This window comes from Paenibacillus nanensis (assembly GCF_003583765.1).
In the GTDB taxonomy this organism is placed as follows: domain Bacteria; phylum Bacillota; class Bacilli; order Paenibacillales; family Paenibacillaceae; genus Pristimantibacillus; species Pristimantibacillus nanensis.
In genome coordinates, this window is record NZ_QXQA01000011.1 from 1 (window position 1) to 115,343 (window position 115,343).

General features: G+C 54.9%; 85 protein-coding genes (1 of these 85 running past the window's edge). 57 read left to right on the forward strand and 28 right to left on the reverse strand.

From position 1 onward, the window contains the following. The first annotated feature begins 894 nt into the window (after positions 1-894). From murQ to D3P08_RS16870, 9 genes are all read left to right on the forward strand, one after another. Positions 895-1,809: an N-acetylmuramic acid 6-phosphate etherase gene (murQ, locus tag D3P08_RS16830; RefSeq protein WP_119600883.1), complete on the forward strand. Its 915-nt coding sequence runs from the start codon at positions 895-897 to the stop codon at positions 1,807-1,809. Between the two features lie 59 nt (positions 1,810-1,868). Then, positions 1,869-3,320 (forward strand): ABC transporter substrate-binding protein, encoded by a 1,452-nt coding sequence (locus D3P08_RS16835; RefSeq protein ID WP_119600884.1) that lies wholly within the window; start codon positions 1,869-1,871, stop codon positions 3,318-3,320. Between the two features lie 98 nt (positions 3,321-3,418). Next, complete coding sequence (locus D3P08_RS16840) at positions 3,419-4,321, forward strand: carbohydrate ABC transporter permease (RefSeq protein WP_119600885.1); 903 nt, start codon at positions 3,419-3,421, stop codon at positions 4,319-4,321. Between the two features lie 18 nt (positions 4,322-4,339). Further along, positions 4,340-5,200 carry a carbohydrate ABC transporter permease gene (locus D3P08_RS16845; RefSeq protein ID WP_119600886.1) on the forward strand — a complete coding sequence of 287 codons (861 nt, stop codon included), beginning with the start codon at positions 4,340-4,342 and terminating at the stop codon, positions 5,198-5,200. A 74-nt stretch (positions 5,201-5,274) separates the two neighbouring features. Then, complete coding sequence (locus D3P08_RS16850) at positions 5,275-6,246, forward strand: GNAT family N-acetyltransferase (protein ID WP_119600887.1); 972 nt, start codon at positions 5,275-5,277, stop codon at positions 6,244-6,246. Next, entirely contained in the window at positions 6,243-6,950 is a 708-nt protein-coding gene (locus D3P08_RS16855; protein ID WP_119600888.1) for a PIG-L deacetylase family protein, read from the forward strand. Before D3P08_RS16850 ends, D3P08_RS16855 begins: the two co-directional genes overlap by 4 nt. Before the next feature lie 79 nt (positions 6,951-7,029). Further along, a complete protein-coding gene (locus tag D3P08_RS16860; RefSeq protein WP_119600889.1) occupies positions 7,030-8,172 on the forward strand; it encodes an exo-beta-N-acetylmuramidase NamZ family protein in 1,143 nt (380 codons plus the stop codon). A gap of 830 nt (positions 8,173-9,002) precedes the next feature. After that, positions 9,003-9,926 (forward strand): N-acetylglucosamine kinase, encoded by a 924-nt coding sequence (locus D3P08_RS16865; RefSeq protein ID WP_119600890.1) that lies wholly within the window; start codon positions 9,003-9,005, stop codon positions 9,924-9,926. A gap of 124 nt (positions 9,927-10,050) precedes the next feature. After that, positions 10,051-11,238, forward strand: coding sequence for an anhydro-N-acetylmuramic acid kinase (locus D3P08_RS16870; protein ID WP_119600891.1), 1,188 nt, complete (start codon positions 10,051-10,053; stop codon positions 11,236-11,238). Between the two features lie 1,178 nt (positions 11,239-12,416). On the opposite strand, the gene D3P08_RS16875 is transcribed toward D3P08_RS16870, so the two are convergent. Next, on the reverse strand, positions 12,417-12,842 hold the full coding sequence (locus D3P08_RS16875) for a hypothetical protein (protein ID WP_119600892.1): 426 nt from the start codon (positions 12,840-12,842) through the stop codon (positions 12,417-12,419). Between the two features lie 74 nt (positions 12,843-12,916). After that, complete coding sequence (locus tag D3P08_RS16880; protein WP_119600893.1) at positions 12,917-13,111, reverse strand: hypothetical protein; 195 nt, start codon at positions 13,109-13,111, stop codon at positions 12,917-12,919. Positions 13,112-13,391: 280 nt separating this feature from the next. Between D3P08_RS16880 and D3P08_RS16885 the strand changes: the two genes are divergently transcribed. The 10 genes from D3P08_RS16885 (at position 13,392) to D3P08_RS16930 (ending at position 33,552) form a co-directional block, all read left to right on the forward strand. After that, on the forward strand, positions 13,392-14,255 hold the full coding sequence (locus D3P08_RS16885) for a helix-turn-helix domain-containing protein (RefSeq protein ID WP_338068728.1): 864 nt from the start codon (positions 13,392-13,394) through the stop codon (positions 14,253-14,255). Between the two features lie 66 nt (positions 14,256-14,321). Next, positions 14,322-16,133: a cache domain-containing sensor histidine kinase gene (locus tag D3P08_RS16890; protein ID WP_119600894.1), complete on the forward strand. Its 1,812-nt coding sequence runs from the start codon at positions 14,322-14,324 to the stop codon at positions 16,131-16,133. A gap of 3 nt (positions 16,134-16,136) precedes the next feature. After that, positions 16,137-17,792: a response regulator gene (locus tag D3P08_RS16895; RefSeq protein ID WP_119600895.1), complete on the forward strand. Its 1,656-nt coding sequence runs from the start codon at positions 16,137-16,139 to the stop codon at positions 17,790-17,792. Between the two features lie 110 nt (positions 17,793-17,902). Further along, positions 17,903-19,486 (forward strand): extracellular solute-binding protein, encoded by a 1,584-nt coding sequence (locus D3P08_RS16900; protein WP_119600896.1) that lies wholly within the window; start codon positions 17,903-17,905, stop codon positions 19,484-19,486. A gap of 33 nt (positions 19,487-19,519) precedes the next feature. Continuing rightward, on the forward strand, positions 19,520-20,473 hold the full coding sequence (locus tag D3P08_RS16905; protein WP_240647596.1) for an ABC transporter permease: 954 nt from the start codon (positions 19,520-19,522) through the stop codon (positions 20,471-20,473). Positions 20,474-20,488: 15 nt separating this feature from the next. After that, positions 20,489-21,385: a carbohydrate ABC transporter permease gene (locus D3P08_RS16910; protein WP_119600898.1), complete on the forward strand. Its 897-nt coding sequence runs from the start codon at positions 20,489-20,491 to the stop codon at positions 21,383-21,385. Positions 21,386-21,395: 10 nt separating this feature from the next. Then, entirely contained in the window at positions 21,396-23,411 is a 2,016-nt protein-coding gene (locus tag D3P08_RS16915) for an alpha-L-arabinofuranosidase C-terminal domain-containing protein (protein WP_119600899.1), read from the forward strand. Between the two features lie 16 nt (positions 23,412-23,427). After that, positions 23,428-25,191 (forward strand): glycoside hydrolase family 2 protein, encoded by a 1,764-nt coding sequence (locus D3P08_RS16920; RefSeq protein ID WP_119600900.1) that lies wholly within the window; start codon positions 23,428-23,430, stop codon positions 25,189-25,191. A 269-nt stretch (positions 25,192-25,460) separates the two neighbouring features. Beyond that, positions 25,461-32,324: an S-layer homology domain-containing protein gene (locus D3P08_RS16925; protein WP_147381820.1), complete on the forward strand. Its 6,864-nt coding sequence runs from the start codon at positions 25,461-25,463 to the stop codon at positions 32,322-32,324. Between the two features lie 73 nt (positions 32,325-32,397). Continuing rightward, positions 32,398-33,552, forward strand: coding sequence for a HupE/UreJ family protein (locus D3P08_RS16930; RefSeq protein WP_119600902.1), 1,155 nt, complete (start codon positions 32,398-32,400; stop codon positions 33,550-33,552). Between the two features lie 432 nt (positions 33,553-33,984). On the opposite strand, the gene D3P08_RS16935 is transcribed toward D3P08_RS16930, so the two are convergent. After that, on the reverse strand, positions 33,985-34,458 hold the full coding sequence (locus tag D3P08_RS16935; RefSeq protein WP_119600903.1) for a hypothetical protein: 474 nt from the start codon (positions 34,456-34,458) through the stop codon (positions 33,985-33,987). A gap of 9 nt (positions 34,459-34,467) precedes the next feature. Continuing rightward, on the reverse strand, positions 34,468-35,037 hold the full coding sequence (locus tag D3P08_RS16940) for a beta-class carbonic anhydrase (RefSeq protein WP_119600904.1): 570 nt from the start codon (positions 35,035-35,037) through the stop codon (positions 34,468-34,470). Positions 35,038-35,223: 186 nt separating this feature from the next. Here D3P08_RS16940 and D3P08_RS16945 point away from each other — a divergent pair, with 186 nt between their 5' ends. Beyond that, positions 35,224-35,649, forward strand: a complete 426-nt coding sequence (locus D3P08_RS16945) for an SRPBCC family protein (protein WP_119600905.1) — start codon at positions 35,224-35,226, stop codon at positions 35,647-35,649. After that, positions 35,650-35,973, forward strand: coding sequence for an ArsR/SmtB family transcription factor (locus D3P08_RS16950; RefSeq protein WP_119600906.1), 324 nt, complete (start codon positions 35,650-35,652; stop codon positions 35,971-35,973). Between the two features lie 71 nt (positions 35,974-36,044). Here D3P08_RS16950 and D3P08_RS16955 read toward each other — a convergent pair whose 3' ends face one another. From D3P08_RS16955 to D3P08_RS16980, 6 genes are all read right to left on the reverse strand, one after another. Next, the gene (locus D3P08_RS16955) at positions 36,045-36,893 is read right to left on the reverse strand and encodes a 1,4-dihydroxy-6-naphtoate synthase (protein WP_119601035.1); all 849 of its coding nucleotides are present in this window, start codon (positions 36,891-36,893) and stop codon (positions 36,045-36,047) included. Between the two features lie 48 nt (positions 36,894-36,941). Then, positions 36,942-37,649: a futalosine hydrolase gene (locus D3P08_RS16960; protein ID WP_119600907.1), complete on the reverse strand. Its 708-nt coding sequence runs from the start codon at positions 37,647-37,649 to the stop codon at positions 36,942-36,944. Positions 37,650-37,669: 20 nt separating this feature from the next. Further along, positions 37,670-39,961 carry a PAS domain S-box protein gene (locus tag D3P08_RS16965; RefSeq protein ID WP_240647602.1) on the reverse strand — a complete coding sequence of 764 codons (2,292 nt, stop codon included), beginning with the start codon at positions 39,959-39,961 and terminating at the stop codon, positions 37,670-37,672. A 70-nt stretch (positions 39,962-40,031) separates the two neighbouring features. Beyond that, a complete protein-coding gene (locus tag D3P08_RS16970) occupies positions 40,032-40,523 on the reverse strand; it encodes a hypothetical protein (RefSeq protein WP_119600909.1) in 492 nt (163 codons plus the stop codon). A gap of 54 nt (positions 40,524-40,577) precedes the next feature. After that, positions 40,578-41,078, reverse strand: coding sequence for a hypothetical protein (locus tag D3P08_RS16975; protein WP_119600910.1), 501 nt, complete (start codon positions 41,076-41,078; stop codon positions 40,578-40,580). Positions 41,079-41,140: 62 nt separating this feature from the next. Further along, the gene (locus tag D3P08_RS16980) at positions 41,141-43,294 is read right to left on the reverse strand and encodes a multicopper oxidase family protein (protein WP_119600911.1); all 2,154 of its coding nucleotides are present in this window, start codon (positions 43,292-43,294) and stop codon (positions 41,141-41,143) included. A gap of 230 nt (positions 43,295-43,524) precedes the next feature. On the opposite strand from D3P08_RS16980, the gene D3P08_RS16985 reads away from it, so the two are divergent. Further along, positions 43,525-43,755 carry a hypothetical protein gene (locus tag D3P08_RS16985; protein ID WP_119600912.1) on the forward strand — a complete coding sequence of 77 codons (231 nt, stop codon included), beginning with the start codon at positions 43,525-43,527 and terminating at the stop codon, positions 43,753-43,755. Positions 43,756-44,224: 469 nt separating this feature from the next. Further along, positions 44,225-44,758, forward strand: a complete 534-nt coding sequence (locus D3P08_RS16990) for a YceI family protein (RefSeq protein ID WP_119600913.1) — start codon at positions 44,225-44,227, stop codon at positions 44,756-44,758. Positions 44,759-44,855: 97 nt separating this feature from the next. Here D3P08_RS16990 and D3P08_RS16995 read toward each other — a convergent pair whose 3' ends face one another. The 3 genes from D3P08_RS16995 to D3P08_RS17005 form a co-directional block, all read right to left on the reverse strand. Then, a complete protein-coding gene (locus tag D3P08_RS16995; RefSeq protein WP_119600914.1) occupies positions 44,856-46,946 on the reverse strand; it encodes a transglycosylase domain-containing protein in 2,091 nt (696 codons plus the stop codon). 186 nt (positions 46,947-47,132) lie between these two features. After that, positions 47,133-47,681, reverse strand: a complete 549-nt coding sequence (locus D3P08_RS17000) for an NADPH-dependent FMN reductase (protein ID WP_119600915.1) — start codon at positions 47,679-47,681, stop codon at positions 47,133-47,135. Positions 47,682-47,843: 162 nt separating this feature from the next. Then, on the reverse strand, positions 47,844-48,734 hold the full coding sequence (locus tag D3P08_RS17005) for a LysR family transcriptional regulator (RefSeq protein WP_119600916.1): 891 nt from the start codon (positions 48,732-48,734) through the stop codon (positions 47,844-47,846). A gap of 111 nt (positions 48,735-48,845) precedes the next feature. On the opposite strand from D3P08_RS17005, the gene aroC reads away from it, so the two are divergent. From aroC to D3P08_RS17020, 3 genes are all read left to right on the forward strand, one after another. Then, positions 48,846-49,901: a chorismate synthase gene (gene aroC / locus D3P08_RS17010; RefSeq protein WP_119600917.1), complete on the forward strand. Its 1,056-nt coding sequence runs from the start codon at positions 48,846-48,848 to the stop codon at positions 49,899-49,901. A 97-nt stretch (positions 49,902-49,998) separates the two neighbouring features. Further along, positions 49,999-50,430: an NUDIX hydrolase gene (locus tag D3P08_RS17015; RefSeq protein ID WP_119600918.1), complete on the forward strand. Its 432-nt coding sequence runs from the start codon at positions 49,999-50,001 to the stop codon at positions 50,428-50,430. Positions 50,431-50,827: 397 nt separating this feature from the next. Further along, positions 50,828-51,403: a YdcF family protein gene (locus tag D3P08_RS17020; protein WP_240647604.1), complete on the forward strand. Its 576-nt coding sequence runs from the start codon at positions 50,828-50,830 to the stop codon at positions 51,401-51,403. 125 nt (positions 51,404-51,528) lie between these two features. Here the strand turns inward: D3P08_RS17020 and D3P08_RS17025 are convergent, their stop codons facing one another. Together D3P08_RS17025 and D3P08_RS17030 are read right to left on the reverse strand one after the other, a co-directional pair. Then, a complete protein-coding gene (locus D3P08_RS17025; RefSeq protein ID WP_119600919.1) occupies positions 51,529-52,200 on the reverse strand; it encodes a response regulator in 672 nt (223 codons plus the stop codon). Positions 52,201-52,206: 6 nt separating this feature from the next. Continuing rightward, positions 52,207-53,868, reverse strand: coding sequence for a sensor histidine kinase (locus tag D3P08_RS17030; protein ID WP_119600920.1), 1,662 nt, complete (start codon positions 53,866-53,868; stop codon positions 52,207-52,209). 403 nt (positions 53,869-54,271) lie between these two features. Between D3P08_RS17030 and serS the strand changes: the two genes are divergently transcribed. Continuing rightward, positions 54,272-55,582, forward strand: a complete 1,311-nt coding sequence (serS, locus tag D3P08_RS17035) for a serine--tRNA ligase (RefSeq protein ID WP_119600921.1) — start codon at positions 54,272-54,274, stop codon at positions 55,580-55,582. Here serS and D3P08_RS17040 read toward each other — a convergent pair. Continuing rightward, entirely contained in the window at positions 55,549-56,418 is an 870-nt protein-coding gene (locus D3P08_RS17040) for an aminoglycoside 6-adenylyltransferase (protein WP_119600922.1), read from the reverse strand. The two genes, serS and D3P08_RS17040, sit on opposite strands and share 34 nt — an antisense overlap. Before the next feature lie 207 nt (positions 56,419-56,625). Here D3P08_RS17040 and D3P08_RS17045 point away from each other — a divergent pair, with 207 nt between their 5' ends. From D3P08_RS17045 to D3P08_RS17070, 6 genes are all read left to right on the forward strand, one after another. Next, positions 56,626-58,281, forward strand: a complete 1,656-nt coding sequence (locus D3P08_RS17045) for a type 2 periplasmic-binding domain-containing protein (RefSeq protein ID WP_119600923.1) — start codon at positions 56,626-56,628, stop codon at positions 58,279-58,281. 61 nt (positions 58,282-58,342) lie between these two features. Beyond that, entirely contained in the window at positions 58,343-59,269 is a 927-nt protein-coding gene (locus tag D3P08_RS17050) for an ABC transporter permease (protein WP_119600924.1), read from the forward strand. 10 nt (positions 59,270-59,279) lie between these two features. Beyond that, complete coding sequence (locus tag D3P08_RS17055; RefSeq protein WP_119600925.1) at positions 59,280-60,167, forward strand: carbohydrate ABC transporter permease; 888 nt, start codon at positions 59,280-59,282, stop codon at positions 60,165-60,167. A 29-nt stretch (positions 60,168-60,196) separates the two neighbouring features. Beyond that, the gene (locus D3P08_RS17060) at positions 60,197-61,318 is read left to right on the forward strand and encodes a glycoside hydrolase family 88 protein (protein ID WP_420819042.1); all 1,122 of its coding nucleotides are present in this window, start codon (positions 60,197-60,199) and stop codon (positions 61,316-61,318) included. A gap of 196 nt (positions 61,319-61,514) precedes the next feature. Then, positions 61,515-63,881 carry a helix-turn-helix domain-containing protein gene (locus tag D3P08_RS17065; protein ID WP_240647606.1) on the forward strand — a complete coding sequence of 789 codons (2,367 nt, stop codon included), beginning with the start codon at positions 61,515-61,517 and terminating at the stop codon, positions 63,879-63,881. A 21-nt stretch (positions 63,882-63,902) separates the two neighbouring features. After that, entirely contained in the window at positions 63,903-65,510 is a 1,608-nt protein-coding gene (locus tag D3P08_RS17070) for an extracellular solute-binding protein (protein ID WP_119600927.1), read from the forward strand. 329 nt (positions 65,511-65,839) lie between these two features. Here D3P08_RS17070 and D3P08_RS17075 read toward each other — a convergent pair whose 3' ends face one another. Together D3P08_RS17075 and D3P08_RS27720 are read right to left on the reverse strand one after the other, a co-directional pair. After that, positions 65,840-66,562, reverse strand: coding sequence for an amino acid ABC transporter ATP-binding protein (locus D3P08_RS17075; protein WP_119600928.1), 723 nt, complete (start codon positions 66,560-66,562; stop codon positions 65,840-65,842). Continuing rightward, complete coding sequence (locus D3P08_RS27720; protein ID WP_240647608.1) at positions 66,555-68,759, reverse strand: ABC transporter permease subunit; 2,205 nt, start codon at positions 68,757-68,759, stop codon at positions 66,555-66,557. The genes D3P08_RS17075 and D3P08_RS27720 overlap by 8 nt, the downstream gene beginning before the upstream one ends. Positions 68,760-68,843: 84 nt before the next feature. On the opposite strand from D3P08_RS27720, the gene D3P08_RS27100 reads away from it, so the two are divergent. The 3 genes from D3P08_RS27100 to D3P08_RS17090 are packed head-to-tail and all read left to right on the forward strand — an operon-like array spanning position 68,844 to position 70,579. After that, positions 68,844-69,215, forward strand: coding sequence for a hypothetical protein (locus tag D3P08_RS27100; RefSeq protein ID WP_147381821.1), 372 nt, complete (start codon positions 68,844-68,846; stop codon positions 69,213-69,215). Then, positions 69,140-70,024 (forward strand): membrane protein insertase YidC, encoded by an 885-nt coding sequence (gene yidC / locus D3P08_RS17085; RefSeq protein WP_119600929.1) that lies wholly within the window; start codon positions 69,140-69,142, stop codon positions 70,022-70,024. Before D3P08_RS27100 ends, yidC begins: the two co-directional genes overlap by 76 nt. A 24-nt stretch (positions 70,025-70,048) precedes the next feature. Beyond that, complete coding sequence (locus D3P08_RS17090) at positions 70,049-70,579, forward strand: DinB family protein (protein ID WP_119600930.1); 531 nt, start codon at positions 70,049-70,051, stop codon at positions 70,577-70,579. A gap of 92 nt (positions 70,580-70,671) precedes the next feature. Here D3P08_RS17090 and D3P08_RS17095 read toward each other — a convergent pair whose 3' ends face one another. Then, complete coding sequence (locus D3P08_RS17095; RefSeq protein WP_119600931.1) at positions 70,672-70,800, reverse strand: DUF4023 domain-containing protein; 129 nt, start codon at positions 70,798-70,800, stop codon at positions 70,672-70,674. A 360-nt stretch (positions 70,801-71,160) separates the two neighbouring features. Between D3P08_RS17095 and D3P08_RS17100 the strand changes: the two genes are divergently transcribed. After that, positions 71,161-71,367, forward strand: coding sequence for a cold-shock protein (locus D3P08_RS17100; protein WP_119600932.1), 207 nt, complete (start codon positions 71,161-71,163; stop codon positions 71,365-71,367). A 276-nt stretch (positions 71,368-71,643) separates the two neighbouring features. Here the strand turns inward: D3P08_RS17100 and D3P08_RS17105 are convergent, their stop codons facing one another. Both D3P08_RS17105 and D3P08_RS17110 read right to left on the reverse strand, forming a co-directional pair. Then, on the reverse strand, positions 71,644-73,284 hold the full coding sequence (locus D3P08_RS17105) for a response regulator (RefSeq protein WP_119600933.1): 1,641 nt from the start codon (positions 73,282-73,284) through the stop codon (positions 71,644-71,646). Further along, positions 73,265-75,142, reverse strand: coding sequence for a cache domain-containing sensor histidine kinase (locus D3P08_RS17110; RefSeq protein WP_162848511.1), 1,878 nt, complete (start codon positions 75,140-75,142; stop codon positions 73,265-73,267). Before D3P08_RS17110 ends, D3P08_RS17105 begins: the two co-directional genes overlap by 20 nt. A gap of 427 nt (positions 75,143-75,569) precedes the next feature. On the opposite strand from D3P08_RS17110, the gene D3P08_RS17115 reads away from it, so the two are divergent. The 7 genes from D3P08_RS17115 to D3P08_RS17145 all read left to right on the forward strand — a co-directional run bounded on the left by D3P08_RS17115 (position 75,570) and on the right by D3P08_RS17145 (position 81,879). Next, the gene (locus tag D3P08_RS17115; RefSeq protein ID WP_119600935.1) at positions 75,570-76,475 is read left to right on the forward strand and encodes a carbohydrate ABC transporter permease; all 906 of its coding nucleotides are present in this window, start codon (positions 75,570-75,572) and stop codon (positions 76,473-76,475) included. A 4-nt stretch (positions 76,476-76,479) separates the two neighbouring features. Beyond that, on the forward strand, positions 76,480-77,313 hold the full coding sequence (locus D3P08_RS17120) for a carbohydrate ABC transporter permease (protein WP_119601039.1): 834 nt from the start codon (positions 76,480-76,482) through the stop codon (positions 77,311-77,313). Positions 77,314-77,464: 151 nt separating this feature from the next. Then, on the forward strand, positions 77,465-78,778 hold the full coding sequence (locus tag D3P08_RS17125; protein WP_119600936.1) for an ABC transporter substrate-binding protein: 1,314 nt from the start codon (positions 77,465-77,467) through the stop codon (positions 78,776-78,778). Between the two features lie 175 nt (positions 78,779-78,953). Continuing rightward, complete coding sequence (locus D3P08_RS17130; protein WP_119600937.1) at positions 78,954-79,589, forward strand: GyrI-like domain-containing protein; 636 nt, start codon at positions 78,954-78,956, stop codon at positions 79,587-79,589. A 154-nt stretch (positions 79,590-79,743) separates the two neighbouring features. After that, positions 79,744-80,289 carry a VanZ family protein gene (locus D3P08_RS17135; protein WP_119600938.1) on the forward strand — a complete coding sequence of 182 codons (546 nt, stop codon included), beginning with the start codon at positions 79,744-79,746 and terminating at the stop codon, positions 80,287-80,289. Between the two features lie 129 nt (positions 80,290-80,418). Then, positions 80,419-80,904, forward strand: a complete 486-nt coding sequence (locus D3P08_RS17140) for an RrF2 family transcriptional regulator (RefSeq protein WP_119601040.1) — start codon at positions 80,419-80,421, stop codon at positions 80,902-80,904. 54 nt (positions 80,905-80,958) lie between these two features. After that, on the forward strand, positions 80,959-81,879 hold the full coding sequence (locus D3P08_RS17145) for an NAD(P)/FAD-dependent oxidoreductase (protein ID WP_119600939.1): 921 nt from the start codon (positions 80,959-80,961) through the stop codon (positions 81,877-81,879). Positions 81,880-81,935: 56 nt separating this feature from the next. Here D3P08_RS17145 and D3P08_RS17150 read toward each other — a convergent pair whose 3' ends face one another. Then, positions 81,936-82,385: a hypothetical protein gene (locus D3P08_RS17150; RefSeq protein WP_119600940.1), complete on the reverse strand. Its 450-nt coding sequence runs from the start codon at positions 82,383-82,385 to the stop codon at positions 81,936-81,938. Between the two features lie 170 nt (positions 82,386-82,555). Between D3P08_RS17150 and D3P08_RS17155 the strand changes: the two genes are divergently transcribed. Next, positions 82,556-82,744: a hypothetical protein gene (locus tag D3P08_RS17155; RefSeq protein ID WP_119600941.1), complete on the forward strand. Its 189-nt coding sequence runs from the start codon at positions 82,556-82,558 to the stop codon at positions 82,742-82,744. Between the two features lie 81 nt (positions 82,745-82,825). Here the strand turns inward: D3P08_RS17155 and D3P08_RS17160 are convergent, their stop codons facing one another. Next, positions 82,826-84,109, reverse strand: coding sequence for an adenylosuccinate synthase (locus D3P08_RS17160; protein ID WP_119600942.1), 1,284 nt, complete (start codon positions 84,107-84,109; stop codon positions 82,826-82,828). A gap of 111 nt (positions 84,110-84,220) precedes the next feature. On the opposite strand from D3P08_RS17160, the gene D3P08_RS17165 reads away from it, so the two are divergent. Together D3P08_RS17165 and D3P08_RS17170 are read left to right on the forward strand one after the other, a co-directional pair. Beyond that, a complete protein-coding gene (locus D3P08_RS17165; RefSeq protein WP_119600943.1) occupies positions 84,221-85,111 on the forward strand; it encodes a LysR family transcriptional regulator in 891 nt (296 codons plus the stop codon). Between the two features lie 82 nt (positions 85,112-85,193). Further along, entirely contained in the window at positions 85,194-85,853 is a 660-nt protein-coding gene (locus tag D3P08_RS17170) for a SurA N-terminal domain-containing protein (protein ID WP_119600944.1), read from the forward strand. 72 nt (positions 85,854-85,925) lie between these two features. On the opposite strand, the gene D3P08_RS17175 is transcribed toward D3P08_RS17170, so the two are convergent. Then, complete coding sequence (locus tag D3P08_RS17175; RefSeq protein WP_162848512.1) at positions 85,926-88,199, reverse strand: AraC family transcriptional regulator; 2,274 nt, start codon at positions 88,197-88,199, stop codon at positions 85,926-85,928. Between the two features lie 430 nt (positions 88,200-88,629). Between D3P08_RS17175 and D3P08_RS17185 the strand changes: the two genes are divergently transcribed. The 7 genes from D3P08_RS17185 (at position 88,630) to D3P08_RS17215 (ending at position 99,233) form a co-directional block, all read left to right on the forward strand. Then, on the forward strand, positions 88,630-89,526 hold the full coding sequence (locus D3P08_RS17185; RefSeq protein WP_119601041.1) for an ABC transporter permease: 897 nt from the start codon (positions 88,630-88,632) through the stop codon (positions 89,524-89,526). 17 nt (positions 89,527-89,543) lie between these two features. Then, a complete protein-coding gene (locus tag D3P08_RS17190) occupies positions 89,544-90,410 on the forward strand; it encodes a carbohydrate ABC transporter permease (RefSeq protein WP_119601042.1) in 867 nt (288 codons plus the stop codon). Positions 90,411-90,504: 94 nt separating this feature from the next. Next, positions 90,505-92,064 (forward strand): extracellular solute-binding protein, encoded by a 1,560-nt coding sequence (locus tag D3P08_RS17195; RefSeq protein WP_162848513.1) that lies wholly within the window; start codon positions 90,505-90,507, stop codon positions 92,062-92,064. Positions 92,065-92,170: 106 nt separating this feature from the next. Further along, positions 92,171-95,233 carry a CBM96 family carbohydrate-binding protein gene (locus tag D3P08_RS17200; RefSeq protein ID WP_119600947.1) on the forward strand — a complete coding sequence of 1,021 codons (3,063 nt, stop codon included), beginning with the start codon at positions 92,171-92,173 and terminating at the stop codon, positions 95,231-95,233. Positions 95,234-95,355: 122 nt separating this feature from the next. After that, positions 95,356-96,138 (forward strand): glucosamine-6-phosphate deaminase, encoded by a 783-nt coding sequence (locus D3P08_RS17205; protein ID WP_119600948.1) that lies wholly within the window; start codon positions 95,356-95,358, stop codon positions 96,136-96,138. 17 nt (positions 96,139-96,155) lie between these two features. Next, positions 96,156-97,334 (forward strand): N-acetylglucosamine-6-phosphate deacetylase, encoded by a 1,179-nt coding sequence (locus D3P08_RS17210; protein WP_240647610.1) that lies wholly within the window; start codon positions 96,156-96,158, stop codon positions 97,332-97,334. Between the two features lie 33 nt (positions 97,335-97,367). Next, a complete protein-coding gene (locus D3P08_RS17215; protein WP_240647612.1) occupies positions 97,368-99,233 on the forward strand; it encodes a glycoside hydrolase family 20 zincin-like fold domain-containing protein in 1,866 nt (621 codons plus the stop codon). A 1,773-nt stretch (positions 99,234-101,006) separates the two neighbouring features. Here D3P08_RS17215 and D3P08_RS17225 read toward each other — a convergent pair. Continuing rightward, a complete protein-coding gene (locus tag D3P08_RS17225; RefSeq protein ID WP_119600950.1) occupies positions 101,007-102,665 on the reverse strand; it encodes a carbohydrate-binding family 9-like protein in 1,659 nt (552 codons plus the stop codon). Between the two features lie 134 nt (positions 102,666-102,799). Then, positions 102,800-103,648 carry an alpha/beta fold macrolide esterase gene (gene mle, locus D3P08_RS17230; protein WP_119600951.1) on the reverse strand — a complete coding sequence of 283 codons (849 nt, stop codon included), beginning with the start codon at positions 103,646-103,648 and terminating at the stop codon, positions 102,800-102,802. 457 nt (positions 103,649-104,105) lie between these two features. Here mle and D3P08_RS17235 point away from each other — a divergent pair, with 457 nt between their 5' ends. The 3 genes from D3P08_RS17235 (at position 104,106) to D3P08_RS17245 (ending at position 110,649) form a co-directional block, all read left to right on the forward strand. Beyond that, the gene (locus D3P08_RS17235; RefSeq protein ID WP_119600952.1) at positions 104,106-106,427 is read left to right on the forward strand and encodes an ATP-dependent DNA helicase; all 2,322 of its coding nucleotides are present in this window, start codon (positions 104,106-104,108) and stop codon (positions 106,425-106,427) included. Between the two features lie 420 nt (positions 106,428-106,847). After that, a complete protein-coding gene (locus D3P08_RS17240) occupies positions 106,848-108,596 on the forward strand; it encodes an ABC transporter ATP-binding protein (protein ID WP_119600953.1) in 1,749 nt (582 codons plus the stop codon). A gap of 19 nt (positions 108,597-108,615) precedes the next feature. Next, the gene (locus D3P08_RS17245; RefSeq protein WP_119600954.1) at positions 108,616-110,649 is read left to right on the forward strand and encodes an ABC transporter ATP-binding protein; all 2,034 of its coding nucleotides are present in this window, start codon (positions 108,616-108,618) and stop codon (positions 110,647-110,649) included. 951 nt (positions 110,650-111,600) lie between these two features. On the opposite strand, the gene D3P08_RS17250 is transcribed toward D3P08_RS17245, so the two are convergent. Together D3P08_RS17250 and D3P08_RS17255 are read right to left on the reverse strand one after the other, a co-directional pair. Then, positions 111,601-113,346, reverse strand: a complete 1,746-nt coding sequence (locus D3P08_RS17250; protein ID WP_162848514.1) for a methyl-accepting chemotaxis protein — start codon at positions 113,344-113,346, stop codon at positions 111,601-111,603. A gap of 188 nt (positions 113,347-113,534) precedes the next feature. Then, positions 113,535-115,343: the 3' portion of an alpha/beta fold hydrolase gene (locus D3P08_RS17255; protein ID WP_162848515.1), read on the reverse strand. The gene runs 666 nt beyond the window's last position; 1,809 of the gene's 2,475 nt are visible here — the last part of the coding sequence; its start codon lies beyond the right edge, outside the window; the stop codon is at positions 113,535-113,537.

The following is a 115,343-nucleotide window of genomic DNA, read 5'->3' on the forward strand; positions in this document are numbered from 1 at the left end:
TGGTTTTCTGGTATCATAGTCATCGAGTAGAGTCCCTTCTTGGTGGCGTGGTAACCCCGAGGATACTCTACTTTTTTGTGTTTTGGATAGACTCCAAAACTTGGTACACAAACAATTGTACGTCATCGGTTAGAGGGAAATAGCGCCAAAAGTACACGTATTCGTCACCCTATCCTTCATTATGCGCGGAAATCTCGAAAATAGATGCACTTTTGTCCTTATTTTAGTTCGATGTGCTGAGATTGCCGGAGATAAGTGCACTTTTGTCCTTATTTCTCAGTTTTAAAGGATGTGCTGCTGATGCTTTTCAGACGGGCAAGGGGCGGAAGGTCCCGCTACAGCGGAGTTACCGGTGCAAGGAAACGGGATCAGCAGCAGCAGCGGCGGCACCTGCACCAGCACACAGGGGGCTGTCGGGGGCGCCACCCGGGAGGGAGGAACGCGTGGCCAGCCAAGGGCGTTTAGTTGAGCTGGTGCGTACAAGCAACAGATCTGAAATTTTACCCCATAAAAATTAGCCAAAAGGGACAAAATAAGAGAGGTCAGGCGGAAGCATGCCCGTAAAAACAGACGGCTGTTGCAAAACTTAGCTCAACAAAAGAGGGATAGCTCAAAAAAATTTTCCAACCTAAAACGTGAATGCGCTTACAAGGAGATCCCGCACCCCGCCTGGGATTTCGCGATTCGACACCTTCTGTGCAACCTACACAAATTGTGATATAAAATGCCAAATATAATTTTCAAGTTAAAAATTTATTTCAAAATGTATTGACGCATCTGAAATAAAAGTTTTAATATAGAGCTAAGCTTACAACGCTTAATGAAACGATCAACGGGCTGACACAAGGAAACGCGGAAACGAACCCGAGCCATGATCACGTTAGGGGAATTACTATGAATGACTATCTTGCAAGCTTAACGACGGAGGGGGTTAATGCCGGTACTTCCATGATCGATGAGCTGACGACGGAGCAAATGCTCGCGCTTATCAATCGGGAGGACGCAACGGTTCCAGCAGCGGTAGCCGCTGAACTGCCGGCAATAGCAGCTGCTGTGGAAGCGCTTCATCGAACGCTTGCCAGCGGCGGCAGGATGTTTTACATCGGCGCCGGAACGTCAGGCAGATTAGGCGTGCTGGATGCTTCAGAATGCCCGCCGACCTTCGGTACGGACCCCTTGCTGATTCAAGGCCATATCGCAGGCGGGGATGTGGCGCTGAGGGTTGCGGTAGAAGGCTGCGAAGACGACGGTGATGAAGGCAAAGCGCTGATCGACCGAATCGGCGTCACAAGCAAAGACGCTGTTATAGGAATTTCGGCAAGCGGAAGCGCGGCGTTCGTCATTGAGGGTCTGCGAAGAGCCGGCGAGCTAGGCGCAACAACAATTTGTATTGTCAACAACAAAGGAACAAAGCTCGAACAAGTGAGCTCCATTACGATTGCTCCGGTCGTAGGGCCGGAAGTGATAGCGGGCTCGACAAGATTGAAGGCCGGAACGGCGCAGAAGCTGGTGCTTAACATGCTGTCGACCGGCACGATGGTGAAGCTGGGCAAGACGTACAACAACTTAATGGTAGACATGAAAGCCAGCAACAAGAAGCTGTATGATCGGGCCTTGCGTATGATTCGCACAACGACAGGCGTCGATCAGGAGATTGCCGAGGTTACCCTGAAGCAAGCGAACATGGATTGTAAGCTTGCGATCATGATGATCAAATCGGGGCTTGATGCCGAGGCGGCCAGTCAGGTGCTGTCCGAATGCGGCGGCAGTCTGAAAAGGGCTATTCGCGTTTGCACCAAAGTCATGTAAGGTTGCTTGGTGGGATGTGAGTATATAGAATGAAATAGACTAAAGGGAGGATCTTAGCAATGAAAAGAAAAACGAGATTTGCTTCGACAGTTTTGGCACTCATGCTATCCGTAGGCGCTTTATCCGCTTGTTCCTCAGGCAACAACGGCAACAACAACGCAGGTTCAAGCAACACGCCTAGCACAAGCCCTACCGCTTCCAGCGAAGCGCAAGCAGCACCCGACACGATTACGGCTTTGCTTCCGCCGGTGTCGCCGAAGTACCAAGAAAACTTTGAGCAAATGGCAGCAGATTTCAACAAGCTTTATCCTAACCTGACTTTGAAAATCGAACCGGCAAGCTGGGAGGATATGACTCAGAAGCTGGATACACAAGTAAATGCGGGCAGCCCTCCGGACATCGCGTTCGGCAACTCGGAGAGCATTGCGAAATATGCGGATCTTGGCATGACGATGGACCTCGCTCCTTACCTGACGCCTGAGCAAGTATCGGATTTCGACGAGATCCCTTACGGTTACATGACGAAGGAAGGCAAGCAGTACGGACTTCCGGCTTACCTGGCCGTTCACTCGATCGGCGGTAACAAGCAGTTCCTTGAAGAGGCGGGCATCGATTGGAAGAAAGTGCAGCAAGAAGGCTGGACTTACGAAGAGTTCCGCGAAGCGATCAAAAAAGGCGTTGTCAAAGAAGGCGACACTTACAAGCGTTACGGCTTCGTATTCGCGACAGCCGGCGTAGCGTCCCGTGACTACCTGGGTATTCTGGTGAAGGGCGCAGGCATGCCTTATCCGTTCACGGAAGATAACAAATATGCTTACACGGACGAGAAGTTCTTGACGGTGCTGAAAGCGATCCGCGAAATGATCGACGACGGCTCGATGCCGAAAGAGCTGAGCTCCATTGACGCAGGCAAGCGCTGGAACATGTTCCTGACTGGCCAAACGATGATTACGGGTAAAGGTCTTGCCGTATTCGAAAACTCCGCGAACACAAACAACGCGAAGATCGAAGCAAATGACGGCAGCGCGGTAGCGGACAGCATCAAGGCGGAGTATGTTGTTCTGCCAATGCCATCCTTCGCGGGCCAACCTGCAGTATCCCATGCGGTTGTTGACGGCTACATCGCGTTCCGCGGCAAGAAGGAACCGACTCCTGAGCATGCGGCTAACGTTGCAAAAGCGGCTTACTTCCTGGCAAGCGGCTCGGTAGCGGCTGTAACGAACAACGATCTATTCGTATCTCACATTACAGACAGCGCTCGTGAAGCGGCTGCAAGTATTGAAACAAATCGCAACCCGGACAACGTAGCTGCTGACGAAGCGCTTCTCAAGCAAGCGCCTCCTGCTCGCGAGATCCCTACGGAGCTGCAAGCAGACCATATCAAGCTGGAGAACGAAGTTATTATTCCGAAGCTGCAAGCGCTGCTTGCCGGTGAGATCACGCCTGAAGAAATGTATGAAGCAGTGAAGAAAGCTGCTATCGAAACATTCGGCGAAGATGGGGTCGTATAAGAGTTAGATTGACGCTCGGATAGCCGCCCCCTTGATCGGGGGGGCTATCCGATTGTTGTTTTAGGTCAAGGAAGCGGCAATGAAAGGAGTCCTGCATAATGGCTCGAGGGGCATTAACCACCAAGAATCGCTTGAATAGAGGAGACAACGCATGGGCTTATGTCTTTATTGCGGTCGCTCTCATCGGATACGCGATGTTCACCGCTTATCCCTTTATTAGCGCATTTATCATTAGTTTTCAGGAATATAGGCCATTAGGCTCCGAGTTTATCGGCTTTGACAATTACGCGGATATCTTCAAAAGCGAGCTGTTCCATAAGGCGCTTTGGAATACGGTCATTTATACCGTGCTGACCGTTCCGGTAGCGCTCATCCTGTCCTTTGCGGTCGCGATTATGATTATGCCGCTTAAGAAATGGATGCAAACGACGTTTAAGGCGGTTTATTATCTGCCTGCTGTCGCTTCCGGCGTAGCATTGTCCGTCGTATGGCTGTGGATCTACGATCCGCTGCAAGGCGGCATATTGAACCAGCTGATCTCGGTGTTCGGCATCGAAAACCAGAACTGGCTCGGTTCGAGCAAAACGTCGATGTTCTCGCTCGTCTTTATGTCCTGGCTGTCCAGCCACGGCACCAGCATCATCATTTATGTCGCGGCGCTGCTCGGCATCGACGAGAGCTACTACGAAGCGGCGGATATTGACGGCGCCTCCTTCTGGCAAAAAATGTGGCATATCGTGATCCCATGCCTCAAACCAACGACGTTGTTCCTGCTCGTTACCGGCGTTATCGGTTCGTTCCAGGTGTTCCAGAACGCTTACCTGATGACCGGCGGCGGTCCGGACCACTCGACAACGATGGTCGGCTTGCTCATTTTCGATACCGCGTTCAAATATTTCGAATTCGGCAAAGCCGCTGCTCAATCGCTCGTGCTTGCCGCCATTATCGGCATTATCGCGTTTATCCAGTTCAAGTTCCTGGGCAAAGACGTGGAATACTAGGAGAAGGAGGGACTCGGCTTGGCACTGTTTAACAATCACTTAGGAAATCCAACATTCAAATATGTGCGCAACACGGTTATCGTGATCCTCCTTCTGCTGTTTGCGCTGGCGACTTTGTTCCCGATCTATTTCATGGTTATGTCCTCCTTCGGCGATCCGATTGAGGCGGGAGCGGTCAGCTATTCCATTTGGCCTGGCAAGTTCTCGCTGGAATCGTATAAATTTTTCTTCAACTTTAGCGAATATTCGTACCGCTGGCTGCTGAACTCATTGGTTGTGGCGAGCGCGGTCATGGTGTCGAATGTGGTGTTTGCAACGACGGCCGGTTATGCGTTCGCCAAAATTCAATTTAGAGGCCGCAGCGTTTTGTTCGCTGTCCTGCTTGCGGCGATGATGATCCCGTACCAAGTGACGCAAGTGCCGCTGTACATTCTCATCGTGAATGTTTTTGAAATTCAAAATACGTACGAGGCCTTGATTCTGCCTTCGATCGTAACGGTATATAACATCTTCCTGGCGAAGCAGTTCATGGGCTCGATTCCAAAAGAAATTTTGGAGAGCGCCAAGGTTGAGGGTGCCAGCCAGTTCCAAATCCTGATTAAAATCATTATGCCGCTGTCGAAGACGGTTATGGCCGTTATGGCGATTCTGACCTTTATGGATACCTGGAACACGTTCTTCTGGCCGTTCCTCGTAACGAATACGATGGACATGCAAACGATTCAGGTCGGTCTCAAAAACTTCCGCTTCGCCAACACGACGTATTTTGCGCCGATGATGGCGGGGGCTACCATTTCAGCAGTACCAATGTTCATTCTATTCTTCAGCTTGCAGCGTTACTTCCTCGAAGGGGTAACGGTCGGCGCGGTGAAGGGGTAATATGACGACTTCAGGCTGCGGCGTTTGCCGCAGCCTTGTTGTTAGGGTTTTTTGCGAATGAAGGGGGAGCTTGCATGCTTACATCATGGGAAGAACGATACCGCCCTGAAGTCATTGCCTTGTGGAATAAGACCGCAGTGTCCGACGGGTATAAAGAAATGGACGAGGACAGCTTCTCTCGCATCATAACGGACAATGCGCATTTCGACCCTGCGGCGGCTTTCGTGTGGCTGGAGGAAGAACGGGTAGTCGGCTTCGCATGCGGCTGTACGGGAGACGATCTGCCGCTAGGCGATGTGACGGGGTATATTACGTGTATCCTGCTGGAGGCTGGCTTTGCGAGCGAATCGCGTTATGAGGCCATGCTGGGAGCGCTCGAGAAGCGGTTCGCCGAGCTGGGGAAGAAGCAGTCGGACGTGCTGTTCTTTAACCCGATGCAGCTGCCGTGGTACATTCCGGGCACGGACAGGCATGAGCATAACAACGCGCCTGGCGTTCCGGTCGGCAGCGCGCTGCACGGCTTTCTGCTGAAGCAAGGCTATGCGGAGCGGGCTATTCAATGCGCGATGTATTTGAAGCTTGGCAAATTCCAAGTGCCGGACAGCATTCTGGCGAAGGAAGAAAAGGCCGCGGCGAGCGGATATGCCGTCGAGCTGCTTGACCCAAGCAAGCACAGCGGCGTTCACGACATGCTGGAAGCGCTCGGCAATCCGCTATGGAAGCGGGAGATCGGCCGCAGCTTCGAGGATGGAACGCCGGTTGTGATCGCGGCGCTTCGCGGCGAGGCGGTCGGCTTTGCCGGACCGGTTATTCGGCAGCCGAACGGCAGGGGATATTTTGCGGGGATTGGCGTCCGGAGCGAGCATGAGGGGCATGGCCTTGGCTCCAGCTTGTTCTTCCGCTTATGCGAGGCTTTTCAGAACATCGGAACGGATTATATGTCGCTATATACAGGAAGCAGCAACCCTGCCCTTCGGATCTATGAGAAGGCCGGGTTTCAGACGGTGAAAACATTTGCGATCATGAGGAAGGAGCTAGAACAATGAGCGAGAGACAGCAGGTAACGATTCTGGGCATCGGGGCCCATGTAGGCGATATGGAGCTGGTGGCGGGAGGCGTAATGGCGAGCCACTATTTGAAAGGGGACAAAATCGCGACGCTTGCGCTCACAGCTGGCGAACGCGGCGTTCCGGCAGGGCGGGACATGGAGGATTACCGGCAGCAAAAAATTCGCGAGGCGCATACGTTTGCGAATATGTTGGGCGGCGAAGCCTATGTTCTGGACTACAATGACGGCGAAGTGCCGGACGACCAAGAGATTCGGATGCGGGTTGCGGACGTCATTCGCCAGGTAAAGCCGAATATTATCATTACGCATCATTGCAACAGCATGCATAAGGACCATGCAACGACGCACCGCATCGTGAACGACGCGAGATATTTTGCGGCGATTCCTACGTTCGAGCGCGAGCTTCCGGCGCATTTTGCGGCCAAGCTGTATTACGGGGAGAACTGGGAGGACGCGGTCGGCTACGTGCCTTACGTATACGTTGATTTTAACCAAGAAGCGTTCGACCTGTGGATCAAGGCGCTGTCGACGCATTGGTTCGTGACGGGCAGCAAATCGTTTAACTACATGGACTATTACAAGTCGCTTGCCCGCGTGAGAGGGCTGGAGGCAAGGAAGGAATATGCCGAGACGTTTATGGTGGCGCCGGAATCGATGAAGCTGCGCCAGTCGGAGCTGTAAGCTGATAGCGGTATGCGGATAGCCGGCAACTGGGGAAGTTGCCGGCTTAACCAGTACGGAGGCTAGGGAGGACGGCAGGATGTTTTTGAACGGCATTGATAATATTGAAGCTTACGCGCATTTGTTCCGAGGCAAGCGTCTGGGACTCATCACGGCACCGACGGGGCTCGCTGCGGACTTCCGCTCGACGATTGATATTTTGCATGAAAAATTTCATTTGGCTGCGATGTTTTCGCCGGAGCACGGCGTTCGCGGCGACCTGGCGGCGGGAGCGCTCGTCGACACCTATGTAGACCCCGCAACCGGCGTGCCTGTGTATAGTCTGTACCGGAAAGACTCCAAGCGGCTGACACAGGAGATGCTGGACGCCGTCGATATGGTCGTCTATGATATTCAAGATGTTGGGACTCGCTATTATACGTTTATTTATACGATGCTGTACGCGCTGGAGGATTGCGCGAAAGCGGGCAAGCCGTTTGTGGTGCTGGACCGGGCGAATCCGCTGGACGGCGTTACGGTGGAAGGGAATGTGCTGAAGGAAGCGTTCGCTTCTTTCGTCGGCAATTATCCGCTTGCGGTGCGCTATGGCCTGACGGCCGGGGAAGTCGCGATGATGGCGAATGAGGAGCGGGGCTGGAAGGCGGAGCTGTATGTCGTTGCCTGCGACGGCTGGTCGCGCGGGATGACGTTCCCGGATACGGGCCGCGCTTGGATTCCGCCTTCGATGGGCATTCCACGCTTCCACACTGCGCTGCTATACCCAGGCACCTGCCTGTTCGAAGGCACGAACCTGTCGGAGGGACGGGGAACGACGGCGCCGTTTGAGCTGATCGGGGCGCCGTTCGTCGACGCGGAGCTGCTGGCAAAGGAGATGAACGCGAAGAAGCTGCCGGGCGTCTACTTCCGTCCGTCGTACTTCAAGCCGACCTTCTCCAAGCATGAAGGCGAGCTGTGCCGCGGCGTCTACGTCCATGTGCTGGATGAGCGGGCGGTTCGGCCTGTGGAGCTGGGAGTGGAGCTGCTGTTCACGGTGAAGCGGCTATTCGGGGACGCGTTTGAGTTTTTGCCGCCGGTACGGGAGAACGGCAGACCGTTCATCGACCTTCTGTGCGGGGACAACGTTTACCGCGACGAATCGGTAGACGTGCCGGCGCTGCTGGAGCGCTTCCGCGAAGAGAGCCGCTCGTTCGCGGAGCGGAAGAAGGCGTTCCATTTGTACTAGCGTGCAGTGGCGGAAGGTGAGATGCTGCGAGAAGGCAGGAAGTCTTGTTAAAGCGAATGCTCCATAGCGGAGATGCGAGCGGATACGACGGAAGTTTTGATTAGACTCGCGCTTCGGTGCGGGGATGAGGGGTTTTACGGCAATATGGTATAGGCTGACGCTTCGGTGCGGGGATGCGAGTTTTACGGCAATGTGGTATAGGCTGACGCTTCGGTGCGGAGGTGCTCGATTTTACGGCAATTTGTTATAGGTTGACCACTCGGTGCGGGGATGAGAGGTTTTACGGCAATAGGGTATAGGCTCACGCTTCGATGCGGAGATGCTCGATTTTACGGCAATTTGTTATAGGTTGACCACTCGGTGCGGGGATGAGAGGTTTTACGGCAATATGGTATAGGCTGACGCTTCGGTGCGGAGATGCGAGATTTTACGGCAATATGGTATAGGCTGACGATTCGGTGCGGGGATGCGAGATTTTACGGCAATTTGTTATAGGTTGACCACTCGGTGCGGGGATGCGAGGTTTTACTGCAATTCGCATAAGCTAAACTCTTCGGTGCGAAAATGCTGCGAAAATGCAGGAATATCCTTCAGATACGCGCTCTATATGAAAATTGCTGCAAAAATACAGTATTTTAAGACGATTTTCGTCTCTGCCGGCTCAACTGAAAGAAATTCCTGTATGAATGCATTATTTTTGCACGTTCAACTGTTTTTAGCGGAAAAATCCTGCACTTTTGCAGGAAATTGCACGAAGATACTTGAATGAACGAGCAAGGGCTATTTGAGAATGGTTTACATTGGTGAAGTCGTTGAAAGTGGTGAGTGACATGCGATTTGTTGCGGGGCTGGATGGCGGGGGGACGAAGACCGCCGTTACAATAGCGGACGATAGCGGAGCTGTTGTTCATAGGTTCGAGGCAGGGGCGCTTAATCTGAACGGGCAGGATGAATCGAGCATACGGGAGGCGCTTGCGGGGATATGCGCTGAAATTGCGCGGGTCTGTTCCGGTGGGCTGGACGCCTGCGCGGCGGTTTGTATCGGAGCGGCAGGCATCAGCAATCCGGCGGTCAGCGGTCTATTGACAAGCGGGATGCGCGAGAGCGGCTTCACGGGAGAACTGGTGCTGGTCGGCGACCACGAAACGGCGCTGTTCGGCGCGCTTGAAGGGCAGCCCGGCGCTATCCTGATCGCAGGCACCGGTTCGATCGCGTTTGGGCGCAACGCTGCAGGCGAGACGCATCGGGCAGGCGGCTTCGGCCACCTGATCGATGACGGAGGAAGCGGCTATAGCATCGGCCGCGATCTGCTCGCAGCAGTCGTTCGCGCGGCTGACGGACGGGAGGAGCCAACGGTTATAACCGAACTGGTGTATAGACAGCTTGGCATTAGCTCGATCCCCGAATTGATCGGATTTGTCTACGACAAGAACCGGAATAAAAAAGAAGTTGCCGCGCTGGCGCCTCTTATTTCGGAAGCGTGCGAAGCAGGCGATCTGACGGCGTTCCGGATCATTCGCGACAACGCCGATGCGCTTGCGGTGGCGGCATCTGCGGTGATCAACCGCCTGGAGCTGCGCAGCGGGGAGCTGGCGCTGCTAGGCAGCGTGCTGACGAAAAACCGCCATATGCGCGAAACGTTTGTGGAGCGCATGGGCTGGAGACAGCCTCTTCTCCGCTGTATCGAGCCAAAGCGGGACGCTTCTTACGGCGCGGTGCTGCTGGCGTTGCAGAAGCTGAAGACGGGCGATTAATCGGGAGACAAGACCGGCAGAAGGCTCTGTCGGTTTTGTTCTTTTAGCTGCGAATGCTCGTAAGAGAGCAAGAAGCTTTATATGCTGCATACACTGGACATCAAAAGGCAGAGGAGTGGAGAGCATGCTGATATGGAGAGCTGAAAAACCGTCTGTCATCGGGATCGGACTGATGTCCGGCACCTCGCTCGATGGCGTGGACGCCGCAGTGGTGCAAATTGAAGGCAGCGGCCTTCAATCGAAGGTTCGCCTGCTGCATTACTATACGCGTCCTTACGACGACGAGCTTAGAGACAAAATAAAAGAGCTTTGCAGTCCGGCTAGCTCAGACGTCGTTCGTATTTGCGGCATGAACGCCTATATGGGCGAAGTGTTCGCAGAAGCGGCATTAGAGGCGGCTCAGGAGGCGGGGCTTGGGAAGGACGAAATCGACTTTGTCAGCTCGCACGGCCAGACGGTTTGGCATATGCCGGAGCCTCCGGAGAATGATCCCTATCTGCGGAAGTCGACTTTGCAGATCGGCGATTTATCCGTCATCGCCAAGCGAACAGGCTGGCTGACGGTCGGCGACTTCCGTCCGGCAGATATGGCGGTCGGCGGCCAAGGGGCGCCCCTTGTTCCTTATGGGGACCTGATTCTGTTCGGTCACCCTGAGAGAGGGCGCCTTCTACAGAACATCGGCGGAATCGGCAATTGCACCGCTCTTCCGCCTGGGGCGACTGCGGAGAATGTATTTGCTTTTGATACCGGACCGGGCAATATGATTATCGACCAGACGGTGCTGACTCTCACTGACGGCCGGATGAGCTATGACGCCGAGGGTGCTTGGGCCGCTCTGGGAACGCCGGACGAGGAGCTGCTCGCTGAGCTGCTGGCGCATCCGTACTTCCGCCAGCCGCCTCCGAAAACAACCGGGCGCGAGCTGTTCGGCGCAGACTACACGGCGGCCTTCCTCCGCCGAGCTGCGGAACGGGGCGTCTCCGCCGCCGATATCGTCGCGACGGCGACGGCATTCACCGCGCATACGATCGCGGACGCCTGCCAAGAGCTCGTCATGCCGCGCTGCCGTATCGACGAGGTCATCGTCAGCGGGGGCGGCGCGCATAACCGCACGCTCATGGCGATGCTTGGCGCACTGCTGCCCGAGCAGAAGATCATGACGGCCGGCGCGCTAGGCCTCTCGGACGATGCGAAGGAAGCGGTTATTTTCGCTTTGCTCGGCCATGACTTCCTGCGGGGCAACGCCAACAATGTCCCCGCCGCCACCGGCGCGTCGCGCCCGACGGTCATGGGCAAGCTGGCGCTGCCTTAAGCGAGCCGTGCCCTGAGCGGTGACCCTAAGGGGTTGTCCGAAGCGGCGGACTTAAGCGGTGGCCCAAGCGGTGATCTTAAGCGATGACCCAAGGCGATGGTCCGAAGCGGCGGCCTGATGCGATGCCCCTTGGCGGTAGCCGAGGCCTGCTACCCTCATCCGCATCGTGAAGAGGCACATAATGAGCGAATAACGCCAAAAGTACACCTAAATTCAGCCAAATGGATCGATATCAAGCGAATAAAGCCAAAAGTGCACTTATTTTTCAAGTCTGGACCAAAATTTGGCGGCCAGCGCTGAAATTAAGTGCACAAATGGCTTTATTTCTATTTGGGGGAAATCTAAATGAGTAATAGGTGCACTTTTGGCGCTATTTCATCACGGGACTCACCACCAAATCGCCAGCATGCCATCACGAGCGACTACAGAACCAGCCACCACCAACACATATACTCAACCCCGTACCATCGCCAACATGCACCCCACAGCCAGCCACCACGCCAAACACGCCAAACACGCCAAACACGCCAAACACGCTATCGAGAGTTACTACACACAACCCGCCAGTACTAAATACATTTACTCAGTTACGTACCACCGCCAACGACCCATCACGAACCGCCACATAGCTGCACCACGCTAAACACGCTATCACAAGCCGATGTACAACCCCGTCACCACCACACAACCAGCCACCACGCCAAACACGCTATCCCGAGAGCCACCACGCCAAACGTTTGGCGGTGGTATAAGGGCAGTGTAAAAGCTCGTGATAGCGTAAACCATTAAGAAGTGTCACACCATCCAGCCAACCATTCCACCACCGCTGCATGAACCGTACGATCACTCCCATCACCGCATATTACCATCCCCAGCCTCGCTAACACGGCACCACGAAACACGGCACCACGCACCACGGCACCACGCACCACGGCACCAAGCACCACCGCACTAACGCCGAACACCCCAACACTGCTAACATCTCACCACGCAACACGGCACCACGCACCCCGGCACCACGCACCACGAAACACGGCACCACACAACACGGCGCCACGCACCACCGCACTAACGCCGAACACCCCAACACTGCTAATATCCCACGCACCACCGCACCACAATCACGATGCCGCCAACACTTCCCGCCACCGCTGCACAGCCACAACTGGCCTGAACGTCTAGCTCGTTTTTTTCGGGCTCGCCCACCATACGGCCGCAAACATGATGGCAAGCACAGCAACGATTAGTCCGACCCAAAACAACGGGGAGGTCCAAACGTCCGGGGATGGATATTGCCCCGCATTCACAGCAGCCCAATACCGTCCGTCAGGCCCCTTTACTGCGATTTGTTCCTGTGCGCTCACTCCTTGAATGGCGTAGTAAGGCGTTCCCTTGGCAAACGTGTTGGAGAAATTTCCTCTGTACGTCCCTTCCCGGTCGGAATAGCGGGTCACCTTACCGATTTTTTTACCAATCTGATCGGCGGGTATTTCCGTATCGGTGACGGTATAGCTGCCTCCGTCATAAACGACAAAGCTGCTTGCCCAATCCGCAAAGACATGCGGAGTTAGACTGACTAGCAAGAGCGCCGCGATAAGCGACATCTTCCCCCAGATTCCCCATAGCCTCAGAATGAAGCTCCCCCTTCTCCTAGAGCTGAACATATAAAACCCGACCGTTATTCCGCAGCAAGCAGAATCGAGCCGCTTAACGTCCACATCATGAGAGCGAACGAGATGCTTGCAAGCGTGGCCGGGCCCGCGATAGGCTCCTCCTTTTTTATACATTGCAAAACCTTTGCAAACGCTCCGATGAATGCGGCCGCGTAAAGCGGCATGAGCAAAAGAGCGGAAGTCGCAATAAATGCCTGCATTTTGGTCACCTCCTTACCTTATACGCTCCAAAGCGGCCTCTCAGCGACGGCTTTCCAGCGAGAAGACCTCTATCCTAATAGACGCTCAGTTACCTCCATAAGTTAACGGAAAGCTTCACCTGAGTACCGATTTGCAAAATGTTAGATTTTCTCGACAAACCCGCTCAGCTCCGCTTATGATAAGACTAATAAGAAAGCGCTTTATGTGTAAAATTCGCCATACCAAAATTTGCATTTTGTAAGAATAGCTGCTTAAAAAGAACGGAGGACAGATCACGCTATGCTGCAGGAGTATGACTATGAATTTGCGGAGTTCATCTATTATACGCCGGGGCCGCTCGATAAAGAGGGGAATTTATGGCCGGTTCGAGGGGGGCGGACGACGGCCAAGCCGAATTATCGGGTAGGGCCGAAACGAATCGAATGCTTCAGCCTTCATTTTGTTCAGGAAGGGAAGGTTCGCTTAAGGTTCGGGGGCGAACAAGCGGAGCTTGAAGAGGGAGATCTATTTTGTTTGTTCCCGGAACGCACGTACCATTACGAGAGGATTCCTTCGGATCAGACGCTGCGAATGAGCTGGCTGGCGCTGGATGGAAGCAGGGTGAGCGCGCTGCTTGCGCTTGCGGGGCTGACAGAGGAGAAGCCGTTCCGCAGGAAAGCGTTAACGGCCAACGTACGGCGAGTCTCCGAACGCGCCATCGATCGGATGGCAGGCGCCGGCAAGTGGGACGCCGCGACGGCGATGGAGCTTCAGGGCCTCGTATGCAGGCTGTTTGCCGAGCTGATCCGAGACGCGGCAAGAGCCCAAGCTTCAGAGCGCGAAGATTGGCTGCAGGAGTGCAAGCGCTATATGGAGCTGCATGCCGCGGAGGGGATTACCGTGCAGCAGGTAGCGGATTACGCGGGCGTGCACCGTTCTTATTTCTCGCAGGCGTTCACGAATTCGGCGGGCATATCTCCGCTTAAATATTTGCAAAAAATCCGAATGGAAAAAGCGAAGCAGCTGCTGCACGCAACGGATGCTTCGATAACGGAAATTGCCTTATCGCTGGGCTATCCGAATATGTACGCATTTACGAGGGCGTACAAGACCTACTATAAAGAGCCCCCGGTTCCAGTGCATGCATCGGCGGTTAAGAAGTAACCGCGCACGATCCGCTTAACAATTTGCAAACGATTACAGGGACGCATTAAAAAGGAGGCCCGCGCGATGAAGCTAAAGCTGTCTACCTTAAGGCGATGGGTTTCGCCGGGATTAAGCATTCAAGGCAAAATATTTATCGCGTTCAGCCTCGTCGCTCTGCTGTCCATTCTTTCGATTACCGGCATTGTCTACGTCAACATGCGGGAGACGATCAAGGAGAATGCGGTAACCTCGGTCTCGGACAGTATCCGTCAAGCTGACGAGTCGCTCAACATGATGCTTGAGGAGATCGACCGGCTGAATACCGTGGTGGTAACGAACAAAAATACGGTGATCGATACGCTGCTTAGCCCCTCGGAGGAAATCAGCTACGAGTGGTTTCAGGAGCAGAAGCGGATCGATGAGTTTTTATCCAGCTTAACCGATTATAAGCCCTATATTACCCGGATTGCCGTCGTCGGTTTGAACGGCAAAGTGTTTTTCACAGGGGGGCCTTGGCTGGACCGGACCGTTATTGGAACGCGGATGATGGACTATATCCTGGTTAACGGGTCGCGCCATGCGTATTTCAAGCAGACGGGCGTATCGGATGCGATTACTGTCGGCCGAGAGATTCGTTATGACCGCAAAAGAATCGGCGTGGTCATGGTCGATTTGAACTATGATTTTATCAAAAAAACGTATGGCGTGAAGCCGACCGCCGACAGCATGCTGTATGTGCTGGATGAGCAGGGGGAATTCGTCTATCTGCCCGAGTCGCCGCCTTCCTTCGCCCCATCCGCCGAAAAGGTCGTCAGCCTTCATCAAGAGTTTGCAAGTACCGGCGATGCGGTGGAGCGCGAGATTGCCGGGAGATCGTATATCGTGGTCAGCCGTAAATCCGACCACACGGGCTGGACGACGCTTGCGCTTATCCCGATGGGTTCGCTGCTGAGCGAATCGACCAAGCTTCGCAACCTGATGTTCGAGGTGTCGGCCATTGTCTTAATCGTCGTCTTGATCGGCTCCCTGCAGGTCTCGTCCAAAATCACGATTAACATCCGGCGATTGAAATCGATGATGACGCTGGTGAAGGACGGCAATTTGTCCCTCCCCATGAAAGAGATAAAAACGAAAGACGAAATCGGTCAGCTGTATCACGTGTTTATCGGGATGCTCGCGGAATTAAAACGGCTGCTGGAAGGGATACGCGTTAGCGAGAAAGAGAAGCGCGAGGCCGAGCTCACCGCGCTCCAGGCGCAAATACGCCCCCATTTCCTCTACAATTCGCTCAACACGATCAAGTATTTGGCCAGATTGAACGGGACGCCGAATATCGAGGAGGTTTCCGGATCGTTAATTGAGCTGATGCGAGGGGTGCTCGGCAACTCCAATGAATTCCTCACGGTGAGGGAGGAGCTGGACTACGTGCGCAGCTATATTTCGATCGTGAAATACAAATACATGCAGCCGATTCCGGTTCATGAGGAAATCGAGGACGAAGCTTTGCTGGAGTGCAAGGTGCTCAAGCTCATGCTGCAGCCCATTGTGGAGAACGCCGTTCTTCACGGAATCGGCTCGCGGGAGCAGGGCGGATTTGTAATGATCCGAGTTTCCATGGAGAGCCACAACTTGAAAATTGAAGTGACGGATAACGGCAAAGGAATGACACAGGAGCAAATGGATAGGCTGCTCGGAGAACAAAGCAAAGGAGAGGCCCCGTCGCGGTTCAGCGGCATGGGGGTGCGCAATGTGCATGAACGAATCGTCCGCCTATACGGTGAACCGTACGGAGTAAAGCTGTACAGCGAGCTTGGGCTTTATACGAAGGTCGTCATTACGTTTCCCCTAGTGCAGGAGCAGGAGATTTCGAAACCTATCGTTCGAGAGGTGGTCTAAATTATGTTTCAAGTGATGCTGGTAGACGATGAACCGTTAGTCCGCAATCATTTGTCGACGTTAGTGGATTTCGGGAAGCACGGATTCGAGATATGCGGTGAAGCTCATAACGGTGTAATGGCTCTGGACATGATCGAGCAGCTCCGTCCGCACATCGCCATCATTGACGTGAATATGCCCGAAATGAACGGCGTCGAGCTGAACCGAATAATGAAGGAACGATATCCCTCGATTAAGACGATTATGCTCAGCAGCTTCGATGACTATGATTACGTGCGCGATTGTCTGAAGAACGGGTCCATCGATTATGTGCTGAAGCACAGGCTCGACGGCGAGACGCTGATCGGGATGCTGAACAAAGCCGTTCTCGAGCTGCGGAAGGAAGACCGGCTTCAGGAGGACCTTATCGCTCACAAGGAGCTGGCGGAACGAATTAATCCCGTCATCATTCGCGGGCATATTACCGATCTGGTCAGGGGGAAGCCGGAGGCCGTAAGGGAGTTAGAGGCCTTCGCGCGTAAACATGAATTGTATCCCGGCGCCGTCAGCTATGCGGCCGCATCGCTCCAAATCGTTTCTTTCTTGTTACTAACGCAATCCTATAGCGATATGCAGACCAATCGGCTTGTTCAGCAAGCGGTCGATATGATGCAGCAGAGCCTAGGCGATGTGAGGGAGCGGACCGCCGCTTATTTGGAGAACGGACGGATGGTCATCGTGTTCGCATTCAAGGAAAAAAGCGAAAATGCCGCCGTAAGCGAGGCCGGCATCATGATGGGGAAGCTTCGCCACGCGCTGGAGCTGTTCCTCAATCTGAAATGCATCTATGCGGTCGGGCATGTATGCGGAAGCTTGTCGCAGCTTGGAGCGAGCTATGCTTCGGCAGAACGGGCGCTTGACGCGGCCCCTGCGGAACAGAACAATCTAGGGGCGGGGAAAGCGGGCGGCTTATTCGGAGGCCGGCGCGTTTCGTTAACGATCGAGGAACAGAAGCGTCTCCTGCTTTCGATCGAGCGGCTTGATCTGGCGGGCACCCATCAGCTGATCGCTTCCGTATTCGAGTCGATTCGGGAGCAGCCTGTTCATTCCAGTGCCGTGCAGATGACCATCAGCGAGCTGCTGCATATCGGGGATAAAGCGTTGAAGAAATGGATGGCGGATGGCGGCGCCAAGGCGGACGGACTCCCCGCGCGCAGCGAACTGGGCCGATTAGGAAGCGTAAGCGAGATGGAACGATGGCTGCTGGACTTTTACGCTCATCTGATCAGTCTGCTTAAGGAGAGTCACTCGGCAGGACGCTATTCCCGGCATGTGTCGCAAGCGGTCGGATTTATATTGGAGCGCTATTCAGGATATGTCACGCTGGAGCTGGCGGCGGGCGCCATCGGGCTGAACCCTTCGTATTTAAGCCGTATTTTCAAAGAAGAGACGAAGTCCACCTTTTCGGAATATGTCAATCGGGTCCGGATTGATGCGGCGCGCAGGCTGCTGGAGAGCGGGCAGTATGCAATTAAAGAAATCAGCGACCAAGTCGGTTTCTCCACGCACAATTATTTCTTCAAGGTGTTCAAGGAGCTAACCGGCGTCACGCCGCAGGCGTACTTGAACGGGCTCGGCGGCGGAGGCGCCCGAAGCAAAGCCGTAAAATATGTGGAGTAATTCGTCATATTATTATAATTTCGCGCGAAACCGGTTGAATTATAATGAGTGCACACCGAGGGAAACGCTTACACATGTCGGTGAATTGAACTATTGGAGGTCACAGATTTATGCGTAGACACTGGGGCAAAAAAGCGCTGACCACGATGATTGTGTCCGGTCTGATTTTGGCCGGCTGCAGCGGCAATGGAGATTCAGAAAAAGAAAACACTCCCCCGGCATCTTCCGAAAGCGCTGTTAAAACGGAAGGATTCCCGATTGTAGATGAACCGATCAAGCTCAAAATGTTCACCCGCATCGCGCCTGCTAACGGGCCGTTCAAAGAGATGCCGGTGTTCCAGGACTATGAGAAGATGAGCAATATCCAAGTGGAATTTATCGAGGCGCCGACGGACGGCTTCGCGGAGAAGAAGAATCTGCTGTTCGCGTCCAACGAGCTTCCTGACGCCTTGTACCGTTCCGAGCTCAATCCGCTTGAGACCATTCGTTACGGTACATCCGGCCAACTCATTCCGCTGGAAGGTTTGATCGATAAATATGCGCCTAATCTGAAAGCGTTGATGGAGGAATATCCGGAGATCCGCTCGGCCATCACAACGCCGGAAGGACACATCTATTCGATTCCTGGCATCGTATCGACAGGCTCGGCGCGTACGGACAAACGCTGGATTAATAAAGCGTGGTTAGAGAAGCTAGGTCTAGAAGAGCCGAAAACGACGGATGAACTGTACAACGTGCTGGTTGCCTTCCGGGACGGAGATCCGAACGGTAACGGGGAGAAAGATGAAATTCCAATGAGCGCGCGCAAGGGTGCCGCGGGAATACCTATCGCTAACTTCTTTACGGGATCGTTCGGTCTGGATTTGCAGTTCGGCTATAACATCAACATCGAAGACGGCAAAGTGAATATTTGGAGCGGCGACGAAAAGCATAAGGAGCTGCTGATGTATTTGAATAAGCTGTATACGGAGAAGCTTCTGGACCAAGAAATTTTCTCGCATACGGAAGCGCAATATCTTGCTAAGCAAGGAACGGGCAACACGGGCATGTTCTTCGACCAGACGAACAATAACTTCCTGCCGATTCAAGATCAATACGTCGGCATCGCACCTCCAGCTGGCCCGCATGGCGACCAAAAACAAAGCACGGTTGCGCCGGTGCCGCGCGATTTCGGAGCTTTCGCCATCACGTCTGTGAACAAATATCCGGAAGCGACAATGCGCTGGATCGATTATTTCTACAGCGATGAAGGCTCTACGCTGCTGCGTTTCGGGAGAGAAGGCGAGCATTATGAGCTGAAGGACGGCATTCCGTATTACACGGAAGAGTTTTTGGCGATCGAAGGCGCGCAAGGCAAGATGACGCCATACGCTGGCGGCGGCGCTCCTCACTTAATTAGCGACAAGGTCGCGTCGTTCATCAATCCGCCGCAGGTTCAGGCAGCGTTCGAGAAGCTGGAGCCGTACATGCCGGAGATCCGTTACGCCGCTCCGATGTTCGATGAGGCGACCGCACAGCAGGTGAACATTCTGCGCAACGACATTGATAAATACGTCGATGAGCAAAGCACGAAGTTTATCGTCGGCGCGCTCAGCTTCGATAAGTGGGAAGAATTCCAGTCCACGCTGAAGAAGATGAACATCGAAGAGCTGGAGAAGATTTATCAAGAAGCTTACGACAAAATGGAGAAATAAGACCGAGACCGCATAGACAAGGAGTGGATGCTCATGGAGAGCGAGCAAGTAACAGCTGCTCTGTCCCTTAGCCAGCCGAAGCGCGGATCCGGCTTATTGAAAAAAATCGCGAAGCGGTATGACTTGTACCTCATGCTGCTTCTGCCGGTTGCTTGGTATTTGATCTTTCATTACGGTCCGCTGTACGGACTGCAAATCGCATTCAAAAACTTTAATCCGGCCAAGGGCATCTTCGGAAGCCCTTGGGAAGGCTTCAGTCATTTCGAACGGTTTTTCGATTCGTATTATTTCTGGAGACTGCTGTGGAATACGATATCCATCAACTTGTTCTCGCTGCTTATCGCTTTCCCGATTCCGATTCTACTGGCGCTGCTGGTGAATGAAATTAAAAGCAAAACGTACAGCAAGTGGCTGCAAAATATTACGTATATCCCTCATTTTATTTCGGTCGTCGTCATCGTCGGCATCCTGAATTCGATGCTTGCGCCGACGGGGCCGATCAACATGCTGATCGAGGCTTTCGGCGGCACGCCGGTCCGGTTTTTGGAGCAAGCCGGCTGGTTCAAGACGATCTTTATCGGCTCGAACATTTGGCAGAGCATGGGCTGGCAGTCCATTATCTACATTGCGGCGCTCAGCGGAGTCAATCCGCAGCTGTACGAGGCGGCCAAGATGGACGGAGCTTCAAGGCTGAGACGCATATGGCATGTCTCGCTGCCGGGTATCGCACCGGTCATTGTGATCCTGCTCATTTTGGATATCGGCCATTTTATGAACGTAGGCTTTGAGAAAATATTGCTGATGCAAAATAATTTGAACCTCGAGTCAAGCGACGTCATCTCCACGTTTGTCTATACGACGGGTATTTTGAAGGGGGAATACAGCTACACGGCAGCAATCGGTCTGTTCAACTCGGTCATCAATCTGATTCTGCTGCTGCTCGTGAACCGGTTCGCCCGCAAGACGTCGGAGACAAGCTTATGGTAAAGGAGGGACGGGAAGATGCCGAAGCAACAGGCTGTAATGAAACCATCGGATGAAAAAGTTTTCGACGCTGTTGTGTATGTGATCGCAGCAGTCATCATGATCATTGTGCTGTATCCGCTCATCTATATCGTCAGCGCTTCGTTCAGTGATCCCTCCAAGGTGCTGAACGGGGATGTCTGGCTGCTGCCGAAAGGCGTGAACTTGGACGCGTACTCCAACATCATCGAGAACGATCGCATTTGGACCGGGTACCGCAACACCATTATCTATACCGTGGTCGGAACGATTATTAATGTTTTGATGACGTTACTCGCAGCATACCCGCTGTCACGGCCCGATCTCCCTGGGCGGAACGCCATCATGGTGCTGATTACGCTCACGATGTTTTTCGGAGGCGGACTTATTCCGACCTATTTGCTGGTGAAGGATCTGGGGATGGTCAACACCATGTGGGCGCTGATCGTTCCTGGCGCAATCGCCACGTACAATCTTATCGTAATGCGGACCTACTTCCAGACCAGCATCCCATGGGAGCTGCAGGAAGCCGCCCATATGGACGGCTGCTCGAACTGGCGTCTTTTGATCAGCATTATATTGCCGTTATCGAAGCCGATATTGGCGGTCATGGTTCTGTTCTATGCGGTGGGCCATTGGAACTCTTTTTTTCCAGCGCTGATCTACATCCGCGAGGAAACGCTGCATCCGCTCCAGCTTGTGCTGCGGGAGATCTTGATGATCAGTCAGTCGTCCATGTTCGAAGGAGGCAGCGTCGGGCTGGAGAATCAGATTTTGCTGGCAGAGACCATCAAGTTCGCTGTCATAATCATATCGAGTCTGCCGGTCCTGATCATGTATCCTTTCGTGCAGAGGCATTTCGTTAAAGGCGTCATGATCGGATCGATCAAAGGATAGGAGGGCTATTTTGAAACCAAACGCAAAAATTACGATCGATTGCAGCCGAAAGAGCGAGCATACGGTCAATCCGTTCCTGTTCGGTCATTTCGTTGAAGATATTCGGGACCATATGGAAGCGATGCTCGCGTTTCCGCTTAAGGACATGGATTTTGAAAGCGAGTCGGAGACGAAGAGAGAGGTATCCGGCAGCTGGTACGCCTATACGAACGGGCGCAACACCAAATACGCGCTGGAGGCGCCGGCCCCGAAGCATTCGGGGCGCGCCCAGCGCATCCGCGTCCTGAGCGATGATGAAGCGTATGCGGGCATCGCGCAGAAGGCGGCGCTTAAGGGGCCGGCGGACTATACCCTCAAGCTGGTGGCCCGCGCTTCCGTAGAGCTGAAATATGTCCTCGTCGAGGCGGTGGACCGGCGCACGGAGGAGCTTCTCGGACAAGCCCGCCTAGACCTCGCCAGCCATAATTGGCGCGAATATGAGGCGGTGTTGACGATACCGCGCGCATGCGTTGACGCCGAGGTCCGCGTCTACGTTCCGGCCGACCATCCAAGATGGACCGATCACGTGTCGACCGGCATGCTCTGGCTCGATCATGTCTCGTTATTGCCGGCAGACAGCATCGCGATGGTGAAGCGCGAGGTTATCGAGATGACCCGCGATCTGAACGCGGGAATGATGAGGCTGGCCGGCAACTATATCAGCGCTTACCACTGGGAGCACGGCGTAGGGCCGGTGCTCGAGCGGCCGGTCATGTACAACGAGGCGTGGGGCGGCTGGACGAGCAAATATTTCGGCACGGACGAATTTATCCGGTTTTGCCGGGAGCTTGAGGTGGAGCCCCTCATCTGCGTAAATGACGGCTCGGGCACGCCCGAAGAGGCGGCTCAGTGGATCGAATATTGCAACGGCGGCGCCGATACGCCGATGGGCGCGCTGCGCGCGGCGAACGGCAATCCCGAGCCATACAACGTCCGGTATTGGGAGATCGGCAACGAGGTGTGGGGGGGGTGGCAGGTGGGCACCTGCTCGGCAGAGGAGTTCGCCCATCGGACGCTTTCCTTCGCCTCAGCCATGAAAAAGGCCGATCCGTCAATCGCGCTGCTGGTCTGCGGCCATTTCGACCAGGAGTGGAACAAGGCGGTGCTGGACATCGCCGGCGAACATTTTGAATATCTTACGCTTCACTTGTATCACGGCTACGGTCCGTTCGGCATGAACCGGAGCACCCCGGCGGAGGATCGCTACAAGGCGATTGCGGCTTATCCGGAGTTCACCCGGCACCATATTAAGCGGACGGAGGAGCGTATTCTATCCAATACGAAGCATTGCCATGTGAAGCTCGCGATTACCGAATACAATACGATGTATTATCCGAACACGATTCGGAAGGGGCTGCCGAACGAGCATACCCTTGGAGCGGCGGTAGCCAATGCCGCCAACCTGAACGAGATGATTCGCTGCAGCGACTTGGTCCATATCGGCAGCTTCTCGGACCTGGTGAACGGCTGGCTCGGCGGATGCATCCGCGTGGGCGACTACTACGCCGATCAATATTGCGGCAAGGAGCCGGGCTGGAGCGGGCTTCCGCTTACGGTTTACGGGACGCCGACCTATGAAGTGATGAGGCTGTACGCAAACCGGGACGTTACGCATCTTCTTCCTGTTGCGGCCGAATGCGGCACGTTTGCCGTCCCGTCGCTTAAGGAAACGCCGGTTCAGCTGGACGCGCTGCCGGAGCTGGATATTGTCGCGGGCACGAATGGCAATCAAAGCTCCGTGACTTTATTTATCGTCAACCGCAGCCTGGACGAGGTAAAGGCCGAGCTGGATCTCCAAGGCTTTGAGGCTTCCGGCGAAACGACGCTATATGAAATAACAAGCGATTGCTACGACGATATCAATTCGGTGTTCGAGCCGGAGAAGATCAGGTGCACGGAAAGAACCGTACCGGCGGAGGAATGGAAGCGAGGCTATGCGCTGCGGCCGTCTTCGGTTTATGCGCTTGAAATCAAGAAGAAGCAATAGGATTAGGAGGCGTGGCATGACAACGAAGGCATATATCAAAGATTATCCCAGGCCTCAATTCGTTAGAGATAATTGGCTTAGCCTGAACGGCGAATGGAGCTTCCGCTTTGATGACGCGAAGGCCGGAGAGCAGGAGAAGTGGTACGAGAAGTTTGAAGAGACGCATAAAATCAACGTGCCCTTTACGTACGAGACCAAAGCGAGCGGAATCGGCATCGAAGAGTTCCATCCGCAGGTATGGTATAACAAAACGGTTGCCGTTCCGAAGGAAACGGAAGGGAAGCGGGTTATTCTCCATTTCCAAGCGGTGGACTACGTCGCGAAAGTATGGGTGAACGGGACGTTTGCCGGCCAGCATCAAGGCGGCTACGCGGCCTTCTCGTTCGATATTACTCCATACCTCGTATTCGGAGCCGATAACAACATTACCGTCAAAGCGGAAGACAGCAATAGCTGCTATCAGCCTCGAGGCAAGCAGCGCTGGGTGAAAGACAATTTCGAATGCTTCTACGTGCAGACTACCGGCATCTGGCAGACGGTGTGGCTCGAATATGTGGAGCAGCAGCGGCTTGATTCCGTCAAAATCACGCCGGATGTCGACCGCCTCGCCGTTCGCTTCGATTACGAGGTGCATGGGGTGGAGGAAGCGGGGAATCTCAGGCTGGAAGCCATTGTGACGCTGAAGGGCGAGCCCGTTAAGCGGGTCAGTCTGGCGATCGACCGCCCTTGTCAGACGGTTGAGGTCGATCTCGTCCATGAGGCGAACGGGCCTTGGAAGAGAGCCCTTTGGTCTCCTCAGCGTCCGAACCTTTATGATGTCGAGTTTGTCCTATATGCGGACGACCGGGTTGTGGACCGCGTTTTCTCGTATTTCGGCCTGCGCAAGGTTTCGATTGAGAACGGAAAGGTGCTGTTGAATAACGTGCCGATCTACCAGCGTCTCATTCTGGATCAGGGCTACTGGACGGACAGCCATCTGACGCCTCCGAGTGAGGAAGCTCTTATCGAAGATATCGATCTGATGCTGGCGATGGGCTATAACGGCGTTCGGAAGCATATGAAAATCGAGGATGCCCGTTTCCTTTATTGGTGCGATGTGAAGGGATTGCTGGTCTGGTCGGAAATGGCGGCGACCTTCGAATTCCACGACAGAGCGGTTGAGACGTTTACGAACGAGTGGCTGGAAATTGTGAAGCAGCAATACAATCATCCAAGCATTATCACTTGGGTACCGTTCAACGAGTCATGGGGCGTCATGAACATCCTGCGCGACAAGCGCCAGCAGAAGTTCACCGAAGGCATCTACCATTTGACCAAATCGATCGATCCGTACCGTCCGGTTATCACAAACGACGGCTGGGAGCATACGGTATCCGATATTTTGACGCTGCATGACTATGTGGCTAAGGGAGAGAACTTCCTGAAGCGTTATGCGGGCAATAAGGAAGCCATCGTAAACAACGAGACGACCTGCAACCAATGGAAATATGCGTTTGCCGAAGGCTATGCCTACCGGGGACAGCCGATCATCATCAGCGAATTCGGCGGCATCGCGTTCCAGTCGGACAAAGGCTGGGGCTACGGCGATCAGGTTGATTCGGTCGAAGCGTTCATCGAACGCTTCCGCGGCATTACCCAAGCGATCAAGGATGTCGACTATATATGCGGATACTGCTACACGCAGATTACGGATGTTCAGCAGGAGATAAACGGTCTGCTGACAGAGGACCGCAAGCCGAAAATCCCTCTCGAAACGATCAAAGCGATTAATTTGGCGTAATCGAATAAGAACAATAGAACCTTCATTTCCTTGGCGGGAATGGAGGTTCTTTTTTATGCAATCCTCGTCCGATTTCTCGGTTCGTTTCGCCACGATTCGCCAATTTCTAGGCACTTCAGCCTACTGAGTCGATGTAACTAAATTAACAAATTTTATAGACCGCGCAAACATGAGGCTGACACTCTTGCATTACGCTGTAAAGGCTGCGCGCTCGGCGACGAGTGGAGCAAGCGGGTGAACCATACTTTGGAGAGAGGAAGTGGGAAAACGTGCAAAAATCAAAATCACGAATGCGAAAAATGCTGCTGGTGGCGACGGCGCTGTCCTTGTTCACGGCAAGCTTGCTTCCGGGTCAGGCCGCTTGGGCTGACGAAACGGCCGAACAAGCCGTCGAGGCTGGCCAAGGGGCCGGAAGCGCGGAAGCGGCAAACACGCCGCTTGCGATTACGCACACGCCTGAAGCGGCGCCGGTCGCGCTTGCCGATTATTCGGTAACCGCTACGGTGGCTGCGGGAGAAACGGCTCCGACGGTAACGCTGTATTACAGCAGCGGCGATACCTTCACGCCAATCGTTATGGCAGGAGGGGCGAATGACGGAGCAGGGAACATCCCGTACAGCGCCACAATTCCGCAAGCGGCTCTCGCCGGACAAGCACGCCTCTCGTACTACATTGAGGCATCGGACGGCGAAACGGTACAGCGCGCTCCGGCAGACTCGGCCAGCACCTTTCAATTGAACATCGCTGCTCCCGCATCGCAGCCGGAGGGTCCGTACTTGCTGATTACGGAAATCGTATTTAACGCAAGGACGGCAGCGGGCGACAGCGCCGAAAGCTATGAGTATGTGGAATTGTACAATAACAGCACGCAGCCGATTCCTCTGAACCAATATGACATTTTGTACGGCTATCCGGACCCGGGCTCGACGCCGGTCGCTTTGCCGCTGCAGACGGAGAAGGTGCTGCAGCCGGCCGAGACGGTCGTGCTATGGAACCGGATTTCGAGCTCTACGACAGATCTGGCGCAGTTTAACGCGAATTACGGTGTCAATCTTGCTGAGGATCATGTGGTTCCATTCGGCAATTATGGCTTTACGAACAATGCCGAGCGCAATATTTCGATTGTGACGCGCAGCGGCGACATCGTCGCGAAAGCCATCTATAATCTTGGCGGCAGCGGCGACGACCAGGATCACCGAAGCATTACGTACCATGCCGATCCTGCAGGCGGCACGCTAATGGCCAAGCTCGGCAGCAAGCAGACGCCGACGCCGGGCTCTTTGGTTGACGGTCAGGCCCCGGCGGCTCCGGTTGCTTTGCCGAATGATTTTATAAAACCGGCTATCTATCATACGCCCGCGATTTCCGGATCGGCCCCGATCGATCTTACAGTCTCCGCTGATGTAACGGATGATCAGCAGCTAGCAGGGGCATCACTTCATTACAAGACGGACAAAATGGACGCGTTCACATCCGTGCCTATGGCGTCTGTTGCCGGAAGCAATTATGAAGGCGTCATTCCTCAATTGGCGCTGCTGGATGCCTCATACGTCGATTATTACATCGAGGCGACCGACGGCACCAACCTGGCGCGGGCTCCGAGGGACAGCGGCGCGCATCGCATTCAAATGATGACAAGCGACGGTACAGGCCCCTATCTTCTGCTGACGGAGGTCGTGTTTAACGCGCGGAACGCGCCGGGCGCATCGGCTGAAAGCTACGAATACGTCGAGCTGTACAATAACAGCAATCGCAGCATTCCGCTTGGGCAATATAAGGTGCTGTACGGCTACCCGAACGTGAATACGGCGCCGGTAACGCTGGATCTCGCTACGGATAAAGTAATGAAGCCGGGCGAAACCGTTGTGCTATGGAACTGGATTGAAGGCTCAAGCCCCGGTTTGAACGAGTTTAACGGCAACTATGGCACCAGCCTGACGGAAAGCCAGATCGTCCGTTTCGGCAATTATAACTTTATCAACAGCGCAGGCCGTTCCATCTCGATTGCGACGGATACGGGAGAGATCATCTCCACACTGCGCTATAACAGCGACGCGCAAGGCAATATTGCCGAAGCCGCCACAGAAAATCAAGATCATACGAGCATTACCTATAAAATGGCGGATGACGGCGGTGTGCTGATGGCCAAGCTCGGCTCCAAGGTCGCGCCGACACCGGGCACGCTGCTTGCCGAGCAGAAGCCGGCTTCCTTCGTCACCCTGCCGGAAGATTTCCTGAGGCCGATCATTACGCATAACCGTCCGTTTACGGCAACGGTTGCGGAGAATACGGTTATCTCGGCTGTTGTGACGGATGACCATCCGCTTGCAAGCGTGAAGCTGTTCTATAAGCGGGCTGACGGCGCAAAGTTTGAGGAGCTGCCTATGCAATTGTCGGAGTCGGCGGCGGACACATACGAAGCGACGCTCACCAAAGGGATGCTGCTCGGCTCCGAAATGATCACGTATTACATCGAAACGAGCGACGGCACGCACACAACAAGGTATCCGGCGAACAACACGCTGAAATTCCAAGTATCGGACGAGCTTCTGCCCGTGGCCTCTCAGCTGCTCATTACGGAAGTGCTTCCCGACAACAAGGGGGGAGACGCGTACGAGTACGTGGAGGTGTACAACAATACCAACGTCCCGGTAAATTTGAGGGACTATCAGATTCGCTATACGAACCGCTACAACGACTATATCGTGTGGGACATCGATACGGATACGGTCATTCCGGCCGGACAGACCGGTCTTATCTGGGTACGTTCGCTGGCAAGCAGAACCGCGCCGATCGACGCTTTCCTTACCCATCATCAGATCGCAAGCTTCGATCCATCTCGGATCGCGGATCTGTTCTCGGACGGCATGAGCAACAGCGAGGAAGGCCGAGTCGTATTGGCGACGGACGCTGGAGACACCGTGTCGCAAGCCTGGTTCAGCGTTGCCGAGGACGAGGCGTTCGATGACGGCACGTCCATCGTCTACGAGGCGCCGCTGAACGGCGGCACCCGGATGATTAACCGCGGCTTCAGGCAGGTGTCAACGCCGGGTCAATTGCTGGACGGCCAGGTGCCAAGCGAGCCGATTACGCTTGAGGAGGACAGCATAAAGCCGGTTATTGTTCATACGCCATACGCTGCTCCGCAGCCGCCTGCCCATTTATCGCTTGAAGCGAATGTGAAGGATAACCAAAGCGTGAAGAAAGTGACGCTGTTCTACAAGCGGACGGATGAGCCGCAGACGGCATTCCGCAGCGTGAACGCTACCCGCAAAGCCGGCAGCGACACGTTCGTGTCGGACGCCGTGCTTGCGCAAAATTTACTGAACGCGGAAGGCATTGATTATTACTTCACGGCTTCAGACGGCTTCCAAACGGCAGCCTCTGAAACCTATCGGCTTCAATACGACCTTCCGCAGCGGGAGGCGCTTCGCCTAAACGCGGCAGACGGCGACATTTTAAGCGGAGACCGGACGATTATCGGCATCAGCGAAGACGCGGCTTCGGAGCTGACGCTGAAGCTGGACGGAACTGCGCTCCCTTCGGCGAAATCTCTGCCGGACGATGCTTATCTATTGCTGGAAGTAAACGATATGCAGAGCTCGTTCAAAAACGGTCTGTACATCAACAATGAATTTGCGGCGCTTCTTCCATCGGGCAATAAATATATGCAAATCGCCATACCGCTGACGGCGAGCCTGCTGAAGCCGGGCAGCAACGTGATTACATTGACGGCCGGAACGAGCGGCGCCGAGGGCGATCCGAAAGGCATCATCGGCAATAATGACGATTACACAATCCAAAGCGCGAAGATTGTCCTGCCTAACGGCAACGTCATTGCGATGGACGAAGCGTATTTGGAGGAGGAGAACGGAGCGCGAAGCAAAGCCGATCTTTCTTCGCCGCGCATCAAAATCGGGGACGGCAGCGCGAATGATACGGATTACGTGCGTTGGATCGATTATTACGCGACGCTTCCGGCAGATGCATTTAACGCCGTGCGCGCCGGGCTCGACACCGAGACAATTACCGACGGCAATCATACGGTCTCTGTAACCGAGACAGGCGGAGCGACAGTCGAGGCCGATATCGTGGTAGACAATTCGATCCCTGTCATTAACGGCGTAACGATCAAAGAAGGGGAAACTTACGCCGGTACGATTGAACTGAACGCCGAAATTACGGATGCTGTATCCGGGATCGCATCCGTCGTTGCTTCCGTTGACGGCGTGACGGCACAGCTTCCATCGAAGCTCCGTGCGATCGATCTGGAAGCGGGCGAGCATACGTTGGAGATTTCCGCAACGGATAAGGCAGGCAACACGGCTTCCCATTCGGTCACGTTTGCGACAGGCGCGAACCATCCGGATAAGCCATCCGAGCCGGCTCCTGCCGACAAGGCTGCCAATACCGGCGCGAATCCAACGCTGAGCGTGAAGGTGAATGACGAGAACGGCGATCCGCTTAACGTTACATTCTACGAAGGGGAACGCTATGACTTCGGGCTAGGCGGGGAAATTGACGCCTTCTCGAACGCGACGGACCGCGAGCCGCCGCTGGAGCTGGTCCCTGCCGGGGAGAGCGCGTTCACCGAAGAGGATAAAGCGCTGGTCGCTTCAAGGGACGGCAGTTACATGGTCACGAACCATACAGAAAAGTTCCCGTACCAGCGGTTTGACTTCACCATCGACCGCGAGCTGGCGGCTGGCGATGAAATTGAAATTGTATGGCAAGGCCACTCCTTGCCGGGCCGTCAAGTGACGGTGTATACGTGGAACTACAACACAGGCAAATGGGAACGAGGCGCAGCCGGCATCGGCGCGGAGGACTTCGAGCTTCGCGCGAAGCTGGACGCGGATAATATGGTGAAGGACGGCGTTGTCCATGTGCTTGTCCAGGATCTGATTGCGGAGGAGCAGCCTGCGGAGAACTTTACGTTCGCTTGGGTGAGCGACACGCAGTATTATTCCGATTCCTATCCTTATATCTACAAATCGGTGAACCATTACATTGCCGACCAGAAGGAAGAGCGCAATATCGTTTATTCCGTTCATACCGGCGACCTTGTCGACGACTGGGACCGTCCGGACGAATGGAAGGTTGCCAGCGACAGCCAAAAAATATTGGAAGAAGCCGGCATCCCGCATGGCGTCGTTGCGGGTAATCATGACGTTAACCACAACGCGGCGGACTATGCGGAATATATTAAATATTTTGGCGAGGACCGGTACAAGGACCAGCCGTATTACGGCGGCGGCAGGGACAATAACCGCGACCATTACGATCTGATCTCCGCAAGCGGCCAAGACTTTATTATCGTCTATCTGGGCTGGGGCATCGAGGAAGAAACGATCGAATGGGCGAATGAAGTGCTTGCGATGTACCCGGATCGCCACGCGATTATCGGCACGCACGAATACATCTCCGCAAGCGGAGCGTATTCCGGCGCTGGCGAGAAGATTTGGACGGAGATCGTAGCGGATAATCCGAACGTGTTCATGGTGCTGTGCGGACATATCCACGGCGCGGCTTATAACGTGAAGCACGCTCCGGACGGGCGCATCGTCGTGGAAATGCTGGCGGACTATCAAAGCGGCCTCGAAGGCGGCGGCGGCTACATCCGGTTCTTGGAGTTCGATATCGAGCAGGAGAAAATTCATGTCTCCACGTATTCGCCCTATAAGGATGATGAGAACTACTACGAGGATCCGGGCCATGATAACTTCGATGTTCCGTTCACCCCTTCGGCCCCCGGCAAGCAGGTAGCAACGGATTACATCGGTGTGAACGTCTACACGGGGACGAAAATTGGCGAGGACACCAATGTAGCTAGCGGTGACAGGGCTTCCGTAACCTGGAGCGGACGAGGCGCCAATACGTCATACGGCTGGTATGCGGTGGCTGCCGATGGGTCCGGCGGCAAAAGCGTATCGGATGTCTGGACCTTTACGACCGGAAATTCAGGCGGGGTGATCAATCCTCCTCCTAGCGGCGGAAACGGCAACGGCGGCGGCAGCAACAGTGCGGATGATCGTCTGAAGGTGAACGCGGCGGATGTCGCGGATACGGACAAGGACGGGAAAGTGGTGCTGACGCTTCAATCCGGACAACAAGGAGCCGTGTTTACGGCCGACGCACTGGCGCAATTGAAGCAGTTGGAGCTGACGATCGAGCGGGAAGGCCTTCGCGTGACGATGCCAAGCGAATACTTCTCCGGCTTGACGCTGGCGAGCGGGGAGCAATGGCAGGTTACCCTGACGGAGCTTGCGAATAGCGAAGTGAACAAAGCGGTTGCATCGTTCCAGACCAGCAATCGCGCAAAGCTGAAGCTGGCGGGAGAAACCGCGGCGATCTCTGCCGCGATTGTGGACCAGGACGGCAAAGTGAAGAGGAGCCTTGCGCTCGATAAATCCGGATTCGTGCTGCAGCTTGATGCAGACAAGGTCCGCAATCGCAATCTGGTCGCGGTCTACCTGCTGCTTCCGGACGGAACGGTAGAGCGAATCGAGAGCGAATTCGAGGAGAACCGCTTTACGGCAATCGTGCCGCAAGACGGCAGCTACGCGGTTATGGAATATAACAAGCCGTATACGGATCTGCCTCACTCGCATTGGGCTTATGACTATGTGCAGGAGCTGTCGCTGGACGGCCTTGTGCAAGGCATGAGCGAAACCGAGTTTGCGCCGGAGAATGCGATAACTAGAGCGCAGCTTGTGCAGCTGATCGTGCGCATGATGGGGCTGACCTCGAGCGGTTCGGGCACGGCGTTCAAAGACGTCGCGCCGGGCAGTTGGTATGAGGAAGCGGTCGCGGCTGCGGCGGAAGCGGGAATCGTGCAGGGCGTAGGGAACGGCAGCTTTGAGCCTGATCGGACGGTTACGCGCGAAGAGATGGCGGTTATGCTGATGAAGGCTCTGACAGCCAGCGGCAAACAGTTGGAGGATTCGGGCGCTTCCGGTCCGGGCTTCACGGACGAAGGTCAAATTAGCGAGTGGGCGCTGACGTATGTGGAGCAAGCGGCTCAGCTTGGTCTGCTGCAGGGACGCGGCGGCGGCGAATTCGCTCCGGGCGAGCACGCGACACGCGCGGAAGGCGCCAAGGTTATCTATATGATTTTTACGCAAACGAAGTAAAATTTTTGGCGGGTCATTGAAGCGCAAGAGCCCTAGCGGCTCTTGCGCTGTCCGCCATTTTGGAGGAAGCAGCATGAGAGTTATGCCTGACACGCGAAAGCCGGTTTACAAGCCGATTATTGCGCTCGTCATTCTAATTCTATTAGGGCTCCCGGCCGGCCGGGCAGATGCGCATACGAATACGATCGGATTTTCGGATATTACGGTGAAGGCGGCTACGGTCCAGTATGACCTCTACCTTGATCCCAAGGAGGTCAGCCAATGGATGGATGCGCGCTCAAGCGGCGTATTCGTGATCGATCCGTCTGCGGCGCCGCTGAAGGAAGGGGAGGTGCGTTGGGCCGAGGAGGACTTACATACGCTTGTCGCCGAGAATTTAACGGTAAGCGATGGAGTTAAGCCGGCCGAGGCTTCTCTAGGAAAAGTTACGATCGAGGAGCGGAACGGGATGCCGGCCGCCCATCTGCCGCTCACCTATGCGTTTCCGGAAAAGGTGCAGAAGCTTCATATCTCGTACCGTTTTTTCTACGACGACATGGATGCGCTGCATCAGAATATCGCGAAAATACAAACCGAGACAGGAGAGGTCGAAACCGTGTTTCACCAAACGAATCAAACAGCGTCATACGTACTAAACGCCGGAGGCGGGGAATCGCTTCAGACATCCGTTACGGTCCCGAATTGGCTGGCTACGTTTGCGGATTACGTATGGCTCGGCATGGAGCATATATGGACGGGGTATGACCATCTGCTGTTCGTGCTTGCGCTCATCCTGCTGAAGCTGCCGATCCGGAAATATTTGATCATTTTAACGGCCTTCACCGTCGGCCACAGCATAACGATCGCCCTCGCGTCATTGGGCATCGTCTCGTTGTCCCCAAGCATCGTAGAGCCGCTTATCGCGCTGAGCATCGCTTACGTGGCGATCGAAAACTTGTGGCTGAAGCGGATCGAGTGGCGCTGGATGGTCGCGCTGGGCTTCGGGCTGATTCACGGCTTCGGTTTTGCGGAGATTCTAAAAGAAACCTTAGGCGACAGCTATACCCTGCCGCTCCTCTCATTTAACCTGGGCGTGGAGCTGGGCCAAATCGCCGTGCTTGCCGTGGTGCTCCCGCTGCTGTATTACGCCGGGCGCGCGAAATGGTACCGCAAAGCGGCTTACGGCTTGTCCATGGTCATTACGCTGGTCGGCCTCTATTGGTTCGCCGAGCGCGTCTGGTTCTCTTAAAGGAGCAAGAGCAAGCGGCAAGGGGCAAGCGGTAAGCGGCAGATCGCAAGCTGCAGATAGTAAGATGCAAACAGCCGGTGCCGGTACGCTTACAATAGCGCCAAAAGTACACCTATTCTCACGGATAATAGTCGATTTGGAATAATTAAAGCCAAAAGTGCACTTAATTCCTCAAAGGTGGCGCACAATGCGATCAACCTTAGGAAATAAGTGTACTTTTGGCTTTATTTTGGGTCCAGATGGTAAGTTCGTTGCAAATAAGTGCATTTATGGCGCTAATTGTTCTCTAGGCTAAATGCTTGGGTCACCAGGTTACTTCACTTGCAAGTTAAATTGAGTATGCCATCACAAATGGCAGGCAGTGTTACCTACAGCAATCACTATGCATACTCCAGCCTAACTGACTCGCCTTACAAGAGGTTAAGCCACCGTTCAGGAGCCAAGTGCCGTGACGCCCCCAATTGCCGCAATAACTAGAAGGGGCGATGCCAGAGTGACGGCAATTGTTGTCCCTTTTCTCCAGCCTCGCGCGAGCAGATGACCTATCAGCCGGTCCATCAAAAAATAGATCAGCGCCGCCGCCGCGCAGGTCAAAATGAATAGGGGGATGCCAAAAAGCAAACCGAACAATGCTCCGAGCGCCAAATGGCAGACGCAAGAAACAATCACCCGCCATGCTTCATTGTGAAGCAGTCTGCCCGTCACCATCTCCGTCACGATGGATACCAAAGAGCCGTAAATAAGAACGACGGGAAAAGCGAACAGCGTAATTAACGACATCCACTGCATGATTTCGCCGAAGCGGGTCAGGCCGCCGGACAGGTTATCGCTGGAAAAGTAAAACGAATAAAAAAGAACGATCGCAAAAGAAGCAATGTATGCGCTGAGCGCCTTACGAAGAAGCATAGAGGTTTTCTATGCTTCTTCCCGGTAGTCTTCCACGATAATATCAAGTTTGCCCGTAACAGGGTCGATCACAAAGCCGTGAACCGGAATGTGTTTCGGGAATAGAGGATGCTTGCGAATCATGCGGACGCTGTGCATGACGCCGTCTTCCGCGCTTTCGAAGCCGCGAAGGAAGCGGTCCATCTTAATGCCGGCATTCTCAAGGGTTTGAATAGCGAGCGGGTCGATGCCGTTCTCGCTGAACTTCTTCACCATGCCGTTCACATCGAGGTTGGTCATGCCGCAGTTGTGATGGCCGATAACCAGCACCTCGCGTGCGCCAAGCTCATAGACGGCGACCAGAATGCTGCGCATGGCGCTTCCGAACGGCTGCGTCAGGATGGCGCCGGCGTTTTTAATAAATTTCGCGTCACCGTTGCGGAGGTTCAGCGCTTTTGGCAGCAATTCCACGAGCCGTGTATCCATGCAAGTAAGAATAGCGATTTTTTTCTCGGGGAACTTGTCCGTCACATACGCTTCATATTGTTTCTCTTCTACGAATTGTTTATTAAATGACATCAGTTGAGGCACGATAGACATTGGGGATATCCTCCTTTAGTTTCACGAGTGAGCTGCATCCGCAAGCCATTTATTATTATTCCTCTAAAAGCGGTCTTAGTCAACTGATTCATGAGGTTGACATGAAACCTTTTGGTTGCGTATACTAGTCAAAGTGAAACCAAAAGGTTTCGTAATGAAGAAGTAATCCATCAGGAGGAATACAGGATGACAAACGAAGCGCATGGCCAATTAGAAGATGTTGTAAAGACGGTTAGCTTGAAGGCTCCAATCGGCAAAGTGTGGGACGCCGTCGCGACAGCTGAAGGTATTGCGGCATGGTTTATGCCGAACACTTTTCAGCCGGTGCTGGGGCATGAATTCCATTTGAACGCGGGACCGTTCGGTCAGTCGCCGTGTAAAGTGCTGGAGCTGGATCCGCCGCATCGGCTCGTTTTTTCGTGGGACAAGGATTGGACGGTAACGTTCCAGCTGGAAGAAACGGAAGAAGGGACGAAATTTACGCTTACGCACGGCGGCTGGGATGCGGATACGGCGACCGCCTTCGGCGAGAAGCATACGGTTGTCCGCGAAAGAATGGCCGGCGGCTGGGTTGGCATTTTGCAAAAACTCGTACAGGTGGTCGAAGGCTAAATGGGCGAGGCGCTGCATAAGCATGATGTATTCCAAGCGATCGCCGATCCGACCCGGCGGAAGCTTCTTCATCTGCTTGGCGACGGCGAGCTGCCTGTAACCGCGCTCAGCGACCAATTCCCGATGAGCCGGACGGCGGTGTCCAAGCATCTGCGCATATTGGCGGAAGCGGGTCTGGTGAAGGACCGCAAAGTAGGCAGGGAAACCAGATACAGGCTGGATGCCGAACCGCTGCGCGAGCTTAAGCGTTGGCTGGCTTATTTCGAGCAATATTGGGATAACAAGCTGGCGGCTCTTAAGCTGTATGTGGAAAGTGACGATTAGCCTATCCGAAAAACCGAAAATACCCGCAGGCGAAGCCACTTCGAAGTGCTTCGCTTGCGGGTATTTTATATTTACTTTCTTAATAAGCTTAGATCGAACTTCGGGACAAGCCCTTGCTCGGCTGCTCGTCCGAGCAGCGCTTCAACTGCGCCGTAGCCGTCTTCGCCCAAGTCGCGGCTGAACGCATTAACATACAGCTCGATGTGCGACTTCGCAACATCGGCGGACAGCTCCTGCGCATGCTCCATCACATATGCGGATGAAGCCTCCGGATGGGCCCAAGCATAATCGAGAGAAGCGCGGATCCAGCCGCAGATCGCCTCGCTGTCCATATCCCGGCGGGCAATGATTGCGCCAAGCGGAATCGGCAGGCTCGTATCGGCTTCCCACCAGCTGCCGAGATCCTGCAGCATGCGAAGTCCGTAGGTATGATAGGTGAAACGAGCTTCATGAATGACGAGTCCCGCGTCGATTCGGCCGTCCCGGACCGCAGGCATAATTTGATCAAACGGCATTACGACGATTTCGCCGACGCCGCCAGGCACCTGAGCGGCGGCCCATAAGCGGAATAACAGGTAAGCCGTAGAGCGCTCGCTTGGAACGGCGACCCGCTTGCCGGACAGGGCGGATGCGTCAAGCGGCGCGTCTCCATCTGCCGCTCCTTGCGTTAAGACGAGCGGTCCGCAGCCCCGGCCGAGGGCGCCGCCGCATGGCAGCAGCTTGTAATCGGATAATACCCAAGGCAAAGCGGCATACGATATTTTCATCACTTCCGGCCCTTCGCGGCGCGCGGCGAGATGATTCGTAATATCGATATCCGCATAGGTCACGTTGAGAGCGGGAGCGTCTGGAACGAACCCGTGCGCCCATGCGTGAAAAATAAAGGTGTCGTTCGGGCAAGGGGAATAGGCGATATTCATCGTTTTGTTTTCGTTTAATGTCGAGGTCATGATGAACCCTCCTTATTTTTAAAGATAGAGGTGCGCAGCGATAGCCCGGAATGCCGCAGTCAGCGCCTGCAGCGCGTCGCCGATCCGCCAGGCGGACCGGTCTCTTGGCCCGACGGCATTCGAGATGGCGCGAAGCTCCGTAACGGCTACGCCTAGCTGAGCGGCGGCCGCCGCGACGCCGTAGCCCTCCATGCCCTCCGAAGCGGCTCCAGGCACAAGGCCGGCTCGGCGTTCGGCCGTCGCAGCCGTCCCCGTAGCCGATGACACGGTCAGGGCAGGGGCGAGCGCGGCGTCAAGCCCCGCGCTGCGTAAGGCGGCTAGCAGCCGCGCATTCCATGCGGTGTCGGCGTCGACACGCGAGGAGCCGAAGCCAAGCTCGTCCACGCTGATAAAGCCGGGGGCGTCTGGCGTCTCCGCTCCCAGGTCGGCTTGCACAATCGAGCTTGCGAGCACAAGCGAGCCGATTGCCGCGCGCTCTGGAAAACCGCCGCCGATCCCGGCGCTAATGACAAGGTCGTACGGGGCGGCCGCGCGCAGGAGCGCAGCTGTTGCGGCTGCGGCTGCGGCTGCCGGACCAACGCCGGCGCTTATCACCTCCATGCGCTCCGCGCATGTATCGGGCAGTCCGCGCAGCACCGCGTCGCGTTCCGCATCAACCGCCGTTACGACAAGTATGCGAGGAAGCGTCTTGACGGTGCCACGTTCTTCTGTGTGTTGTTGCAACATCGGGTGTACTCCTTTAACCGCTAATCATTTTGCTCAGCTGGATCTTCTTTGGATACGGGAAGACGGACTTCGACGCAAGTGCCATTGCCAAGCTCGCTGCTAATGGTCATGCTGCCGTTGTGATTGCCGATAATTTGCTGGCAGATCATGATGCCGAGGCCGTTGCCGACCTGCTTCCTGGAGAAGAACGGCTCGCCGATTCTAGCCAGGTCCTCCTGCGAAATGCCTACCCCTTGGTCGATGAATCGGATCAGCACCTCGCCGCCAGACGGGTCGTTATCCAGCTCGATCGTAACGGCGCCGCCTTCAGGCATCGCTTCAATGCCGTTCTTCATGACATTAACGAATACCTGCTTCAGCTGATTGCGGACGCCGGGAACGGCTGGGATATCGGAAAGCGTATGAAGCGTCAGCTCCACATGACTCTGTCTTGCTTCCATCTCCATCAGCATCATCATATCGCGTAGAAGGTCGCCAACATCCAGTAAGCTCGTTTGCGGAGCCTCCGGCTTGGCGAAGACGAGAAATTCGCTGGCGATCCGATTGATTTGGTCCAGCTCCAGCATGACGAGATCCAAGTGCTGAGGCGAGAGATGCCCGGTCTGCTTCTGCAGCTGGATGAAACCCCGAATCGTCGTCAGCGGGTTGCGAATTTCGTGCGCGACGCCGGCTGCAAGCTGTCCGACGACAGACAGCTTCTCCGAGCGGCGAATCATCTCCTCGGTCTGCTTCCTTGACGTAATATTCCGCGTAATGGTCGCGATCGCGATAATATTCTCCTGTTCGTCGCGTATCGGGGATATCGTCAGACTGACATCGATCAATTGGCCGTTTTTCGTATAATGAACCGTCTCGTAGTCCGTAACGGAGCCGCCGGCTATGACGGTCGCGATATGCCTCTCATGGGCGGAGAGATGCTCCTTCGGCACATGGTCAATCCGCGAGCCGATAATTTCGTCGGCGCTCCACCCGTAGATGGCCTCAAAAGCGGAATTGACTTGCTGGATTCTGCCGTCCAGATCGACAAGATGAATCGCATCGGACGTATGATTAACGAAAGATTCGAGATATTGCTTCGTGCTACGAAGCTCCCGCGCCGTATCTTTCAGCTGCGTCGTATAGTGAAGCAGATTAACGCCCATGGAGTTAACGCGTTCAGCAAGCATGCCGAGCTCGTCCTTGTTCCGAATCGATATTTTGGTCTCGAATTGGCCGGCGGCGATCGCGTTGACTTTGTACATGATCTGATTGAGCGAGCGGAGCATGTATTCCGCGATGAAATAACTGGTAGCCAGCGTGAACAAAATGAGACCGAACGAGATCAGAGCTTGAATGAGCAGCTGATGCCGAAGCGGCTCCTCGAGCGCTTTTTTATCAAACACCACGCCTATGACATAAGGTTTGCCTGCATGAATCGGAATGAACGTGCGCAGCACTTCCTTGCCGTTCGCGGTAAATTGCCCGCTCGCCATCCCGCCGTTTTCCAGCACATATTGAATCAGCTCGGCATCCTTGGCATTTTGGAAGGCGTAGCTGCCGAACGGAATGGCCTGAACGTCCAAATTGTAGACAGGCACGCCTTTTTTCATCTTAATGATGGGTTCTTCGCCGAAATATTCCGGGTCAAAGCCCGTAATCTCCAGCACCGTTTCACGCTGGTCCTTCAGCTTGCCGATCATGTCATTGGTTCCGTTCACGAGATCGTAGCTGAAGTTCTCATCCGTATTAATAATCGTGTTGATCATATAATTCGTGCTGCCGTCGTAATAATAACCCCACTTGTTAATTTGAGCAGGGTTAGATGTGGCGTAGTTAATCGGCCCTGTCCAGTAATGGGGATACGTCTGTCCCCAGCCTACGTTCACCGGCTCCAGAGCAAAAAGCTGATGGAAGGCGGTATCCCAGTAATCCCAGCTTTTCGAGCTTAAACCGAGCTCGTCGGGATTGGAGGAGCGGACGGACTTCACCTCGCCGTCAATTAACTGCCAAAGCGTAATGTCGTCAAGGTCGAGCTCTTCGCTGAGCTGAACAAGCTGTTCATTGCTCACGTTACGAATGTCGGCGTCGAGCCTTTGCTTTGCCGCGATTGCTGCGATTCGCAGCTTCTCTCCCAGCTCCGCATCCATCGCATTTCTTGTATTCTCGATTGATTCAATGGTCAGCACAAGCTGCTTGGCGATCAACTGCTTCTCATGCTCGAGCGCAGCCTCCTGTGTCGCTTTGGACGAAATGTAGGAGAAGGCAATATTCAAAACGAGAATAATGGTGACGATGATGGAGATGGACAAGGATAGTTTGGCTTTGATCGACACGAAGGTTCCTCCCGGATGCGGCATTGTTGTCTACCTACAACAATTAGACAGCGGGAGGGAGAAATCCTGTCTACTCGCGTCGAAATCCTTCGTCTGCCAAATATTGCACCGCTTCCTCGTGCGTTTCGAACGCCATATCCAGCTCTTTGCCCGCATAAACGTACCAGAGATCGTCTTGGTACAGCAAAGTAAGCCGGCTGCCGCCGGCTCCCCGCCAGAACTCCGCCCGTGAAGGGCGATAGCCTTCCTCTTGCGAGGATACGTCCGGCTCCTCCTCAGCATCGGCAGCGGAGAGCGACTCGATCGAGCGAGCGATCAAGGAGCGCAGCTCGTCTTCGCTGAATTCGCGAATATTGACGAAGCCTTTGGCGTCCGTCTCGACATCTTCCAGCAGCCCGGCGAAGACGAAGCCGTTGCCGTTCGGATGGAGATGGTAGACGACGATTTTTTTCTCATGGGCGCTTTCCTCGTAATGAAAATTAACGCGCCCAAGCGAAACGTCCTTCCGCTGAAGCTCAGGAAAGGACGCGATAATGGCAAGCTTTTGTTCAAATGTAAGCATAGGGATTAAGTTGAACCTCCTTCATCGTTGAAGCCGCGGCGGCTTCGAGGCTCTTTAGTCGGTCTTCTTCCGAAGCGTCAAGATCGCGCCGCCGGCGATAATCAGAATAATGGCGAAGTACGGCGACTTTGACAGCAGCTGGCTCATAACCGAACTTAAAGAGAAGACTGCAAAGAATAGGAGCGACAAGACGGTGAGAATATTAATCGGGATAAGCAGCCACTTGTTCCGGTTGCCGAACCAATAAAGCTCGAACAAACCGACGGCAGGCGCCAGAATAAAGCCCGGCCACATGTACTGCCAGCTGTCGAACAGCATGGCGGTTTGACATACCAGCGCGACCGTAATGAGCACGCCGCCCGGAACGAGTAGTCCTACGCCTCTGCGCGTCATGCTGAAATACAGCCAATGGAAGAACAGCCCAAGGGGAAATACGAACAGCGTCGGCCAAAAATATTCGAAAATTTGACCGGGGCCGAACGTTTCGCCTTGATTAAGCAGTAAGACAATGCCGAGCAGAAGCAGGAGAGACCCGCCGATTGTTTTCATATTCATTTCTTTGAACACTCCGTTCTTTATTAGTATATAGGATGAGATCATTCATTCAAAATGGAGCTTTACTCGGGATGATTATGCGACTCGTCGCCGATCTGAAAAGGAGACGTAACGCCTTCGTACATAAGGTGCATCGTCATGCCGGCTGCGGCATGGACCAGGTTATGGCAATGATCCATCCATAGTCCCGGATTATTCGCCGGAAAGGCGACCTCGTATACATCGCCCGGGGCGACATCCAGCGTGTCGGACCACCAGGGACTGCCGGTCGCCTGCTCGCCGTTACGCGAAAGCACCAGCATATGATGGCCGTGCAGATGCATCGGGTGGTCGACGGCGCTGCGGTTTATAATGGTCGTCTTGATGAGCTCGCCTTCCTTCACCACAAACATTGGCGTTTCCGGGAATACTTTTCCATTGATTGTATCATAGAGCGCGGGGATTCCGTTATAAAAAGCCAGCCGATTATCTAAAATCATCGTAAACTCTCGATCGAAGCGGCTGTCCGCGCCCACAGTCGCCGGCGCGGGTTCGCCGTAGTGCAGCGGGTCGAAGCTTTGCGAAGGCTCCGTCGTAACCGGGACATCCCCTTTGCCGTCGGCGCTCATGAGCAAGCCGCGCTCGCGGTCGCCGTCCACGCTGAGATAAACGGGATGATCCGGCATGGTGAATGCCACATCGTAGCGTCCGCCGGTTGTCAGCACCAAGCGGACGTTCTTAAGCTCGCCGGGGTTATGCAGATCCGTTCCGTCAATGGCCGTCACTTTAAAGCTTGCGCCAGTCAGCGTGTACGCGCGGCGAACCCAGTTATCCGTATTCACGAGCCTGAGCTTAACCGTCGCGCCGGGCTGAATGGCTTTGCGGATCAGCGTGTCGTGGCCGCCGACGGCCGTGCCTGCGCCGTCCCAAATATGCGTCAGGACAACGATATCTTCAGATGCCGCTGTTCCGGCGATTGCGGCTGTTGCCGTTTTTCCCGTTTCCGCCGGCTCGACGATAAGCGCGCCGAACAGCCCTTTCTCCACGGCTTCCTTGGAGCGCTGATGCGAATGGTACCAGAAGGTGCCGGCCTGCTCCGCGATGAATCGGTAGGTGTAGCTTTCTCCCGGCATGACCGCTTCCTGCGTTGCGCCTGCGACGCCGTCCTCGGCGTTTGGCACGTCGAGACCGTGCCAATGGAGCGTTACGCCGTCCTCGATATCCTCGTTGCGCAGGATCACCTCGATAAGCTCGCCTTCGCGTACGCGCAGCTCCGGGCCGGGAGCCTCGCCGTTGTAGGTCCAGGCGTCAATAATCTTGCCCGAGCTCAGCTGAACCTGCGCTTTCTTCGCGGTCAGTTCAAAGCGGCGATCCGCTTTTCCTTCTTTTGGACCGGATAATTCGGTTACTGAGGTAACGTCCCCGACAGCCCCTGCAGCCGGCAGCGCTACATGAGCATGATTCCGTGATAGAAGGGCGGTTTTGACCAGCTTGCCGTTTTCATCACGTGTCATGCCGTATTCCGCCGCGCCTTCCGCCATGTTCATGCGGCCGGGGAGCTTGCTGCTGTCCATCGCGAGGAGGATCGGGACGCTAAGCACGGCGCATGCGGCCGCTGCAATTCCAGTCATGCGGGCGCGCCTCGTCCAAGGGCGGTACGCCGTGACGGCCTCGGAAGCCGCCGCCGCTCCGTTACGGCTGGATTGATGCATCCATAGCAAAGTGCCAAGGACAAGCAGCGTTGTGATAGGCATTGCCGCTTCGAACAGGTTGAACGGCACCGGCGGCGATAGCACGAAGTAGACATTGCCCGCCGCAAGAAGCGCCGTCAGCTTGAAGGGGGCGACCAGCGCCGGGTCGGTGGCATGCCGCCTGCGCGCCGTATCCAGCTTTTGATCCGTGGCGGCGGAGGTGCGCAGGAGCAGCATTCTCAATCTTGGCCAAGCGAGCAGCCAAAGCGAGGAGATGGATAGGAGCGCCAGAGGAGCATGAATGAGCAGCCGGTCGAGCCAAAAGACGGGATGGGCCGCGGCCGCGAGCGCAATATCCGAAACGACTGCCGCCGCTCCCCATATCGTCAGGCTACCGATCCAGAAACGCAGCTTGCGGGCTTTCCGGTGCAGCTCTCGTTCGGCATGACTGTATATCAGCTTAGCAGCCTTATTGGCGGCAATAAGGCTGAAGAGGAGCAGCAGAAAAAGGCTCGCTTGCTCGACATGGATTAGTAGGCTGAGCATAATGACAATTCCTCCCGTTCGATCTTTCGTTTCTATCGTAGCCCGAGAGAGAAAAACGGGTAACCTCCGTGAGACGCATCTGTTCCTAGACCTCGGTCGGGGTTCGGGCTGCAAGAACGCATAAACCTTTCCATACGGAAAAACTTCCTATGAAACGACATTTTACACCTCTATTCCAGTGCCTATGAAACCGCTACAATTAAGGTATTAAATGGTAGGAGGTGAAAGATATGAGCCAAGAACAAGAAATTGTTCAAGAGGGTGCTGAAGAGACCGTAGAATTGGTATCGGAGGACGCTCCTGTCGCGGAAGAAGCGGCAGAGGAGGCTGAAGAAGCGCAAGCTGAAGCTGCGGAAGCAGTGGAAGTGGAAATCGAAGAAGAGCTGGTGGAAGCAGCGGCGTCGGCGGAGGAAGAAGCCGAAGCTGACGAGGAGGAAGACTCCGAAGAAGAAGCGGAATAATCATTACGATTTTCATAATAAACCAAAAGCTGCCCTTGAGAGACGTTCCTTCGAACGTCCGCAAGCGCAGCTTTTTTTGATGGTCATTTGGGGTGTGACGGCGGCGGTGGGGGTGGGGTGCTGCAGCCGTAAAAACATTTGTATGGAGCGTGCGCGGTTGAGATGTGTAAGCAGCAAAAACCTGCTTATTCGAGCGGAGCGTAAGAGGTTGAGCCGAGTAAGCTGCAAAAACCTGCTTATTCATAAGGAGCAGGCAAGGTTGAGTCGTGTAAACCCGCAGAAACGTGCCGTCTCCGCATGAAGCACTGAAGAGGAAGCGTGGTAAGAGAGCCCGGTTAGCCATGGAACGAATTGCGGCAATAAAAAAGTGTTGACAGCCAAGATGTCTTTAGTTTAAGATAAATTCATAAACATTCGTTAGTTAATTATTAAAAGTTAGTAAACTTATAAAAAGCGGAGGTTATTGAACATGGCAAAAGCTAAATGGGTAGTAGACGCAACGCACAGCTCGGTAGACTTTTCGGTAAGACACATGATGATCGCGAAGGTAAAAGGCACGTTCCACACGTTCGAAGCAAACATCGAAGCGGACGAGAACGATCTGACATCGGCTGACATCTCCTTCAAAATCGATCTGAGCAGCGTGGACACGCGCAACGCGGATCGCGACGCGCATCTGAAAACAGCGGACTTCTTTAATGTTGAGCAATATCCGACGCTTGAGTTCAAAGCGACTGCGATCACGAAAACAGGTGAAGGCGAATATGCGGTAACGGGCGACGTTAGCCTGCATGGCGTAACACGCTCCGAAACCTTCGACGTTACATTCGAAGGCGCGGGCAAAGACCCTTGGGGCAACGTGAAAGCCGGCTTCAGCGCGACTGGCGCCATCAAACGCAGCGACTATGGCCTCACTTACAACGCGGCTCTCGAAACCGGCGGCGTTCTAATCGGCGATGAAGTGAAAATTTCGCTTGAGATCGAAGCTCTGCAGCAAGCTTAATTTATATACAAAAAAGGACCGGCGGAATGCCTTTAAGCAAACCGCAGGTCCTTTTTGCTTTGAAACTGCAATAACGGCCAAGGAAAGTCGAAGCAGGTCAATCATCGTGCTCATCATCGTTATTTCTTTTCTTGTTTTTCTTCTCCTCTTTTTTTCTCTCCCTCTCCTCGCGCTTCTTTTTGTTCTCTTCCTCCTTCTTTCGTTTTTTCTTATCCTTCTCTTGCTCCTTATTCCGCTTTTCCTCCTGCTTCGTTTCTCTATCGTTCTTCGCGGCAGAGTCCAGCTTGCCGATATTCAAGCCTTTCCATTCAGGGAACGCCATAACAGGCTCATCCTGTAATGCGCTGCTCATCAGCTTATTAAACACAACGGCCGCCGCCCAGGAAGATGTCGTCAAATAGTGGTTCGAATCCGGATTGTCATAACCGAGCCAGACGGATCCCACGAGCTGAGGCGTGTAGCCGACAAACCAATTGTCCATCGCACCGTACCCTTCAACACCCAGCATTTGAGTCGTTCCCGATTTCCCGGCGACCTCTCTGCCTTCGATCGCCGCCCCTTTGCCGGTGCCGTCGGTCACAACCCCCTTTAGCATAGCGGTCATGGTGCGCGCGATTTCGGGAGAAGTGACGACGGTTCCGTCCTCCTCGGGGCGTGCTGCCAGGACGGTGCCGTCTGCCGATTCGATGCGAAGGATGGAGTAGCTGCTCATACGTACCCCGTCGTTAGCGAGAGCACCGTATGCTTCTGCCATTCGGAGAGGCGATACGCCCGTATTCGTGCCTCCAAGCGCGAGAGCCAGCGTTCGGTCCTCCGCGCCGAGTGAAATGCCGAACCTGGAGGCGGCATCGATCCCCTTATCGATACCGAGCTCGTTCAGAAGCTTGACGGCAGGTATGTTATAAGACTGAATGAGCGCTTCATAGAGACTTACATTGCCGTGAAAGGCGAGATCAACGTTTTTCGGCGCATAGGTGCCGAACTGTACCGGTTCATCGAGGATCCGGGTGTCGGGCCGGAAGCCGTTCTCCAGCGCCGGCGTATAGACCGCAATCGGCTTTATCGTCGATCCGGGCTGCCGTTTCAGTTGAACGGCGCGGTTAAACCCGCGGAACGGCTGCGCGCCTCTACCGCCGACCAACGCTTTAACGCCGCCGTCTCGTGGATCAACCAAGACCGCTCCTGCCTGAAGGAGCTGGTCCCCCATGCTTTGCGGGAACAGGCTGTCATCGTTGAAGGTTTGCTCCGCAGCAATTTGCATTTTCGTATTAAGCGTTGTAAAAATTCGCAGTCCGCCATGCAGCACGTCATTCTCCGTCAATCCGTACCGGTCTACCGCTTCACGGATAACAAGATCCGTGAAATAGGGGTATTGAATGGCATCCGTGCGGTTCGGTTTCGACTCCCGCAGCGTCAAAGGCTCCTGAAAGGCGGCGGCATACTGCCGCTCATCAATAAGTCCTTGATCTTTCATTAACAGCAGGACGAGATTTCGGCGCTCGATGGCCTGCTCCGGCCGTTTGTAAGGGGAAAGCACGGAAGGCGCCTTAACCAGCCCCGCCAGCAAGGCTGATTCGGCTGTCGTTAATTGCTCCACCGGTTTCCCGAAATAGACCTCCGCCGCACGTTTAATTCCCCACGCTCCTTCGCCGAAATAAATTTGATTGAGGTACATCGTGATGATTTCATCTTTGCTGTAACGTTCCTCGATTTTTTGGGCAAGGAGCAGTTCGTTCCATTTCCGCTTCAAGGTCCTTTCGTGGGAGAGAAACACGTTTTTGGCGAGCTGCTGAGTAATCGTGCTGCCGCCCTGCACGGTTTGCCCGGCCGTCACGTTTTGAAGGAGTGCGCGGCCAATTCCCCATACATCCATACCCTCATGTTCATAGAAGCGGCGGTCTTCAACCGCAATAATCGCATGGAGCATGGATTTCGGTATCCTGTCGTAGGTCACCGGCTCGATCTCGTTTAATGAGATGACGACCGCTTCCTCTCCATCCTCATCGAAAAGAACGGTAGCTGCCGGAAGCGGCTCATCTAATTGCGATACATCCTGGGCCGCAACCATCATTCGGATCCCGGCCCAACACGAAACTACGCACACCGCGAATAACAGACCGGTTAAGATCATTATCTTTTTCCAAGGCAATCGCCGCCCTTGGCGAGTATGTCTTGTTGCTGTTTTCATGCTAAAGAGTCCTCCCAATTAAACCTGCCTATTCATAAAAATATTCGCAAGCCGCTCCCGGTTTGTGTCGTTTTGGACCTATACGGGGGAAATTGGAAAGATGCGCGGGTATGATGTATTTGGTTGGAAATAACAAAGCACCGCAGCCACTGGGCTGTCGGCGCTTTGTTTAATAGGCGGTCAAGCTTAACCGCGAACGCGTACCGCAAGGTCGAGGAAGGAGCGGGTGACGCGCTTGATCCGTTCAAGAATTTCGCCGCCTGCGCCTTCGTTGTCGGTATGAGGCTCCGAGAACCAATTGCGCTGCGCGCCGCCGATGGAGATCCACTCCGGCGAGTTGATGCCGTGCAAATTGCGCACAATCGTCTGCAGCTGCGTCAGCGAGCTGACGCCGACAGACCCGCCGGCGGAGCTCATGGAGAGGACGGCCTTGCCGCGGAAGTGGTCCTGCCCGAGATGATCCAGCGCATTCTTCAGAACGCCGGAAATTCCGCTATGATATTCGGGCGTCGCCAATATAACGGCATCCGCGGCATGCATGCCTTGCTGCAATTCTTTTATAGCCTCGGTGCTGCCGTATTCGCCATCCGGCGAGTAAAAAGGCAAAGGCTTGCGGTACAAATCGAATAGCGTAACTTGGTGGCCCTCGGCCGCAATGACATCCCTTACGTATTCCGCCAAGCGGGTGCTTGTGGCAGCTTTATGGTTGCTTCCTGCAATGATCATAATGTTCATAGGTATCTTCCCTTCTATACGGTTCGTTGTTCCTGAATCTGGAACCATCGTAACATGAGATAAAGAACGAACGCGTCGTCTGTAGGGTTGATTTTGGCCGGAGCTCGCGTTAGCCCGTGGTCGGAGCTGAAATACGACTTTGGTCTTAGATGAAGGATGCGCCTAACCGTTCTCCGCTACGCGAAGCATTTGGACGAACCGCTCCGCAGCGATAGACAGCGGCGTGTCGTTGCGAATCGCCATGCCGATGCTGCGGGAAGGCAGCGCGGTATCCAGCTTCAGTTCGAACAGAAGGCCATTTCGCAGCTCCTCCTCCACGAAAGGCTTAGGAACGAAGGCGACACCGTAGCCCAGCCTGGCGAACTCGGTCAGCAGGTCGATGCTGCCAAGCTCGATGTCGGGACTCACGGTCAGGCCGCTTGCGGCAAACCACCGCTCTACGAAAATGCGCGTGCTGCTTCCCGGAGAATGGGACAGCAAAGGCAGCTCCGCCAGCTCCCGGACGGATAAGGTCCGGTCCGCCAGCTCCTTATAGGCCTCGCCTGCGACAAAACAATCCTCCAGCTCCGCCAGCCTTTGTACGTCCAGTATCGGATCTTCCATCGGCAGGCGGACCAGGGCCAAGTCGATTTGCCCTTCTTTTAGCTTACGGGCGATTTCGGGTGTTTTGCCGGGGGTCAGCCTGATGCGGATGCCGGGGTAATCGCTGTGGAATCGATTCAGCTGAGGCAGCAGCAAATATTTGATCAGGGAATCGCTGGCCCCGATCCGGATTTCCCCTTCCGTCATCTGCTTTAAGTCTTGCAAATGCCGTTGCCCGGCTTCCAGCAGGGTGAAGGATTGCTCGACGTATTTGAGCAGCACGCGCCCTTCCTCCGTAAGCTCTACGCCTTTGGACAACCGGTGAAACAGCTTAAGACCAAGCGCCTCCTCCATTTGTTTTATCGCATAGCTTACGGACGGCTGGGTAATATGGAGATCCTGCGCGGCTTTCGTCAAATTGCCTTTGCGCGCGGTATGCAGGAAGATGCGGTACCATTCGAGCTGAAACATGTGGTATAGATCACCTCTATTACAAGAGTAGAAAATTACAATTTCATTTATTTCATTACGTTGATTATACTAGTAGTAACAAGTTTGAACAACGAAATGGGGAATGACAGCATGGCAGGAAATACATTTGGCGAAGCGTTCCGGATTACGACATTCGGCGAATCGCACGGCGCCTCGATCGGCGTCATTATTGACGGGGTTACGCCCGGCGTCGAAATCGACGAGAAGGACATCCAAGTTCAAATGGACCGGAGAAAGCCCGGGCAGTCCTCGGTGACCACGCCGCGGAAGGAATACGATATCGTTCATATTTTGTCGGGCGTATTCGAAGGGAAAACAACAGGCACGCCGCTAAGCATTATATTGCACAATCATGACATGCGGCCGGAGGCGTACTCGGACATTCAGCTGGCGTTTCGTCCGGGTCATGCGGATTTCACCTACTTGCAAAAGTACGGCATTCGCGACCATCGGGGCAGCGGCAGGGCGTCAGGCAGAGAAACTGCGGCGCGGGTTGCCGGAGGCGCCGTGGCGCGCAAGCTGCTGGAGCGCAGGGGCGTTCAGATCGTTGCCTATACGAAAGAGCTGGGCGGCATTAAGTGTCAGACGTTCGACGAGCAGGCGATCGAAAAGAACCCGGTTCGCGCATGCGATCCGGAGGCGGCCGTAGAAATGGTGAAAAGAGTCGAGCAGCTTGCGGCCGAAGGGAACAGCTGCGGGGGCATCGTGGAATGCCGGATTCGCGGCGTCGTTCCAGGTCTCGGGGAACCGGTATTCGATAAGCTGGATGCCGAGCTGGCGAAGGCGATGCTGTCCATCGGCGCCGTCAAGGGCATCGAGTTCGGAGCGGGCTTTGCGGCAGCCGAGATGCTTGGAAGCGAGCATAACGACGAAATGGACGCGAGCGGCTTCCTTACGAATAACGCCGGAGGCATTATCGGCGGTATCAGCACGGGACAGGAAATCGTGTTCCGCGTGGCGGTGAAGCCGACATCGTCCATCTCCTTGCCGCAGCGCACGATGAACGTGAAGGGCGAGGAGCAGGAAATTCGCACAATCGGGCGGCACGACCCGTCGATATGTCCAAGAATTGTGCCTGTCGTGGAAGCGATGGCTTGCTTGGTGCTCGAGGATCACTATAAGCGCCAGGCTGCCATGCTGGGGTAGGTCATCGTCACGGCGCTTTAGAGCGGGAGTAACCTTTTTCCAGTTGGACTCGTCTCATGTAGAGTAGGCTAATCTGGCTGGTAAAGGGGATGCGGGAATGGCGGAAAAACGGATTGGGGCGGCGGCAATCCTTACGGATTCGGATGGGCGCGTATTGCTGGTGAAGCATAGCTATGGCAAGCTGAATTGGGATTTGCCCGGCGGAAAAGCGGAGGCGAACGAGTCCGCGCAGGAGACGGCGCAGCGAGAGGTGCTCGAGGAGACGGGGCTTATCGTCAAAGCGGACGAGCTGACGGGCATTTATTATGATCCGGTCTATGACATGCACCACTTTGTATTCCGCGCGCATCACGACAGCGGCAGGCAGCCGGAGCCGAGCTCGCCCGAAATTTTGGAATGCGGCTATTTCGCGGCGGACGAGCTGCCTAGGCCGATGAAGGATTTTACGTATAATCGGATTATGGACGCGCTCGGCAGGGGGGACGGGAAGCTGTTCCGCGTCATTGGACCGAGTCAATGGCTGGAGTAGGCGCAAGCTCTACACGGCGCTGCTTCTTCTTCACAGTTGATGTTCTCAACTACGGAATAGGGCTGAGCATGCGGCGCAGCAGGCTTCAAAGCGTCGGTCTAATTGCGAACAGCTTGCGTCTGCCTGCAATGAAATACTGCAAATATGCAGAAATTTCGGCGTTAAGAGAAGATAAATGTTACAAATCTTGCAAATATGCAGTAATTTTTTAGACGGGCAGGCGAAGTTGAGGCTGGAAGCTTAAATTCCTGCACAAATGCATGAATTTAAGCTTATGGGATCGAACTAGGTTAAAAATGCTGCACAATTGCAGGAATTAAATTGAATTGAATTGAATGGCTTGGCTTCCCGCGGCTCGGAACCGCGGGCATTTTTATATTCGAGGGCAGGTGATTCGTTGAACGTTTTCCTGAAGCGATTCGTTATTGTTGTGCCGGCAGGTCTTTTCATCTGGTTTGTCTTTCATACCGCTCTCGTGGCCATCGATGGGCTGAATGATGAAATAAAGCCCGTTGACGCGGCCGTTGTGCTTGGCAATAAGGTGGAAGGAAACGGACAGCCTTCCAAGCGGCTGCAAGCGAGGCTGGATAAGTCCGCAGAGCTTTATGACAAGGGTTATTTTCCTTTGATCATCGTCAGCGGCGGTATCGGCAAAGAAGGCTTCGATGAGGCGAAGGTTATGAAAGCTTACTTAATCGATCAAGGAATACCGGAAGAAAAAATTATCGAGGATAACAAAGGGTACAACTCCTACATGACCGCCCAAAACGCGCGCAAGCTGATGGATGAATTACAGCTAGACTCCGTAATGATCGTTACGCAATATTTTCATGTGTCCCGAACAAAGCTGGCCTTTAAAAAAATGGATATAAGCGAAGTATACTCCGCACATGCCGATTTTTTTGAGTCCAGAGATTTTTATTCCACCCTAAGAGAATTCCCGGCGTACTACAAATATCTCCTTTTCAAGTGATGGCGCGGTTCGCACAACCAAAGAACGCATCGTAATCTGCACCAGCTCCGACCCAAGCATCCTTCAGCGCCTAAACAAGTCGTATGCACCCAAAAAAAAGGCCGCGAACAAACGCGGCCATATGCTCAAGCTTCCTTATCCAGCCCGTGGCGTACCGCATAAAGCGCAGCCTGCGTGCGATCCTCCAGGTCCAGCTTGCTTAAAATATGCGTAACATGCGTTTTCACCGTCTTTTCGGTAATGACGAGAGCTTCAGCGATGGCGCGGTTGTTCATGCCGCTTGCGATAAGCCGCAGCACCTCAAGCTCGCGTTTTGTGAGCGGCTCACGCACATCGTCCGTCTGCTCATCGGCAGAGCCAGGGTTACCTTGATAGAGGCTCATATATTGGCTCATCAGCTGCCCCGCAACATCGGGATGCAGCTCGACCTTTCCCTCATGCACCCGGCGCACAGCCTGGACGAGCTCCTCGGGCTCAAGATCCTTCAGCAGATACCCCTTCGCCCCAGCGCGAATCGCGGGCAAGGCATGGTCCTGATCCGTGAAGGAGGTGAGGATCATGACCTTCACTTTCGGCAGGGAGGCGGTTAGCTGCTGCGTTGCTTCGATTCCGCTCATGCCGGGCATGTGAATATCCATCAGCACGATGTCGGGTTGGAGCGCGGCTGCCAGCTCCAGCGCCTCTTGTCCGGTCGCCGCTTCGCCTACGATTTGAATGTCCGGCTGCGAGGAGAGAAACAGCTGGAGTCCTCTTCGCACCATTTTATGATCATCGGCAATTAGAATGCGTATCGTCATCTCGGTCTATGCTTCCTCCTCTTTCCGAAGCGCCAGCGGGAGGACGGCTTCGATTAACATCCCTTCGCCCGGGGCGCTGGTTAATTTCAAACGGCCGCCTACCGACTCGACGCGCTCGCGCATAATCGACAAGCCCAGACTGCCGCCTGCCGAGGAGACTGCCTCTAAATCCGCGCCCGCGCCATCGTCCTTCGCGACATAAATCAGCTCGTTCTCCTGCACGTAAAATGCGATTTCCACTTGCTCTGCGGCAGCGTGCTTCGCGACATTGTTCACCGTCTCTTGTCCGATGCGCCACAGGGTCTCTTCGATTGGAGGAGGCAGCTGTCGGATGCACCCGTTAACCTTCAACACGACGTTTATGCCTAGCCGCTTCCCGTAATCCCGGAGAGCGTCCGCTATGCCTCCGTCCAGATTGGCCGGCCTAAGCTGCGCGATCAGGGCGCGCATTTCTTTCAGCGCGTCTTTGGATAGGCCGGTAATATCCTGCAATGCTTCGCTTGCCGCCTCCCAGTCCTGTCCGCGAAGGAAAGCCTCGGCGCCTTTGGCGGTCATCGTCATGGAGAACAGCATTTGCGAGACCGAATCGTGCAGATCGCGGGCGAGACGGTTCCGCTCCTCGATGCGGACGAGCTCGCGGCGGTTCTCCTCAAGCCGGGCATGCTCCATCGCCGACGCGATATGATCGGTTACGGCTTCAAGCACCTCGCTCTCAACGCGCGTAAGGAATGAAGGCTGCGATCTTTCAATAAGCAGGACGCGGTCGGTCGAACCGGACATCGCCTGAATCGGAGCGGCGAGCGCGGAGGCGGACAGCCAGGACCATTGCCCGGTCAGGCCGGCCATATCCTGTGCGGAAAGCTCGAAGCTGCGGGATGTTTTGCGCAGACGGTCAAGCGAGTATTCCGCGTTCTTCGGGAGCTTCATATAATCGCGGATCATGGCGCGGCCGGCATGCATCGCCTGTACTTGATAGCGCCCGCCCGTACGCTCGAGCAATGCCGCTGCGGGCCAGTCGAAGTGTTTGGCGAGCAGCTCGATCGCGATTTCCGCCAGCTGCACCTGCGCGATACCCGCGCTGACGGATTGATGCAGCTCTCTGCTGAAGACGCCTAGCCTCGCGAACTGCTCGGCTCTTCGCTGCTCCGCTTGATGCAGCCGCATCCGTTCGACGGCGACGCCGATCTGCAAAGCGACGGCTTGCAGCAGGGCCAGCTCCTCGGCTTCGAAATGATCTTTTCCTGCGGAGCCGACGTTGAGCAGCCCGAATTTGCGCTCGCCGATCCGAAGCGGCACCGTCGCGTGATGAGTGAAGCCGCAGGTATCGCCGTGGCCTCCGGCTTTGGCCGTGCTTAACCGTCTGCAGCTCATGATGTTGACGGCATCCGTGAGCCGGTTCTCGAAATATTTGTCTACGCACCAGCAGGAGCCGCATTTCGCCAGCGCTTTGTCGTTCTGAAGGAGGGCCGGCGGAAGATTGCGGTCGGCTTCAAGCTTATATTCGTTGTTGTCATCCATAAGAAAAATCCAGCCGAAATGCAGGCCCGTAACGTCCAGCAGCTTCTCCAGCACCGCGTCCAGCATCACGGACATGCAGTTCGATTGGTTAAGGGTCTCCGCGATCGTTTTCAGCGTCGTCAGCTCTTGAATATGAGAGATGTGATTCATCCTTGGAACGTCCCTCCGTCCGTTTCATATCGGTATGGTATAACTATAAGGCTTAAGCGCCGAGGGCGAAACCTCTATTTTCCCAATTGCCCCATGTCGGGATTGGGCTTGAATCGGGCGAAGCCGTGCGCTATAATACTAAAAAATTCGATACGGACATTATGCCAGTGAAGAGCATCCAACTCGGAGGCGTTTTCGTCAAGGAGAAGCGCGTTATGCGCAGCGTTCCCTAAGTTTACCGGGATTTCCGCCCGTTACAGCGGAGCAAAGAGGATCGGACCTCGCGTAGCACAGGTCCGGTTAATTTGGGTGGCACCGCGAGAGAAGCGCTCCTCGTCCCATTGGGATGAGGGCGCTTTTTGTATTTTTCTAAAACCAAAAAAAGGAAAAGGAGCGCGGTGTGATGTTGGACATGAAATGGATCAGGGAGCATGCGGATGAGGTGAAGGCGGCCGCCGAGCGGAAAAAGATCGGGCTGTCGGTCGATGAGCTGCTGGAGCGGGATCAAGAGAGGCGCAAGCTGAAGCGGGAGACGGATGAACTGCGGGAGCGGCGCAACCGGGTGTCGGAGGAAATCGGCCGGTTGATGGCGCAGCGGCGCGTGGAAGAAGCGGAGGCGCTCAAGGCGGAAATGAAAGAGGCGAACGAGCGGCTTACAGCGTTAGAGACGGATTTGCGGGCGGCGGAGGCGGGCTTTGCGGCTTTATATGAGCTTGTGCCGAATATCGTATCGCCGGATACGCCGGTCGGCGCGTCGGACGCAGACAATATCGAGCTGAAGCGGGTAGGCGAGCCGCCGGCCTTCGCATTTCAGGCTAAGGATCATATCGAGCTGGGGGAGCTTCACGGCCTGATCGATGTGCCGAGAGGCGTCAAAACGGCGGGCAGCCGCCATTACTACTTGAAGGGAGCGGGCGTCCTGCTGCACCGGGCCGTTCAGCAGCTTGCGCTGGATTTGCTGATCGGGAAAGGCTTCACTCCGCTCGAGGTGCCGCTGATGGCGAAGGAGGAAGCCATGAAGCATACGGGCTTTTTCCCGCTTGGAAGAGATCAAGCATACCGGATTGACGAAGAGGACCGCTATTTGGTCGGCACGTCGGAGGTGCCGCTCATCATGTATTACGCGGGCGAAGTGGTAGCGGCGGAGACGCCGATCCGGCTGGCGGCGGCTTCGATGTGCTTCCGCAGCGAGGTCGGCTCGGCGGGCCGGGATGTTCGCGGCCTGTACCGCGTGCATCAATTCGCCAAGGTGGAGCAGGTCGTCATCTGCCGCGCGGAGCCGGAGCTGTCGGAGGCTCTTCTGCAGGAGATTACCGCCAACGCGGAGGAGCTGCTGCAGAAGCTGGAGCTGCCTTACCGGCAGATGGCGGTCTGTACCGGCGACATGTCGCAGAAGACGTATAAGCAGTACGATATCGAGACGTGGATGCCGAGCCGCGGCGCGTACGGAGAGACGCATTCGTCGTCGAACCTGCATGACTTCCAGGCGCGCCGCGCGAATATTCGCTACCGCGACGAGAACGGCGCGCTGCGTTATTGCCACACGCTGAACAACACGGCGGTCGCGAGCCCGCGCATTCTTATCCCGCTGCTGGAGAATCATCAGCGGGAGGACGGCTCGATTCATATTCCGGAGGCGCTGCGGCCGTATATGAACGGGATGCGCGAGCTTCGTCCGCCTTACGAGGCGGGAGGCGAGTCCGCCGAAGCTTGAACTTGCCGGAGATAAGCCGTGACCTTGCGGTCCTCCTCCTCGTTATAGACGAAGCCGAAGTACCGCGCGACGGCTGCGGCCGCCTCGCGGAACAGCTCACCCATGACGAAGAGGGAGCGCCACATCAGCTCAGGGCTGCTGCCCGGGAACGTCGCTTTGAACCGCTCCCACATGTCCGGCGGGAGCAGCCGGTCATAGTATTTGCCAAGCTTGCCGGGGTTCGCCTCGAAGCTTGATTGAACGCCTATGTACCAGTTCAGCATAAGGATAAGCATATCCCGCACGGGACGTTCGAGGTGGAAGCTGGCGTAATAGAGCTCGCCGCGCCACAGCCCTTTTGCGATATAGGTGCTTACCCACCAAAACTCGTTGCAGCATTCGGCGAAGCGCTCCGCGCTGGGCGGCGTCGTGCGATAATCCTCGATGCTTGGCGGCGGCAGCTCGCCGGCTAGCCCGTCCTTATCGAGCAGCAGAACGCTAAGACTGTCATGCCGCATACCCGGCAGCTTCTCCGCAGGCGAGAAGGTCAGATCAATCCGGTTGCCGTCCATGAACAGCATCAGAAAGGCGAATCGGTCGCGCGGCTCATCGGCGGAAGTCGTCCATTCGTCCGGCGTCTGCATAATTAGGATCTCGCCGAATCGCTGCGCGATCCAGCTTCGGTCCTGAATAAAACGCTGCATATCCGTAACAAAAAAGACGACGTCGTAATCCTGGAACCGGTCGGCCGTTACAAGGGGATTGGCCCGCGAGCCGTTCAGTATAACCGCCCGGATTCCTTCCTCTTCCTCCGCAAACCGGAGAATAGATCCCATCATTTCTTCTTCGCTTCTCATTCGTTCACACTCCTCAAAAAGCCCGATGCTGCGGGCTTTTTTCATTTTTGTCGCCCGTTTTGCCAATCCCATTTCACAAATCGTCAACGCGGAGGGAACAAAATCAATATCCGTTTTTGCGTATTGCTCATATCGGCCGCGGCGCCCCCTCCATTAACCTTAAGGACGAGAGATGCATCTCAAACCAAGTCTAATGGAGGTTGTGCAATGAAAAAGCTTGTAACTTCTATTGTAAGCATTGCGCTCGTCGGCGCAATGCTGACGGCGTGCTCATCCGGAGGGGGCAATACGGGCGGGAACAACGGCGGCAACGCCAATACGAATGACGGAGCTTCGAACGCAGGCACAGAGACAGCGGCCGAAGCGACGACGTATCCGATCGACACGGACAAGACGCTTTCGTATTGGGGAGAAATCAACGGCAACCTGATCGGCGTAAAAGCGACGCATGAGGACATTCCGTTCTTCCAGGAGTGGCAGAAGGTGACGGGCGTGGATCTAGAGTTTACGGCGCCCCCGAGCGGTCAAGTGAAGGAAGCGATGAACATGCTGCTCGCGTCCGGCGACCTGCCGGATCTGATTGAATATAACTTTATCGGCGATTTCCCCGGCGGCCCGGAGAAGGCGATCAGCGACGGCTACATTATCGAGCTGAACGACCTGATCGACAAGTACGCGCCGAATTTGAAAAAGTTTTTGGCCGAGAACCCTGACATCGACAAAATGGTCAAAACGGACAGCGGCAGCTATTACGTCTTCCCGTTCATCCGTTACGATGAATATCTTCGCGTCTTCCAAGGGCCGATCGTGCGCAAGGACTGGCTGGATGAGCTGGGCTTGCCGGTGCCGGAGACGATCGACGAATGGACAACGATGCTGCGGGCGTTCAAGGAGAAAAAAGGCGCGGCGGCTCCGCTTTCCTTCAACAGCAAGCCGAGATTTTTCAACGATTCCGGCAACGGCGCGTTCAGCGGCGCGTTCGGCGTGAACCGCGGCTTCTACCAGGAGGACGGTGTCATCAAGTTCGGTCCGGCCGAGCCGGGCTTCAAAGATTATTTGAAGCTGATGAGAGACTGGTACGCCGAAGGGCTGATCGACAAAAACGCGGCGACGGCGGATACGAAGGCGCTCGACAGCAACATGGCATCGGGCGCGACAGGCGCGACGATCGGCAACGCAGGCGGGGGCATCGGCAAATGGCAGCCGCTTGTCGAGGCGAATGATCCGGACGCGGTGCTCGTAGCGGCGCCTTACCCGGTATTGAAGAAAGGCGATAAGCCGAAGTTCGGCCAAATGAACCAAGCCTACGCGTCCGAAGGCACCGTGGCGATTACGACGGCGGCATCCGATCCCGAGCTGGCCGTGCGCATGCTGGACTACGGCTACAGCGAGGAAGGACGTCTGTTCTTCAACTTCGGCACGGAGGGCGTCAGCTACAACATGGTCGACGGGTATCCGACGTATACCGATCTGCTGATGAAGAATCCGGACAATCTGGCGCCGGCGCAGGCGATTTCCATGTACGCCCGGGGCAGCTATAACGGCCCGTTCATTCAGGACAAACGGTACGCGGAGCAATTCTTCGCGCTGGATACGCAGAAGGAAGCGGTCAATGTCTGGAAAAACACGGACGCGGCAAAGCATAATCTGCCGCCGATTACGCCTACGCCGGAGGAAAGCTCGGAGTATGCGACGATTATGAACGACATTAACACGCTGGTGGACGAAATGATGCTGAAAATCATTTTGGGCACCGAGCCGCTAGATCAATACGAATCCTATGTGGAAAAAATGAAGTCACTGAACCTGGACCGCGCAATCGAAATTCAAACGGCGGCGCTGGGACGCTTCAACAACCGGTAAGCGCTAGAACAACGCGGAGAGGGCAAGTCCCTCTCCCTTATGAAAGAGGTGAACCCCCGATATGCACGCCAAGCGCCAAACGTTAGGCAGCCGATTGGTCCGCGATTTTTTGATGAACAAATATTTGTACCTCATGATGGTGCCCGTGCTGGTCTATTATATTATTTTCCACTATGCGCCAATGTACGGGGCGGTTATCGCCTTCAAAAATTACGCCCCCATCAAAGGCATTTTGGGGAGCGATTGGGTCGGCCTGAAGCATTTCGCCGATTTTTTCAACAGCTACTATTTTGAACGAATTTTGTCCAATACGCTCTTAATCAGCTTGAACTCGCTTATTTTCGAATTTCCCGCGCCGATCATCTTGGCTTTGCTGATTAACGAAGTGCGCCACAAGATGTTCAAGCGGGTCGTGCAGACCATTACGTACATGCCGTATTTCATCTCGCTGGTCGTTATTTGCGGAATCATTACCGACTTCACGAACGCGGACGGTTTAATTAATAGATTGTTTGTCTCCATGGGGTATGACGGACAGGCGATGCTGCAGAAGCCCGAGCTGTTCCGGCCTATCTATATTTTATCCGAGATCTGGCAGCGGATCGGCTGGGAGTCGATTATCTATATCGCCGCGCTGATGAGCATCGACCAGGAGCAGTACGAGGCGGCGCGCATGGACGGCGCGGGGCGGCTCAAGCAGATGTTCTACATTACGCTGCCCGGCATCATGCCGACGATCGCCATTATGCTTATTTTGCGGATCGGCAATATGCTCAACGTCGGGTTCGAAAAGATTATTTTGCTGTACAACCCGGTTACGTACGAGACGGCGGATGTGATCTCCTCCTTCGTCTACCGGAAGGGCCTTCTGGAGTTCGGCTGGAGCTACAGCGCCGCGGTCGGCCTGTTCAATTCCGTCATTAATCTCGCGCTGCTGATTACGGCGAACTACATTAGCCGCAGGGTCAGCAAAAACAGCTTATGGTGAGGTGAACGTCATGCATGCCAAAACAAAAACGGATTTTGCCGACAAGGCGGTTCTGTTCGTCATCTACACGCTGCTCATTCTGCTTGTGATCGTGACGCTTTATCCGCTGCTGTACGTGCTGTTCGCCTCCTTCAGCGACGCCGGACAGCTCATCGTGAACAAAGGCATCCTGTGGAAGCCTTTAGGCTTCAGTCTCGAAGCGTACAAAAGCGTGCTGGCGAATCCGGGCATCGCCATCGGTTATAAAAACACGCTGTTTATCGTCGTGTTCGGCGTTATGGTCAATCTGTTCATGACGGCGCTCGGCGCGTATGTGCTGTCCCGCAAAAACGTCATGTTGAACAACGTCTTTATGTTCCTGATCGTGTTTACGATGTTTTTCGGAGGCGGTCTTATTCCACTGTATCTCGTCGTCAAAGGGGTCGGCCTGCTCGATTCGTTATGGTCAACCATCCTGCCGTTCGCCGTCAGCACCTTTAATTTGATTATTATGAGGACGGCATTTATGGGCATTCCGGACAGTCTCGAAGAATCGGCGAAGATTGACGGGGCGAACCATTTCACGATTCTGTTCCGGATCATCATCCCGCTTTCGATGCCGGTTATCGCCGTCATGATTCTGTACTACGCGGTCGACAAGTGGAACGGCTGGTTCTACGCGTCGGTCTTCATCAAAAGCCGCGAGCTGTTTCCGCTGCAGCTGGTGCTGCGCGAAATTCTGATCGCCAACTCGACCGACAGCATGTCCGCGGGCGCTTCGGCAGGCGACCGGTTCCAGATCGGCGAGACGATCAAATACGCGACTATCATGGTTGCGACCGTGCCGATTCTGTGCGTGTACCCGTTCGTGCAGCGCTATTTCGTCAAAGGCGTCATGGTCGGCTCGCTCAAGGGTTAATCAGATGGATGGGGGAAGGAAGGATGAAGATGAACGCAGCTAATACGGCGGCGGACGAATACGTCTGGAAACAAATCGCCGCCAAGGCGTACGACATGCTGGATAAGATCGGAGCGAAAACGCCCCACGTCGCGGGCGAGGACGGCATTTACGACGATACGCGCATCGACTGGTGGACGTCGGGCTTCTGGCCGGGTCTATTGTGGCTTAGCTATGAGATGACCGGCGACTCGCGGTTCAAGGACGCCGCATGGGGCTGGGACGCGCGGCTGGAGGCGGCCTTTCTGCAGCCGAACAGCTTCGACCATGACGTGGGCTTTCATTTCCTGCCGACAGCCGTCTTTAAGTATAAGCTGACCGGCGACGAGAACGCGCGCCGCAGAGGGCTTGCGGCGGCGAACTTTCTGGCGGGGCGGTTCAACGGCAACGGCCGGTTCATCCGGGCATGGAACGGCAGCCATGTCGGCTGGTCGATTATCGATACGGCGATGAATCTGTCGCTGCTGTTCTGGGCATCGGAGGAGTCCGGCGATCCGAGGTTCGCGAAGGTTGCGCGGCAGCATGCCGACACCATTCTGGAGCACTTCGTCCGCGAGGACGGCTCGGTGAATCATATCGTGTCGTTCGATCCCGAGACCGGCGAGAGAATCGAGGCGATCGGCGGGCAAGGCGAAGCGCCAGATTCCGCCTGGAGCCGCGGCGCGGCATGGGCGCTGTACGGCCTCGCCAACACGCACCGGTTCACCGGCGAGACCAACTATTTGAGAGCGTCGCAGCGCGTCGCTCATTTCTTCCTCGCCCACCTGCCGGAGGACCGCGTGCCGCATTGGGATTTCCGCACGCGAGCGGACCGCTCCGGCGAGCCGCGCGACACCTCGGCCGGCGCAATCGCCGCCTCCGGCCTGCTCGAGCTGGCGGCGCTGCTGCCGGAGCATGAGGGACGCGCCTACGAGGCGGCGGCTTCCGGCATCCTGCAGTCGCTTTACCGCAGCTACGGCACATGGGGCGATCCGCGGCATGAAGCGATATTGATACAGGGGACCGGCCATAAGCCGGCCGGTCAGAATGTGAACGTCTCGCTCATCTACGGCGACTACTTTTTCGCGGAAGCCTATGCGAAGCGCAACGGCTGGAAAACCCGCATATTCTGAAGTGCAGGCGTCGTTCGTTTCGGCTCGCCGCGCGCTCTAGAACCCGGATAAGCAAGCTTGCCGGGTTCTTTGGCAAGCCCGCCAAAACCTGCGCCGCGCAAGGGTTTGGACTTTTTGTCAATGCGATTGCAGGAATTATCCATATCGTAACGGGGAGCCCGGTAGGTATAATAGGGGTCTAACGGATACTTCCTACATGCGGGTGATGAACATGCTGAACATGCGGTACCTTTGGCAAAAGAGAAAAAGCGTCGTCGTAACCTGGCTGATCTCGTACAGCGCCGTGCTGATCATTCCCATCATCATCAGCTTGATTATTTATTCGCAGGCCAGTCACGCTTTGACGAGCGAGATCCACCGGGCGAACGACTCGCTCTTGAAGCAAATGCGCTATACAATCGACAATCAGGTCGATCTCATGAAACGATTGAATATGGAGATTACGTGGAATACGCAGCTGCAGTCGTTGATGTACACGGGCGGATCGGCCAAGGAAGCGCCGTTTACCGCCTATCGGCTTGCGAAGGAATTCCGGCTGTACAAAACATCCTACGGCTCGATCGACGAATTTTATGTGTACTGGAATCAGGAGGACTCGGTCATCCGCCCCGGCAATATCCGGGATTCGGCAACGGCGTTCCAAACGATTCACGCGACGGGCTCGATGGATTATGAGGAATGGAAGGAAGCTTTGAAGGGGACGGAGACGAACCGGTTCATTGTCTGGCCCCATCTGGACGGAGGCGGCACGAGGAGCTCCATCGTCTATTTGACGCGGCTGCCGAAGGATCTGGAGGGCCAAGACACCGGAACGGTCGTTGTGATGGCGGATGCTTCACGATTCCAGAACGCGATCGAAAGCATCTCGGGGTTAAGCGGCGGGCAGCTGCTGATCCTGAACGAGGAGAGCGAAGTTTTGCTGTCGAACCGGTCCGCCGATCCGGAGGAGAACGCCGAGCTGAAGCCGTTTATGAACGGACGCCATGTCAATCTGGACAAAAGCAAGGTAGGCGATTCCGAGCTGTTTTATATTCCGTCCGCCGTGTCCGATTTGAAGTATGCCATCATTATTCCGAGCGGCGTCTATTGGGAGAAAGCGGAATATGTCAGAAGCTTTACGTTCATCAGCATCCTGATCAGCCTAGTCAGCGCCGGGGTGCTGACCCTGTTCTTCCTGCGCCGCAACTATTCGCCGATTCAGGAGCTGGTTAATACGCTGGCGGACAAGATTACGCCGCAAGAGCGGGCGGATTGGAACGAGCTGAGCCTCATCCGGCAGGCGGTTCTCCATACGCGAAACGAAAAGGACGAGGTCATGCTTCAGCTGCAGAAGCATCAGCACGTGCTTCGTTCCAATATGATGGGCCGGCTGCTCAAAGGGAAGCTGGATGCGCTCGTTCCCTACGAGGAATCGTTCAAGTCCTACCAAATGGAGCTGCAGTCGAACGAGTTTGCCGTTATTTTGTTTATGCTGGAGAACGAGGACTGCTTGTACGAGAAGCTGCCGGGTATCGACGTCAACGAGCGCCGGAAGCTGCTGCAGTTCATTATCTCGAACGTGGTCGAGGAGCTGGCCCGGAAGCGTAGCCATATCGGCTATGTGGCCGAATCCGACGATATGATGGTCTGTCTGGTGAACCTGAATACGGGGGCTCCGGACGTGAACGCGGATTTGCGCGGGATCGCTTCCGAGGCGCAAGACTTCCTTAAGAGGTACGATATGGAGCTGACCGTCTCCTTAAGCGGCAAGCATCTGTCCTGGCCGGGCATCGCCGAAGCTTATCAGGAAGCGGTTGACGCGATGGAGTACAAGATGGTGCTGGGCAAAAAAGGCATTATCTCCTATGAAGAAATCGCGCGCGAGGGTGAAGGGCAATCGGATTATTACTACCCGCTGCAGATGGAGCAGCAGCTGATTAACTTTATTAAGGCAGGCGATTACGCGCAGGCTTCCGCTTATATGAATGAGATTACGGACCGCAATTTCGGCAAGCCGCTCATGTCGCTGACGCTGGCGAAATGTCTCATCTTTAACCTGGTTGCCACGATGATCAAAGCGATGAACGAGCTGGGCGATAAAGACGGCGGCTTGATTGGCGCGAACACGCAATGGATGGAGAGCATTATGGCCTGCGACACGATTCAGGAAATGCAGCAGGAGCTGCAGGCTCTGCTCCGGGAAGTATGCCGGGCGGCCGGGGAGAAGCGTTCCGCCAACGTATCGCAGGACCGCGAGCTGTCGCTGCGCGATCTTGTTGCGAAAGTGACCCGCTACATCGAGGATAATTACGGCGATCCGAACTTGAACGTCAACGCGATCGGGGAAAGGTTCGATCTGAAGGGCAGCTACCTCTCGAAGCTGTTCAAAAACCAGACAGGCGAAGGCTTGCTGGACTGCATCCACAAATTCCGGATCGGGCAGGCGAAGGAGCTGATTCGGACGAAAAACGAATCCATCTCCGAAATTTCGAGAATGGTCGGGTATAATGATGCGGCAACGTTTATAAGGGTGTTCAAAAAATACGAGGGCATCACGCCGGGCAAATTCAAGGAAATCGGCTGACGGGAAGGAGCGGATCCGGGAATGGGAAAATGGAGGACGGCCATAAGCGCCCTTGCGCTGCTGCTGCTAGTGACGGCTGGTCTGGCGGGCTGCGAAGGGAACGGAAACAACCGGACGGCCCAAGAGGACGCCGATGAGAACGGGGCGGAAGGATCGCATCTTGTGTATTGGGCGGAGCTGAATGGGAATGCCGCGAGCGTGAAGCCGAAGTTCGAGGATGTGCCGTTCTTTCAGGAGTGGCAGCGCCGCACAGGGGTGAACTTAACCTTTATTCAGCCGCCCGCGAATCAGGCGATGGAAGCGATCAATGTGATGCTCGCTTCGGGCGATCTGCCCGACATGATCGAATACGAGTGGAACAAGTTCCCAGGAGGTCCGGAGAAGGCGATTAAGGACGGCGTTATCCTGAGGCTCAACGAGGCAATCGATAAATATGCGCCGAACTTGAAGCGCTACCTGGAGGAGCATCCGGAAATCGACATGCTCATGAAGACGGCGGACGGCAGCTATTATCAATTTCCGTTCGTGCAGGCGGATGACAAGCTTCGCACCTATCAGGGGCCGATCATCCGCAAAGACTGGCTGGACGAGCTGGGACTGCCCGTACCGGTGACGATCGAGGATTGGGAGAAGACGCTGCGGGCGTTCAAGGAGAAGAAAGGCGTCGAGGCGCCGCTAACGTTCCTCGGCCTGCCGAATCCGTTGTTCGGCGTGGAAGGGGGCGCCTTCGTCGGGGCGTTCGGCATCAAGAAAGGGTTTTATCTGGATGAAGGGAAGGTCCGGTACGGCCCTGCGGAGCCCGGGTATAAAGACTTTTTGGAGCTGATGCGCGGCTGGTACGCGGAGGGGCTGCTCGACCGGAATATCGCTTCGGTCGATGCCGAAACGCAGGATATGAGCATGATTACCGGACGGAGCGGCGCGAGCATCTGGAACGCCGGCGCCGGCATCGGCACTTGGCTGCCGGTTATGCAGGAGCGCGATCCCGAGGCTCGGCTAGCTCCAGCTCCTTATCCCGTGCTGCACAAGGGAGAGCGGCCGAAGTTCGGCCAGCTTACCCCGCTCATCGGCTCCAGCGGCGTCGCCATCTCGGCGAAAAGCGCGAACGTCGAAGAGGCCGTGCGCATGCTGGATTACGGGTACGGGCCGGAAGGGCATATGCTGTTCAACTTCGGCATTGAAGGCGTCAGCTACGAGCTGAAGGACGGATATCCCGCTTATACGGATTTGATCTTGAAAAACCCGGATAAGCTGGCGCCCTCCCAAGCGCTCGCGATGTACACGCGCGCCAGCTATTTCGGCCCGTTCGTGCAGGACGTCCGGTATATGGAGCAATATTATGCGATGCCCGAGCAGAAGGAGGCCGTCCGGCTGTGGACGGATACGGACGCGGCGCTGCACACGCTCCCGATGGCGCCCCGCACGGAGCAGGAGAACACGGACTACTCCGCGATCATGCAGGAGGTCTCCACGTACGTTGACGAGATGTCGCTCAAGTTCATCCTCGGCATCGAGCCGATCGAAGCGTTCGGCGCCTATCTGGATCAGCTCGAAGCGCTGAACATCGAGGAGGCGATTCGCATCCAGCAGGCCGCGTTCGACCGGTATAACGCTTTAATAAGACCTTAATCCGCAAGCCAATTGGCCGGGCCGGGGACCACCCGTCTCTCCCCCCAGCATGCCTTTTCATTTTTTGGCATTAAGGACAAAAGTACACCTGTTTTACCGGAAATGAGCGGATTCAACGGGAATAGAGACAAAAATGCACCTATTCATCCTTGCTGACCTCAAAAAAGGAAGGCAGCACCCGAATAGGTGCACTTTTGGCGCAATTTCATCGTACGGCGCAAAAGTTAGTCCGAATAGGTGCATAAATGTCGCTATTTTCTACGTTGAGGGATTACAAAAAAGAACCGATCCATGACCATACCGGTCCGGATCGGTTCTTTGCTGCTGCTCTACAGCACCTGCTCCAGGAAGCGCTGCGCGCGTTCGCTTTGCGGGCTTTCGAAGAACTGCGCCGGAGGCGTCTGCTCCACCAGCTTGCCATTGTCCATAAAATAAATCGTATCCGCCGCCTCGCGCGCGAATTTCATCTCATGCGTGACGATCAGCATCGTCATGCCCGAGCTCGCGAGTCCTTGAATGACGGCCAGCACCTCTTTGACCATTTCGGGGTCAAGCGCGGACGTCGGCTCGTCGAACAGCATGATGTCGGGCTCCATCGCCAAGCTGCGGGCGATGGCCACGCGCTGCTTCTGGCCGCCGGAGAGGCGGGACGGGTAGCTGTCCGCTTTGTCCGCGAGACCGACGCGGTCCAGCAGCGCCAGCGCTTTCTCCCGAGCGGCATCCGCAGAGAGGCCCTTCACTTTGCGCGGAGCGAAGGTGATATTGTCCATCACCGTCATATGCGGGAACAGGTGAAAATGCTGGAACACCATGCCGATGCGCTGGCGAACGGCCGCGATATTCGTATGGCGGCTGGTCAGCTCGACATCGTCAATCGTAATGATGCCGGAGGTCGGCTTCTCGAGCAAATTGAGACAGCGCAGGAAGGTAGACTTCCCGGAGCCGGACGGTCCGATCAGGGCGACGACTTCTCCTTGGCGTACGGTCGTGGTGATTCCTTTCAATACCTGGTTTTTGCCGTAGGTTTTCGTTAATTCGGTTACGTTAATCACTGCGGCGCAGCCTCCTTTCCAGCAGACGGGCGAACGATGTCAGGATAAGCACAAGCACGTAGTAGATCAGACCCGCGAACAGCAGCGCTTCGAGCGCGCGGAATTCGGTAGCCTGCACGACGTTGGCCCGCCGCATAATATCCATAACGCCGATGACCGATACGAGCGACGATTCCTTCAGCAGCGCGACGCATTCGTTCACGAGCGCTGGCAATATGGTGCGAACCGCCTGCGGAAGAATAATGCGGAACATCATCGTCCAATAAGGGATGCCAAGCGCTTCAGCGGCTTCGCGCTGCCCTTTGTCGACGGCCATAATGCCGCCGCGGATCGTCTCCGACAGGTAAGCTGCGGAGTTTAGGCCGAAGGCGAGGCCGGCGGCCATCAGCGGCGAAATGTCGTAATCGAATACTTGCGGTGTCGCGTAGTAAATGAGGAACAGCTGCAGCAAAAGCGGCGTTCCGCGGAATACCGACGTATAGGCGGTCGCGAACCATTCGAGCGGCTTGATGCCGGATATTTTGAATAAAGATAGGATCGTTCCGAGAATAAAGCCGAATGCCGCGGATACAAGCGTAAACAGCAGCGTGACGTATATGCCCTTCAAAATATAAGGAACATACCCTTTCAAAATGCCAAAGTTCAGGTTCAGGAACGGTTTATCCTTCGTTGTCTCTTCCGTCGCGAACCATTTCTCCGTAATCTCCTCGATCTGTCCGCTCGCTTTCATCTTCTCCAGCACTTCATTGAATGGAGCGACAAGCTCGGAGCCTTTCGGGAAGGCGATCGCGTATCCGTCCTCCGAGCTGCCTGCCGGCAGATAGCTGACCTTCAGGTCCGGATTGGAAGCGACCATCTCGACCGCAACGGCATCTTCGACGATGACCGCATTGACGCGTCCCGTCTTCAGCTCTTGAATCAGGTCGGGGATGCGGTTCAGCTTTTTCAGCTCCAAACCTTCAAGCGTCTCCGCGAATTCATCCTGGGTTGAGCCGAGCTGCGTGCCTACAATTTTTCCGGCTAGCTCCTCGATGGTGTTGATCGGCTCGCTTTCCCTAGACACGATGGTGTTACGGGCTACATAATAGGTAGACGAAAAATCGACGTTCTGTTTGCGCTCTTCCGTTACCGACATTGCGGACATGACGAAATCGACGCGGTTCGTCTGAAGAGCGGCGATCAAGCCGTTGAAATCCATCGGCGCGATCTCCAGCTTATAGCCGAGCTCGGCGGCAATGGATTTTGCAATGTCAATGTCCATGCCGACAATTTCGCCGTTGTTTTTGGCGTCGACATTTTCATAAGGCGGATAGTCGGGTGAAGTGCCCATTACGATGGTTCCTTTATCGGCGGCTGTTTCCTCCGAAGCATCTTCCGAAGCGAACCACTTCTTCGTAATTTCTTCAAGCTGTCCGTTCGCCTTCATCTCCTCCAGCGCTTCATTGAAGGAAGCGAGGAGCTCGGAGTCTTTCGGAAAGGCGATCGCGTATCCGTCCTCTGAGCTGCCCGCAGGCAGGTAGCTGACTTTCAGGTCCGGATTGGAAGCGACCATCTCGACCGCAACGGCATCTTCCACGATAGCCGCATTAATTCGTCCCGTCTTTAGCTCTTGAATGAGGTCCGGGATTCGGTTCAGCTTTTTCAGCTCCACGCCTTCGAGCGTCTCCGCGAATTCATCTTGGGTAGAGCCTAGCTGCGTGCCGACAATTTTGCCCGAAAGTTCTTCGATATTGTCAATGGGTTCACTTTCCCTAGACACGATGGTATTGCGGGCTACATAATAGGTAGACGAGAAGTCAACGTTCTGTTTGCGTTCTTCCGTTACCGACATCGCGGACATGACGAAATCGACGCGCTTCGTCTGAAGAGCTGCGATTAAGCCGTTGAAATCCATCGGCGCGAATTCCAGCTTGTAGCCAAGCTTCGCGGCAATGGCTTTGGCGATGTCGATATCCATACCGACGATTTCGCCGTTACTTTTGGCGTCTACATTCTCGTAGGGCGGATAATCGGGCGAAGTGCCCATCACGATGGTCCCTTTCTCGCCGGTATTCGGAGAGGAATCGGCTGCTGAAGCGGAAGCCTGCTGAGGAGCCGTATCCTTAGAGCCTCCGAACGGCAACCCGGGAAGCGTGACGACCGCGACAACTGCGATTAGCAGGGTATAAAACATTTTAAGAAAAATTGTCTTTCGCATGGCGTCCTCTCTTGTTGTCGTTAATTATTGTTACTATATCCAGTTTACGCCCGTATTACTAAGTCATGAAAGGGGGGATGGAATTTGTTCGAGCTGGAGCTGCACGAATGGCTGCCTTATCTGCTGTCGATCGGCTGGATCTGCGCGGCGGCAGGGATCTATACGATGAACCTGCATGGGAGCGGCGAGCTGGACCGGTTCAGACCGCAAGAAACCGGGCTTCTGCCTGTTAATGAAAGATCAAGCGTCGAAATCGCGCTGACGATACGAAAACGTCTCGTCCGGTTCGTGAAGCGGAAGGAAGCCCCGGATGAGGATAACGAATCCGATTGTGCTGCCTCGTTGGAGAAGAGCAAACCAAACCAACGAGGAGGCTTACTATGCCAACGCAAATTCATCATCCTTCCCGCAAGAAGAACGGGATTAGACCTTTACTCATTGCCATTGCCGCTCTAAGCTTGCTGATACTTCCCGGCTGCGGCTCAGCTTCGGGCACGATATCCGAGGATACGCCCGGCTTTTTTAATCACTATGTCATTTATCCTTTATCCGAGCTGATCAGCTGGTTCGCCGGCATATTGAACGACAACTACGGCTTTGCCGTCATAGCGATTACGATTCTGATCCGGCTCATTTTGTTCCCGCTCATGCTGAGACAGCATAAATCGCAGAAGAGCATGAGAGAGAAGATGGCGGTTATGCAGCCGGAGCTGAAGGCTCTGGAGGAAAAATATAAAGATAAAAAGGACTCGGACAGCTTAGCGGAAAAACAGCAGGAAATGCTGGCGCTTTACCAGAAGCACAGCTTCAACCCGCTTGCGATCGGCTGTCTGCCGATGTTAATCCAGCTTCCGATCTTGTCGGGGCTGTATTACGCGATTCGGATGACACCGGAGATGTCCACACATGCGTTTCTGTGGTTCAAGCTGGGCGAGCCGGATGTCGTGCTGCCAATAGTTGCTGCCTTCGTCTATTTCATTCAGTTCAAAGTGTCGCAGCGGGGCGTCGATTCCGCGCAAATGAAGCAGATGGCGTTTCTCGGCTATCTTTCCCCTATCATGATGGGCTTGTTCGCCTTGTGGGCACCCGCAGCGATATCGCTGTACTGGGTGACAGGCGGCTTGTTTATGATAGCACAGACTTACCTGCTCTCCAAGATGTATCCGAGAGTTCCGATGCCGGCCGTAGCTGCAGCGTCGGAAGCAGCGCAAACGGAAAAGGCAGAAGCTGTAAAGCCGAAATCCAAAGCAAAACGGAAGTCCTAATCTATAAGGCTGAGGAGCAGATGGATGAAGAGGAAAAAGCTTACGGTTTTGCCGCTGCCGGGTTTTGAACCGGAGATTGGAAGGTGGATATGGGGGTTGGAAGATGTTAGGCGAACCCTCTTGGAAAAATTAACAGGGCTGAGCCGGCAGCAGCTTGATGCCAAACAGACCGGCCATGCGCATTCCGTCGGAACGCTGCTTTATCATATCGCTTTGATTGAAGCGGACTGGCTTTACGAAGAAGTCCTAAGGGGAGAGTGGGATCCGAAGATCCGCGCTTTATTTCCGCAAGAGGACCGCAATCCGGACGATACGTTAATTTCTATTGTTGGCGAGGACTTGCATGAACATTTGCATCGGTTGCATGCGGTGCGCGAGGAATTGCTGTTTCATTTTCGCGCCATGGATGTAGAGGACTGGCGGACCCCAAGAAAGCTAGCTCCTTATGACGTAACGCCGGAGTGGGTCATTTATCATCTCATCGAGCACGAATCTCATCACAGGGGGCAGATTTTTCAACTGCTTTCTATTTTGAAGGAACAGAACGCCGTTTAAACAACCATTTGAAGTGCCTAAGCCAAAAGAAGAGCAGAGGCCAGCCCCGTATCGATTACGGCGCGGTCTCTGCTTTTTTCATGCCATTTACGTTATTTGTTTGTGCTGTGCTGCTTGTTCGGCAGCGGTGCGCTTGGGACGCCATTCCCGGACATCCGTCTGTTATGCTCCTGCTTTTTTTGGGTTTCTTTGACCTTCTCGACAAACTCATGCGTGTCCATTTGCTCACCCCCTACGTCAAACTTTCCCCTGTAAGCGCCAATTCCATGCGCATGTTCTATCGTTCAGACGTCCCGCATATTATGTACGAGGAGTTAGCCGCGGTGCCGGCAGTCGTTTGCCTTATATCGGTGAACATGGTACAATGATGGAAATTTAATAACAAATTCCCTGTTATCTCGTGGTAACAGAGCCGCATAGACGAAAACTGCCCGCTAACGAGTAGCGTTAGAGGCAGTTTTCCGTTTTGTCATGGCTTTTGTTCCCATGGACAACCGGGAGCTCATAAGAGCACATATCTGCGAGGCGGAGGCAGGCCGTGTATTCCGGCATAGTCCTGCGCTGATAGAAGGAGGATGGCCATGTACAATCGTAAAAAACCGCCAGAAGAAATCCCGCTTGAGAACACGAAGATATGGACATGCGAAACCGAGGGCTGCAACAGCTGGATGAGGGACAACTTCTCATTCGAGCAAGTGCCGACCTGCATTATGTGCAATTCGCCGATGGTGAGCGGGGAGAAAATGCTCCCGATGCTCGTCAACACAACGGCGGAGCTGAAGGGCTGATCAGTAAGAGTAACGAGCGGCAGTAAGCTGTAATCACACGAATTGCTGTACACCAAATAGGAAGTCAAACAGCCCCGCAGACCAAGCGATACCGCTTAGTCATGCGGGGCTGTCTTTTGTAATCGTTTCTGGCGACCGTTAAGCAGCCGAGTTCGGCATAATAAGCCGGTCTCACCGACTTGATGGCCGTCAAGCAGCTTATTTCGGCGCACTAGGTCGCTCACACCGACTTAACGGCCGTCAAGCGCCGAAAAGAATGAGGCCAGAAGCGCCGTCTCACTCGCCGTAATGAGCCTTGCGGTAATCGTTCGGCGTGCAGCCGGTCCATTTTTTGAAAACTTTGCTGAAATACTTCTCGTCCTGGAAGCCGACCTGCTCCGCGATCTGCGAAATTTTCAGCCCCCGGTTGCCGAGCAGCTCCTTCGCCCGGTTCATGCGGATGCCCGCAATATAATCGGAAATGTTCTCCTTCATCTCTTGCTTGAATTTCCGCGAAATATATTCCCTGCTCAAATAAAAATGGTTCGCCACATCCTGAAGCGTAATATCCTCGCTGGCCCGCTGCTCCAGAAATTTCGCGATCTCGCGGATGACGCCGCGCTCCTTGTCTCTGCTCGCGATGCGTCCCGCGACTGCCTTCGTCTCCTCGACTACGGCAGATTTCCAGGCCTCGAAATCGAATCGGCCCTCCGGCGTCACCGGGATGCGGAAGGTCTGTCTTAATCGCGGCTCATCGGAAGGATGGGGCTCGGATTCCTCCTGGCCGCCGGCTTGCGCTTCCCGATACTCCCACAGCGTCTTCGACAGCTCGAAATGGCTTTGCCAGAGCGTTAGCTGCTCGAAGGAAATGAATCCGCTTCTCTCGATATGCGCAAACCATGAATGAAGCGCTCGCTCGATATGGTCCCTGCTGCCGCCCTGCACGGCAAACCGGATCTGCTCCTCGAATTCATGGAAGGAGAGGAGAGTGTTAGCCGGTTTGGCCGGAGCCTCGTCGAGTGCAACATAATCTGCCGCTGGAGCGAGCACATTGCGCCGCAGAAGAGCCTGCTTGGCCTCCTCGTAAGCAAGCGAGGCGGAAGCGGGAAAGGGGGCGGAAGCGCTTAAGCCAAATACAAAGCGCGTCTTCAGCGTGGCCGCGATCGCCGCATTGATGGCCGCAAGCGTATCCGGAGCTTGCTCGCCCTCCTCCCAGAACACAATAACAAGCTCCTGCTCCTTGCCCCAATAGCGGAACGCGTAGCCGGCGCCGCGCTCGGCTAATATTTCATTGCAAATATTCGTAAGCGCAAAAAACATCAAGTCCGGGCCCGAAGCCGCGAACTTATCGCGGATCACGGGCGATGACAGCTCGAGGCTGACAACGGCGACACGGGCATTCCGCACAGGCGATGGAAGCTTAAGCTCGCGCCTGATCGCATCGGACATGACGGCATGAACCCCCGGCTCGTTCAATACGGAGCAGAAGAACTGCTCCACGTACATCGGCTTCAATCGGTTCAATTCCATCGCAAGAGTACGGCTCCGGTTCTTCTCCTGCTCCTCCAGCCGCAATTCCTCCGTCGCTTTGCTAATAGCGGCGTTCAGCTGGGCCGGCTCAATCGGCTTCAAAATATAATCGATCGACCCATACGTTATCGCATTCCGTACGAGCTTGAAATCGTCATGGCCGCTGATCACGATGAGCTTGCTTGCCGGCGCATGCTGGGCCGCCCATTCCATAACCCCGGCGCCGTCCACATTCGGCATCATCATGTCGGTGAAGATCAGCTCTGGGCGATGAGCCTTGATCAGCTCGATTCCTTCTTCGCCGTCCTTGGCCTCGTGAATCGATGTGACGCCGAACCGCGTCCAGTCTACGAGCAGCCGAACCGCGTCGCGCACATGCTTCTCGTCATCAATGATCAAGGCTTTCATCGGGGATGGCCTCCTCTTTCGGTTCTATAGGGATAATAACACTCACTCTAAACCCGCCTTCCTCCGTGCGGGCAAGCTGCATCGAAGCGTCCGGGCTGTGCTGCAGGCGGACTCTGGCGAGCACGTTGCGAAGGCCGATGCCGCGGCCTTCCTCCGACGCGGCTTCATCGCCGATGGACGTTAATGGCTGATCGAGCAGCTGCTGCAGCTCCTCCAGCCGATCTTCGGTGATGCCGGTGCCGTTGTCGCTGACTCCGAGCACGAGTCTTGCCGGTTCCTCCTCCACCTGGCTGAACACGATTAATCGCGTAGGCGCTCCCGACGGGTTGAAGCCATGCTTGAAGAAATTTTCAAGCAGGGGCTGTAGAAGCATTTTGGGAACGAGAATCGACTTGCTTTCTTCTTCAATTCTCCACTCCACATCAAGCGCCGTATCGAAGCGCTGCTTCTGAAGGTCCAGATAGGCGCTGGCGTAATCCAGCTCCCGGCTCAGCTCCACGCACCCGTCCGATGTATTCATCTGGTAGCGCATCATGCGTCCTAAGGACGCGATAAGAGAATACGCCTTGAAATCGCCGTTTTGCAAAGAAACCGTCCCAATCGATTGCAGCGCGTTGTACAGGAAATGCGGGTTAATCTGCGCCTGCAGCGCTTTGAGCTCGTTCGTCTTGCTAACGATTTCGAGCCGGTATTCGGTCATAATGAGATGATTGATCCTCGCCATCATGGAGCGGAAGCGCTTCGCGAGAAGGCCGATCTCATCGTTGCTTTCCACGTCGATCGACACGTTCAAATTGCCGGTTTCGATCTTGTTCACATAGCCGATCAGCCTTAGCAGCGGCTTGGTAATACGGATTGAAATAATGAGCGTCGCGATTACGACAACCGCCAGAAAAGCGGCCCCGACAACCATGTTCAGACGCGCGATCCGGTCGGCGGAGGTGTACAGATGCTTATAGGGCGTCTGCTTGATCAAATACCAATCCATGAAGCTGGTCTTGACCCTCTCGTAAAACACAATGCCGTCAAATCCGTCCTCCTGCCAATCCATATAACCGCTGTCCGAGCCGGAGGTGAGCACAGCCTGCATCAGCTCATCGCCCGGCGCTCCGCTGCTTGAGCCGTCCGATTGCTCGGATAGAATGAGGCCGCTCGACGTATCCGCAATATAGAAGCTTTCATGCTCCGCGTCGTACAGCTGACGGTTCAGCTCCTTCAGCACGTTCAGCCTGACATCGATGGACAGCTCGGCAAGCTGCTCGTCGCTAGGCGCCTTGAAGATCGGGCGGTGCAAGGTGAACACGATTTCTTCAGGCGCGCCGGTATTCAGCTCCAGCCCGTAATTATGGCTCGGATGCGAAGGCTCGATGTAAGCCTTTGGCGCAGTCAGCTCGATCGCCTCGGCATGCTGTCCGACCTTCAGGTCGTCCTTCCAAAGCAGGTAAGTCGCGTTTTGCTTGACGACATAGAGGCGGACCTTATGAAACTCGCTGACGCTTTGATAGATGTTATATAAATGATCCTTGAGCAAATTGCGGTTGCGGATGACGTCGGTCAAATCGTTGGGGAACACCTCGTCCTCCATCCCATGCTCCAAAATATAGTAAAGCGAGCGCGGCGTATTCATCGAGTTATAGACGGCGAGAGATTTCTGATTAATATTATTCATATAGTTCGCGACATTGGTCTTCCCTAAGGAAAGCAGCCGGGTATTGCTGGCGATGGCGTCCTCCGTCAACGACCTTGTTGTCGCTTGGTAGGTAATGATCATCGAGAACAAAATCGGAAGGATCGTAGCTGCAAGGAGAAGCAGCGTGAGCTTCTGACGGATGGTATGAAAGGGCTTTCTTAATTTCATGCGGGTACCCCCATGCGACATATAAGAGCCTGTTCAAAAAGTCCGCTTTTGATCACGAAGCGTATCGTGAAGCTTGCTCGACATCGAATATCTCATATACCCACGTAAGTGAAGAGAAGCTCCGAAGAACATCCGATTACTTTCGCGGGGCCCGATATTGGCCGGAACTAAGCGGATGCTGACGACGTCGTTTACTTCGAAAACGTTGACCGCTCCTCATGTCCTAGCTTCATCGGCTATTCTCGGTGCTGAAAACTGGACTTTTTGAACTCGCACTATAGTGCGAAGGATGTCGTTCTTGGATCAACAGTAACCGATAACCCGCATAGAGGTCAATATATTCCACCTAGCTGTTCATCATCCTCTGTCGCTGCGCTTCTCGGCTCGCTTTATACTGAGAACACAGAGACGAAAGGGGAGAGATCGGATGGCCAAAATATCGCATAGCCCAAGGCCCGTCAAATGGAGCGAATGGATGCAGCAGACCATTTTTGTAGGACCGGGGCTGCTTGCTTTTATACTCATCGTGCTGACGCCGTTCGCTATGGGTTTTTATTATACGTTTACGGAATGGGATGGGCTTGACCTGGACGGCGCCAAGTGGACGGGAATGGCCAACATTACCCGCATTATGACGGACGACCCCAGATTCTGGCAGGCCTTCTGGTTTACGGCCAAATTCACGCTGGCTGCTGTTGTCATAACCAATTTGATCGCCTTCCTTCTGGCGCTTCTGCTGACGCAGAACTTGAAAAGCCGAGGCGTGCTCCGCACCGTATTTTTTCTGCCGAATGTGATCGGAGGACTGCTTCTCGGTTATATCTGGTACTTTATTTTCACCCGCGGCTTCAGCGCCATCGGCGAAGCGACGGGACTTGGCTTCTTCAATTTGCAGTGGCTGGGCACGCCGAATACCGCGTTTTGGGGCGTGGTAATCGTATTTGTCTGGCAGACGGCGGGTTATATGATGATCATCTATATCGCAGCGATCATCGGGGTGCCGAAGGATCTGCTGGAGGCGGCCCGCATAGACGGGGCGGGAAGATGGCAGCTGCTTAGATCGGTGCTCGTGCCGCTTATTATGCCGGCGATCACCATCTGCTTGTTCCTGACGACCTCGAACGCGTTCAAAATGTTCGACCTGAACCTGTCGTTGACAGGCGGCGGTCCGGGAAACTCGTCGGAGTCGATCGCGCTTAACATTTACCGCGAAGCGCTTGTTAACAACCGCTATGGGCTTGGCACGGCCAAAGCGATGATCTTCTTCTTCGGCGTCGCGCTGATCACGATCACACAGGTGTGGTTCACGAAGAAGCGGGAGGTGGAGGCGTAATATGATGGCTGCAAAACCGAGATATACGCCGGCCAGCTTCGCTCTCGAGCTGCTCGGCATTGCGGCGGCGCTGATCTTCCTTGTGCCGTTCTACTTCTTGCTCGTTAATTCTTTCAAAAAGCTGAAGGATATTTTGCTGAACGCGGCCTCGCTGCCCGAAGCGTTTGGGTTCGATAATTTCCATCGGGCGTGGGTCGCAATCGATTTCCCGAAAGTATTCCTCAATTCCTTCCTGATCACTTCAGTCAGCGTGCTGCTGCTGGTGATCATCAGTTCCATGATGGCTTACCGGCTGGTGCGAAGGCCGACCGTCTTCAACAAGCTGCTGCTGACCGCGCTGGTTGCGGCGATGATCATTCCGTTCCAGTCGGTCATGCTGCCGCTTATGCGCATCACGTCGATGTTCGAGCTGCGGGGCGAATTTTACGGCATTGTGATCTGCTACCTGGGCTTCGGCATTTCGCTTTCCATGTTCCTATACCACGGCTTCATCAAGTCGGTGCCGGTGGAGATTGAGGAAGCGGCGGTTGTGGATGGCAGCTCGCCGTACGGCGTGTTCTGGCGGATCGTGTTCCCGCTGCTGAAGCCGATCGGCGTTACCGTCGCGATTCTGAACGTGCTGTGGATTTGGAACGATTATTTGCTTCCGGTGCTTGTTATTAATGACGCGATGACGACGATTCCGCTTGCGGTGCAGAAGTTTTTCGGCCAATATTTACGGAAGTGGGACCTTGCGATGGCGGCGCTTACGCTGAGCACGATCCCGATCATTATTTTCTTCCTTCTGCTGCAGAAGCACATTATCGAAGGCATTACGGCCGGCTCCGTAAAAGGGTAAAAAACTGACTTTCATTCGCAGAGTCGTCAACATTTTACACCTATTCGTTCAATATCGTCGGTGTTATGCCAACTCGTTGCACAACTATAATGGCGATGTAAACGCTGCAGCCCGCAGCGATAGCGAGAATAAACCTGGGAGGTCTAACGCTATGAAAAAAATGATGATGCTGCTTGCATCGGCTGTTATGCTTGTCGGATTGGCAAGCGGATGCGGCAACAGCAACAACGGAAACAATGGCAACACAGGGGGAAGCAGCGCGGATCCGACCGCAAGCGCGGAGACGACAGAGGCGCCGAAGAAGGATGTTACGATTAAAGTGTTCCAATTCAAGGTCGAGATCGCGGAAGCGCTCGAGAAAATGGCTGAAGAATATGAGAAAGAAACCGGCGTAAAGGTTGAAATCGAGACGCACGGCGGCGGCGAGGACTACAGCGCGCTGCTCAAAGCGGAGCTGGCGGCAGGCGAAGAGCCGGAAATCTTCAACTCCAGCGGCTGGGCGGGCTTCGATCCTTATGTGGACCGCGCGACGGATCTGTCGGGCGAGCCATGGGCGAAGGATTTGGTCGAAGCGTCCAAAGCGCAAATTACGCGCGACGGCAAGCTGCTCGGCATGCCGATGAACCTCGAAGCTTACGGCTTTACGTATAACAAGGATCTGTTCGCCCAGGCGGGCATCACCGAATTGCCGAAGACGCTGGATGAGCTGTCGGCAGCGGCCGAGAAGCTGAAGGCGGCAGGCATTACGCCATTCGCGCTTACGTCCGAGTGGTGGTCGATGGGGATCCACACGCTGAACATCGCGCTGGCGAACCAGCCGGATCCTGCGGCGTTTATCGAGGACGTGAAAGCGGGCAAAGCGACGCTGAAGGATGATCCGATTATGAAGGAATGGATCAAGCTCGTGGACATCATGTTCGCGAACGGCCAAGACAACGCTTTGACGACAGACTACAATACGCAAGTGGCGGAATTCGCCGCCGGCAAATACGCTATCATCCAACACGGCAACTGGATTCAAGGCATGGTCGATGAAGTCGATCCGGAGCTGAACCTGGGCATGATGCCTGTGCCGCTTCTGGACGCTCCGAACGTGTTCACGGGCGTTCCGAACAACTGGATCGTGAACAATAAGTCCGAGCATGCGGAAGAAGCAAAAGCGTTCCTGAACTGGATGGTAACTTCCGAGACAGGCAAACGTTACATCGCGACAGACTTCAAATTCGTGCCGGCGCTGACTTCGATCGAAGCGGATCCTGCGGCAGTAGGCGATATCGCGGCCGATTTCGCGACATTCTCCGCCGCCAACCCTGGCCAAGTGAAAAGCTGGAACTGGGACCGCTTCCCGGACGGCATCACGCAGCAATGGGGCTCGGCGATGCAGGAGTACCTCGGCAAGCAGATCACGGGCGACCAGCTGCTTGAAAAGCTCGACGCCGCTGTTCGGGATATTGTAGGGAACTAATATAATGGGCTAGAAGACCGCCGGCAAGCTAAGGCTTGCTTGGCGGTTTTTATTTTTGGTCCGCAGGCAGGCGTTAATATTTGACTTATACGAACATTTGTTCTATAATCTGGTTGACATCACGGTGCCGCTGGTAGGGATGAGACCATAGTCGTTCGAAAAGGGGAAGTTGGCATTGAGCAAAAAGGTAGATTATAAAAAAGATTTCAAACCACTCTATGTGCCGAAAACATCGCCGGAGATTGTGCAAGTGCCGAGGATGCCGTTTTTTATGGTCAGCGGTTCCGGGGATCCTAACGGAGAGGAATTCGCCTTGGCAACAGAAGCTTTATACAGTATGAGCTACGCCGTGCGTATGTCTTACAAGAGCGAAAACGTGCCTGCTGGATATTATGAATATACGGTTTTTCCGCTTGAGGGCGAATGGGACTTGGTTGACCGGTCGATACCTGCGACGAACAAAAGCAATTTCAAATACACCATTATGATCCGCCAGCCCGATTTTATGACGGAGGAGCTTTTTCAACGTTTTTTGGAGCAGGTGAAAAAGAAAAAATCAAATCCGTTCCTTGAGACGATTCGCTTTGATTATGCCGAGGATGGTCTAAGCTGCCAAATGATGCATCTTGGAAGCTTTGACGACGAGCCGGATAGCTTTGCCCGCATGGAAGCGTTTTGTACAGAAGAGGGATATATTCGCACAAGTAAACTCCACCGGGAAATTTATTTGTCGGATCCCCGCAAGACCGAGCCGTCAAAGCTGGAAACGGTGCTGCGATTCCCTGTGCATAAAGCCGGTATTAGGGAGTAGAACCAACTGTTCCTTTTGAAAAAGGATACGAACGGAGATTCATTTACCGCCTGTTACTGGGCGGTTTTTTATTTAGAAGTCGCTGCCACATCAGCATGGATTTCAACGTTCTTACTTTTGAGTCTTAGCGATCGGAGCTCAAAGGAGGATTCAAATGGACCAATTGATTCAATATTGGCGGATTTATAACGGTTATTTGCCGTTTTTAATAACTACTGTTGTTTGCCTAAGCATCGCGTTCTTAATCCTGTTCGTGTACAGATTGAAAAATGGAAATCCAATAGGGGCAAGGAACAAGTCTCTTTTAGAGTTTGGTATTTGTTTTTTTCTATTCCTAATTGGATTTATAACATTATGTCCGACCCATTTGCATGAAAGATATATATTTGACTCCACATTAAAAACAGGACTGCTTTTTCGAGGTGATATTGAGAGTATGATAAATGCAGCACTCTTTTTCCCGCTGGCCTTTTTCTTAATGTTGAGATTTAAGGCGAGGTCTTTCTTCCTATTCGTTGTCGCGACGCTGTGCCTGTCTGCGATGATTGAGACGCTTCAGTACTACCTCCCGCTTGGAAGGGTATCCGCTGTCAATGATGTTATCCTTAATGGTTTTGGAGCTGTTATTGGATGGGCTGCCGGGGCGATAATTGCACGTAGAATAGGACAACGTCGCCTAGTGGAAGCGCGATCGCGGTAATAAGGCGTTTATAGCCTATGTTCTGCGGATTCCCTGAACTTGTTGGATGTTGTTGCAATTGTCTTTTCAACTCGCTATAATGGACATTACATATCCATAATTGACGAATCGGGAAAGGAGAGAGCGGCCATTCAGTTTTCCAAAAGCACCGATTATGCCCTGCATGCCTTAATTCATTTGGCGCATTCGGATCGTAAACACAACATCGGGATTAAGGAATTATCTGCGGCACTCGGCGTTTCGGACAGCTATCTATCCAAAATCATGTCCAAGCTGAGACAAGATGGTATCGTACGGGCTGTCCCGGGAGTAAACGGCGGTTATGAGCTTGCGCGCTCGGCGGAGCAGATTACTTTTCTTGATGTGATCCAGGTGATCGAGGGAAGGCAGCAGTTATTCGAATGCTCGAATCTGAGCTCGCGGCAGCATCGTATATTGGCGGAAGAAACGGCGTCTGAGGGGAATCAGAGCGAATCCGGCCATAATGAATGTCTCGTGAAAAAGGTAATGGACGGCGCGGAAGAGCACCTGTATCAATACTTGAGGGAGCATACGATTCAGACTGTATTAGACGCGGCCTCCAAACGAGGCCAATGTGAAGCAAACAAGAAGTGATAAGCTTCTTGTCGTTTAATTATGGACATTGGAGATCCATGGAGGTGCTTGTAAATGGGAAATGTTGATGTAGCGGTAATTGGCGGCGGCCCGGCAGGGCTAAATGCAGCACTTATGCTGGTGCGCGCAAGAAAAAAAGTTGCGGTAATCGATGATAGCCGTCCACGGAATCGGGTAACGCGCGAGGCGCATGGGTTTCTGACTCGCGATGGCATTAGTCCAAGCGAATTTCGGCGGATCGCGAAGGAAGAAATCAGCGCCTATCCGACCGTTTCCTTTATAGAGGACACGGCGGTGTCGATTACGGGAACGGACGGCAATTTCCGGATAGAGACGGCGCGAGGACAAATTGTTCACAGTGCAAAAATATTATTCGCCGTCGGCATGAAGGATCAGCCTCTCTCCATCAACGGCCTGGCCGAGGTGTACGGGAAAAGCGCTTTTGTCTGCCCCTACTGCGATGGGTGGGAATTGCGGGATAAGCCCCTCGTGATCATCAATAGCGGGGGCGAGGCGATGCATTTCGCAAAGCTGATCTCCGGATGGACGGACCGGTTTACCTTTTGCACGAACGGGCCGGATGGGTTGACGGAGGAGGAGCGGGAAGAGCTCAAGAGGCACGGAGTTCCGGTATTCGAGTCGCCCATTCAATTCATCGATTCGGCGGACGGGATGGTGCGGCAAGTGGTCCTTGAAGATGGAACGGTCATACCATGCGAGGGAATCTTCTTCAAGCCGGAGCTCGTTACGGGCTCGGATCTGCCAAAGGCGATAGGCTGTGAGGTCTCCGATTCAGGTATGGTTGTCGTAGATGAGTTCGGGAAAACGAACGTTCCCGGCGTCTATAGCGCGGGTGACTCCGCATCAAGGCGTTACCAGGCGATCTCCGCGGCCGCACTCGGGGCATTCACCGCTGCGGCGATGAATAATGAGCTGAATATGGAAGCGTGGGGACGAAGGGAAGAGTCTCTGTAAAGCATAAGAAACCAAAAGTAGGGCCAGGCTGCAAGAGCTTCCTTGCGACCTGGCTTCTACCTTTTTAAAATAACTTCAATGGCCTCTACATCATAAGGGTTAGCTTTGAACGGAGCGACCCACATTTCAATGTCCGGGTAGTCTTCTGAAAATACTGGTTTTACCGCGGCCATCAAGGTCGAAATGGGAATGGTCGTTTTGGAGGAATCGTTGTCTTGTTCATAAATTTTCGTTCGTTTCGTAAGGACGACATGGCCTTCTTTTCCGGGGTGCTGGCTGTATTGCTCTAAAAATTTTTCAAAACCCGGTTCCTGCGGACGGAACTTGAGCAGCATGAGCGTGTATAGAATCCCGTCTTTTTCGGCGTACTCGTTCCCATGCTGGTTAATAAGGCTTATCATCTCCCCGCTGTAATGGTAGTAGGTCTCCGGAACAAATTCCTTCTCTTTGGAACAGGCGGACATAAGGATCAAGATCAATAAAAAGATTACGAATGTATTTCTCAAAGCGGCTCTCCTCCCAACCTTGAGCTGGCAACTCTTTTTTTCTAAATGTACCATATAATTGGAATTTTGAGTTAAAAGATTTCGCCTTCTCGAGAGGAGTAAGCTGTTTCGTTTTTGGGTAATCTATGCCAACATCGACCATATCTTTTCGATGAAGGAGCGATCCTGCTATGGATGAGCAAGAGCAGCGCGTGAAGCTGCCGGATGCCGTGCGGCATGAAGGCTTGGTGACGGAGAGGGATATCGATCCGGAATTCGGGCTGTTTACGGAGGAAGAGAAGACCGGAACGGCGCAGCCGCAGAAGGCGGAAAAGTCGAATGCCTCCAATAAGATGGAGCGGGATGGGATTGGAGATTAGATTAAGCGGCAAATCAAACGGAGCAAAAAAATACGGCATGCAGAGCGGACTTCTGTCCCTCGGCATGCCGTTTCTATTGGTTTAGCCTCTAGCAATCAGCTGCTCGCGTTTCGGTCCAACAGAGACATAAGAGATTTTTACACGAATAAGCGATTCGATCAATAACACATATTGCTGCGCCGCTTCGGGGAGCTCATCGAAGGAACGCGCCTCCGATATATCGCTTTTCCAGCCTGGAAGGCGCTTCAGAATAGGCTTCGCATGATCCAGCTTCGCGCTGACCGGGAACTCATCCGTAACTTCGCCTTCTTCCAGTTCGTACCCTGTGCAAACCGGAATTTCATCCAAATAACCGAGCACATCCAGATTGGTGAGTGCGGCCTCCGTCGCGCCTTGCACTCGGCAGCCGTAGCGGGTCGCGACCGCGTCGAACCAGCCGACCCGGCGGGGACGGCCGGTTGTCGCGCCGAATTCGCCGGCATCGCCGCCGCGGCGGCGAAGCTCCTCTGCTTCCGCGCCATGCAGCTCGGATATGAAGGGGCCGGCGCCGACGCAGCTGGAGTAAGCTTTGGTGACGGCCATAACGTTTGAAACCGCATATGGCGGCAATCCGGCGCCTACCGGCGCAAAGCCTGCTAGCGTGGACGAGGATGTGGAGAACGGGTAGATGCCATGGTCCGGATCCCGCAGCGCGCCGAGCTGCCCCTCCAGCAGGATCGTTTCTCCCTTGGTATAAGCCTCATGAAGCATGGCCGACGTGTCGCATACGAAAGGGCGCAGCTTCTCCGCTTGCTCCAATAGCGCGGGAATCAAGTCATCGGGACGAAGAGCCTCCCGGCCGTAAAGATGCTCGAGCAGCACATTTTTAGCTTCAAGCGACTGGGTAAGTCTTTCCCGCAGTCTCGCTTCATCGAATAGATCCGCCACTTGAACGCCGAGCTTGGCATATTTGTCGGAGTAGAAGGGAGCAATCCCCTGTTTCGTCGAGCCGAAGCTTCTTGCGCCAAGCCGTTCCTCCTCGAGCTCATCAAACATCCGGTGCAGCGGCAGCACCACCTGAGCTCGGTCCGATACGCGAACTTTCGGATCCGGCACGCCTCTTGCAAGCAGCTGCTCGCGTTCGCTTAAGAAAGCGTCGACGTCAAGAGCCGTTCCCGGCCCAATCACATTGATTACATTTTCGTAAAATACGCCCGACGGCAGCATGTGCAATGCAAATTTCCCGTAATCGTTAATGATCGTATGCCCCGCATTGCTGCCTCCTTGATAACGGACGACGTAAGCGGACTTTGCCGCCAATACGTCTGTCATTTTACCCTTTCCTTCGTCTCCCCAATTCGCCCCGACTATGGCCGTAACCGTCATGTGGCATGCCTCCCGCACTTGTTTTCCTTTGCAGGTCTCATTATAATTCGCGGTAAGGGTATTAGTGAAATTGATATTAATAATAGGATATATAAACAGGGGTAATGATTAATGGATCATAATACGGAATGGTATCGCGTGTTTTATTGGACAGCCAAGCTAGGCAGCCTGACGAAGGCGGCGGACAAGCTTCATATTACGCAGCCGGCTGTCAGCCATACGCTGAAGCAGCTGGAGGCAAGCTTAGGCGGACCGTTGTTTTTTCGCTCGGCTCGAGGTGTGACGATGACGACGGAGGGCGAGGAGCTTTACCGCTACGTGGAGGAGGCTTTCCGTCTGCTGGAGCTTGGGGAGAAGAAGCTGGCCGAAATGCAGAATCTTGCGTACGGAGAAATCAATATTGGCGCAAGCGACACGCTCTGTAAGCATTTTTTGCTGCCTCAGCTCGAGCGGTTTCATCGGCAGTACCCGGATATTCGGGTGCGCGTCACCAATCGAACGACGCCGGAGACGATCGCGCTGCTGAAGGATGGTCAGATCGATTTCGGCATTGTGAACCTGCCTGCCGAGGATCCTAAAGCGGAATTTCGCGCAAGCGTGCCGCTGCAGGAATGTCTGATCGGCAATCCGGCATACGCGGAGCTCGCTAGGCGGCCGTTTCCTCTGGAGAACTTGAAGCAGTATCCGCTGCTGCTATTGGAGCCGGGCGGCAGCACCCGCCGTTTTCTGGATGCTTACGCAGCGGCGAACGGCGTTCAGCTAAAGCCCGAGTTCGAGCTCGGGAGCCTGGACCTGCTCGTTCAATTCGCGCAAAGCGGCTTCGGTCTGACGTTTGTGACAAGGAATTTTATAGAGGAAGAGCTTGCAAGCGGCAAGCTTGTGGAAATTCCGTTAGCTCCTCCAATTCCGGAACGTCACGTCGGCATCGCTACGCTGAAAGGGGTTCCCTTATCTGCGGCGGCGAAACGGTTTTTGGAGTTTTTGCCCATTAATGAAAAATAATCAGGAAAAACTGCAACTATAAACCTGTGCAAGTTGTTATGAGTAGAAGAGAGGTTCCCGCAAGAGGAGGAGGAGGAGGATTATGGGGAAAAGGAAAATTTTCGTTTTAGCCATAGTTGGTATCGCTCTGATCGCCGGAATTGCTGCTGCTGCCCATGCTTCAACCGCAAAACGTACGTTAGCCGAGAAAGAAGCGATTATTGAAAAAGCATTTCATGAAATGAAATCGAAGAAAGACCGAGTCAGCGGCTATGTTGCGGAAGGGCCGGATATCAAGATTACGCAAGAACGATTTTTATTTTATAAGGCTAATCTGGAACTGCAAAACGAGCTGCACCCCGCAACGAGCAGTCTAATGACGGATGGTGAAATGTTAGACGTGCTAATAAAAAAGGAGCTAGCAGTGCTTGACGCGATAAAACGCGGTATTGCCGTAACCGAATCGGAGATTGAGGAGGCTATCCGGTACCAGAGAGATACGTTAGAACATGCCACTGGTGAGGACGGTGAGTTCGTTCAAGATCTAATGAAGAATAGAATACGAATGACGGGTATGTCAGAAGATCAATTTTGGACCAGTGAGCTCATCAAAGACGAGTACCGGAAATCGATCTACCTGGGAAAGATATTTACAGCATTAAAGTCAGAAGGACAGATTCACGATATGAAGGGGTTTGCCAAATATGAGGACGATCTGCTGCAATCCCAAAGAGAAACATTAGTCATTAACCTTAGCAATTAACCGCTTTCCGTGTTTCATTTGCTTCCGGTAACCAAGAAACAGGGCGTCGCCAAAAGGCGATGCCCTGTTTCTTTACGTATGACCGCCGACGTTGCGCTTGCGGTATTCGCCCGGCGTAATGCCGGAGTAACGTTTGAACATGCGGATGAAGGAATTGACGTTGTGATAGCCGACCTGGCCCGCGACATCTTGAATGCGCAGCTCCAAATTCAGGAGCAGTTCCTTGGCGCGGTTAATGCGGAGATCGTTCAAATAGTCGCTGAAATTCGTGCCGGTTTTTTCTTTGAAATAGCTGGACAAGTAGCCAGGCGTAATATTCAGCTTATCGGCTACAAGATCCAGATTGATGTCCTCGTTCAAATGGCTGTTCAAATAATCGGTCACGAAGCTTGTAATCGGGTCCTTCGTCTCCGTCCTCTCGCGAATGGCGGCGAGCGCAGGGCGGATGAGCTCGCGGAACCACTGTCTGTATTGCTCGGCGGAATAGAGAGCTTCCAGCGAATTCATGTCTGGCCGGCTGGCGGCATCCGCCTGTTCCCAGGCGTTGAGCTTTGCCAGCGCCTTCTCCGTCTGCTCCGCCACGCCTCGGGCGTACGCCTGAAAATCCAGCGCGGCTGCGTCTTTTTTGACAAGCTGGTCGAGATGCCGGTCGACCCATTCGAACACCGCTTCCTCGCTTCCGGATTGGAGGCGCGCAAGCAGCTCCTCCCGCTGGCCGACCTTTAGGCCGAGAGAGGTTGTGCTAGAACTAAGGGAGCGAGGCTCGATAATAATTTGCGTCTCGCCTGTCAGCCGCTTCGCCTTCAGCAGCTGCCGCAGCCGTTCGTAAGCCACGGTGAAGTGGGTGTCCTCCGAATAAACGGGGCTTAGCGCAATGGTGAGACACATATAGTCTTCCGCCTGCAGCAGCTCCTTCAGCAGATTCAGCACGCGCAGGACGTCGCTTTGGGAGCCGGGATTGAACAGAATGGTCATAAGCTGGTTATGCTCGATCTGCAGCGTAACCGGCTCCTCGCCTTCCGGAGTGGCGAACAAGCCGTGTACGAGCTTTCGCAGCAGCTGAATCTCTTGGTCGTATTCCGAATCTTTATTTTTGAATCCGATTTCGTAAAGCACCGCAGCGTAAGGGCCGTGCTGCTGCACGGCATCTTCAAGCTCCTTCAAATTCAGATTCATCGGGATGTTTTTGACCTTATTCGTATAGGCGTACTGGCGCACTAGGTTATTTTTGCGGTCCAAATCCATACGGATACGCTCATTCGTATGCATCATGCTGCTCATCCGATCGCTTATTATGGCAAATTCCTTAATATTGCTGGCCGGCAGAGGCTGCGTCTGCTTCAATTCCAGCATATCGATAATGCGCTTCAGCGGATGATTCAGCCTTAAGCTGAACCAAACCGAGCTCAGTACGCTGATAAGGATCGCCGCGGCGAGCAGGGTCACGAGCAGCATGTTCAGCTTCAGCATTTCGGAGCTAATATTTGTGATCGGTGCCACGCGCACATACGTGAATCCGGTGTCAGACCCGCGTTCATAGAAATAGTAGTTGCCGCCGCTTCGTTCGAACTGCTTGCCCTCTCCAATGGCCGCGGGAGTCCGGATGTCGACGGTATCGTGCGTAGCGAACAACAGCCGGCCTTCTTGATCCAGCATGTAGAAGGGCTCTCCCGTGTTGGCGTAAGCCGAATATAGCTTTCGCGGATTTACCATGATGATGCAGAGCACGTCATCGTGGGGAGCGGCTTTGATTACGATGGGCATCTGCATGCCGAGCGAGCGGATGCTGTTCATCGACTTCTCGGTAAATGAGGCCGCGGGCAAGATGCGCATAAAGAAATTATCGTCAGTTAAGGTGTCCCAGAAGCCGGGAGGGTAAGCCTCGCTGGCGTAATAGCTGGAGAACATGTCCTTGGTGCTGCTGGTTCCTTCCTTTTCGAGCACGAAGCCGGCTTTTTTGAAGTATAAGATGAAATTATCGAAGTGCAGAAAAGGGTTGTTATACAGCTCCGACAGCTCTTCCTTCACCTCGTTCATTTTATCGTAGCGGCGGTTTTGCGACACCTCGCTCAGAATGCCGATATTGGCGATCCACCTGTCGGATTGGGTCAGGGACAAAATCATGCTTTGCGTCAACCGGAAATGATTTTCGTAGCTTTCCACTGTCTGCTCGATGCCAAGCTCGTTCGATCTGACGATCTCATCGTACAGCTTGTTCCGCAGGTAGAGAAACGAAAACACGTTAAAGGCCGCAAGAAGCAGGATGACGATGAGAAAGCTAACGATCAATTTGACGAGCAGCGTATTGGATCTAAGGCTTAGCTTGAACTTGGTTGATTGCGTCATCAGTTGAACCCCCTCCGGTATAGGCGGGCATATGCAGATGTTCGAAAATATCCGCATATGCCCGCCTTCTCGCTATGCTCGCATGCTTTGCCGCAAGGCGCGCAGGCGCCCAAGAAGAACGGCGTCAGCCGAGATTCTATTTGTAATTTTTATATTAACGGGATTGGCGCCATCCGAACAATATGCACTTTTCATCATTTATACACATCTCTGCCGATATCCGATAAAAAGTCGATTCGGATGTTTATGTGAGGATTTATTTCATGATTATTATGGCTTTATACTTCAATCACGAGGATTTGGCCAATCTGTCAGAAAACCTAACGCAAAAACTAACATAAGGGGGATGTGTATGGCTCAGACCAGCGCAGCGCCAAATTTGATCGACGACGTCGAGATCGCCGTTCCCGAGCAGCGCAGACCTGGCAGAATGAGGCGGATGTGGCGTCACAACAAATATTTATGGCTGCTGTTCCTGCCTTGTCTCATTTATTATCTGGTATTCCGCTATGCGCCGATGTTCGGACTCGTCATTACGTTTAAAGATTACAACCTGTTTAAGGGCGTCTGGGCAAGCGAGTGGGTCGGCTTTAAGTATTATCGCATGTTTTTCGAGAATCCGGATTTCTTTCTGCTAATGAAGAACACGTTTCTCCTCGGCGTTTATAATCTCGCTTTTGGATTCCCGGCGCCGATCATTCTGGCTCTGCTGCTAAACGAAGTGAGAAAAGCGGCCTTCAAGCGGTTCGTTCAGACGGTCAGCTATTTGCCGCATTTCATATCGAATGTCATCGTGGCAAGCATGGTCATTATGTTCCTGTCGCCGACCGGCGGCTTGATTAACGAGCTTATTCAGGCGTTCGGCTTTAAGCCGATCAATTTCATGAATGAGCCCGGCATGTTCCGCTGGATTTATGTCATCTCGGAAATATGGCAGCACATCGGCTGGGAGACGATCATTTATTTGGCGGCGCTGACCGCCGTCGATCCGCAGCTGTACGAGGCGGCCAGCATCGACGGGGCCAGTCGGATGCGGAAGCTGTGGCATGTCACTTTGCCCGGCATCTCGTTCGCCATTGTCATTACGCTCATTCTAAATATCGGCTCGGTGCTCGAAATCGGCTTCGAGAAGGTATTCCTGATGCAAAATCCGGCGATTTACGAGACGGCCGACATTATCAGCACTTATGTGTACCGCGTCGGCATGGAGCAGGGGAATTTCAGCTACGGCGCGGCGATCGACCTGTTCATGGGCATTATCAGCTTAATTTTTATTTATACCGCGAACTTTATTAGCCGCCGCGTCAGCGAGACGAGTCTGTGGTAGAAGGAGGGATGGCATTGATCGCAAAACGGTTCAGCTTATTTAACGTCGTTAGTACGGTTGTCTTGCTGTTTGTTGTTATCGTTACGCTGTATCCGTTCCTTCACATGCTTGCCGTCTCGTTGAGCGAGGATGTGTACGTGATGAAAAACGCGGTAACGATTTGGCCGAAAGGGCTTGATTTCGGCATGTATGAGCTCGTGCTCGGCGATCCGAAAATGTGGACCGCGTTCCGCAATACGGTCGTCTACACGCTCCTTGGCACGGCAATCGCGTTAATCGTCACCTCGATGGGCGCCTATGCGCTGTCGCGGAAGGACATGGCGTTTCAGAAAACGTTCACGATGCTGATCGTCTTCACGATGTTTTTCGGCGGCGGGATGATTCCGACGTTTCTAGTCGTCCGTTCCCTTGGCTTCGTGGACACGATTTGGGGCATGGTCCTGCCGGGCGCCGTCAGCACCTGGAACCTGATTTTGATGCGGACCTTCTTCGCCGGTATTCCGAAGGAGCTGGAGGAGTCCGGCCGTATCGACGGCTTGAACGACATTGGCATTTTTTTCCGCATTATCGTGCCGCTGTCCAAAGCCTCTTTCGCTACAATCGCCCTCTTTTACGCGGTGGGCTTGTGGAATAATTTCATGTTTCCGCTCTTGTATTTGCGCACGCCGGACTTGTTCCCTCTGCAGGTGCTGCTCAGGAACCTGGTGCTGGCCGGAAGCGCAAGCTCGGGAGATGTAACCCGAATTGGAGGTGATAATCAAATTGTTGAGGAATCCTTGAAGTATGCGACAATTATGGTATCGTCGCTGCCGATTTTGATTGTGTATCCGTTTATTCAAAAGTATTTTGTCAAAGGGGCAATGATCGGAGCGGTCAAAGGATGACAGAACGATCGCTTCGGTTCGATTCAAGAAGGACAGCAAGAAGATTTTCGTTTGTATCGTTGATTCATCATCCAAAACATGGGGAGTTGTGCATATGAGAAAATCGTTCACCCTAGTCCTTGCCGCCGTCATGGCGCTGTCGCTGCTGGCGGCTTGCAGCGGCAACAATTCGAACAACAACGCGGCGCCAAGCGCAAGCACGGAGCCGGGCGCTGCAAACAGCGGAAAGACGGAGCTGCCCAGCAAGACGTTTACCGCATTGCTCGATAACAATCCGACGTTCCCGTATTCGGAGGACTGGCCGATTTGGAAATGGCTGAAGGAGAAAACCGGCGTAACCCTTGAGGTGCAGACGCCTTCCGGCAAGCTCGCCGAAGCGCTGAACCTGGCTGTCGCTTCGAGAGAAATGCCCGACCTCATGTATATGCCGAATCGCAGAGAATCGAATAAATTCGGCCAAGACGGCGCGCTTGTCGACATTATGGAATATATCGGCGAGATGCCGAATCTGAAGAAGTGGATTGAGCAATATCCGGAGGAAGCGAAGGCCGCGCTGTCCTCCGACGGAAAGATGTATATGTTCCCGAACCAAGGCTTCGGCGAAACGAACCGGATGATCTGGCTGTACCGCGAAGACGTGTTCAAGAAGGAGGGGCTTGAAGCTCCGAAAACATACGATGAGCTGTACGAGGCGCTCAAGGCGCTGAAGGCTAAATATCCGGACAGCTACCCGCTGTCTATCCGTTACGGCCAAATTCCGGACGAGATGAATACGAACATGGCGGTAAACTTCGGAACCGGCGAAGGCGCGTACTTCGACTACGATTCGGGCGAATGGCGCTATGGTCCGATCGAGGACAATTTTAAATCGATGATTGAGATGTGGAAAAAGTTTTACGACGAAGGTCTGATCCCTCCGGATTTTCTGTCCCTGCAGACAAAGCAATGGCAGGACATGGTGTCGACGGGCGAATCGTTCGTTACGATCGACTATATTAGCCGTGTCGACTTCTTCAACAATGCGATGCGTCAAGAAAACCCGGAATACAATATGCAATTTATGGCGCCTCCGGCCGGCATCCCCGGCGGCAAGCAGCAAAACCCGTATTTCCATTACATGGAGGGCGGCCTGACCGTCGCTTCGACTTCCAAACAGATTAAAGACATTATGCAGTATATGGATTTCTTCTATTCGGAGGAAGGCCGTCTTCTGACAAGCTGGGGCGTCGAGGGAGAAACCTATGTGAAGGAAGGCGAGACGCTGAAGTTCAAGCCGGAGTTCACCGACGTAACCGAAATGCGCAAGCAGACAGGACTGCAGACGAGCGGCACGTATACATGGATCGACTTCGACGCGCATCTGTCGCTGTTCACCGAAGATTTGCAGAAGGCGTATACCGAAGCGGCCAAATATGACCCGCCGGCCATGCAGCCGCGCCCTGCCTTCACTGAAAGCGAAAACGAAGTGATCTCGCTTACGGGTCAAGCGGTTAAAAAGCACCGCGACGAAAGCTTCGCCAAATTCGTAACCGGCTCGAGAAGCTTGGACGAGTGGGATAAGTATGTGGAAGAGATTAGAAATCTCGGCGTCGACAAGCTGCTGGAAACGTACAAAGCGGCCTATGACCGCATGCAAAATGTGGAAATCAAATAAGACGACGATGGATGCGCCTCCCTTCCCCAAGGGAGGCGCTCCGATTAAGAGAGCTGCAGCATCACTTACGAAAGCTTCGCCATTTCAAATAGAAGGGTGATTTTCGATGAAGCATGCTACACGTTTTAGGCGTTCCCGCTTTTGGTTAATGACGGTGTTGAGCTTTGTGCTGGTCTTCCCCGGCATGGCAGCCGCAGCATCGAGCGAAGGCGCCGGGTCTCCGTTCGTAACGCTGGACTATCCCGCGGACGGAGCGGCCGTCTCCGGAGGCAGCGTCGAGATCGGCGGCAGCTATGCCGGCGTCTATGATGTCCGGCTTTATATAAACGGCACGCGCCAGGCTGCCGTCGTCATGTCCGACCCTGACGGCGATGATGCCGGAAGCTGGTCGTATGTGCTTGACGCGTCGCGGCATGCAGGCGAAATCGAGCTGACCGCGCGCGGACTCGATGTGACGACCAGGTACGGCGTGTGGAGCGGCAAGGCCGTTCTGCAAGTACAGAACCCGGATGCGGCGGAACCATCCGTCACGATCGTCAGCCCGGAGGAGGGCGTATCGTTGGACGGCAAAGCGGACATTGCGGTCAACGTCTCGTCCGGGACGCCCATCTCGCGCGTGGAAATTCGCGTGAACAAAGGGCCTTGGAAGAAGGCCGCCTTCAATGGAACGGATTACACGCTGAAATGGAATACGAGGCCGCATCGCGACAGCACGGTGAGCATTGAAGCGAGGGCGGAAAGCGCTGCGGGACTTTACGGCTATAGCCATACCGTATACGCGAAGGTCGGGAAGGGAACGAACGAACCGTTCGATATGCCGAGCCAAGACCGGGCGATGTGGATTTGGGAGCCCGAGAGCTACAGGCTCCTGATGAATCCAGGGTCGCGGGAGGCGCTTGAGCAGTTTATCAACGATACGGAGACGTTCGGCGGTTCAGAGCCGGTCCGGACGCTTTATTTGGCGGTAGGCGGCTACCAGGGTTATCGAGCGCTGGAGGAGCAGGCGAATGAGCTGCGTTCTTTTCTGCGCTGGGCGCATGCTAGAGGCCTCAAGGTGCATGCCTTAATTGCCGGCGGCACGTCCCCGGCTTACATGGGCGCCTATGAGCGGTATCACGAGCATGCGGTGAGGGAGTTCGAGCAGATCATCAACTATAATTTGTCGGCGAAGAAGGAAAACGAGAAATTCGACGGCGTCAACGTCGATATCGAGCCTTATATTTCGCCGGATTTCAAGGATCCGAGCAAGTTTTTGCAGGTGGAATATTTGGAGGGGCTGAGCAAAATGATCGCGCGCCGGGACGCGGCGGGCATTAATCTTCCGTTCGGCCCGGCTGTGCCGAAATGGTATGACTCCTCCGAGCAGGGGGCGAATATCACGTGGCGCGGCGAAACCAAATGGCTGTCGGAGCATGTGCAGGATATTTCCGACTATATCTCGATTATGGATTACCGCGACACGGCGGACGGCTCCGCCGGCATTATCGCCGGAGCGGCGGGCGAGATCGCGTACGCCGAGCGGATCGGCAAGCCGAACTCCGTCGTGATCGGAGTAGAGACGCTGGATATAGCGAATAGCGGCGATCCCGAGACGATCAGCTTCTGGGAGGAAGGCCGCACGCATATGGAGGCCGAGCTGGATAAAGTGTACGCGTCCTTCGGGGCAAGTTCGGCGTTCGGCGGCATCGCCGTTCATCATTACGATTCTTACCGGATGCTGCCTTCTTATTGGGGCGAAGGAGGCGTGACGTGGAGGCCGGACTCGGATCATGAGCCGCCTTCCGCCGTTTCAAGCGGTCCGTCGGCGGCAGCGGCAGATTATCAAACGATCAACTTAAGCTTCGGGATGGCGTCCGATAATCTGGAAATCGACCGCTATATTGTATATCGGGGAACGGAGCCCGGCTTCGCGCCGACAGCCGATCATATCGCGGGATTATCCCGTTCTTTAACCTATCAGGATACAGGTTTGCTGCCGAACACGACCTATTACTATAAGGTCGCTGCGCGCGATCTAAGCGGCAACGTTGGGCCGGTCTCTGCCGAGACCTCGGCTGTGACAAGCGATACGACGCTGCGGCCGCTCGTCGTCCGTGAGATGAACATCGGCTATTCGCCGGCCGCGGGGAACGCTTCGGCTTCAATGCGTGTCGTCGATTACGCGACGGGCGAGGCGATAGCGGGAGCGGCAGTCGAAGGACGGTTCACGCATTCGGGCGGACGTTATGTGAAGGGGACGGCCGGCGGCACCGGGACGGTTGCCTTCACTTCGGAGCTCATTGCCGCAGACCGGCAGGTCGGCTTCGAGCCTCGTCGCATTGCAGCGCCGGGCTACTATTACGCCAAGGCGCATGACGAACCTCACGCGACGACGCTTGTTCCTGCTGCAGGCTTAAGCGGATTAACGCTGGATGAAGGAGAGTGGGACGCTCCTTTCGAGAACAGCCGCACCTTGTATACGGTGACCGTTCCGGCTGCGGCGCATGAGCTTCGCGTCACGCCAACGGCTGCAGTCGCATCCAGCGTCATTAAGGTGAACGGCAGCGTTGTGCCAAGCGGAACGTCCGCGCCGGTTGCTATCGGCTCCGGGGAGTCTGCGGTCTCCGTTGTGGTCTATAACGCGGACGGCAGTGTGGACGCTTATCTGCTGCGGCTTCAAAGAAGCGGCGGGCAGCAGCTTTCCCTTCCGGTTGTGAAGGATACTTATGTGCACGAGCATAACCCGGCCTCCAATTACGGCTCGGAGCCGGTGCTCGAGGCTGCGGATATTCCGAATGCCGACGGCGGCGGGGACCGGCTTGCTTACATGACGGTGGAGCTAGACGGCCTCGGGGCCGCTGTCACTTCAGCAAGCCTGTATGTTTATGTGCCGGAGGCGCCGTCCAAAGCGGTTACGTTGTCGCTGAAGGGGTACGGAAACGCGCAGTGGGAGGAAGGCGCGCTGAACTGGTCGAACCGGCTTGCCGCAGGCGGCGTGACGCTGGGATCGGTACGCGTGACGGAGGCCGGCTGGTACAGCGTGGACGTGACCGGCTATGTCGCGGGCCAAGCGGCGGCGGGAGGACAGCTTACCTTCCAGTGGAGCGACCCGAATACGGCCGGCGTCGTCATTCGGTTGAACAGCAGGGAAAAGGAAGAGAATCGGCCGTACTTGATGGTGAACACATAAAGATCTAAAGAGAAGAGCTAAAGAGAAGACCTAATGAGAATGCCTAAATAGAAGACCTAAAGAGATTAAAGGAATAAAGATTTAGCAGGAGCTTTTTTCAAAAGAGGGAGGAGACACGTCTTATGGCACAAATGGAGATTCGGCCGGAACGGACGGAGGAAGCAGGGCTGCTGCAGGTACGGGTGTACCGGGACCGCAAGGCGATGGGATTCGCCGCGGCGGCTTCCGCAGGTGCCGGCATTCGGGAAGCGATCGCCGCCAAAGGGGAGGCGCGCGTCGTATTTGCGGCCGCACCCTCCCAGAATGAGCTTTACGAGGGGCTGGCTCGGGAGGAAGGTATTGACTGGGGCAAGGTAACCGCCTTTCATATGGATGAATATATCGGACTGCCCGCGTCTGCGCCTCAGCGCTTCGGCAATTACTTGACGGAGAGGCTGTTCCGCGCCGTAAAGCCGGGCAGAGTGGAGCTCATCGACAGCTCCGGCGACATTCGGCGGGAATGCGAGCGCTATGCCGCTATGCTGGCGGAAGCGCCGATCGATATCGTCTGCCTCGGCATCGGAGAGAACGGTCACATCGCGTTCAACGATCCGCCCGTGGCGGACTTTGAGGACCCGCTGCTGGTTAAAGCCGTCGAGCTTGATCTCGCCTGCCGCCAGCAGCAGGTGAACGACGGCTGCTTCCCGGAGCTGGCTGCGGTGCCGACTCACGCGGTCACGCTGACGATTCCCGCTTTGATGTCGGGGGCGAAGCTTTACTGCAGCGTGCCGGGCAGCCACAAACGTCAAGCCGTCATGGATACGCTTCGCGGCCCCGTTGCGACGGCTTGTCCGGCCTCCATTCTGCGCACGCACCCGTCGGCGGTCTTATTTACCGATCAAGACGCTTATGGACTCGACGGCTAGTGACAGGGGGAGCGGATATGGAAGATTGCGCGGTGAAAGCCGAGCATCGTGTACGAGGGCTGCATTTCCGGACGGGAAGGGCTGTTGAATTGCTCATCGGGGAAGGCCGCATTCAGTCGCTTTCCGAGCTGTCGGATCAGGACTCCGGGGGAGGCCTTCCGTGGCTCGCTCCGGGTCTGGTCGACCTGCAGGTGAATGGCTGCTTCGGCTTGGATGTAAATACGCTGCCGCTTATGCCGGAGACTGTGGCGGACATGGTCCGGGCGCTGCGGCGCGAAGGGGTAACGACCTTCTGTCCGACGGTCATTACGAACAGCGCCGCCGCAATCGGCCAGGCTGTGCAGGCCATCGCCTTGGCGGCGCGTCGCTTCCCGGAAGTTAGGGCGGCAGTGGCGGGTATCCATCTCGAAGGCCCTTTTATTTCGCCGGCGGACGGCGCGCGGGGAGCTCATCCCGCGGAGCATGTCGCTCCCCCGGACTGGGATGTCTTTCGCGGGTGGCAGGATGCGGCGGCGGGGCTGATCCGAATCGTTACCCTATCGCCCGAGTGGCCTGGCGCTTCTGATTTTATCGCCCGCTGCGCGGATAGCGGGGTCATCGTCTCGATCGGGCATACGGCGGCGTCGCCGGAGCAGATTCGGGCGGCGGTTGCGGCCGGAGCGACGATGTCTACGCATCTGGGCAACGGAATCCAGCCTATGCTGCCGCGTCACCCCAATCCGATATGGGAGCAGCTTGCCGCAGATGAGCTGCATGGCTGTATGATCGCCGACGGCTTTCACCTCCCGCCTTCCGTGCTTAAGGTCATCATGCGGATGAAAGGGAAGCGGGCTGTCGTCGTCAGCGACGCGGTGTCCTTCAGCGGCATGCCGCCAGGAGCGTACAGCACGCATATCGGGGGCAGCGTCGTGCTGACCCCCGAGGGGCGGCTGCATCTAGCGGAGCAGCCGCAGCTGCTCGCTGGCTCGGCGATGCTGCTGAAGGAGCAGGTTGCCTATTTGACCGGCCAAGGGCTCGCTTCATTAGCCGGCGCTTGGGACCTCGCATCGGCGCATCCGGCGGAGCTGCTCGGATTGCCGCAGGCGGCGGGTTTGACGGAAGGAGCGCCGGCGGATTTTGTTTTATTCGAGAGGAAGGGCCATGCGTTAAAAATTGTTACGACATACAAGGCAGGCATTCCGGACGCGTCGGAGTAAGCTGGCGGACGGATGCCACGGAGGAGGAGAGACATGACATCATCGATCGCTTCATTTATACCGCAAGTAAAACAGCAGCATCTGACGGAGGCGCCCCGCGCGTTTGCGTGGGGCGGCCGTCTTAAAGTTACGCTTCTTATGGAACGGCGGGATGATAGGCTTGAACTGCATTGCCGCCGTCTGATGCCCGGCATGGAACTCAGTGTGCGGGAAGGGGCGGAAGGGTACGCTGTCCGAATGGAGCATGTTTTAGCGGGGGACAGCGGCGGGCAGAGCAGCTTCGAAACCGGAGTCAAGGAGCAGTCCGCGCTAGACCGTTTCATTTCCGTCGGCGGCATGGATGCGATAAAGGGCAAGCCGGAAGGTTATATTTTGCAGGTTGGGGAAGACGCGATCGGCATCCAGTCGCAGGATGCGGCGGGGCTGTTTTATGGGCTGCAAACGCTGCGCCAGCTAGTGGAGCAGCACAGGGACATCCCCGCCGTCACGATCGTTGACTGGCCGGACACGGCAATACGCTGCATGAACTACGATTTGCGGCAGACGTATTCCAAGCCGGAACGGCTTGAGGCGTATTTGGCGGAATTCGCCCGGTACAAGACGAATGCGGTGCTGATTGAATACGAGGACAAGTTTCCGTTCGCGGCGTATCCTGAGCTTGTTCATCCGAAGCATGCGCTCAGCCGGGAGCAGTTCGAGCGGCTGAAGCTGGCGGCGCATGAGCATTTTATCGAAATCATTCCGCTGCAGCAAAGCTTCGGTCATCTCGAGTACGTGCTGCGGCACGATTCGTACAAGCATCTGCGGGAAACGGAGAAATCGATAGGCGAAATTTGTCCGTCGCAAGAAGAATCGTACCAGCTGATCACCGGGCTGCTTGAGGAAATGATTGCGAGCCATCCGGAATCCCGCTATATTCATCTCGGCTGCGACGAAGTCTACAGCCTATGCGAATGCGATGCGTGCCGGGAGCGGTATGAGGGCGTGCGGGAGCGGGCGTTCATCGCGTTCCTGAACCGGCTGATTGCGTTTACCGCTGAGCGCGGCAAGACGCCGATCTTCTGGCATGACATGCTGGATAAATGCCCGGAGGAGGAGCTTCGCCATCTCGACAAACGAAGCGTCGCGATGATCTGGATCTATAACGGCCGCAATATCGATTCGGACGTCTCAACTTTGACGGAGAAGTTCCGGAGGCTCGGCATCCGGGTAATGGGAGCTCCCGCGGTCCGCAGCTTCGACTGGGCGGAGCATCAGAACTACCCGGTCATCGTCAACCGGGTCGATAATCTGCTCCAGTGGGCGGCAACGTCGGAAAAGCTCGAGCTCGACTGCGTTGTGGCGACCAATTGGACGGGGCCGTTCAGCCTCGGCGTGCCGTACGGCGTGTTCGAGACGACCTGGTATCCGATGCTGCTGCACGCCGATTTGGCGTGGAACCGGAGGAGCGATGCCGATACGTTCATCGACCGCTTCCTTCATCAATTCCACGGCATTCGCCCGGAAGTCGGCCATGGCAAGCTCGGGAACTACCGAATCGAGGACTATTACGATATCATTTGGAAGCTGACGGACGAGGTGAAGCTCAATCGGGATTATGCGGAGCTCATCGCGATCATGCGCGATTATGAGGTGGCGACGGACAAATCGCGAGCCATCCATAAATATTTGTACCGCTTGGAGCTGTTTCCCGGCGATGCGGCCGAGCGTCGATCGCTGCTGAACAACTACCAGCGCAATCGCCGCAAAAGGGACAATGTCCGGCCGAGAATGCAGGCGGCGCTTGAGCGTTACCAGCCGGAGGACATGGCCGCCCACTTCGTTCTGTCGCGTTTTTATTTGCACGACTACCTGGAACGCACCATTTACCGGGAGATCGGGATGAATCTCGAAGAATAGCACGCTTTGCTAATCAAAAAAAGGCCATCCGCTGGGGGACTCCCCCCTCTTGACCCCTGTCTCAAAAACGGGGGTCAGTCCCAGAGCGGAGGGCTTTTTTTTATGGTGGGCTGTCTGCGAATGCTGCAAAACTGCATCATTTTTATCGCAGTACGTTCGTATTCAGTAAAGTTCCTGCAAATCTGCATCATTTCTATCGCAGCACGTTCGTTTTTAGCAAAGTTCCTGCAAATCTGCATCATTTTTTTTTGAATTGTGGAGATGTTTGGGGACGGCAGCCAAAAAAGCTGCAGAATCGCAGCAATTTTACTTAAAAGAAGGTACTAACTAGAAAATTCCTGCATAATTGCAGTAATTTTGGAGCAGGATGGCGCAGTTAGCGGGACACTGTACGTTGGGTTACTGCCAAGCCCTCCTCCTTCAATCTACATACGCGGGTCAGTCCCAGAACGGAGGGACTTTTTTATCGCTGACAGTCGGGCGAATGCTGCAAATCTACATCATTTTTATCGCAGCACGTTCGTTTTTAGCAAAGTTCCTGCAAATCTGCATCATTTTTTTTGAAATGTGGAGATGTTGGGGGGGCGGAAGCCAAAAAAGCTGCAGAATCGCAGCAATTTTGCTTAAAAGAAGGTACTAACTAGAAAATTCCTGCACAATTGCAGTAACTGTGGTGGGGGCTGGCTGAGACTGGTGCAGGTTGGGTTACTGGATAGCCTGCAAATGCTGCAAATCTGCAGCATTTTTATCGCAGCACGCTCGTTTTCGGTAAAGTTCCTGCAAATCTGCATCATTTTTTTTGAAATGTGGAGCTGTTGGGGGACGGAAGCCAAAAAAGCTGCAGAATCGCAGCAATTTTACTTAAAAGAAGGTACTAACTAGAAAATTCCTGCACAATTGCAGTAACTGAGTTGGGGGCTGGCTGAGACTGGTGCAGGTTGGGTTACTGGTAGTCTGCAAATGCTGCAAATCTGCAGCATTTTTATCGCAGCACGCTCGTTTTCAGCAAAGTTAATGCAAATCTGCATCATTTTTTTTGAAATGTGGAGCTGTTGGGGGACGGAAGCCAAAAAAGCTGCAGAATCGCAGCAATTTTACTTAAAAGAAGGTACTAACTAGAAAATTCCTGCACAATTGCAGTAACTGAGTTGGGGGCTGGCTGAGACTGGTGCAGGTTGGGTTACTGGTAGTCTGCAAATGCTGCAAATCTGCAGCATTTTTATCGCAGCACGCTCGTTTTCAGCAAAGTTAATGCAAATCTGCATCATTTTTTTTGAAATGTGGAGCTGTTGGGGGACGGAAGCCAAAAAAGCTGCAGAATCGCAGCAATTTTACTTAAAAGAAGGTACTAACTAGAAAATTCCTGCACAATTGCAGTAATTTTGGTACAGGATTGCGGAAACTGGTATAGGTTGGCGGAAACTGGTATAGGTTGGCGGAAACTGGTACAGGTCGGCGGAAACTGGCGCAGTTGGGGGAGACGCTGTATGTTGGTTGGCAGAGGCAGTGCACGTTGGGATACGGCCATGCATGTTGGCGCAGTTGGCGGAGACACTGTATGTTGGTTGGTGGGGGCAGTGCACGTTGGGATACTGCCATGCAGGCTGGCGCAGGTCGGCGGAGGCAGGTACGTTGGGATACTGCCATGCATGTTGGCGCAGTTGGTGGGACACTGCACGTTGGGTGGCAGAGACACTGTAGGTTGGTCGGCGGAGGCAGTGCACGCTGAGTTACTGCCATGCAGGTTGGATCATGCCATGCCCCCGCCCTCCATCAACCCAATAGAAGCCAGCCGAAATCCTCGCTTAGGTGAAAATCCGGCGTGTCCGAGTAGACGGCGGACCAGCTGCCATAATGCGGCCGGGACGTCTCGTCGCCGCATTTGTAGAAATTGGCGCGCAGCTTCGCTCCTGGGACTGGCCGGAAGTCAGGGAAGAGCGACTCCAGCCATTTCATCGGAATGCGGAGACGCGCCGTCCAGTACGTCTCGCCGGTTGCTTCATCCCGCAGCCCCAGCTCGGTGCGGATATGCATCGGCGGCAGGTCCTCCAGTTCCAGGTAATCGCGGTCATGACGGCCGGTGCCGATTCCGATTCGGAGCGTGCCTGCCGCATTCATCTCCAGGTTCAAATAGCGGGCGTCCGCATGCGGAGCCGGCTGCAGAAAACATTCGACGCAGCTGTCCTTGTAGACCATATCGTTGTGCCGGGTAAAGCGGATAAGCGGACTGTCCTCATAGGCGCGGAAGCTGATCTGAAGCTCATCCGGCGTATAGCTCAACGCGGCGCGTACCTTTATCGCGTGATGCGCCGGCATCCACTTATAATGCCGAACGGCGAGCTCCGAGCCGTCTCTGTCATTCTCCCAAGCGCCATGGGTGCCGGCTGAAGCTGGTTGGACGATTAGCGTCGGTTCTTTGGCGTTCGGGAGACCGCCTCCTCCGATTTGCTCCTCACGGCCGCTTTGATGGGACAGGTACATGCCCTCAACAACCTCAATAATATGTTTGGCATAGTCCATTGTGCATGAAGGAGAATGCCCCGTTTCGATCGCCTGCATCAGATCTTCCAGCTGCAGAACGAACGGGTCTGCGCTATCGTGCTTTTCCAGCAGCTCGTAAGGGCCTCCGTCGCTTCTGTACAATGCGCGGCCACTTTCAAGCCGCAAGGAGCCGTTCGTGAACAAGAGCTCCGTGTAGTTGGCCGCCGCCGCTTTGTAGCCGGACTGAACGATGGTGGCGCTGACGCCGTTCGTAAGCCGCAGGTAGGCGCTGACGCTGCCGTCCACATCGCCCCGCCGGCCGTGAAAGCTCATATTGGCCTGAACCGAAGCGACAGGGCTGCCCGCCAGCCAAACCGCTTTATCGACGGAATGAGATCCTAGATTAAACGCGATGCCGCCGCCGGACATCGATTTGCGGAAGAACCAGTCCGGACGGCCGCCGGCCTCGTAATCCGTATGGCGTACGTCATGCAGCATTAGGAGGCGGCCGAGAGCGCCGTCCTCAATTATTTTTTTGGCCTGCATATTCTCCGCGATGTAATGCTGCGTATGTCCGACCAGCACGCTTATCCCTCGCCTGCCCGCCTGCTCGATAATGGCGTCGCATTCCGCGGCGTTCATCGCCATCGGCTTCTCGAGCAGAATGTGGCAGCCCGCCTCCGCCGCGAAGCAGGCCGCTTCATGGTGGAGAAAATGGGGCAAGGTAATGATCACGATGTCCGGCCGGACCTCTTTTATCATCTGTTTATAATCATTGTAGCCCTTTAGCTCGGAGCCGTATCGCTCCTGTGCCTCGGCAATTCGGGCTTCGTTTAAATCCGCTGCCGCGACGGCTTGGACGCGCCCGCTCTGGCGCTCTATTATCTTGATCGCATTCAAATGCCGGTCTGCAATGCCTCCGCAGCCGGCGATCGCTACGCGATACGTCATGCTCTACACCTCCGGTAACCTTCCTTGCAAGTTGATGACCTCAGCGTAGCATGAATACGGGACGGCGCCTATCGGCAAATTCGCAGATCTATATGCCGATTTACAGGATGAGCTTGCCGCAGAGGGGCTAATCACTATTCATTGCCGACAGACGAATGGCGGATCACCGCATCGACGATCGCGTCCCAATCCTCCGGATGAAGCTCATGTCCCGTTCCTTCGAGCGTCAGAAGCGATGCCTGCGGGATGACGCGGGCCAGGGCTTCACCGTGCGCAAATGGGATGATGGGATCTTCCGTTCCGTGAATGATAAGCGCGGGGACGGCAATTTCGCTTGTCCGGGTTAGGTACTCCTCTCCTCCGGCGACAAATGCATGGTTCGTCATGCTGGCCGGCTGAATGCTTCTGCGCACCTCCTGCGAAGCAAGCTCGCGAATTCGATCCTCGTCGAAACGATGCTTCGAGCCGCGAAGCACCTTCCATTTCTCCAGCGAGAAGGTGACAACGGCCTGCTCATCCTTCCAATCGACGCCGCCCGCGCCCGCGAAAAAGTCCATGACTTTCTCTTCCATCGGCGGAAGGTCAGGCGCGAAATTCGAGGAGGCAATAAGCGAGATGCCCCGGACTCGGCTCGGGTGGCGAAGCGCAATCATCTGCGTCAGCATGCCGCCCATGGACATCCCCGCAATGTAGGCTTTTTCGATTCCGTAACCGTCCAGTATCGCGACCGCATCGTCCGCCATATCCAAGAACGTGTAACCGGGCTGGCCGGGCTCGTAGGCCGTAGAAGCTCCCGTGTCGCGATTGTCGTATCGAATAACGAAGCGGCCATGCTCGGCTAATCTGCTGCAGAAGGCTTCGTCCCACCATACCATTGAGGACTGCGCTCCCATAATGAGAAGAATGGCCGGATTGGCCGCATCTCCGAAGCTCTCCGTATAAAGCTCTGCTTCGCCGCTTTGGATGCGTAAAGGTTTGTTCATGTTTATCTCTCCCTCGTTCGTGTAATGGACCCATAAAAAAAACACAGGCCCTTATGCCTGTGCTTCGCGAATCGAAGAGAAGAGAATGGAGACACGCCGACCGGCTGAACCCGAATGACTGCGCGTTTAAAAAAGACTATACACGCGAGAGTCTCAAGGAAACCGTCTGTCGTTTCATATCGCTCCATTGTCTTGCTTTGCTTGCCGGGTTAAACGTATGGCAAACTAATCTCCGATCGCGATGCACAAAAAATAGCCCTATAAGCGCTACTCCGTCCTCTGTGCAATGCTCATCTCGAAAATTAGTCAATCACACGTAACCCTCCGTTCCTGTAAAGTGATTCCAATTCTAACACCAATGTTTTTCCTTTGTCAATATACCTGCAAATCTTGTTTCGCTATGCTAAACTAAGAGAACGAATGTTCGAGGGATCGGGGCAGATCAGAAGGGGAAGCGATGGAGCAGACGACGTATACGGTGTCTTTATCGGTTAGACATCTCGTGGAATATGTGCACTTAAGCGGCAGCATCGACGCGAGGCTGCAAAGCGTGGATGCGATGCACGAAGGAACGAAGGCGCATCTTCGCGTACAGGGAACATATGGCGAGGCCGACCAAAAGGAAGTGTATCTTAAAGCGGATATCGCATGCGATGACCTGCTGTTCGTTGTGGACGGAAGAGCCGACGGGCTGCTCGCGACGGAGCCGATGCCGACGATCGACGAGATTAAGTCTACGGCGGGCGACCTGAGTCATGTGCGGGAGGCGGAAGGCTACCCCGTCCACTGGGCGCAGGCTTGGTTCTACGCCTATATGTATGCGAGAGATACAGGAGCGCCGAGCATGCGCGTACAGCTGACCTACGTGAACACGATAACGGAGGAGACGATCCGGTTCCAGCGGGAAGCGGCCTTCGAGGAGCTGGAGCGGGATATCCTCGACATGGCGCGCCGTTATGCGCCGTATGCCCGGCTGCGCAGGGATCATGAAGCGAGGCGGAACGCAAGCATCGAGGCGCTGCCGTTCCCGTTCGAGTCGTATCGCGCCGGTCAGCGGAAGCTTGCGGGAGCCGTCTATAAGTCGGTCGAGGAAGGGGTGTCTTTGTTCGCAAAGGCGCCCACCGGCATCGGCAAAACGATCTCGACCACCTACCCGGCGGTCAAAGCGATCGGCGGCGGCCTGCTGCAGCGCATTTATTATTTGACGGCGCGGACGACGACGCGCGCGGCGGCCGAGGATGCGCTGAAGCTCATGGCTTCCAGAGGATTGAACCTGCACGCCGTAACCATCACGGCGAAGGAGAAGATTTGTTTCCAAGAAGAGACGCGCTGCGAGAAGGAGCATTGTCCCTTCGCCGATGGGTATTATGACCGGATCAATGGCGCAGTGATGGATATTTTGCAGCATGAGACGCTGATGAGCCGGTCTGTCCTTGAGCAGTATGCGCGGAAGCACATGGTATGCCCCTTCGAGTTTTCGCTGGATCTCGCCTATGCGGCGGATATGGTCATTTGCGATTATAATTACGTGTTTGACCCTCGGATCTCGTTCAAAAGACTGTACGGTGAAGTGAAGAAACGGACGGCCATTCTCGTTGACGAAGCGCATAATTTGCCCGACCGCGCGCGGGAAATGTTCTCCGGCGAGCTGACGAAAGCGCCGTTTCTGGCGATGCAGAGAGCGCTGAAGGGCAGGAACAACCCCGCTTTCGAGGCCGCTAAGGCCGTTAACGACTGGTTCATCGCAAAGCGAAAGGCCATGGCGGACGGCAAGCCGGCTATCGCGGAGAAGGAGCGCCCGGATGAGCTGATCGGGCTGATCGAACGGTTTGCGGAAGCAGCAGAGCCCTTGCTTGAGTCGGAGGGCGGCGAGCTGTTGGAGCTTTATTTTGCGGCGCAGCAGTTTCTTCGGGCAGCCAAGCTATATGACGAACGTTACACGACGATGGTGGAGGCCGCGCGCAACGACGTCAGCGTGAAGCTGTTTTGCCTGGATCCGGCTGAGCTGTTGAAAGCGACGGTGAAGGGCTACCGCTCGGTCGTCTATTTCTCCGCGACGCTGACGCCAATCGGTTATTACATGGATATGCTAGGAGGCGGCGAGCAGGACTATACGCTGTCGCTGCCTTCGCCTTTCCGCAGCGAGCAGCTTCACGTCTCTATCCATCCGATTTCGACCCGGTATCAAGACCGGGCGGACTCGTACCGTCCCATTGCGGAGATAATCCATAGAGCGGCCCGGCGGAAGCGGGGCAATTATTTTGTGTTCTTCCCGTCCTATGCTTACATGAATGCGGTTCATGACGCATATATAGAGCTTATGGGCGAGGAGCGAGACGGCGGACCGGCAGCGGATCGTCCTGAGGTGCTCCTTCAGCAGACCGGCATGGCCGAAGAGGAACGGGATGCGTTCCTCGCGGCGTTCCGGCCGGACGGCGAACGCTCGTTGATCGGATTTGCGGTCATGGGCGGCATTTTTTCGGAAGGCGTGGATCTGCCGGGAGACCGGCTTATCGGCGTCATCGTTGTAGGCGTCGGAATGCCGCAGCTGGGGCTGGAGCGGGATACGCTGAGAAATTATTTTCAAAGCCGGGGCAAAAACGGCTTTACTTACGCCTATGTCATTCCCGGCATGAACAAAGTGCTGCAGGCGGGCGGCCGATTAATTCGATCGGAGACGGACAGCGGCACGCTCGCGCTGATCGACGACCGCTATCTCGAAAGCGGCTACCGGCAGCTGCTGCCGGAGGAATGGCTTGACGCGGTAAAGAATGATTAAAGGCAACTTTTGGATTGACAGCCTGCTCCCGGCGGTGGTAAAGTTGCAAATAGATTTCAAAAAAATGTTAGGAACGAAAGGAGATTACGTACATGCGGAATCTAAACGATATGAGCAACCATCATCATGGCGATAGCCGCAGCGTAGTCCTCCCTGGCGTCTTCCATCATTGAATGCGAGAGCATGTTATCGAATTCATGAGGCGCAGGGTTACGTGACCGTAATCGTGCGCCTTTATTGTGCCTTTAGACGGTTATCTCTGAGCGATCGGCGAGGGGATAACCGGTCTTTGGCGGGTAAAAGCGTGTCGTTACGGCGACATGCTTTTTTGTTTGCATTTGGAAAACTATGCTTTGCCCAAGGCAGTGCCGTCAATGCGGGCGGATTGTCTAAGGGCCTTCGGAAGGTGTGAAAAAAATTATGTTTGGTGTACTTACAAAATTGGGATGGTATTTCCGTCAGGAGTGGAAACGATACACCATTGCCATTATGCTGCTGGTGCTGACTGGCGTAGTCGATGTCATTCCTCCATGGCTGCTCGGCTACATTGTGGACGGGATCAGCCAGAACCTGCTGGGCGACTCGGAGTTCCAGCGCATCATGTTCTTTTGGATCGGGCTGACGGTTATTGGTTATCTGATGACTTATGTGTGGCATTACAAGCTGTTCGGCGGCGCCTTCGTGCTGGAGCGGCTGCTTCGGTCGAGCTTGATGCGGCATTTCCTCCGGATGACGCCGACGTTCTACGAGCGCAACCGGACGGGCGACCTGATGGCGCGCGCGACGAACGACCTTGGCGCGGTGGCGACGACGGCGGGCTTCGGTATTTTGACGCTGGTGGACTCGACGCTTTTTATGATCACGATTCTTATCGTCATGGCGGCGACGATCAGCTTGAAGCTGACGATTGCGGCACTGCTTCCGCTGCCTCTCATGGCGCTGGCGATGTCCTATTACGGCAAAAAAATTCACGAACGCTTCATGGAAGCCCAGGACGCGTTCGGCGAGATGAACGACCAGGTGCTGGAGTCGGTGGCCGGCGTGCGCGTCATTCGCGCTTTCGTGCAGGAAGAGGCGAGCGAGGCGCGGTTTAACGCCAAAACCGATGAGGTGCTGGGCAAAAATATCGCCGTCGCCAAAATCGACGCGCTATTCGAGCCAACGATGAAAATTCTCGTCGGCTCCAGTTATTTGATCGGTCTCTGCTACGGCGGTTATCTGGTATTCCATAATGAAATTACGCTTGGCGAACTGGTATCATTTAATATTTTCCTTGGAATGCTCATTTGGCCGATGTTCGCGATCGGCGAGCTGATTAACATTATGCAGCGCGGTAACGCCTCGCTTGACCGCGTGAACGAGACGCTCGGCTACAAGCCGGATGTGAAGGAGTCGGAATCGCCTGTCGCCGTAAGCGAACCGGCGCTGATCGAATTCGAGAAGGTGACGTTCAAGTACCCGTCCTCGGAAGTAAACAATTTGCAGGACGTGACGGTGAAGCTGCGCCAAGGCGGCACGCTTGGAATTGTGGGCCGCACAGGCAGCGGCAAAACGACGCTGCTGAAGCAGCTGCTTCGCGAATATCCGCTCGGAGAAGGCAGTATCCGGATTTCCGGCGTGCCGCTTGGCGATATTAAAATCGAACAGGTGCTGGGCTGGATCGGTTATGTGCCGCAGCAGCCGATTCTGTTCTCCAAGACGATTCGCGAGAACATCTTTTTTGGACGCTCCGACGCTACCGACGAAGATTTGCAGCGCGCGCTGGAGCGCGCATCGTTCGCGAAGGACATCGCGTTCCTGCCGGACGGACTTGATACGCTGGTCGGCGAGAAGGGCGTTGCGTTATCCGGCGGCCAAAAGCAGCGGGTCAGCATCGCCCGCGCTTTGATCGCGGATCCGGAAATTTTGATGCTGGACGACGCGCTGTCCGCCGTCGACGCGAAGACGGAAGCCGAGATTATCGAAGGCATCCGCACGGAGCGCGCAGGCAAGACCACTTTAATTACAACGCACAGGCTGTCCGCGGTGCAGCATGCGGATTGGATTATCGTCATGGACGAAGGCAAAATCGTCGAAGAAGGCACGCATGACCGCTTGCTGGCAAGAGGCGGCTGGTACCGCGAGCAATATGACCGCCAGCAATTGGAAGCTTCAATCGAAACTGAATAGATAGGAGGCGTGAAGAACAATGGGCACGACAGGCAAACGATTGTTTGGGTACGCCATGCTGTATAAAAAACCGATTCTGATCGCGCTTCTGCTGCTTGTCCTGGCTGTATGCGCGGAGCTGACGGGTCCGCTCATCGCCAAAAGGATGATCGACCAGAACATACTCGGAATCGAGAAAAAATGGCATGAGGTGGACGGCGAGCAGCCGTACGCCGTTCAATATGACGGCAAATGGTATAAACGCGAGGACCGGTTCCCGGAGGAGGACGGCAGCGGCCAAGGAACGACGGCTCGCGTGCTGCAAGTGGAGCGGAGCTATTACTTCTTGGCCGGCGATTTGCAGTTTGAAGGCGGCAAACGTACCGTTACGGGCAATGAGCTGACGGTCACGGACGAGACATCGGGGCAAAGCGCCGTCTACCCCGTGACGAAGCTGACGACGAAGGAGCTGTACGCTTTCTACAAGCCGGAGGTTCCGGGTTTGCTGCGTCTTGCGGCGCTTTATTTCGGCCTGCTGCTGCTGGTTGCGGCATTTACGTACGGGCAGCGCCTGATGCTGCAGACTTCCGCGAACAAGATCGTGCGCAAAATGCGGAACGACGTCTATGCGCACACGCAGCGTCTTCCGGTGAACTATTACGATAACTTGGCCGCGGGTCAAGTCGTCTCCCGCATCACGAACGATACGGAGGCGATCCGGGAGCTGTATGTGGGCGTGCTGGCTAACTTTTTTACGGGAACGATTTATATGGTCGCCATCTTTGGCGCGTTGTTCCTGCTGGATACCCGCCTTGCGCTCATTACGCTGCCGCTTATTCCGATTCTAATCGCGTGGATTATTATTTACCGGAAATTCGCGGCGAAATACAACCGCATCATTCGCTCGAAGCTGAGCGAAATTAACGCGATGATTAACGAATCGATTCAAGGCATGACGATCATCCAGGCGTTCCGCCGTCAGAAAGAGACGACGAAGGAATTTGCCGAGATGAACGATTATTATTTTAAATATCAAAATAAGATGCTCAGCCTGAACTCCATTACGTCCCATAACCTGGTGAACGTCGTGCGGAACGTGCTGTTCCTCATTGTGATCTGGCTGTTCTGGGGCGACTCGCTGGGCGCGCTCGTAACAGTGGGCGTGCTGTACGCCTACGTCGATTATATGAACCGAATGTTCGCTCCGATTGTCGGTATCGTGAACCAGCTGTCCAATCTCGAGACGGCGCGCGTCTCCGCGGAGCGCGTGTTCAAGCTGATGGACGAGGAAGGCCTCGAGGTGGCGAAGGGCCGGATGGAGCGCTATAAAGGCGACGTGGTGTTCGAGAACGTATCATTTGCTTACAAGAAGGACGAATATGTGCTGAAAAATATTTCGTTCCACGCGCGCCAAGGCGAGACCGTCGCTTTGGTCGGGCATACCGGTTCGGGCAAAAGCTCGATTCTGAACCTGCTGTTCCGGTTCTACGATTTGGCGGACGGCAAAGGACGAATCGTCGTGGACGGCACCGACGTGCGCGACATTCCGAAGCAGCTGCTTCGCCAGCATATGGGCATCGTGCTGCAGGATCCGTTCCTGTTCACGGGAACGATTGCTTCGAACGTGAGCCTCGACGATCCGTCGATCTCGCGCGAGAAGGTCGTGCAGGCGCTGAAGGACGTCGGCGCCTACGACATGTTCATGCAGCTGCCGGGCGGCATCGACGCGCCGGTTATCGAGAAGGGTGCCACGCTGTCGGCTGGTCAGCGGCAGCTGATCTCCTTCGCGCGGGCGCTGGCGTTCGACCCGGCGATCTTGATTCTGGACGAAGCGACGGCCAGCATCGACACGGAGACGGAGGCGGTCATTCAAGCGGCGCTGGATGTGCTGAAGAAGGGGCGCACGACATTCGTCATCGCGCACCGGCTGTCGACGATCCGCCAAGCGGATCAAATTCTGGTGCTGGACCGCGGCGTCATCGTCGAGCGCGGCAACCACGACACGCTGATGGAGCAGCATGGCAAGTACTATGCGATGTACCAGCTTCAGCAGGGCTCGGTACAGCCGGCTTAAACGGCGGCAGAATGGCGAGCTTTGCATGTGCGTTTAAAGGGAAGGACGGAGAAGACCTTGGGTCTGCTCCGTCCTTTTTGGTGTGCGGAGTTCGGTCCCTCTGGAACCATGATTAGCGGGAAAAAGCAGCGCGTAGCGAGCTTAAATGTGCTGGGTGGGGGTGGAGAGGAGTAATAGTAGCGTGTGGCGAGCTTAAAGGTGTCGGGAGGAGGTGGAGAGGAGGGATAGTAGCGTGAGGCGAGCTTAAATGTGCTGGGTGGGGGTGGAGAGGAGTAATAGTAGCGTGTGGCGGGCTTACAGGTGTCGGGAGGAGGTGGAGAGGAGTAATAGTAGCGTGTGGAGAGCTTAAAAGGTGTCGGGAGGAGGTGGAGAGGAGTAATAGTAGCGTGTGGCGAGCTTAAAGGTGTCGGGAGGAGGTGGAGAGGAGGGATAGTAGCGTGAGGCGAGCTTAAAGGTGTCGGGAGGAGGTGGAGAGGAGGGATAGTAGCGTGAGGCGAGCTTAAAGGTGCTGGGTGGGGGTGGAGAGGAGTAATAGTAGCGTGAGGCGAGCTTAAAGGTGTCGGGAGGAGGTGGAGAGGAGTAATAGTAGCGTGAGGCGAGCTTAAATGTGCTGGGTGGGGGTGGAGAGGAGTAATAGTAGCGTGTGGCGAGCTTAAAGGTGTCGGGAGTAGGTGGAGAGGAGGAATAGTAGCGTGTGGCGAGCTTATATGTGCTGGAAGAAGGTGGAGAGGAGTAATAGTAGCGTGTGGCGAGCTTAAAGGTGTCGGGAGGAGGTGGAGAGGAGGGATAGTAGCGTGAGGCGAGCTTAAAGGTGCTGGGAGGTGGGAGAGAGAGGAGTAATAGTAACATGAGGCGAGCTTAATGTGCCGAGAGGGTGTTTGCGCGGATACAGCCGGTTCCGCCGCCTAAAGGAAAAAGCCCTGACATCATCAGGGCTTTTGATGAACTACGTTAGGTTTTAAAGCGGCTGACCGCGTCCTTGAGATTGCTTGCCATCGAGCGAAGCTGCTCGGAGGCGCTGGCGACTTCCTGCATGGAGGCCAGCTGCTCTTCCGATGCGGCGGCTACTCGCTGAGCGTTGCTAGCGGAATCGTGCGTAATTTGCTCCAGCTGGTCCAGCGAAGCGGCTACCTGCTCGCTGCTCGCGGACATTTGCTGGGCGGCGGCGGATACTTCCTGCACCTGCTCCGATACTTGCTTGATGGATTCCACAATCGAGCGGAACGCCTCTTCCGCTTGCTTGGAGACGGCCGAGCCGGTGCGAACCGCGGATACCGAATGCTCCATCGCGCTTGCCGCTTCCCTGGAACGGCTGCCGATCGAGGTGAGAATGGCGCCGATTTGATCGGAGGAGGCTTTGGAGCGTTCGGCTAGCTTCCGGATCTCGACAGCAACAACCGCAAAGCCCTTGCCGTGCTCGCCGGCGCGGGCGGCCTCGATGGAAGCGTTCAGGGCAAGCAGATTGGTCTGGTTCGCCACTTCGCTGATCATGCCCAAAATATCGCTAATCTGATCGCTATGCTCCTTCAATTCGTGGAGAACCGAAACGGTATGCTCGATATGCTGCTCGACTTCCTGCATTTGGCGCTGCGTATGCTCAATGACGGTTCCGCCTTCGGAAGCCAGAGCGGTTGTGCCCGCGGCCATTTCGGACACGGAAGACGCGGATTCCGCAATCCGGCCGATGCCGATGGCCATCTCGTTCATGGCGCGCTGGCATTCCTGGAAGCTTTGCAGCTGCGTATCGGAGCCGGCGGCCACCTCTTGAATCGCCGAGGTTACTTCCTCTGTCGCGCGCGAGGTTTGATCCGCGCTTTGCTGCATGCTTTCGGCCGCCCCCGCCAGCTCCGACGTATTACTGCGAATCTCGCCGGTCAATTGGCGCAAGCTTGCGATCATTGCGTTAAAGGATTTCGACACTTGGCCGATTTCATTATTGGAACGAACGGGAACGGCCAACGTCAAATCGCCGGCAGCCGCAAGCTCTGCCACCTCTGCCAAGCGCCGCAGGGGCTTCAGCACCAAGCGGACAAGAACGACGACGATGGCTACTGCGGCGGCGATGAGAATGAGCGCCCACACAATGCTTTCAACAATCATCGAAACGATATTATTTTTCAGTTCATTTACATCAAAGTCCAGTCCAAAAACGCCGACCGTGTTGCCTTGCGGATCTTCGATTTTTTTGAAATACGTAATCCATGAACCGATTTCGTCTTCATAGATCGGGGACCAAGCATCCCCCTTTTCCAGCGCAGTCTGGAAGGCAATGCTTGTAACGGATGGCATCGAGTAGGTCGCGCCCGGTCCAAAGCCTACTTTTTCAAGCTCGGCGTTGCCCTGAAGCATGGTGATGATGCTTTCTCCGTCCTGCTCCTTCACTTCGGGCAGGTAAATGTAGGCGCTTGTGATGTGCTCATTCCGCACCATGGCGTCAAATTTGTTGCGCAAAATAGTAAAAGGCTCCGATTCGCTCGTTTGTTGGTTCAGCAGTTCGTCGCTTGCATGGGTTGTCGTACCGAACTCAAATTCCATTTGATAACCCAATGTCGTGCCGGTGCTGACGATTTCATTGTCAAAAGCCCCCCTTTGGGCTGCATAGGACATCCATTGCGTCACGCTGATTACCGCGATTAATAAGACGGCCAAAAAAATAGAGCTAGTGACGACTAGACTCCGGTCTTTCCATTTGAACATAAAATTCCGCACCTCTTCATGTAGTAAGTGGATGTAAGAAGATTGTGTCGATTCTATCCCTAACCCTATCATAAAATTATTAGACAAATACCGACTTGAATGTTAGGAAAATGTCAGATTAAGAAGAACGGTGGAGGCGCAAAACGGCTGCCGTACCGCCTTAAAGCGGTGCGACAGCCGTCTGCATCCTATTCGAATCGCGCAATCAAGCGGCTTATAATAACTGCGGACTGCGCGCGGGTCGCATGGCGACCGGGACCGAAGGAGCCATCGGGGTAGCCCTCCATAATGGCTTCAGCGGTTAAACGTCTTACGGCGTCCTGCGCCCAGCCGCTAATCCGCCCAGCGTCTGTGAATGCGGCGGTCGGCCCGCCGCCTGCGCTGGAAGTCCCTTCGCTGAGCCTATCCAAAGCGCGCTCCCCAAGCGCGGCGATCTCCTCGCGGGTAATCGGCTCGCCGGGCCGGAACTTGCCGTCGCCGTCGCCGGTGACAATGCCTGCCGCCTCAGCAGCGGAGATGGCTTCCGCGTACCAATCGCTGCCGTCGACATCGGCGAACGGCGGTTCCGCCCCGGCCTCTACAGATAGACCAAGCGCATGCGCCAGCATGACCGTGAATTCCGCACGGGTGATGTCCGCATCCGGCGCGAACTCATCGTCCGTGCGGCCAGCCGCGATGCCCTTCATGACGAGCGAATCAACCGCCGCTTTTGCCCAGTGCTTCTCCATATCCTTGAACCCGGCAGTCGCGGACTGAAGTCCATTCGCGAACAGATACGGCAGCCCTTGCTCGAAGCCTGAGGCCCATACGTCCATATCGTGGCCGCCGTTCACAATGCGAAGCTCAGCGGGACTTCCGGGCACGTCCTCCCATTTCTCGAACGGAAGGGCAAACAGATTGGAACGGTGAAGCTGCTCATACAGCGAGACGGCTTGCGCCTCCATGTTGTATTTGTGGGCGTCCTCCGGCAAGTCTTCTTTTTCGCTGAGATGGTTCCAGTCGTCATCGCCGGTCATTATATACATCGGAACCGGGAGCTTCTTCTTGGCATACTCTTTCAGAGCTTTTGGGTAGCCGAGTTCCGTCCAGCGCTCCGGATCGAACGGCTCGCCGAACGATCCGCGCTCGACCGCGCCGGAGGTGGCCGGCGCTTCGCCGTCCTGGATAGCGGGGCTGAGCAGGGTCGCGCCGCCGAACAGCTCCGGATGCGTAAGCGAATAACGGAGCGCGCCGTAGCCGCCCATCGAGAAGCCGACCAGGCCTCTGCCTTCGCGGGAGGCCATCGTATTATAGCTGCTGTCGATCAAAGGAATCAGATCATGGATGAAGGCGGATTCGACTGAGCCGAATTTGTCCGAATCGACCCAATAGCTGTTGCCGGTAACCGGAGCGACGGCGATAACCGGCGGAATTCGTTTCTCCTCAATCATCGTATCGAGAATCGGCCAAAATGGATCCCAGCTTGTTTCCGTTCCGCCGCTACCATGCAGCAGATATAGAACGGGATAGCGGGTTTTGTTGTCCGATTTGTATCCATGCGGGAGGTACAGTCGATAATTCATTTCGCTTCCGTCCGCGGCATCGGCTGACAGAGCCGACAGTGAGGCCGTCTCCGTCGTAACGGTTCCTTTATGCTTTGGCGCGTATTGGCCGGCGTCATAAACGGGGCTAAGCGCATCGCTTTCCGAGCCCTCCAGCATGTAGAGCAAGCCGTCGCGGAAGCCCGTCAGCCAAAGGTCGGTATCATGCCCGCCGTCTATGATGCGCAGCTCGGCCGGATTGCCGGGCACATCCTCCCATTTCTCGAAGGGCAGGGCGAAAAGGTTTTTGCGGTGCAGCTCTTGGTACAGTTGGACGGCCTGCACTTCCATATTGTATTTGTAGGCGTCCTCCGGCAGATCTTCCTTCTCGCTCAAATGATTCCAATCGTCGTCCCCGGCAAAAATATAAACCGGTACGCGATGCGGCTGCTTCGCGTAGCTCTCGAGCGCGGACAA

Excerpts from the sequence above, each read along its gene's own strand:
- murQ (WP_119600883.1), top strand. The coding sequence starts at position 895 with ATGAATGACTATCTTGCAAGCTTAACGACGGAGGGGGTTAATGCCGGT.
- D3P08_RS16835 (WP_119600884.1), top strand. The coding sequence starts at position 1,869 with ATGAAAAGAAAAACGAGATTTGCTTCGACAGTTTTGGCACTCATGCTA.
- D3P08_RS16840 (WP_119600885.1), top strand. The coding sequence starts at position 3,419 with ATGGCTCGAGGGGCATTAACCACCAAGAATCGCTTGAATAGAGGAGAC.
- D3P08_RS16850 (WP_119600887.1), top strand. The coding sequence starts at position 5,275 with ATGCTTACATCATGGGAAGAACGATACCGCCCTGAAGTCATTGCCTTG.
- D3P08_RS16855 (WP_119600888.1), top strand. The coding sequence starts at position 6,243 with ATGAGCGAGAGACAGCAGGTAACGATTCTGGGCATCGGGGCCCATGTA.
- D3P08_RS16860 (WP_119600889.1), top strand. The coding sequence starts at position 7,030 with ATGTTTTTGAACGGCATTGATAATATTGAAGCTTACGCGCATTTGTTC.
- D3P08_RS16865 (WP_119600890.1), top strand. The coding sequence starts at position 9,003 with ATGCGATTTGTTGCGGGGCTGGATGGCGGGGGGACGAAGACCGCCGTT.
- D3P08_RS16870 (WP_119600891.1), top strand. The coding sequence starts at position 10,051 with ATGCTGATATGGAGAGCTGAAAAACCGTCTGTCATCGGGATCGGACTG.
- D3P08_RS16875 (WP_119600892.1), bottom strand. The coding sequence starts at position 12,842 with ATGTCGCTTATCGCGGCGCTCTTGCTAGTCAGTCTAACTCCGCATGTC.
- D3P08_RS16880 (WP_119600893.1), bottom strand. The coding sequence starts at position 13,111 with ATGCAGGCATTTATTGCGACTTCCGCTCTTTTGCTCATGCCGCTTTAC.
- D3P08_RS16885 (WP_338068728.1), top strand. The coding sequence starts at position 13,392 with ATGCTGCAGGAGTATGACTATGAATTTGCGGAGTTCATCTATTATACG.
- D3P08_RS16890 (WP_119600894.1), top strand. The coding sequence starts at position 14,322 with ATGAAGCTAAAGCTGTCTACCTTAAGGCGATGGGTTTCGCCGGGATTA.
- D3P08_RS16895 (WP_119600895.1), top strand. The coding sequence starts at position 16,137 with ATGTTTCAAGTGATGCTGGTAGACGATGAACCGTTAGTCCGCAATCAT.
- D3P08_RS16900 (WP_119600896.1), top strand. The coding sequence starts at position 17,903 with ATGCGTAGACACTGGGGCAAAAAAGCGCTGACCACGATGATTGTGTCC.
- D3P08_RS16905 (WP_240647596.1), top strand. The coding sequence starts at position 19,520 with ATGGAGAGCGAGCAAGTAACAGCTGCTCTGTCCCTTAGCCAGCCGAAG.
- D3P08_RS16910 (WP_119600898.1), top strand. The coding sequence starts at position 20,489 with ATGCCGAAGCAACAGGCTGTAATGAAACCATCGGATGAAAAAGTTTTC.
- D3P08_RS16920 (WP_119600900.1), top strand. The coding sequence starts at position 23,428 with ATGACAACGAAGGCATATATCAAAGATTATCCCAGGCCTCAATTCGTT.
- D3P08_RS16930 (WP_119600902.1), top strand. The coding sequence starts at position 32,398 with ATGAGAGTTATGCCTGACACGCGAAAGCCGGTTTACAAGCCGATTATT.
- D3P08_RS16935 (WP_119600903.1), bottom strand. The coding sequence starts at position 34,458 with ATGCTTCTTCGTAAGGCGCTCAGCGCATACATTGCTTCTTTTGCGATC.
- D3P08_RS16940 (WP_119600904.1), bottom strand. The coding sequence starts at position 35,037 with ATGTCTATCGTGCCTCAACTGATGTCATTTAATAAACAATTCGTAGAA.
- D3P08_RS16945 (WP_119600905.1), top strand. The coding sequence starts at position 35,224 with ATGACAAACGAAGCGCATGGCCAATTAGAAGATGTTGTAAAGACGGTT.
- D3P08_RS16950 (WP_119600906.1), top strand. The coding sequence starts at position 35,650 with ATGGGCGAGGCGCTGCATAAGCATGATGTATTCCAAGCGATCGCCGAT.
- D3P08_RS16955 (WP_119601035.1), bottom strand. The coding sequence starts at position 36,893 with ATGAATATCGCCTATTCCCCTTGCCCGAACGACACCTTTATTTTTCAC.
- D3P08_RS16960 (WP_119600907.1), bottom strand. The coding sequence starts at position 37,649 with ATGTTGCAACAACACACAGAAGAACGTGGCACCGTCAAGACGCTTCCT.
- D3P08_RS16970 (WP_119600909.1), bottom strand. The coding sequence starts at position 40,523 with ATGCTTACATTTGAACAAAAGCTTGCCATTATCGCGTCCTTTCCTGAG.
- D3P08_RS16975 (WP_119600910.1), bottom strand. The coding sequence starts at position 41,078 with ATGAATATGAAAACAATCGGCGGGTCTCTCCTGCTTCTGCTCGGCATT.
- D3P08_RS16980 (WP_119600911.1), bottom strand. The coding sequence starts at position 43,294 with ATGCTCAGCCTACTAATCCATGTCGAGCAAGCGAGCCTTTTTCTGCTG.
- D3P08_RS16985 (WP_119600912.1), top strand. The coding sequence starts at position 43,525 with ATGAGCCAAGAACAAGAAATTGTTCAAGAGGGTGCTGAAGAGACCGTA.
- D3P08_RS16990 (WP_119600913.1), top strand. The coding sequence starts at position 44,225 with ATGGCAAAAGCTAAATGGGTAGTAGACGCAACGCACAGCTCGGTAGAC.
- D3P08_RS16995 (WP_119600914.1), bottom strand. The coding sequence starts at position 46,946 with ATGAAAACAGCAACAAGACATACTCGCCAAGGGCGGCGATTGCCTTGG.
- D3P08_RS17000 (WP_119600915.1), bottom strand. The coding sequence starts at position 47,681 with ATGAACATTATGATCATTGCAGGAAGCAACCATAAAGCTGCCACAAGC.
- D3P08_RS17005 (WP_119600916.1), bottom strand. The coding sequence starts at position 48,734 with ATGTTTCAGCTCGAATGGTACCGCATCTTCCTGCATACCGCGCGCAAA.
- aroC (WP_119600917.1), top strand. The coding sequence starts at position 48,846 with ATGGCAGGAAATACATTTGGCGAAGCGTTCCGGATTACGACATTCGGC.
- D3P08_RS17015 (WP_119600918.1), top strand. The coding sequence starts at position 49,999 with ATGGCGGAAAAACGGATTGGGGCGGCGGCAATCCTTACGGATTCGGAT.
- D3P08_RS17025 (WP_119600919.1), bottom strand. The coding sequence starts at position 52,200 with ATGACGATACGCATTCTAATTGCCGATGATCATAAAATGGTGCGAAGA.
- D3P08_RS17030 (WP_119600920.1), bottom strand. The coding sequence starts at position 53,868 with ATGAATCACATCTCTCATATTCAAGAGCTGACGACGCTGAAAACGATC.
- serS (WP_119600921.1), top strand. The coding sequence starts at position 54,272 with ATGTTGGACATGAAATGGATCAGGGAGCATGCGGATGAGGTGAAGGCG.
- D3P08_RS17040 (WP_119600922.1), bottom strand. The coding sequence starts at position 56,418 with ATGAGAAGCGAAGAAGAAATGATGGGATCTATTCTCCGGTTTGCGGAG.
- D3P08_RS17045 (WP_119600923.1), top strand. The coding sequence starts at position 56,626 with ATGAAAAAGCTTGTAACTTCTATTGTAAGCATTGCGCTCGTCGGCGCA.
- D3P08_RS17050 (WP_119600924.1), top strand. The coding sequence starts at position 58,343 with ATGCACGCCAAGCGCCAAACGTTAGGCAGCCGATTGGTCCGCGATTTT.
- D3P08_RS17055 (WP_119600925.1), top strand. The coding sequence starts at position 59,280 with ATGCATGCCAAAACAAAAACGGATTTTGCCGACAAGGCGGTTCTGTTC.
- D3P08_RS17060 (WP_420819042.1), top strand. The coding sequence starts at position 60,197 with ATGAACGCAGCTAATACGGCGGCGGACGAATACGTCTGGAAACAAATC.
- D3P08_RS17065 (WP_240647606.1), top strand. The coding sequence starts at position 61,515 with ATGCGGGTGATGAACATGCTGAACATGCGGTACCTTTGGCAAAAGAGA.
- D3P08_RS17070 (WP_119600927.1), top strand. The coding sequence starts at position 63,903 with ATGGGAAAATGGAGGACGGCCATAAGCGCCCTTGCGCTGCTGCTGCTA.
- D3P08_RS27720 (WP_240647608.1), bottom strand. The coding sequence starts at position 68,759 with ATGCGAAAGACAATTTTTCTTAAAATGTTTTATACCCTGCTAATCGCA.
- yidC (WP_119600929.1), top strand. The coding sequence starts at position 69,140 with ATGCCAACGCAAATTCATCATCCTTCCCGCAAGAAGAACGGGATTAGA.
- D3P08_RS17090 (WP_119600930.1), top strand. The coding sequence starts at position 70,049 with ATGAAGAGGAAAAAGCTTACGGTTTTGCCGCTGCCGGGTTTTGAACCG.
- D3P08_RS17095 (WP_119600931.1), bottom strand. The coding sequence starts at position 70,800 with ATGGACACGCATGAGTTTGTCGAGAAGGTCAAAGAAACCCAAAAAAAG.
- D3P08_RS17100 (WP_119600932.1), top strand. The coding sequence starts at position 71,161 with ATGTACAATCGTAAAAAACCGCCAGAAGAAATCCCGCTTGAGAACACG.
- D3P08_RS17105 (WP_119600933.1), bottom strand. The coding sequence starts at position 73,284 with ATGAAAGCCTTGATCATTGATGACGAGAAGCATGTGCGCGACGCGGTT.
- D3P08_RS17110 (WP_162848511.1), bottom strand. The coding sequence starts at position 75,142 with ATGAAATTAAGAAAGCCCTTTCATACCATCCGTCAGAAGCTCACGCTG.
- D3P08_RS17115 (WP_119600935.1), top strand. The coding sequence starts at position 75,570 with ATGGCCAAAATATCGCATAGCCCAAGGCCCGTCAAATGGAGCGAATGG.
- D3P08_RS17120 (WP_119601039.1), top strand. The coding sequence starts at position 76,480 with ATGGCTGCAAAACCGAGATATACGCCGGCCAGCTTCGCTCTCGAGCTG.
- D3P08_RS17125 (WP_119600936.1), top strand. The coding sequence starts at position 77,465 with ATGAAAAAAATGATGATGCTGCTTGCATCGGCTGTTATGCTTGTCGGA.
- D3P08_RS17135 (WP_119600938.1), top strand. The coding sequence starts at position 79,744 with ATGGACCAATTGATTCAATATTGGCGGATTTATAACGGTTATTTGCCG.
- D3P08_RS17145 (WP_119600939.1), top strand. The coding sequence starts at position 80,959 with ATGGGAAATGTTGATGTAGCGGTAATTGGCGGCGGCCCGGCAGGGCTA.
- D3P08_RS17155 (WP_119600941.1), top strand. The coding sequence starts at position 82,556 with ATGGATGAGCAAGAGCAGCGCGTGAAGCTGCCGGATGCCGTGCGGCAT.
- D3P08_RS17160 (WP_119600942.1), bottom strand. The coding sequence starts at position 84,109 with ATGACGGTTACGGCCATAGTCGGGGCGAATTGGGGAGACGAAGGAAAG.
- D3P08_RS17165 (WP_119600943.1), top strand. The coding sequence starts at position 84,221 with ATGGATCATAATACGGAATGGTATCGCGTGTTTTATTGGACAGCCAAG.
- D3P08_RS17170 (WP_119600944.1), top strand. The coding sequence starts at position 85,194 with ATGGGGAAAAGGAAAATTTTCGTTTTAGCCATAGTTGGTATCGCTCTG.
- D3P08_RS17175 (WP_162848512.1), bottom strand. The coding sequence starts at position 88,199 with ATGACGCAATCAACCAAGTTCAAGCTAAGCCTTAGATCCAATACGCTG.
- D3P08_RS17185 (WP_119601041.1), top strand. The coding sequence starts at position 88,630 with ATGAGGCGGATGTGGCGTCACAACAAATATTTATGGCTGCTGTTCCTG.
- D3P08_RS17195 (WP_162848513.1), top strand. The coding sequence starts at position 90,505 with ATGAGAAAATCGTTCACCCTAGTCCTTGCCGCCGTCATGGCGCTGTCG.
- D3P08_RS17200 (WP_119600947.1), top strand. The coding sequence starts at position 92,171 with ATGAAGCATGCTACACGTTTTAGGCGTTCCCGCTTTTGGTTAATGACG.
- D3P08_RS17205 (WP_119600948.1), top strand. The coding sequence starts at position 95,356 with ATGGCACAAATGGAGATTCGGCCGGAACGGACGGAGGAAGCAGGGCTG.
- D3P08_RS17210 (WP_240647610.1), top strand. The coding sequence starts at position 96,156 with ATGGAAGATTGCGCGGTGAAAGCCGAGCATCGTGTACGAGGGCTGCAT.
- D3P08_RS17215 (WP_240647612.1), top strand. The coding sequence starts at position 97,368 with ATGACATCATCGATCGCTTCATTTATACCGCAAGTAAAACAGCAGCAT.
- D3P08_RS17225 (WP_119600950.1), bottom strand. The coding sequence starts at position 102,665 with ATGACGTATCGCGTAGCGATCGCCGGCTGCGGAGGCATTGCAGACCGG.
- mle (WP_119600951.1), bottom strand. The coding sequence starts at position 103,648 with ATGAACAAACCTTTACGCATCCAAAGCGGCGAAGCAGAGCTTTATACG.
- D3P08_RS17235 (WP_119600952.1), top strand. The coding sequence starts at position 104,106 with ATGGAGCAGACGACGTATACGGTGTCTTTATCGGTTAGACATCTCGTG.
- D3P08_RS17240 (WP_119600953.1), top strand. The coding sequence starts at position 106,848 with ATGTTTGGTGTACTTACAAAATTGGGATGGTATTTCCGTCAGGAGTGG.
- D3P08_RS17245 (WP_119600954.1), top strand. The coding sequence starts at position 108,616 with ATGGGCACGACAGGCAAACGATTGTTTGGGTACGCCATGCTGTATAAA.
- D3P08_RS17250 (WP_162848514.1), bottom strand. The coding sequence starts at position 113,346 with ATGTTCAAATGGAAAGACCGGAGTCTAGTCGTCACTAGCTCTATTTTT.